The sequence below is a fragment of the Myroides sp. TSA_177.3 genome (assembly GCF_052691955.1).
In genome coordinates, this window is record NZ_JBQZGD010000012.1 from 1 (window position 1) to 103,024 (window position 103,024).

A 103,024-nucleotide genomic window follows, 5' to 3' on the forward strand; every position below is an offset into this window, starting at 1 on the left:
TAAAATTATCATATTCTCAGTTAGCAAATCTAAAGGACATACTGAGTGGTTACTGGGGGGTGAATACAACGCTTGTTACGTTCCGATTTCACCGCCTCACCTTCTCATCGCCTCACCCAAAATAAAGGTATGCAGTAGCTTTGTTGTAGGTTTCTTAGACTTTTCTTGGACATTCCTTGGACTATACTTGGAGAATACTAGGAAAACACCCCCTTTTGTCGAAGGAATGTCGAAGGAAACTCCAAGGAATGTCCAAGAAGGGTTGAAGGAAAGCTGAAGAAACCTTATTCAATTCCCTAGCCTTAAATCAATAAATCTTACAAAAAACAAATCGCACAAAAAACAAATCGCACAAAAAACAAACCTCACAAAGTACAAACCTCACTAACCTCACAAAAAAACAAGTCAATTTTCTTATCTTTGAATCATGCGAATCCTTCCTTTTCTTTTTCCTCGTTATACTTGGCAGAAATCCAAGAAAGACAAAGTAGTTTATCTCACTTTTGACGATGGACCTATACCAGAAGTAACGGAATGGGTATTGGATGTATTACAGCAACAGCAGATACAAGCGACTTTTTTTTGTATTGGGGATAATATTAGAAAACATCCTGCTATCTTTCAACGCATCCTAGCAGAACAGCATCGCATTGGCAACCATACCTTTCATCATGTAAAAGGATGGCAAACAACGATTGAAGATTACATAGCGAATACAGAACAGTGTCAACAAGAGATTGTCAAACACCATAAAGAAGGCACTTCTTTATTTCGTCCACCGTATGGAAAAATAACGAAGAAACAAGCCAATTATTTATTGAACCAAGGATATGAGATTATCATGTGGTCAATCATCACCAAAGATTACGAAGCAGGTTTAAGTCCGCAACAATGTCTAAAGCGCACAATTAAACGGATTACACCTGGCAGTATAATCGTTTTTCACGATAGTTTAAAAGCGGAAAAAAACATGAAGTATGCGCTTCCTTTACTTCTTGAGTATTTAAAGAAAGAAGGCTACTCCTTTGCAACTTTATAGGGTTTGCGTTACGCTGAGTAAGGCTTCTGTTTCCATTACTCCGCTTTGTCTCCAAATCATGGCTCCTTTTTTGTACAACAACATCGTAGGAACTTTCTTAATACGCAACGCTTCGATTAACTCATTATTTTTAGCTACATCAATTTTAACGATACGCAATTGATCTCCCATAGCAGCTGCAACTTCATAGATTACAGTGTCCATAGCAGTACATGCTTCATTCCATTGGGCATAAAAATATACTAATACAGGTACTTCTGCTGTTACTAAATCTCCGAATTTTGACATAAATCTCTCAGTTACTGATTTTACTTATTCTTTAACAACTTATTCTTACAAAAATATTACATTTTATCAAAATAAACTATTTTTTCTTGCGCAATTCGAGAACTGTTATCTCTGGCCAAATCCCAGTTCGTCCTTGGTAGGCATGATAACCAAATCCGCGATTCACATAGATCATTTTCCCCATCTTTTCATACAAGCCTGCCCATTGTTTATATACGTATTGAATCGGGCTCCATTTAATAAAACCGGGGATTTCAATTCCAAACTGACTACCATGAGTATGTCCTGCTAAAGTCAACTGGAAGTTTTTAGGATGATCCAATACTTTCGCTTCCCAATGAGAAGGGTCATGCGACAACAACACTTTAAAATCCTCCGCTGTTACGCCAACCGTTGATTGATCTAAGTCACCATATTTCATGAAATGAGCGCGTTCTCCCCAGTTCTCCACTCCAACAATAACAAGGCTATCTTCTCCTTTTTGCAAGCGCACATGTTCATTTCGCAATAACTTCATCCCAATAGCAGGGCTCAAATTACAAATGGCTTTAAAGTTGCGTTCGCGTTCTTCATCCGTTTCCCATTGGATGTATTCTCCATAATCGTGATTACCTAAAATAGAATAATTACCAAAGGGATGTTGTTCAAGCTTTTGAAACACATCCAACCAAGGCGTCATTTCACCCGCTAAACTATTGACTAAATCCCCAGTAAACAACAAGACATCTGACTGCTGTTGATTGACTAAATCAATAGCATATTCTAATTTTTCTCGATTGTCAAAACTACCAGAATGAATATCGGAAAGTTGCGTGATGGTGAATCCATCAAAAGCCTCTGGCAGATCTTCAAAAGTCAAGATGTGTTTATGCACCTGAAACTTGTAGCGTCCGATTGTAATTCCGTGTAATACAGAAATAAAAGGAATTGCAGCAATTCCAAACGCAAGTTGGGTAATGAATTTTCTTCTTTCTGGAAGGAATCTATCTTTTCGCGTTATTTTCTCTCTTTTAAAGTAGTGTATGATACCGCGAAATACGCGTACAAAATCCTCTAAAAGCAACAATATTGTGATTAATACTTTCGGTAAGTAAACTAAAATAACCAACGCAGCGGCCAACATCGATTGGTGATTTTGTCCAGATGAACGATCAAAACGAGAAAATCCATAGGCAATATAAGCCACAATCAAGGCAGAGCAGATAAAATATAGTATTCGAAAAAATTTATGGCGTGTCAACTGTTTTACCGCTTGAAAGGTATAAAATTCAACAAGCAATAAAACAGGGAGTAAGAATGCTAAATTCAACATAGTAAAAGGCTATAAGTAACAAAGTTAGTTTTTTGTATAACGTATCAAAATATCTTTAACAAAGATTAATAACCTTCAAGCAAAAACTGCGATTTTTCTCCTTTTTACAAACAAAAAAAGACAAATACAAGAAATCTTGCATTTGCCTTTCATCCTATACTAAACACGGAGAATTTTTATCTTCCAATTTAGTTTATCTTATTTTTTATGATCTAGGTTCACCCTTTACAGGTACGCCTTCAAATTTTGCTTTGAAACGTTTAGTTACATCGCTTTTTCTCACCATTTCTATTTCTACTTTATAATCCGTAGCAGATGTTTTTGCAATTTTAATTTCGCCATAATCGATATCTGTATCCAAAGCGTTTGTGCCTTTATTCAGAATCGTAAAAGTTCTACTTACCTCATCAGCTCCAGGTCTTCCTGGCCTTTGACTTGCGTTGAGAACATAACGCCCTTCTTTCAAAACATCTTCCTCTGCTTGAGCTGCAGCAACGGTAAATTGCACCTTCCATTGGTCGCTAGATAAATATAAATAATACGCTACTGTATGTCCTACTTCATCCCCAACGAAATTCATGTTCGTCATTATCTTTAATTCTTCATCAACAGGAGCTTCCGATTCTTTTTTCGTACGTGCTTCTTCCTGCACAAGAAGTTGAGCATCCGTTGCTGAGATTCCTGCAACATAGATGATATAATCTGTATCTGGTTTTGGAACTTTAGGTTTCAACGTAGTAGGTCCATCTACCTTTACAATAGAAAAACCTTCTTCCAACACCTCTTCTGCGGTCATGGTTCTTCCTTCCATTGCGCTTTTCTCAACAATCATATAACGCATTTTCACTGCACCTGTTGGAGTTACTGTAAAAATTACACGTTCATGTGTTGAATCAACATCTGTAATCGTAATAGCAATATCAATCGCTTTTTTTGTTTTAAACGCTGTTCCTTTCTCATCAAATGTAACAGCATCTTCTTTATTTAAGGCCACAGCATATAAAACGTATTCTTTATCTGCTTCTAATTCTTTTACAACTTGTTCTGCTTTAGCATCAGCCACTAATGTTCCTTTTTCCATTACTTGCTTTGCTGTAACAGCAAGATCTTTTTCTTGAACTAAATAGTAAATTTTCTCTGCACCCGTAGCTTCAAACTTAAAAGTAACAGATTCCTCCTCTACCGTAACAACCTCTACTTTCAACGTCGCTTTCTCTACAGTCTCTCCCGGCTCTTCCGGCCCTTCTGGTTTTGGATCTACTTTTATAAGGTAATTATGGTCATCACTAGAACAACCTACAGTGGTGATTAACCCCGAAGCTACCAGCGCTAAAACCCCTAATTTAAGGTGAAATTTTTTCATAATATTATTTTTTTTAACAATAAACAATACGCAATTGTATCAATAAAAAAGCAATAAAGCTAACTTTAAAAACAAATAATGACCTAATTAATAAAATTATACAAAAGAGGAGGCCTACAACAGCAACTCTTTACTTTAAAAACCATTCCATCCTATTAGAACGATCTGTGTTCCCTTTACACTTATTCACACGTAGAAAAAACAAAATCACTATCTTTGAAATTAATTCAGTATTAAATAAAACCATCATTCAATGGCTCAACAAAAACGTCTTTTTTTATTAGACGCCTATGCTTTAATTTTTAGAGGATATTATGCGCTTATTAAAAACCCAAGAATCAATTCTAAAGGATTAGATACCTCTGCTATTTTAGGATTTATGAATTCCCTTTTGGATGTCATCAAAAGAGAGAATCCGGATCATTTAGCTGTTGCTTTTGACAATGGGGGGAGTAAAGATCGCTTGGCTATCTTTCCAGAATACAAAGCCAATCGCGATGTAACTCCTGAGGCAATTAAAATTGCAGTTCCTTACATCAAAGAGATTTTAAAGGCGATGCATATTCCTATTATTGAAGTTTCAGGTTTTGAGGCAGATGATTTAATTGGAACTATTTCTAAACAAGCTGAAAAAGAAGACTTTATGGTGTATATGGTTACACCAGATAAAGATTACGCACAGCTTGTTTCGGACAATATTGTCATGTACAGACCTGCGCGAATGGGCAACGGTATTGAAATTTGGGATGTTGAACGCGTAAAAGAGAAATTCGAAGTAGATCATCCTGAACAGGTTATTGACTTTTTGGGGATGATGGGAGATGCTGTAGATAATATTCCGGGGTTACCTGGAGTTGGTGAAAAAACGGCAAAAAAATTCATCAAAGAATACGGATCAATGGAAAACCTTTTAGCTCACACCCATGAACTAAAAGGAAAAATGAAAGAAAACATCGAAGCCAATAAAGAGAAAGGATTACTTTCTAAAAAACTAGCGACGATTATCTTGGATTGTCCGGTAACGTTTAATGCGGATAATTATATTTTAGAACAACCGGATGTTGAAAAAACAGATGCGCTATTCATTGAACTGGAATTCAGAAGAATGAAAGAGCAATTCGACAAGATTTTCTCTTCAACACCGCAACCAGCGACTGCGACTACAACTGCGACATCCTCTGGCACTCAAGAAGAGCAATTTTCTTTGTTTGACACGGGAGAAGGAAGTAGCACGCAATCCCCTTACCAAACCTTAGAGACGACACAACATGTCTATCAGTTGGTTCAATCCCCCATGGCTATTCGCTTGTTAGCACAACAATTAATGCAACAACAAAGTGTTTGTTTCGATACAGAAACAACGGGCTTAGATCCTTTAACTGCGGAATTGGTAGGACTTGCATTTTCTTATGATAAAGGAACAGCATACTATGTCCCTTTATCTGAAAACAGAGCGGAAGTATTAGCGACATTAGAGCACTTCAAGCCTTTCTTTGAATCCGAAAGCATTGAAAAAATTGGACAAAACTTAAAATACGATATCAAAGTTTTAAAACAATACGACATTCAGGTGAATCATCCCTTGTTTGACACGATGATTGCGCATTATTTGATTAATCCAGATATGCGTCATAACATGGATGTATTGGCTGAAACTTACTTGAACTATACCCCTCAACCGATTGAAACCTTAATTGGAAAAAAAGGAAAAAACCAAAAATCGATGCGTGAGGTAGAGGTTGAATTAACCAAAGAATACGCAGGAGAAGATGCAGATATTACGTTTCAATTGAAACAAGTATTCTTACCCCAATTGGAAGCCACTCAAACGGCACAATTATTCAGAGAGATTGAAATACCTTTAGTTTCCGTACTAGCGGACATGGAAAATGAAGGAATTCGCTTAGACGTTGATTTCTTACATTCATTATCGACTACATTAGACAGCGATATTAAACAATTAGAGCAGTCTATTTACGAAACAGCAGGAGAAACCTTCAACTTAGCATCACCTAAACAATTAGGAGATATTCTATTTGAAAAATTACAAATTGGAGGATCTAAACCAAAGAAAACAAAGACAGGACAATATGCAACTGGAGAAGAAATCTTAAGTGATTTGGCGCCTAAACACGCTATTGTACAAGATATTTTGAACTGGCGTCAATTGATTAAGCTTCAAAACACCTATGTAGATGCATTACCGAAGCAAATCAATCCGGTAACGAATCGCGTGCATACAGAATATATGCAAGCCGTAGCAGCCACTGGCCGTTTGAGTTCAAACAACCCCAATTTACAAAATATTCCGATTCGTACAGAACGCGGGCGCTTGGTTCGTAAAGCATTTGTTGCGCGCGATGAAAATTACGTCTTATTAGCGGCGGATTACTCTCAAATTGAGTTGCGTATTATTGCTGCATTGAGTGAAGAACCTAATATGATTGAGTCGTTCAAAAACGGAGAAGATATTCACCGCTCAACAGCAGCGCGTGTATTCAATGTTCCATTAGAAGAAGTAACCAAAGAGCAAAGAAGTCATGCTAAAACGGTCAACTTTGGAATCATCTATGGTGTTTCTGCCTTTGGATTGAGCAATCAAACCAATTTATCTCGTGCAGAAAGCAAAGAATTGATTGATACGTATTATGAAACTTATCCTAAACTAAAAGACTATATCGCACAACAAATTGAGTTTGCACGCGAATATGGTTATGTACAAACGATTTTAGGCAGAAGAAGATATTTAAAAGATATCCATTCACAAAATGCTGTCGTGCGCAGTGCGGCAGAGCGAAATGCGGTTAATGCTCCTATTCAAGGAAGTGCTGCAGATATTATTAAAATTGCGATGATTCGCATTCACAAGCGATTAGTCAGTGAACAATGGAAATCGAAGATGCTATTACAAGTACACGATGAGTTGGTTTTTGATGCACATAAGGAAGAATTGGATGCGTTAAAAACCATGGTAAAAGAAGAAATGGAAAGTGCTTTCAGCTTAGCAGTACCTTTGGTTGTTGACCTAGGAGTTGGAGAAAATTGGCTTCAGGCACATTAATAATTATATACCTGTATTGCAAAACTACCTGAACATCAAGGATAGAACGAAAAAAAGTTTGTTTTTTGATATTCTATACTTGTTTATGTTCGTATTGCATTTACACTTGACTTTATCCATAGTATGTGGTCCTATTTTACAACTTAGTTGTAATCTCAATAAAACAAAAGGTTATTCCGCTGGAATAACCTTTTGTTATGGCTTGCGTTAAAATCGAAATAGTTCCAAATTAAAAACTATTTTTGTACTTCATTTTAAATCAAGGCCATGAAGAAATTATTGGGCAAATTGATGTTAGGCATCACAGGTTGGAAACTCGTTGTTCACGACGAATCTTTCAAACAAGAAAAAAAAGTTATTTTGATCTGTGTGCCCCATACCACCAATTGGGATTTTTACTACAGTCTCGCTTGTTTCTGGATTTTAGGTATGCCTTTTAAAATTTTCATCAAAGATTATTATACCAAATCGTGGTTTGGTTTTTTCTTCAAAGCGATTGGTTGCATTGGAGTAGACCGCACCAAGAGTCAGAATTTAGTAGAATATGCGGTTCAAGTTATTGAAGAGGCCGATGAGATTGCTTTGATTAATACCCCTGAAGGTACCCGTTCCTTTTCGCCCAAATGGAAACAAGGTTTTTATCATATCGCAAGACAAACGAATATACCGATTGCTTTATGTTATGCCGATTACAAAAAGAAGCAATGCGGCATTCTAAAATTAGTGCGTGTCGAGGACAAATCCTTTGAAGCCTTATTGGATGAGATTGCACCATATTATAGTCCAGCGATGGCAAAGTATCCGGAGAATTACAATCCTAAGTTGTATTAATTTGCTGTACGTAGTATCTTTAGCTAAAAACATGAGAATTGTATTCGGACTCTTTTTTAGTCTTTTACTACTAGCGAGTTGTAAAAGTAGCCTTGCGCCTTCTACGTTAAAACAAAATGCTTTAGCCTTTGAACTTTGTGAGCTCTATGGATCCGATCAAGGTCTTCGAACAAAAGCCCTTGCCCCTACAAATAACCAGATACTACCAAAAATTGATTCTATCAATTTCACTAAGCTTGTTGCCTTTGTGCAAGAAAATGGGATGCCAAATGAAAATTTATTGGGCAAGGACAACTATGCTATTGAATGTGTAAAAATGGCTGGTTTTTCTATTTTACTACACAATCCAGAAAAATTAGTTCATGATACGGAATACTATCATTTGTTCTTTCAAGAGGTACAAGCTGGACGGATGTCTGGTGAAGCTTTTGCTTTGATTATAGACAAATATTATTGGTCACGTCAGCAGAATTTAGCCTATGGGAGTTCATTTGGACAACCTTGTTTGCGTGATAAAGAGGATGTTAATCAACGCAGGAAGTTACTCGGTATAAAAGAATTAGAAGACACTGAGTTTAAGGAATGTACTAATTAATCCCTATAACTTCCTTTTCAATTGTTCATTTTTCGCTTTTTTTGACAAGTTATACGTGTATAAAAGGAAGGAGTTTTTGATTCAAACAAATTACAACTCAGCTTGTTAAAAGCAAATAAAAGCAAAAAACAGTGGTATGGATTTGTATAATAAAAGAAATTATGTAATTTTGCACTCCCTTTATTGGGAATGGAATGTTTAATTAAATACAAAATTATTGTGGAAAGTTTAAGCTACAAGACTGTATCGGCAAACAAAGCAACTGTTCAAAAAGAATGGTTAGTTGTAGATGCTGAAGGCCAAAATTTGGGTCGTCTTGCTTCTAAAGTGGCAACACTTTTAAGAGGTAAACACAAGACAAATTACACGCCGCACGTAGACTGTGGAGACAACGTAATCGTAATCAACGCAGAAAAAATCAACCTAACAGGTAACAAATTAGATGACAAGACTTACATCCGTCACACAGGTTACCCAGGAGGACAAAGATCTTTAACTGCTAAAGTAATGCAACAAAAAAATCCTGCATTATTAGTAGAGAAAGCAATCAAAGGGATGTTGCCTAAGAACAAATTAGGAGCACAATTATTCCGTAATTTAAATGTTAATGTAGGCGCTGAGCACAAACATGGAGCTCAACAACCTAAAGCCGTTAATTTAAACGAAGTTAAGTAATGGGAGTTATTCACAAAATCGGTAGAAGAAAGACCGCTGTTGCTCGTGTTTATGTTTCAGAAGGAACAGGAAACATTACAGTAAACAAAAAAGATTTTAAAATTTATTTCCCTACAGGTACATTACAGTACAAAGTATTACAGCCTCTTACACTTACTGAGAACGCTGAGAACTTTGACATCAAAGTAAATGTATATGGTGGAGGAACTACAGGACAAGCTGAGGCAGTGCGTATGGCAATTGCTAGAGCTATGTGCGAAATTGATGTAGAGAACAGAGCAGTTCTTAAACCAGAAGGATTATTGACTCGTGACCCACGTATGGTTGAGCGTAAGAAATTCGGTCAGAAGAAAGCTCGTAAGAGATTCCAATTCTCTAAACGTTAATATTTATTTATTATTAAAAAATCTAGGTTTTTGTTGCGCACTTGCATTTTTTGTAAGAAGTAGTTTAGCATCTAAATGGTTGAGACCGAGTAAATCGCTACTTGATCATTGCTAAAGTAACAGAACGTAAACTATTAGAAAATGGCAAACAAAGTAGAAGTAAAAGAATTACTAGAAGCAGGTGTTCATTTTGGACACATGACTAGAAAATGGGATCCAAACATGGCTCCTTATATCTATATGGAGCGTAATGGTATTCACATTATCAATCTATATAAAACTGCAGCTAAAATTGAAGAAGCGAATGAAGCTTTGAAAAAAATCGCTGCATCAGGAAGAAAAATCCTTTTCGTTGCTACAAAAAAGCAAGCGAAAGACATCGTAGCTGAAAAAGCAGCTGCAGCTAACATGCCTTACATCACTGAAAGATGGCCAGGTGGTATGTTAACAAACTTCGTTACTATCCGTAAAGCTGTTAAGAAAATGGCTTCTATTGATAGAATGAAAAAAGACGGTACATTTATGACGCTTTCTAAGAAAGAGCGTTTACAAGTTGAGCGTCTTCGTGCAAAATTAGAGAAAAACTTAGGTTCTATTGCTGATATGACTCGTCTACCAGCTGCTCTATTTGTTGTAGATATCAAAGCTGAACACATTGCGATTAAAGAAGCACAAAAATTAAACATTCCGATCTTCGCTATGGTGGATACGAACTCTGACCCACGTCAAGTTGACTACGTTATTCCAGCAAACGATGATGCTTCTAAATCAATCGATAAAATTTTATCTTTAGTTACTGCTGCTATTATCGAAGGTAATGCAGAAAGAAAATCTGAAAAAGAAGAAGCTCCAGCTGTAAAAGCGGATGCTGAAGCTAAAGCATAATTTTTTAACAATATCATAAAGTCGTTATGCTGATAGATGTTTACCTTTGTATTCAACTGTCAATAACGACTTTTTTAATTTATTAACTCTTTAAAAGATTACTAAAATGGCAAATATTACTGCTGCAGACGTAAATAAGCTAAGACAACAAACAGGTGCCGGAATGATGGACTGTAAAAAAGCGTTAGTTGAGGCTGAGGGAGATTTCGATAAAGCAATCGAAGTTTTACGTAAAAAAGGACAAAAAGTTGCTGCTAACCGTTCTGATCGTGATTCATCAGAAGGTGCTGCTGTAGCTCTTGTTAACGCTGACAAAACTAGAGGTGTTGTTCTTACATTAAACTGTGAGACTGACTTCGTAGGTAAAAACGAAGGTTTCCAAGCATTAGCAAAAGAATTAGCTGAAAAAGCAATCAACTTCAATACAAAAGAAGAATTCTTAGCTTCTCCATACAATGACACAATGACTATTGCTGACAAATGTATCGAGCAAACAGGAGTTATCGGTGAGAAAATCGAAATCGGTTCTTTCGAAGTATTAGAAGGAGCTTTCATCGGTTCTTACGTTCACGGTAACAAAATTGCTGCTATCACAGCTTTATCTTCAGCTGTTGCTAAAGCAGAAGAAATCGCTAAAGACGTTTCTATGCAAGTAGCTTCAATGGGTGCTGAGACTTTATCTTACAAAGATTTTGATCCAGAATTCATCACTAAAGAAACAGAAGCTCGTATCGCAGTTATCGTTAAAGAAAACGAAGAGTTAGTACGTTTAGGTAAAACACTTAAAAATGTACCTCAATATATTTCTTACGCTCAACTTACTGAAGAAGTATTGAAACAAGCGGAAGAAGATGCTAAAGCTGAATTAAAAGCTGAAGGTAAACCTGAAAACATCTGGGATAGAATTTTACCTGGAAAAGTTGCTCGTTTCATCAGTGACAATACAACTTTAGACCAAGAGAAAGCATTATTAGACCAAAACTTCATCAAAGATGAATCTAAAAAGGTTTCTGATTATGTAAAATCTTTTGGAGTTGAAATCACAGGATTCAAAAGAGCTTCATTAGGATAATATATTTCCTTGAAAAATTAAAATATCAAACCTCAAGCATTTTGTTTGAGGTTTTTTTATTTATTTTCGTATTTTTAAAACAAAAAAATATGAAACTCATCAAGAATAGCTTATTATTACAAATCGTATTAGCCATTGCCTTAGGGACGTATTTAGGAGATCTCCTTCCCTTGGGTATGAGTAGAATTTTTAGCACCTTCAATGCACTCTTTGGTAATTTTTTAAACTTTATCATTCCTTTAATCATTGTAGGGTTAATTATTCCTGCCATTGGTAATATTGGCAAAGAAGCAGGTAAGCTATTAATAATCACAACGGGATTAGCTTATGGTTCTACCCTATTAGCGGGTTTTAGCTCATACGCGGTTTCCATTAGTATCTTTCCTCAATTTCTTCTTTCCCAATCTACGGACCTAGCTGTTGAGCCTGAACAAGTACTCATTCCGTACTTTTCTATTGAGATCCCGCCCCTATTTGATGTGATGAGCGCCTTAATCCTCGCTTTCATCGTTGGGATATGCATCTCTAAAGGCCCTTTTACGCATTTAAAAGGCGTTTTTAACGAGTTTCAATCCATTATCATGACAGTAATAGAGAAAGTGATTATTCCTTTCTTACCCCTCTTTATTTTTGGTGTATTTCTAAATATGACCTATAGTGGTCAAGTTTTCGTCATTCTTGAAACGTTCTTGAAAATTATCGGCGTTATTTTCGCCCTTCACATTGTATTTTTAATCTTTCAATATTGTCTTGCTGGACTTGTGGTCAAAAGAAATCCGTTTCTTTTAATGAAGAATATGCTACCGGCTTATTTTACAGCTTTGGGCACACAATCATCGGCAGCAACGATTCCCGTAACACTAGAGTCAACGCTAAAAAATGACGTAAATCCTAAAATAGCGGGGTTTGTCATTCCATTATGCGCAACCATTCACTTAGCTGGAAGTACGCTAAAAATTGTTGCTTGTGCTATTGCCTTAATGCTCATTCAAAACGTTCCTATTGATCCATTCGCAATGATTGGTTTTATTCTCATGCTAGGCGTTACCATGATTGCCGCACCAGGTGTACCAGGTGGAGCTATTATGGCTGCACTAGGAGTATTACAATCTGTTTTGGGATTTGACGCTGAACAACAAACATTAATGATCGCTTTATACGTAGCTATGGATAGTTTCGGTACGGCATGTAACGTAATGGGAGATGGTGCGATTGCGCTGATTGTGGATAAGATCGGAACAAAAGATTTCGTATCAACTGAATAATACATAAAAAGCCCCATCATGGGGCTTTTTATGTATTACCAGTCAACTTACTCAAGCATAACTAAGATTAAACAATACAAAAAGATCATTATTGTATGATGTACTTTCCTACTCACTTATTTACATCTACCTTGAGCAACATCTCTTTCAAAATGTTCTCCTCCTATAAATTCGATATATTGTCTATCTATACCAAAACTTTCTAGGATACTTTGCACAGCTGTATTTTCATTCCAAGCCCCTTTTTTATTTAAAACAAATAAAGCAAAAGTCATGTCTTTGTTGGCAGGGTCTTCTCCGTGATTAATCATCAATAATTTAATTGTATTCTCATCAATTTTTCGAACATATAAATCTGCTTCATATGAAATAGGTTGTCCATTATTTGGAATATAATTTAACTTACCAAAAATTCGATTCTCTTCTTGTGTTGTACACATATACATTACGTTAATCTTATCATACAGATTCGTATTAACATTTTTAATTTCTTCTACATAATAAAAGCCTCCTTTTTTATTCATACCCATTTTAAACTTATGCATATAATTTTCTATAGAATAAGTTTCGGTATTAAACAATTCCTCCATTTTTTCTGTCGTAAAAGGATACTTGAGCCTATTGTCTATGATGTAATGACTTATGATCTCAGTTGCCTCCCATTCATGATTCAAAAGTGTTCTCAACTCTTTGCTATCCTTACTCATGACATCATCCGACTTACAACCAGAAAACACAAACAACACACACAAAACCAATACAATCCAACATTTTTTCATATAAAAAACTAATATTACGTTATCGCTATAAAACTTTTATTTTTTTTATGCCATTCTTACTTCTTTCGTAAAAGAGTTTGAATCTGAGTCACAGTTATTAAAAAAGTTGGAAAATCAAAAATAAAAAGTCAAAAAACAGTCTAACACTTTATTATTTTTTATTTATCCGATTGCAAAAGTAGTATTTTTTTACCAAAATTAACTAAATAAAATATTTTCACGAAAATATTCGCATCATCAATCCTCTAGCCCATTCTTTTTTAAAAAGTGTTTATAATAATACGTATTAACCTCCCACATAACAGTTAAATAACCCAATATCCCTCCTAACATCCAAATTATCAAATCATATACCAGTTGCATCCTAAGAACAATAGTAAACTCGTCAAAAAGCAAGGATAATAGCATGGTGAATATCCCAACAAGCAATCCAAAAATACTACCTTCCAAAAAGCCATATCTCAGTCGTCCCATTTCTATTTTCTTTTTCCAATTCTCAATGAATTTAGCTTCTGATTTTTTCATATTCCTTAATTTGCAAAACAAGATACAACATTTGAACTTAACTAAACAGAACTTGCTTCCCATCAAATAATCCTTATATTTGCTTCCAACTTTAGGGGTGTCTACATCGTGTAGGCTGAGATTTTACCCTTTGAACCTGATCTAGTTCATACTAGCGTAGGGAAAAGTAAGATGACTTCATTCGGTACATCCTGTACTGGCGTGTGGCCATTCCTAAAGTTATATCAACAAAATAAAAGGAATGGAACTACACATCAACAATCAGAAATTTCACTTTGAACAGCTGCAAATCAGCATTCAGACTATGCTTGATTTACACGGCACAACGCAACAAAAAGGCATTGCTGTTGCAGTGAATGCTACGGTTATTGCCAAAGCGGACTGGAGTACTTATCTCTTATCCGAGGCAGATGATATTTTAATTATCACAGCAACCCAAGGCGGTTGATTCCATTTTAACACGACGATTATAAACAATAAATCAGATTATATGGAACAACACGAAAAGATTTCACAAACTCCTTTTCCCAATTCAAAAAAGGTGTATGTAGCGGGAACACTATTTCCCATTCGCGTAGCGATGCGTGAAATTACCTTAAGTGATACGAAACTCAGTCAAGGCGCACTAGAGAAAAATCCGCCAGTCACTGTCTATGATACCTCTGGGGCTTATACCGATGAGCAGTTTGATATCAATATCAAAAAAGGGTTACCCCGTTTAAGAGAATCTTGGATTTTAGATCGACAAGATGTTGAAATTCTAGATACACTTACATCTGCTTATGGGCAACAACGAGCAGAAGATCCTAAGTTAGCTCATTTGCGTTTTGAATTTATACATAAACCCAAAGTAGCTAAATCAGGACAAAATGTAACCCAGTTACACTATGCAAAGCAAGGAATTATTACTCCCGAAATGGAGTATGTAGCTATTCGTGAAAACCAACGCTTAGAGCAACTAGATGCTGTTTCTCCTGCATTGAAGCAACAGCACCAAGGGAATAGTTTTGGAGCTAATACGCCCAAAAACTATATTACACCTGAATTTGTACGCGATGAAATTGCGGCAGGGCGTGCGATTATTCCCAATAACATCAACCATCCCGAAAGTGAGCCTATGATTATTGGGCGCAACTTTCTTGTAAAAATCAATGCGAATATCGGAAATAGCGCCGTTACCTCAACCATTGAAGAAGAAGTAGAAAAAGCGGTTTGGGCTTGTCGCTGGGGCGCAGATACAATTATGGATTTATCTACGGGAAAAAACATACATGAAACGAGGGAATGGATTATTCGCAATTCACCTGTACCCATTGGAACCGTCCCCATTTATCAAGCTTTAGAAAAAGTAAAAGGAATAGCCGAAGATTTGACTTGGGAGATTTTCAGGGATACGCTCATTGAGCAAGCCGAACAAGGGGTTTCGTATTTTACCATTCACGCAGGTGTACTCTTGCGATACATTCACTTAACGGCCCAACGCGTTACGGGTATTGTTTCACGAGGAGGGTCCATCATGGCTAAATGGTGCTTATTCCATCACCAAGAAAACTTTTTATACACGCATTTTGAAGAAATATGCGAGATTATGAAACGTTATGATATCGCTTTTTCTTTAGGCGATGGACTCAGACCTGGTTCTATTGCTGATGCCAATGATGCGGCACAATTTGCGGAATTAGAAACCTTAGGTGAGTTAACTAAAATCGCTTGGAAGCACGATGTACAGGTCATGATTGAAGGACCAGGACATGTACCGATGCACCTCATCAAAGAAAATATGGAAAAGCAACTACGCGATTGTGGAGAAGCTCCTTTTTACACCTTAGGCCCTTTAACAACGGATATTGCCCCTGGTTATGATCACATCACCTCTGCTATTGGTGCTGCTATGATCGGGTGGTATGGAACAGCCATGTTGTGTTATGTAACGCCAAAGGAACACTTAGGCTTACCCAATAAAAAAGACGTCAAAGACGGTGTGATTACTTATAAGTTAGCTGCTCATGCAGCAGATTTAGCCAAAGGACATCCAGGCGCACAATACAGAGACAATGCCTTGAGCAAAGCTCGTTTTGAATTCCGTTGGGAAGATCAATTCAACCTGTCTTTGGATCCGGATACCGCTCGAGAGTTTCACGATGAAACCTTACCTGCTGATGCTGCTAAAGTGGCTCACTTCTGTTCGATGTGTGGCCCTAAATTCTGTTCGATGAAAATTTCACAAGAAATTCGAGATTCGGCAGAACAAGGCATGAAAGAAATGTCGGAAGAGTTCATCAAATCTGGAAAAGAAATCTATCTATAGTATGGTGGTCATTACGCCTCCATATCATCATCCAAAAGAAATAAGCCTCGCCAATACCATGTTGGAAAGAGGCTTACCTCTTTTGCATATTAGAAAGCCTGATTTCACTTTTGAACAGCTTCAAGAATGGATTGAAAACATCAGTTATCAACATCATGACAAGCTAGTTATTCACATCCCAAGCCCTGTTATCAACAATTATCCTAAAGTTTTTAAACAATATGTCCAACTTATCAACAGTCTAAAGGCACAATATGCCCACTTATCAACAGATAATTGTTCATTTGTTAATAACTATGCACAGAAACTGCCCTATTTGTCAACAAGTGTTCATAACTCTACCGAATGCGAGAAGTTATCAACAAGGCATCAACGCGTTTTTCTCAGTCCTGTTTTCGACAGCATTTCTAAAATAGCGTATCAACCGACCCTCCATTGGCCCTCTTTTTTAGCTGATTGGAAATACCCTTGGATTCAAACGGTTGCTTTAGGAGGAATCACCCCTGATTATCTGGCAACCGTTCGCAATATGGGATTTGATGATTTTGCAGTTCTCGGTGCCATATGGCAAGCAGCAGAACCCCTTAAAATTTTTGATTTATGTTACAAACAAGACCAATTGCTCTTTCGATAGCAGGGTTTGATCCTTCGGGAGGAGCTGGATTACTAGCCGATATCAAAACATTTGAAAACCATCAGGTGTATGGTTTGGGCATTCTCACGGCCAATACGATTCAAACGGAAGATGCATTTGTAGCTATTCGCTGGGAAAAACGAGCCTATATACTTCAACAACTCGAGGTTATCTTACAACGTTATCAACCACAAGTCGTAAAAATAGGCATTGTAGAATCCGGAGAGGAGCTTTTACATTACCTCCAGGTAATCAAACAGCATATTCCCCAAGCGTATATTATTTGGGATCCCGTTTTGCGCTCAAGTACTCATTTTGATTTTACAACAGGTATTGGAGGTCAAACGCTTGAAGCTATACTGCTTCATCTGGATTTAATCACCCCTAACTACTTTGAACTAGACCAGCTGATTCCAATAGGAACAACTCCATTAGAAAAGGCACAATCGCTCTCTGCTACTTGTGCTGTTTTACTCAAAGGGGGACATCATCCAGAAACTAAAGCTGTCGATTACCTCTTAACTGCTGATGAACAATATTCGTTTTATCCTCAACAGGTGTATCCCTCAACCAAACACGGTACGGGCTGTATTTTATCTTCTGCTATTGCGAGTCAGCTCGCTTTAGGGGATTCGCTCTATGAAGCGGTACAAAAATCAAAACAATACGTCGAAAAAATTTTGGCGTCCAATTCAACTTTATTAGCTTATCATGTTTAATCCCATTCAATATATCAGTCAGGGCGATACCCCGCAAGAACAATTGTACCACATCGAATCCGTTTTAGATGCGGGACAACGATGGATTCAATTCCGATTTAAAGACACGCTTACCTCTATTCGATGGAAAACCGCAGAGCAAGTGAAACTCCTTTGTGATAGCTATCAAGCAACCTTACTCATTAACGATGATCCCGATTTGGCCCTAGCCCTTGATGCCAATGGTGTTCATTTAGGTCTTCAAGATCGATCTATTGCCGAAGCACGAGCCTTACTTCCCCATAAAATAATAGGCGGAACAGCCAATACCCTTGCTGATGTAAAACAACGCCTAGGTGAGTCTTGTGATTATATCGGATTAGGTCCTTTGCGCTATACACCGACGAAAAAGAAACTGAGTCCCTTATTGGGATTTGAAGGTTACCAACAACTATTGACGGCACTAACCCCAGAAGAAAAACAAATACCAATTGTAGCCATTGGAGGTATAACCCTAACCGATGTACCCGTATTACAAAAACTAGGATTATCGGGTATTGCTGTATCGAGTTTACTCCATCAAGCGCAATCCCCTCAACAACTTATACAACAACTAAATACTTACTTCTTATGACCCCATTTCAACTAGGAGATAAAACCTTCCACTCTCGATTATTTTTAGGCACTGGCAAGTACGGATCTAACGCTGTCATGGAAGCAGCTACTTTAGCCAGTGAAACTGAATTCATCACGGTTGCTTTAAAACGATTGGATTTAAAACAGGAAAACAATGCTTTATTGACCCATTTGAATCATCCGCATTTGCACTTACTTCCCAATACTTCAGGAGCTAGAAATGCAAAAGAAGCTATTTTGGCGGCTCAACTAGCCCGCGAAGCTTTAGAAACAAATTGGGTAAAAGTCGAGATACATCCTGATCCAAAATACTTATTACCTGATCCTATTGAAACCTTACTAGCAACAGAAGAACTAGCCAAACAAGGTTTTTATGTGTTGCCTTATATTCACGCAGATCCTGTGCTCTGCAAACGATTAGAAGAGGTTGGAACAACGGCTGTCATGCCTTTAGGTTCTCCTATTGGCACCAATAAAGGATTGAAAACTTTGGATTTCTTGGAAATTATCATAGAAAATAGTCGCGTGCCCGTTATTGTGGATGCAGGAATTGGCGCACCTTCTGATGCCGCTAAAGCCATGGAACTTGGTGCAGATGCTGTATTAGTCAATACTGCTATTGCCGTTGCAGGTGATCCAGTTGTTATGGCTAAAGCCTTTCAGCAAGCAGTTCAAGCAGGAAGAATGGCGTACGAAGCTCAATTGGGCGCGATTCAAAATCACGCCCATGCCTCTAGTCCTTTAACCTCATTTTTATACCAATAACCATGACGTTTTACGATGTTTACACCCAGTATTCCTGGGATGAAATTCGCCAACAGCTCAACGCTACAACACCAGAACAAGTGGTTCAAAGCCTCAGTAAATCAAAGCGAAATCTAACTGATTTCCTTCACCTGATTTCGCCTGCAGCTCGTCCTTTTCTGGAGCCAATGGCTCAACTCAGCCAACAGCTGACACATAAGCGTTTTGGCAAGACCATTCAGCTCTATACTCCCATGTATTTGAGCAATGAGTGTCACAATATTTGTACGTATTGTGGATTTAGTATTGATAACAACATCCGCAGGAAAACCTTAACCTCTATCGAAATAGAACAAGAAATTAACTTGCTCAAAGGTCAAGGATATGATCATATTTTATTGGTTACGGGTGAAGCCAATCACACTGTTAACCTTCGCTATTTTGAACAAGCCATCAAACAGATTCGCACTTCCTTTTCTACCCTTTCGATTGAAGTACAACCGCTAGAGCAAAACGAATATGAAGTCTTAGCTCAACTCGGGGTATATGCCGTATTAGTCTATCAAGAAACGTATCATGAAGCAGTCTATAAACAGTATCATCCCAAAGGTAAAAAATCCAATTTCCGCTATCGCTTGGAAACACCTGACCGCATTGGACAAGCAGGCATCCACAAAATAGGATTAGGTGTATTATTAGGGCTAGAAGATTGGCGTGTGGATAGTTTTTTTACTGCTTTACACCTCGATTACCTTCAAAAAACCTATTGGAAAACCAAGTATTCTATTTCCTTTCCTCGATTGCGACCCGCGGAAGGCAATGTAGAACCTAATTTTATCATGGAGGATATTGATTTACTTCAACTGATGTTTGCCTATCGCATCTGGAATGAAGATATTGAGCTCTCTATCTCTACGCGCGAAAGTGAATGGTTTCGCGATCACGTGATTGGATTGGGAGTTACTTCTATGAGTGCGGGATCCAAAACAAATCCAGGGGGATACAGTGTTGATCAAGGTTCACTCGCGCAATTTGAAACGTGCGACCAGCGATCAACAGCCGACATTTATCAACTGATTCAATCCAAAGGTTATGAACCGATCTGGACCGATTGGAATCAGAGCTATGCAAATTTCTCATTCTAATCCTATGCTAGAAGTTCACGATTTTTTACGTTACAGCCGTCCAATGAATTTAACTGAAGTTGGAACTGCAGGTCAATTAAAAATTAAAAATGCACGCGTATTAGTTCTAGGCGCTGGTGGATTAGGCTCTCCTATTCTCACCTATTTGGCAGCCTCTGGAATAGGGTATTTGGGAGTAGTTGATTTTGATCGTGTGGAAATACACAATTTACATCGGCAAATTCTATTTACAGCACATGATATTGGACAATATAAAGTAGATGTTGCGGCCAAACGCATTGCTCAGCTCAATCCTCATATTCACTTTCACATGCATAGAGAAAAGGTAACCGCTGACAATGTTGAGGCTCTTTTTACTGCCTATGATTATATCGTAGATGGAACGGACAATTTCACTACGCGTTATTTGGTTAATGATGCTTGTGTTTCATTAAACAAACCTTTGATTTATGGCACCATATTGGGGTTTCAAGGACAATTAGCCGTCTTCCAACACCGGAATTCTAAAAATTTACGGAATATATTTCCTGAGGCTCCTGACCCGAAAGACATTCCCAATTGCAGCTTACACGGTGTATTGGGTACTTTTCCAGGCATTATCGGGACAATGATGGCCCAAGAGACACTCAAGGTTATTTTAGATGCAAATCCCTTACACAATCAATTGGTATTAATTGACACCTTAAATTGGAAAATCCAAACGTTAGCTTTTTAACGTTTGGATTTTCTTTATTTTTTATCGTATAAATAGGTCATATAAGTTTCACGGGGAATTTCAACTGCGCCTAATAATTCGAGATGCGGATTATACACCTGACAGTCTAATAATTGGTAGTTTTCTTCTCTGAGTTTTTGAATCAACTGATGAAAAGCAACTTTACTAGCATTAGATACCAAAGAGAACATGCTTTCTCCGCAGAAAATCCCATGTCCTACATCCACACCATACAACCCGCCTACTAAGCGTCCTTCTTGCCATACTTCAACGGATTTCGCATAGCCTAACTGATGTAACTCGCAATAAGCGGCCAACATTTCATCCGTAATCCAAGTTCCATTTTGTCCTTGTCTTTTTACTTGTTGGCACTGTGTAATCACAGCTTCGAAATGCGTATTGAACGTCACTTGAAATAGTGCTCTGTTCAAGATATTGCGCATGCTTTTTGAAGGTTTAAATGTGGCTAACTCAACAACCATTCTTGGGTTAGGCGCCCACCAAGTGATTGGTTCACCATCTTCAAACCACGGAAATACACCATGTTGATAGGCCAAGAGTAACCAATCTGCAGTAAGTGCACCACCAATGGCTAAAATTCCGGATTCATGTGCTGTTTCAACTGGAGGAAACCCTAAGTAATTGGGATCTAAAATAGCTATCATAGAGAAAAAAAATCCCCAATCAATTGATTAGGGATTCGTATTAATTAAAATGGTAAATCATCATGATCCTCCTCCGTGAATGACGGTGCTGGAGGGAATTGTGGAGTTTGAGGCGCTTGCGGTGCTTGTTGTGCAAACTGATTTGGTGTTCCTTGATTACCTTGGTAATTTTGGTTGAACCCTCCTGCTTGTTGTACAGGCTGCCCCATATTAGGTTGTTGTGCATATTGGTTTTGCATTGGCTGTCCCATTCCTTGTGCAGGCATGTTTCTTTCAATTCTCCAACCTTGAATTGTATTGAAATATCTTACTTCACCTTGTGGAGATGTCCACTCTCTTCCTCTTAAATTAATCGATACTTTTACTGGTTCTCCTACTTGAAAAGTATCAAGTAAGTTCACTCTATCTTGTGTAAACTCAATTAAAATATCTTGTGGATATTGTTCTTCAGTAGTAACCACAACTTCTCTTTTTCTGAAGCTTGAGCTAATATCTTGTGGCTGCCCAATCACCTTAATTCTTCCTATTACTTCCATTATATCTTTTTTTTCCTGATTGTTACTTTGCTAAAATCATATTCCAAGCCAAAGGTACATTATTTTCCTCTAAATACTTTTTAGCTTGCTTAAATTTCTTTTCAACATCACCTGATGCTACGATTTCTTTAGCCTCTGGATTTGCTACTAAAAATGCTTGAATTTCTTCTGTTGTCGGTAAATGCTCTACGTTTCCTAAGATTCCTAAATCGTTTCCTGAAAAAACCAAACTATCAATTGCCTCTTGAGGAATAATATCTACTCCTAATCCTAGTGTTGTCAATGGTTTTTCTACTTCAAACATTCCCATATTAGAGCGGCTATACCAGTTGCCTCCCATACGAGAAACTAAATCAATTTTATGTTGATCGATTCCTCCTTTTTCATTGAGGATTGCTTCGTCAATGTGCATTTTTACTACTTCGCAGATTACTAAATTACCTGCTCCGCCTTCTGTTCCTAAGCCAATCACTTCTTGTACAATGCACTCGAATTGAACAGGGCTTTCTTTTACGCGGAATGGACGAACCTCTTCCGATTCAATCATGGTAAAACCAGCTTTTACAAACTCATTTACTCCATCTTTATACTCTGTACTTGATAAAGACGTTTGTTGAACCATATCATAATTCACCACGTTAATGACCACCTGCATCGTTGCCTGTACATTGAATAACGTATGTTTACACGTATTATCACGCACGCGTCTTGAAGGAGAGAATACTAAAATTGGTGGATTAGCACTAAATAGATTAAAAAAGCTAAAAGGGGATAAATTTGGATTTCCATCAGCATCAACTGTACTAGCTAAAGCAATCGGTCTTGGTCCTACAGACCCTTGTAAAAAACCTTGCAATTCTACAGTTGAAATGTCTTTTGGGTTTATTGTTTTCATTTTATTTCTTCTTTTTAGGTAGATGAGTAAAGGTAATAAAAGCAGATTGAATCACAAAAAAACACGAGCGACAAACACCTTCTTGCAGCGCTATTTTTTCTTTTTCTTTTTCTGGTCTTTATGAAACTCAGCCTCCTCTCAATGAATACGCAAGATTCGCTTCATAATTAATCCAATCCTGCTATATGGAAAAGGAGAATTCTGCGTTTGATTAACTAGAAATGCATGAATTATATCGCATTTTTTTTAGTTACCTTTAAACATCTAAATGCATCATCATCTTGAAAATACAAAGAGAAATTATTCGCTGGACACTTATTGCAACTGCATTTGTTGTTTTGTTGCTTATACTTTGGAATACGTATTCTTTTTTTCAGACGTATAAAGAAGAAGAACGCATCAAAATGGAAATTTGGTCCACGGCATCTAATACATTAAATGAAGCGAATCCTCATGATACAAATCTTGAGCTTCCTTTGTTAATTCTGACCAACAATACTACGATTCCCATTATTCAAACCAATGACCGAGACAGCATATTAGCCATGGTCAATGTACCACTCAAGGTTCAAGAGAGTGAAGCAGAAGCACTGATTTTCTTGCGCAAGCTCAAGAATGAAAATACACCTATTGAAGTAGAGGTGGGCAAACAAAAACAGTACTTGTATTATGGGAATTCCTCTTTATTATTAAAACTGAAATACTATCCTTTAGCCTTAATTTTAATTTTCGTCTTTTTTACTGTTTTGATTATCATTTTCTATCGCAGTAATAAGATTGCCGCTCAGAATCGTTTATGGACAGGTATGGCCAAGGAAACAGCCCATCAAATAGGTACGCCTTTATCCTCGTTGTTGGGGTGGATTGAATTAATGAAGTTAGAAGAGATGAATCCGATGATTATTGAGGAAATAGAAAAAGATGTCAAGCGTCTGCAAACCATTGCGGATCGATTTTCCAAAATTGGTTCCAAACCACAATTAACGCCAGTAGATATCATTGCGGAAACGTATAAGACATATGCGTATTTTCAACAGCGATCTTCTAAACAGATTTCCTTTCATTTTTCAGCACCAGAACGAGAAATTAAAGTTTTACTCAATCCAGAATTACACAGCTGGACCATTGAGAATTTGATTAAAAATGCCATTGATGCGACTAAAGGGAAAGGGCAAATCGAACTTGTTATTTCAGCGACGAATCAGTTTGTTCATCTCTTTCTTACCGATACAGGAGGAGGAATTCCAAAAAATAAATTTGAAAAAATATTTGAGCCTGGGTATACTTCCAAAAAACGCGGTTGGGGGCTTGGGCTTTCACTTTCGCGTAGAATTGTCGAGGAATACCAAAATGGAAAAATTAGAGTTCACCATTCTGAACTAGGTAAAGGAACTACATTTGTTATTACGTATAAGATGGTGTAACTACCTAAATAAACTAGGATTAGATCAAACAAAAAAAGCAGGAGTGAAATTCACTTCTGCTTTTTTTCTATAGCTCATCAATTTGAGCTTATAAGTATTGTTGTACTTTTTTTACTACTTCTTCAAACTCTGCAGGGCTCAAGCTTTCTTTTTTACTAAAACGAATATCATCCATGGTTTGTAAAGGAATCAAGTGCACGTGAACGTGTGGCACTTCTAATCCTACAACAGACATTCCAATTCTTTTGCAAGGAACAGCTTGTTCTAAGGCTTTGGCTATTTTTCTTGAGAATTTCATCAATTCTACATAATGCTCTTCTTCCATGTCAAAGATTTTATTAATCTCTTGCTTTGGAATACACAACGTATGTCCTTTCGCATTGGGATTAATATCTAAAAAGGCTAAAAACTGATCGTTTTCAGCGATTTTATAGGCTGGAAGTTCTCCATTGATTATTTTAGTGAAAATAGAACTCATACATCCGATGTTTTAAAAATTAATCTCTTGAAATTTCAAGAATCTCAAAATTCATTTGTCCATTAGGAACTTTTATCTCTGCGATTTCACCCACAGATTTTCCTAATAATCCTTTTCCAATAGGAGAAGTTACAGAAATCTTCCCTGCTTTCAAATCAGCTTCACTTTCTGCTACTAGCGTATAGGTTAAAACCATACCATTGGATTGATTTTTAATTTTAACCGTTGAAAGTACCAATGCTTTTGATTCATCTAATTGTGATTCATCAATAATTCTAGCCGTTGATACTACCTCTTCCATTTTCGCAATTTTAAGTTCCAGTAACCCCTGTGCTTCTTTTGCAGCATCATACTCCGCATTCTCCGATAAATCCCCCTTGTCTCTTGCATCAGCAATTGCTTGTGATGCTTTTGGACGCTCTACACTTTTTAACTGCTCTAATTCATCCTTTAGCTTTTTCAGCCCCTCAGCAGTGTAATACGAAATTTTACTCATAATTAACTGGTTTATATAAATAGAAAAAATCCCATGAAACGGGATTTTCTGGTGCGTAAAATATTTTTTATATTTATTTAAATAAATTATCTAATTCTGTATAGTCTACTTGTCAAAGTTAATTAATTAAATTTGTTTTACAAATATTTTATGCGATGAAAAAAATTTTATTCTTAGTTCTTGTCCTATTATTCAGCTTTAGTTGCTCAAAAGATAGTGTGCGATATAGCAATCCGTATTTACCCAATAATCCGGTTTCTATCTTCATTGATTTAAACTTACCTGCGTATGACAAACTGAAGTTTCCCAATAATTCTGTTATTATAGAAAACCAAGGCGTAATGGGCGTAATTATTTTCAATGCGGGTCCTTATTATTTAGCGTATGACATTGCCTGTCCCAATCATCCTGTTGACCGCAATTGTTCTAGAATGAAAATGGAAAAACCAGGCGATATCTATCTTAGTTGTACATGCGAGCAACATACTACTCCACTTCAGTATAGTTTACTAACTGGAACTTCTATGACACCCGGAGCACAATATCAATTAAAACCTTATGCGGTAACACAGAAAGGAACTACTTTAAATATTAATTATTAAAGTTATACTATAAAAAAGGGATGATTAAAAAAAATCATCCCTTTTTACATTTTTTATTCTATTTATACTCGAATAACTAGAAATTCAAAGTTTATTCAGCTCTTTGAAATTCAACAGATCCTTCTGGTCTTTTAGGAGTCCATTTAATTGGTTCATTTGGATCCCACGGTTGAACAACAATTGGCCCATCTGGATTCCATGGTTCTATTACAATCGGTTCATCTGGTTCATAGGGTACTGGCAAGACATTTGACACTCTATAACCAATGTATCTACGCTGTAAATCGGATATTATCGAATTAATAACGGTCATTGTAGCCACCCCTGTGGTTCTATAGACAATTTGAATCTGATCTGGAGCATTGCGATCCCCTTTTATTGTTCTCCAAACCTGTATTTCGTATGGATATTTTTTTGCCCCTGTTATTGGCCCGGGAATTTGTCTGTCGCCATCATTTGTTGAGGCAAATGTAGGTGCACTAAAAGCCATGACTAAACCGAGTGCTACTAGAAATTTTCTCATAATTAATAATTTAATTGGTTGATGTAATTTAGCAAATTATAGTTATGTTTTTAGTTCATTTTAACTCATTAACATAATACATAGTGAAAATATACCTCTTGTTAAATAAAAATTAAATAATTATTCACCTTAGTTGCTCCACTTACAAACAGCCCTTATAAATCACCAATAAAACAAAAAAGGATGACCCTTACTAAAGATCATCCTTTTTTTCATTTTACCAATGTAGTTACATGATTAGGTGTTTGCTTTCTACATATGTTTTTTAATAGGTTCATTTGGATCCCACGGTTGTACAACAATCGGCCCTGGATTCCATGGTTCTACTACAATCGGCCCTGGATTCCATGGTTCTATTACAACAGGTGGCTCCCATGGGATAGGCACGGAATTATATACCTGATAAGTAGGAGCAGGATACATTCTCATTAAATCTGCTGTTCTTGCATTAATAACTGCTAGCGTAGCACTCCCCCCTTCTGAATGTATAAACTGAAGTTGACTTGGTTGCCCATTATGTCCTTTGATTTCTCTCCATACCTCAAGTCGATAAGGATATTTTTTTTCTCCCGTTGATGGACCTGGAATTTGTCGATCGCCATCATTTGTAGTAGCGAATGTTGGTACACTAAAGGCTATTAATAAACCTAGTGTTACTACTAATTTTCTCATAATTAAAATAATTTATTGGTTACAGGAAATTTAACAAAAATTAACCGACAAATCATTTAATTTAAACTAATTAACAAGGTATACAGCAATCCTACACCTAATGTTAAAACCAATACTTACTCTATTAACGTAATAAATTAAAGCGATAACAAAAAAAAGGATGATCTAGGACCATCCTTTTTGTATATTAAAACTTCAGCGTTAAACCTGCTAAAATATTAAAGGTTGCTTGAGGATAATACCCTGCACCATCAATGGCCTGAGTACCATCGAAATCCGACCAATAATATCCATTCGATACGTATTTTACATCAAAAATATTATTTGCTAAAACGGATACTCCAATACTTCTAAACCATTTCTTTACAGGAAACTCATAGTTCAAACTCAAGTCATTGACAAAATAAGAATCGAGTTTCGAGTTTTTTGCCTCTATATTAGACATATACTGTTCCCCAACAAATTTCGTTAGTAAGGAAACACTCATTCCCTCCAATGGGGTATAAGTTATCGCATTCGAAGCGATGAAATCTGGAGAGAAAGCAATAGACTTTGTTCCAAAATATTGCATTTCTCCTTCCCATAGGTAAGACAAGTTTTTATTTTTATTGGTGCTTACCGTCACACTTGGGTTCCAGTACCATTTTTCCAATAGTCTAACCTGAGCGTCAATTTCAATTCCTAAACGGTAACTATCTTTGATATTTTCACGTACTGATGCTCCCACATCATTCAATTGCCCTGTTAAGACCAATTGATCCTTATATTTCATATAGAAGGCATTTACATTCAGGCGCGCGCGTTCTGTTTGCATTCTCCATCCCAATTCAAAATCATCTAATTTTTCTGCCTTTGGCATTTGATTAAGCTGACGTTCTTTGTAATCCGTACGATTGGGTTCTTTATTGGCTCTTGCATAAGAGAAATAGAACTGGTTTTCCTCATTGGCCTGGAAAGTAATTCCCGCTTTTGGATTCAAGAAATTAAATTTCACATTCACTAGTCCTGTCTCTTCTCCATTGGCTTCATACGTTACTCTACGGTATTGCATATCCCCATATAGACTCCATTGTTCTGCCAATTGCCAAGTTGCTTTTGCAAAGAAATTTACATCAGTCTTCACAGCATGATCGCGATAATACTCTTGTTTGTAATCAAAATTCACCGGTTGTTTCGCCCATAAGATAGTACCAAAGTGATCGCCTTCATACTTATTCGCCCCACCACCAACAACAACGGTAACTGCGTCTGCTTTATAGTTAACGTTAAATACCATTCCATAGAAGTGATTATCCAATGCTTTGCGACGAATCAAATCTGTTCGATTCACTTCTTCCCCATTGACAAAAACAGCATCTAAACCATATTCTTTGACTTTTTGGTTCTTTTTGTAATTCTCATAATACCCATATCCTTTCGTATAGTGCAACGATACATTCGAGCTCCACAAATCGGACCATCGTTCACTCCAATGTAATTGGTAGTGATCTTGTTTATAATTATCCGTTTCGTTGTTGTAGAACTGTGTATTTCCTTCATCGTCTTTATATTTTCCTGATGGATTATAACGACGCCCATGTTCATCTATTTCCTCTTGTGATACGCCATTCCATGCTTGATAGGTCTTTTGTTTTCCACCAAAGACTAATGCTTTGATCAACGATGTATTACCAACGTATACCCCTTGCAAGAAGTACGATCTTAAATCCGAAGAGGCGCGATCAATATACCCATCCGAATGGATATCCGACAAACGACCCGCGATTTCAAATTTATCGTTTATTAATCCAGTGCTGAACTTCACCGTTGACTTGCGGGTATTATAGCTTCCAAATGAATTGGCTATTTCTCCGCTGGCTTCTTGCGAATAGTCATCCGTTTTTAAATTTAAACTAGCACCAAAAGCAGCGGAACCATTGGTTGATGTTCCAACGCCTCGCTGTAGTTGCAAGTTTTGCACCGAAGAACCAAAATCGGGCATATTCACCCAAAATGATCCTTGTGATTCACCATCGTTATACGGAATTCCATTTAAAGTTACATTCACACGTGTGGCATCAGAACCACGCACACGGAAACTCGAATAACCGATTCCATTTCCGGCATCAGTTGTTGTGACTACAGAAGTCATCTGTCCCATTAGCACAGGAATATCCTGTCCTAAATTGCGTTTAGCCAATGCGGCTTTGGACAAATTTTCATAGGCAATGGGCGATTTTCCATCCACGCGAACAGCCGATAAAACGATTTCATTCAAGGCTGTCTTTTGGATTGAATCTTGTACTGTTTGATGTTGTGCGAACCCAGGTATGGCTGCACTTAAACATAAACCAAGAATAAATAATGAATTTACGGTTACTTTTTTCATTCGTAAAAATACTTTCACAAATAAAAGGGGCAATTATTGTTTGATTAATAATTACACGTTCCCATGCAAGACATTCCTTGCACTATATTCCCTTGGCAGCATTACCTGCCCAGGTTCTACGGGTATGATCTCAGCCTGTTTGGCACCCCTTTGAGATTTGAACTGCAAATATAGTCAGTATTATTAAGAATAAAACAAACGATTGATCCAATCTTTTCTGTTTTTTCCTTGTTGCCATGAACCAGTAAAATGGTGAATTGCATGTGTATCAGAGCAAATACTATATTCACCTGTATCACAGTTCTTCGGGCTAAAAAAGGATTGAGGATAGACTACGGCTTTACAAACTTCAAGGTGTTGTTCTTGATTCGTTAATTTCAACCCATGTAACAAAAAATCCTTGGTGATTGTAATCGTATTAGGTGTAGTATAGTATTTTTTATACAAGTGCTTGCGATAAAAGGACTTGTTTTGATAAAAAGCCAATATCCTTTTTAATATAATATGTTGCTTTACACTTCCAATAACTGCAGTACTTAACAAACAATCTGATTCAAAACCGCAAAAGAATTGATGCGATAAAAAAGAATCAAAACTTTTGATAATTTCAACGTCCGTATCTAGATATATCCCTCCATGTTCATTTAATACATGTATTCGACAAACATCAGAAACGAAAGCATACTTTTTTTCTTGATAAGCTTCTTGGGCAAATCGATACTTCGCGATATCAAAATTATCTTCGGTCCAAATGATTACTTCATAGTCGGGTAAATACTTTGCAATAGAAGCTAAACATTGCATCATTTTTAAAGGGTAGACTCCTTTTCCAAACCAACACAAATGAATCTTTTTAGGAATCATAGTATAACATAAATAGTTTATCAATGATAAAACAACTACATTACACAAGAGTCACCTTTACATTATCTGTATGTTATATAATTCGCTTTCTCAATTCTTTTTTCATGGATAATTTCTTCTTGTTTTCCTGATTTTTGCGAATGACACTTTTGGGAACTTTCGTTTCTTTTCGAATCTTTTGTTGTGTGAGCGCCACCTTAAGTAAAGCGATTAACTTTTGAATGACCAATTCTTTATTCTTAATCTGGCTTCTTGTTTCTTCGGCACTCAAGATAAACAATCCCTCTTTTGAAATATAATTGCTCAGTTTCTTTGATAATCTACTTTTTTCTTCTTCATTAAAGACAGTTGAATCTGCTAGATTCCAAAACAAAACTACTTTAGAAGAAACTTTATTGACATGTTGTCCTCCTGCTCCACCACTGCGCACTGCTTTAAAATTTAATTCTCTAATTAATTCTTGTCTATCCATGAGTCACTTCTTCTTTTTTTAAAATTTTATACCAAGCAATATACGCTTGGATAACCAATATAGTAAAAATTATAAACTGGATAGCTAAAATTCCCAATCCTCGATAAGCATATAACGGAACAGAAATGATATTTCCAATCAACCACATGGTCCAATTTTCGATCTTCTTCAAAGCCATATAGTACATTCCTAAAAAGAACACACCCGAAGTCAAAATATCGATATAATTCTCTGGAGCTATTGGCGTATCCGTCAGGCGGTATACTGCATATACAATTACAATCGTAAGTACAAAAACTGCTACTCCTATTCTCTTTTCTTTGGCATTCGTTCGACTAATTTGTACGACTTGTTCCCCTGCCTTCATTCTAGACCAATTATACCAACCATAAATGCTCATACAAGAATAGTATCCATTGAGTATCATATCGCCCAAATAACCGGCTAAATAAAGCAAATAGACTGTAATTACCGTTGCTATTAAACCTGTAGGGTAGACGAGAATATTTTCTTTGCCAGCATACCACACACTGAGGATACCAAAAACAAAAACGATACTTTCTAATCCAATATTGAGCCAGCTTGTTTCGCGATAGGCTCCAAAGAAAAACTCAATCATACATTTAGCTTATAAAAAAAGCCATACGAATCGTATGGCTTTACTGTATCTTTTACTTCGATTAATTGTTTCTACTCATTAAGATTCTCAGGATATACCAGAACAATAGCATTAATGACGCAAACAAACTCAACGCTGCAGGCACATATTGATCTGCTGCATATTCATTTTTAATTTGCCAAGTTGAATATAAGATTGAACCCGATGCCAAAGCTACCATGGCTAAAGAAAACCATAAGCCTAGATCAAAACCAAACAACATTCCCGCAACAATAGTTCCTAAAGCTAAGAAAAATCCAATCGTTAGAATAGAACGCATGAATGAAAAGTTTGCATTCGATCCAAATACAACACCTGTTAATCCTAAAAATAAAGCTAGTGTCAATACACCTGCTTGAACGATCAACGATGAATCTCCAGTCATGCTTAATGCAACAACTAAAATAGGAACGAACAAAAAGGCTTCTGCCAACACATACAACATAAACCCAGCATATTGTTGTGGTTTATTTGCAGTTTTATAAGTCAAGTTTTGAGCAAACCAAGTAATTCCCATAAAGGCACCTAAGATGATTAACCAAGAGAATTTACCCATACCCAATAATTGAAACATCCCATTTACTACGAAAGGTGTATTCAATAAAATGGTTTCAAATACAATAAATGCAAGTACACCTAAAGCTAAATTACCATAGGTTCTTCTGTAAAACTGTGCTTTAACCGTATCCGATTCATGTGCAACAGCATAAATAGGTTGATTATCTTCCATATCTAAAATTTTCGAGCAATTTACGAAAATTGACTCAATTTTCATTTACTATTTTAATAACTAACAACAAATACGTAATCTTCTATGCGAAAAGTTTGATAGTGCATATTAATTTTAAAATCACCTTGACTAATCTTCGCTTGTTTCTGTTTAACATCGACATCCATATCTTGAGCGAAACTCAGACTGCGCGAATTGCACATTTTAAACAACGCCTCTTTCACAGACCAAATCTCCGTTAAATACTCTTTTTTATCTTCTAAAGAAACTGGTGCCAAGGCTAATTCTTTTTCATTACAAAATTTACCACTCAAACGGATAATTTTATCGCGAATCAATTCGACGTCAACTCCAATATTTTTTTCACTAATAGCGACTATCGCATAATCAAATGAATGAGAAATCGAAATATGTTTCCTTGTACATAAACTTGGTTTACCATTTGTATCATAGCACAAGTCCACATCAGCAATATTTAATTGACGTAAAACTTGACGAACAGCTAAAAAAGCCTTTTGATGATTCTCGGACTTCATCTTAGTCAAACGTTCTTGGCTGATGGCACTTAATTGAAGTGATGCTCTTAATTCCTCTAAGGATTCGGTAATATGCCAAACATAAAGTGTTCCCGAATCTACTATAATTTCTTTTACTACTGCCATAACTAAAAAAGTCAGTATAACTATACTGACTAAGTGAATTACAAAAATACAATTTGTTTGAAACAAATAGGAAAATGGCAGCAAACAAATTTTATATAACATGCATATGATACTTAAAAAACGACGTAAAAATAAAAGCCCTCGTTATGAAACGAGGGCTTTGTATATTAAGTCGTACTAAGTACAAGCTTTCAATGTATTAAGGACGAATCAAGATTGAGTTGTTCTCATCTGCTTCCCCATAATAAGCTGAACCGATCCAGATTAATTTATCAATTGTCAATCCGTTTTCTAATTCTAAAGCAGGTTTCAATATAACTTCATCTGTTTCTAAATTAGCAGCAAACGTAACTGCACCAGTATCGGTTAAAACTTCGTCAATACTTTTTTGACCATTTTGAGAAACAATCTTACCGATATAAGCGGCGCGCATACCAGGCATAGGTTCAAAGTTCAAACGTTTTGATCTACCATCTTGGATCAACGTAACGTTTCTCATTGTTTCTAACTTATTATATACAGCCCATTGATCATCAAATCTAAATGCTTTTTCTTCTGCTGTTGCTTTGCGAAAAACAACTTTTTGATTTGTCATGAAACCAACAGTTTCAACATCACCATTTGCTAAGTAATCACTAAACATAAATTCAATATCACTACGATTATTATATAATGATTCTTTACCATCAATATCTAAATAAAATCCTTGAGTAAAATCATGAACTTTATTATGTAATGGAAAACTCAACGCAAAAGTACGCAACATAGTGAAATTGAATTCTGATTTTTGAGCATTTAAATCCCCAAGATCAAAATCAGATTTAATATTCACTGAAAAATCATCTTCAAAGTCGAACCATAAATTAAATTCTCCCAACATAACACCTCCATCAGGTCTAAATGTTGCAATCCAACCGTTATCACTTTCAGTTGTCAAATGATTTTTTAGTTTAGCTTTTGCTTCTCTAAGTCTAATGATTGGATCCTGATCATAAATATCATTGTCATTATTTTGACAAGAAGTTAGCGTACCACTTGCAGCAATTAAAACAACAAGTGAACCTCCAACTATTTTTAAATATCTTTTTATATTCTTCATAATTCAATCTTTATTTTAACTGCAATTCTGCATCTGCATGCAACTGACAGTGTCTAACTACCTCTTCCGTTACAAAACTTGTCTTATAAGTCTTTTTTTCAAAAGTAATTGTATTAGTCAATCCTCCGTTTAACATTGGAGAGCTTGCAGCATTTAAATTTGCAACACGTACTAACTCTTCGAAATCAATTTTGAACTTACTCCAAAAATATTCCTTAACTAATTCGTATTTATACAAGATCTTTTGTACTCCTCCTGGTTTATAAATATCCACAGTTAAACCATATCTATCGCGTTCTGCTTGAGTCATGTTCTCATAGCTACGTACTTGATCTAACATTTTAGTAACATCTTCAGGTTTAGTAGTTAAATAATATGAAGCCACTTCTGCGAAATCTTCAATAATATTTGAACGTGAATATCCTGTAACAAATCCTAAGACATTACCGTATGCATTAATATTCCAATCTTCACCATTCTGTTGTAATTTTTTATTTGGTCTTCTTGGATCTAATGTAGTTTCCAACTGATACCAGCTTGGTGTATAATCTCCTAAGTTCATTTTACCAAAATTAGGTTGATTAAACTCCTCTTTTTGGTTAATGATATGGATATACTCGTGTTGAATAGTATGGATAAACTCTTTTGCAGATTCAACATTTGTACGTAAGTAATCTACTTCATACAATGTAATTTGTACTCCACCAGAAGCAAGTCCAAGTGTACGTGTTCCATTTTCGTTGAACGCATATCCTCCAGCTGCTAATAAACTCATAGGTCTTAAGTCTTTCACAAACTCTTTTCCAGCAACCGAGTCATACGTTTTTAACCAAACGTGATTAACCATTTCGAAAGCTGGAATTACATTTTCTTTACGTGGTGGGTTAAGGTTTCTTGTATTATCTGTAGTTGACCCATAGATATTACGGTCCCATTTATAATGAACACGCATATTATATGGCTCTGTAAATGTCTTATACAAATATGCGTCCACTTCGCTTTCAGACGTTTGAGGTCCTTCTGGCAAATAACTTTGGTTATCTAACTTATCATCGTTATTACAACTAAATAGTACAAAACCAAAAGCAAATAAACTTAAAATTCTTACATATGTATTTTTCATAATTATCTAGGATTTGGTGTTAAACCTGCTCCAAGAGCTGATTGAGGTAATTGAACTGCCTTACGTGGGTCATTCTTAGTTAGAACATCTTTCGTACCTTCTACTATGAAACTATGTTCAACTTCTAAATTAAAACGTTTGATGTCGTACCATCTATTTCCTAAATGCATAAATTCAAGACGTCTCATTTCAGAAACATACTTCATCAACTTACGTTGTGTTTCATCTATATTATAGAATGGTTGATAAGCACTTGCATCTCCAGCATTAGCAAGTAGTGTATTTAATCTTACTGTACCTTCATTTCCACCACCTCTTGTTCTGAATTTAGCAAAATACCCCATCATTAATGCCGCTTTATCGAATTCACCTTTCATGATAGTTGCTTCAATACGATACAAATATGCTTCATCAGTTGTTAATAACGGAACGTTCACATAAGGTTGACCAATACCTGCTGATTGATTAGAGTAAACGAAATACTCATAGAATCTAGTATAGAAGTTCACATCCTGACTTGCTTGTAATACAACATATGAATACTGTTTTCCAAATGGATTAAATCTTGCACTACCAACAGTAGCTTGATAAATTGGTTCAGTATAACCAAATCTAATTCTTGGATACAAACGATCTAATGTACTTCTCGTACCAGCAGCCAACAAGTTCGCAGCAGCATCACCACTTCCAAAAAACTGTGCTTGTTGATCCCAAGTCATTTTACTTAATTCATCATAATCTCTTAATGAAGTTGGATTATCTCCTAAGAAATTAGTGTATTCTAATACTTTATCCCAGTCACCTTTAAAAGCGAAAAAACGAGCTGCTAAAGCATAACCAGCTTCTCTTGTAAAGTGAAACGATGGCACTTTAAAGAAATTACTTCCTGGTGCTAATTTTACTCCTTCTTCGATGTCGGCTTCTAACTTAGCATAAAACTCAGCTAAAGTACCACGAGAGTATTCTTTAATTAAATCTTCTTCTACTTCATTTACATAAGGAATACCTAATTTTGAATCCGCAGTATTTGGATCATATGCCTCACAGAAAGTCATAGCTAACATCCAATGTGCATAAGCACGAGCTAATAAAGCTTCTCCTCTGATTCCATCGCGATTTTCTTTACTAGTCGTAATTCCTTCAATAGCTTGTAATGCTTGGTTAGCTTGTGCAATCGCATTATAAGCACTTTCCCAGTACTCTGCAGGAGAGTCTATTCCCTCCTGTTTTTCATCTTTCCATGAATAGTATGCTGTATTATCCACGTAAGTATTTTGGGTACGCTTAGAATCTCCAAAGTTATCAGTCATTGCCTCTAATGCGTAGAAATTATTTGCACTTGGATAAGCAAACACTAGTAATTCTTTGATTTTCTCAGCACTGTCTAACCTCGTTCTTTCATCTGGGTTTTCCTCCAGGAAACTAGAACAACCTACTAGAGCAATCCCCGCAACGATACCTGTTATATATTTTAAATATCTCATGTTTCTTAAATTAAATTGATAAGTTCAATGTTAACGTATACTGTCTAGTCACAGGCATAGCAACTCCACCCGTTCTAAAGAACTCAGGATCTTGTCCATTTAACTTCTTATCAGAGTACAACAAGAATGGGTTTGTAACTGACATTTTCAATCCAAATGATGATACACCAATTTGTTTCTTGAATAACTCAGGGAATTCATATCCTAAAGTAATATTCTTGATACGGATGAAATCACCTTTAGCAATACGTTGATCTGAATAGTTATAAGCATTGTAAGCTCTATCTAAACTACGTCCATATTTTGCAATCATATCTGCAGAAGCAATAATAGGCACATTTGTTGTGTTCTCATCACCAGCAATCACCCAACGGTTGTTCATTGCTTTTGTGAAGATTTGCGTATCATTATACTCTGAAGTGAAACTTGGATCTAAACGAACCACGTTACCCCAAGCAGCTACAGTCATTACATCTAACGACCAGTTTTCGTACTGGAATGTATTGTTGAAACCAATCGTTTTATTTGGTTCAACAGATCCTTCATATTTTAAGTATCCAACTACATTTTGTGTATCTTGGAAGTTAGCTCCTCCAACGTTATCCGTTTCACCATCAGCCATAACGAAAGTTGGTAAACCTTCTCCATTTAGACCTGTAAATTGGTAAGAATATAATGAGTTACGAGCATTTCCAACTACGTTACCTCCAATATTACTGATTAAGTCAAAAGCACTAGGCTCATATGCTAATTTTGTAATTTCTTGGTTATAGTAAGAGAAGTTTAAGTTAGAAGTCCATTTGAATGATTCACTAACAACATTTCTTGTTGTCAAACTTAACTCAACCCCTTTTGTTGTCATATCCGCGTTGTTCCCCCATTTAGAAACTTCTCCTCCAATACCTGAAGTTCTGATACGATCCACTAAGTCGAATGCTTTACGTTGATAAACATCAGCTACTAAGTAAATTCTTCCACCTAAGAATCCCATATCAACACCAAGGTTAGCTTCATATTGCTTTTCCCAAGTTAAATCAGCATTTTTAAGGTTAACGATGTTCATTCCTACTTCACGTGATTCTGGATCAAAACGAGATACAGTCAATGCATTTTTAAACACAGCTGATGAATTCGATGCAGGTCCTGCAGTTGCAGTTAAACCGTACGAACCTCTTAAGCTCAAATCAGAAAACACTTTTTGGTCTAACATCCATTTTTCTTGAATAATATTCCATTTTCCTGAAGCTGTCCAAGTAGGCAACCACATTGCACCTGATTCACCTTGTTGGTTTGAAGCATCATAACGACCTGTTAATGAAGCTGTATATCTTCCATCATATGTATAGTTTACTCTTCCGAAGAAACCAGCATTACGATCTTTATCAAATCCTCTGCTATATAATGCATCTCCTTCTGCAAATAACTTACGGTATAATTTGTAGTTTGGATTCCCTAAGTATCCTTTATCAAACATCACACCATATGTATCATTTGAATTGTAATCACGGTCGATTACTCTAATCTCAGCTCCTGCGAAAGCGTTGATTTCATGTTGTCCAGTTTTTCCAAAGATATTATCATAAGAGAAAGAGTTTCTCCAGTTGATTGCAGACATTTTATTTTGGAATCTGTACCAAATACCACCATCTTTCAATACCACTTCTTTCTCAGCATCTAAGTTAGCTGGATCTTGGTATAAATAGATATTTTGTTGTTTTACAATCATTGTTTCGTCAGCTCTAAATGCGCGAACAACGTTTGAAGATTCTTTAATATCGTGGTCACGATCTGAAATCACATAACGTAATGATGCTGAAGAGTTGAATTTCAATCCATCCATTAACTTATATTCGAAATCAGCTTGTAATTTAATATCTTTTACATCTAAATTTAATGAGTTATTATTCAACTCATCTAACACGTTAAATGGTGCCCAGTTTTGTCTGTAATACTCATAATTACCTTCATTATCATAAGGACGTAACGCTCTTGAAGTATTTAACGCGTAGTTAAACGGGTTAATATCAAAGTCACGAGAAACAGAACCTCCAACAGGATCCGCTTGACGGTCGAAACTTCCTGGAGCATCTTGCTTTCTACTAGAGAAAATAGTTGACAATCCTAAATTCATTCTGTCATTGAAATAGAACGTAGTCTTCAAGTTAGCTGTAATACGCTGTACTTGATCTGCTACAGTCCATCCTGGATCTTTCATATATCCAACTGACGCATAGTAAGTTGCATTTTCACTACCTCCACTGAAACTCAATGAGTGATTTTGCATAATTGACGGTCTAAATAAATGTTTAAACCAATCTGTATTTGCATATTCGTATTGACGTAAGAAGTCATATTTCCCCTCATCAGTATTGAATTGGTTATAACCACCTTTACCATCCATACCACCTTTTGGATCGTATGCCCAAATTTCTTTAAACCATAAATTATAGATACCACCATATCTACCTTGAGAAATTGTAGGATCAGTTAACAATCCTTTTTCCTCCATTTCTAATAGGATACCCATTGAAGCTTGAGAGTTCAAAATATCGTATGTCCCATAAGTTGGCACTTCACGAACTGTGTTCTCCATATTATAGCTCACCGTTAAAGGCGTATTTTTTCTACCTGATTTAGTAGTAATTACAACCACCCCATTCATCGCGCGAGCACCATAAATAGAAGTAGCAGCAGCATCTTTCAAAATCTCAATACTCAACACGTCATTCGCGTTTAACCCTGCAACAGCAGAACTTAACATAGTTGAAGCGTTACCTGAAGCTAAATCCTCGAAAGAAACGTTGATAATTTCTTCTTGAACCATACCATCAATAACCCATAACGGTTTTGTATCACCAAAAATAGAAGAAGAACCACGAACTGTGATTTTCGGTGCAGCACCAAATGTACCAGTAACGTTTTGTACTGTTACCCCAGCTGCTTTCCCTTCGATCATTCTACTCACGTCAGGAACACCATCTACTTTTAATTCTTTTTCAGAAATTCTACTAACTGCCCCTGTAAACGTTCTTTTGTTCACAGACTCGTAACCTGTTGTAACGATGTTAATCTCGTCTAACGTACTATCTTCTTTTAAGACTACGTTTATAACGCTGGCTTTTCCGACTTTTTTCTCCACAGAATTCATCATAACAAATGAAAACACTAAAACAGCATTATCATCTTTTACGTTAATGGAGAAATTACCATCTAAGTCAGTACCAACACCTTCTTGGGTACCTTTAATCAACACACTCGCTCCTGGAAGAGGATACCCATCCCCATCAGAAACGCGTCCTGTAACCTTTCTGCTTTGCGCAAACCCCTCATTTACCATTAGCAAGGCTGCTATAACAAAGAAGAAATGAAGTACAATTTTCCTCATGTTTTATTAATTTTAAATTGTTTAACAAACAAATAACAAAAAATCGACATTTGCTAATTTTATGTTATTTTTTTACAATACGAAAAAGTTAAAAAATGTATCGCATTGTTTTACAAACAATTACAAAGACACCCCTTAAAGTCTAATTCTATGCGGGAAGATACAGTATAATATAACGAAAAACAAAATCTTAAAAGAATATACAAACCATAAAAACAGATGTTAACAAAAGCAAAATAATCAAACAATAGCAACAAAACAACCTATCAAAGTTAACAATACACCCCCAATTATTGCATCATCTTAATTTCTGCTAAATAAAACTTTAACTAAATTAAAAACAAGATGAAAAACATCTTTAAAATCTACTTTAATAAAGCGCATAAAAAAAGGAGATTGGTTAGTTCCAATCTCCTTTTTTCTTTGATTAAATTATAATCGTTTATTTTCCTTGATTTTTCAACAAATCTCTGATCTCTGCCAATAAGTCCTCTTGCGTTGGTGCTGGTGGTCCTGCTGGCTCTGGTGCAACTGCAGCCTCTTCTTTCTTTCTCAATTGGTTAATTCCTTTTACCATTAAGAATACACAGAATGCCAATAACGTAAAGTTGATTACCTCTGTAATGAAACTACCGTATGCAAAGATAACGTTACCATCTACTCCTCTTGCTGCAGCTAAAGGTGCGCCATCTGGAGCATCTCCTTTTAAAACTACATACATATTGGTAAAGTCTGGTGTACCAATGATTGCAGACACTAAGGGCATAATAACATCATTTACGATACTTGTAACGATTTTACCAAATGCTCCCCCAATGATAACCCCTACTGCTAGGTCCATTACATTGCCTTTTACAGCAAATTCTTTAAATTCTTTTAAAAATCCCATAGTTAAATTTTTATTGATTGCTTTTAACAAAAATACTTATTTTATTCTAAAAAAAAACTTTTTTTCACTCTTCAAAAAAAATTCTTTTAACTCTTTGAGATACACTTGTTATAATCTCGTACGGAATTGTGTGAATAGCCTCCGCTATAATCGTGGTCGGTAAATCTTCTCCAAAAATAATTACCTCATCGCCTTCCCTACAATTAATCGCTGTTACATCAACCATTAACATGTCCATACAAATCGATCCTGTTATCGGTGCTTTTTGATTTTGTATTAAAACATAACCACCATTGCTTCCCCATACCCGGTGAATACCATCTGCATACCCAATCGGAACCGTTGCAATCTTCGTTGGGTGCTCTGCTCTAAAACGACGACCATAACCAACACTCTCAGCGGTATCAATTTCTTTCACTTGCATGATGCGGGTTTTTAACGTTCCTACATTGCGCAATTGTTTCATTTCATCGACATCATTTCCGATTCCGTACAATCCAATACCCAAACGCACCATATCCATTTGATAAGATGCATAGTTGAAAATACCCGAAGTATTCAAAATATGTAAAATCGGTTGAATCTGTAATTGCTCCTTAATATAGGTACTACTTTTTTCAAACAGATTCATTTGTCCTAAAGTGAAATCCTGATAGATATCCATATCACTAGACGACAGATGTGAAAAAATAGATTTCACCTCCACGCTATTGGTGTGTTTTAAAATCGCAACTAGTTCATCCAACTCTTGTGCAACAAATCCGTGACGATGCATCCCCGTTTCTACCTTAATATGTATAGGATATTGATATGCATTTTTTTCACGTACAATTTGAAGAAAAGCTTGTAGTTCTCTAATCGAATAAATCTCTGGTTCCAAATCATACGCAAGCATAGCGGAAAAAGCGCTAATCTCTGGATTCATTACAATGATATTCGTTTTGATTCCCGCTTTGCGCAGTGCGATTCCCTCATCCGCAAAAGCCACTCCTAAATAACTGACTTTTTCATGCTCCAATAACTTTGCAATTTCTACGCTTCCATGGCCATAACCAAACGCCTTCACCATAACCATGGTTTTTGTTTCTGGTTTTAATTTAGAGCGATAAAAATTTAAATTATGTCGAATAGCCGTAAGGTTGATCTCCAATACCGTTTCATGTGTTTTTTCCTCTAATAAACTAACAATTTTATCAAAGCGAAAACCACGGGCTCCTTTCACTAAGATTGTTTCGTCGACAAATTCATCCATGGATACTTTTTGCAGAAATTCATCCGTAGAAGCAAAGAAACGCATCGCAGTAGAATCTTTGCTATATTGACCAATTTCTTCCCCAATGCAAATCACTTTTCCAATTTGGTAACTCTTCAATAAGTGATTGACTTGTTGATATAATTCTTTAGGTTCTAATCCACTGTGAAAAACATCCGAAAGAATAACCGTTTTATTCGCATTACTTCGATGCTTTTCCAAGAAATCTAAAGCAATACTCAACGATTGAAAATCGGAGCTATAGGCATCATCAATAATCGAACAATTATTGATTCCTTTTTTTACTTGCAAGCGCAATTCAACCGCATACAACTTTTTAATGCGTGCTTGTATCGTCTCAATCGGATACTTCATCACCAGCATCGTCAAGATACAAGTCATACAATTTCGAACGGCAAATTCATCTGTAAATGGAAGTTCTACAGTGAAAGTTTCTACCTTATTATATAGTACAATTAACTTATCCCCTTTCAACTGACCGTATAAGTCTGAATTTGAATCCGTTAAACTCCAAGTAATAAACGTAGTTTTTGGAGGTAATACAGCGATAATTCGACTGTCTTTTTCCCCCAGTATTGTAGGTGTATGAACAAACAGTTCCATCTTTTCTCGGATCTTCTGTTCTTCGTTTTCAAATCCGTCGTGATGTTCACTTGTAATCGAGGTAATAATTCCCAAAGTTGGTTGCACAATGGGTTGCAAATGCTTCATCTCATCAATCGTAGATATCCCGACTTCAAACAAACCGATGGTGTGTTGTTCGGCCATTCCGAATACCGATAGAGGAACTCCCGTTTGTGAGTTGTAACTCTTCGGACTTTTGATAATAGAATATTCATTGCTCAATAGGAAATTCAGCCATTCTTTGACTACCGTTTTTCCTCTACTTCCCGTTATTCCCACTACGGGAATATCAAATTTTTGACGATGCCAAGTAGCTGCTTGTTGCAGCGCGTGTAACGTATCTTGTACCACAAAATACGTTACTCCTGGCTGCTGTATTATTTTTGATTGATCAGATACCACAAAGTAGGTAACTCCCAATCGAATAAGTTCCTCAATATAGGCATGCCCATCGTGATTTGGTCCAACTAATGCGAAAAACAAGGTTGTACTATCATTCAAAAGCGTTCTGCTATCAACAGAAACACGATGAATTTCGAAGTGCTCAACTTCCTTATCTCCAACTACCTCAGCATGTAGATAAGCACAGAAATCTGCAGTAACAATATTCATTAATTAGTCTTTATTCATTTGGACACAAAGGTAAATAGAGTGGATGTTTTGACCGCTATAAATTGCATTTAATATACGCCCATCCCTCTTCTTGTTTTTCAATAATAGCAATCAATCCCGAAGGTACATAAGCCACGTGTTCTATAATATCATCTTTCTCTATTTGACGTACGCGAATCGTGTTTTCACATGCAAAAAATTGAACGCCTTTTTGAATGGCTTGTTTCAAAGCATCACCAACCATCGTTTTCGTTTTTCTCACCATTCCAATAGCGGGACCATGTACCACCACATGGATTTCTACATCATTTCCCCAATGGTTAATCACATTCGTTACATAGGTCATTAAAGCGTTTTGTTCATTGATATTTTCCGTATTCATTTGAAAAACAACTCTATGTTTCTTTCCTGTATTCATAATTCTACTAGTTTAATTTTTGTTTTTTGTTGATTAAATATAAAGCTACTAAATCCTTTTTCATTATCCGATATTTTCTTTTGTTTTTTATAGCTATTATACCTACTTCTCCTTCAATTTAAACTGAATGTATCAAAAGTTACTGTACACCAATAAAATAATGCAGAAATTTGCCCTATACAAAATTAAATAGACGTGTTATGATGCATTGGATTTACGAACCTTGGCCTTGGTATATTGGTGGACTTTTTATTGCCACCACTTTAGTACTCCTCCTTTTTATGGGGAAAACATTTGGCTTTTCTTCCAATTTACGAACGATGTGTTCTATGATGGGAGCTGGAAAAACGTGTGATTTTTTCTGCTTCAATTGGAAAGCCCAAACGTGGAATTTACTCTTCTTAGTAGGAACTATACTCGGTGGTTTTATCGCTTATCATTTCTTAAGTGTAGACGCTGCAGCCGTTCCTTTAGGAGAAAATACCATTCAGAAATTGAACGAATTGGGATTTGAAAGCGCAGGTAAAACCTATGTCCCAACAGAATTATATGGCGACGATGCCTTTTCCTCTATTAAAACCATCCTTTTACTATTAGTTGCTGGTTTTTTTGTTGGTTTTGGATCGAGATATGCAGGTGGATGTACTTCTGGACATGCCATTTCGGGCTTGAGTAACTTCCAATTACCTTCATTAATCGCTGTTATTGGATTCTTTATCGGAGGACTCATTATGGTTCATCTTATTTTTCCTTTCTTATTTTAAATGCATCAAAAATGAAAAAAATAGCTTACTTATTTGTAGGAATGATATTTGGTATTGGTATGTTCAAATCAGGAGCCGCTTCTTGGTTTAGAATTTACGAAATGTTCCAATTTGACAGCTTCCACATGTATGGAATTATGGGTACTGCCCTTACGTTAGCCGTAATTGCAACCCTAATCATAAAGAAGAAAAAAATGAAGGATTTTTCTGGAAATCCTATTCTTTTTCACCCCAAAGAAAAGAGTATTCCTCGTTATTTAATTGGCGGAACATTCTTCGGGTTAGGTTGGGCGCTTGGAGGTGCATGTCCTGGCCCTATGTTTGCCTTATTAGGCGCAGGTTTTTACCCCATTATCATTGCTATTATTGGGGCTTTAGCAGGAACTTGGTTTTATGGATTGGTCAAAAAATGGCTTCCGCATTAAAAATTAGATACAGATGTTCTCCTATTTTTGATACCTAAACCATTTATACTATCTTTAAATCCAAACAACGAGAGGAGTTATTATGGGACATATTATTAGAGAGAAATACCGCAATCTTTTTGAAGAAAAATTGTTAGATGAAATCATTGAAGTATCAACAATTAAAGATTTTACAGAAGGAGAACGCCTGATGGAAATTGGGGAATACATTAAAAAAATCCCTTTATTATTATCAGGTGCGATCAAAATTATACGCGAAGATCAAAAAGAAGGAGAGATTGTACTGTACTATATTGAAGAAGGAGATACCTGTGCGATGACTTTAACTTGCTGTTTAGGAGAAACAAAGAGTCAAGTGCGCTCCATTGCAGAAAAAGACGGAAGCGTCATCTTAGTCCCTGTAAGTAAAATGGACGATTGGCTCGTTCGTTATAAAAGCTGGCGCAACTTTGTATTGACTAGTTACAACAACAGAATGAATGAATTGTTAGTTGCCGTTGACAGTCTAGCTTTCATGAATATGGAAGAGCGCTTATGTAAACTACTCCAAGACAAAGGCAAGATTTACAACAGCACGTTTATTCACAACACCCATCAAGAACTCGCAGATGAATTAAACACTTCTAGAGTTGTGATCTCTCGTATTTTAAAGACGTTAGAAAACCAAGGAATCATTCGCTTAAATAGAAAATACATCGAATTACTCCAAAAAACCTAAACTATGGATACAGCATTTGTCGGTTACGCATTAGCCCTTTTAGTTGGTATTTCACTTGGCTTAATCGGCAGTGGAGGATCTATCTTAACGGTGCCTATTTTGGTGTATATTTTAAAAATAGAACCTTTTTTAGCAACCGCCTATTCGCTATTCATTGTTGGGTCAACAGCTTTAGTTGGTGGCGTACAGAATGCCATTAATCGCAAGGTAAACTACAAGTTAGTCTTGCTCTTTGGTATCCCCTCCCTATTGGCCGTTTATGTGATGCGGGCGTATGTATTGCCTTTAGTACCTGATACGATCGCTATTGGATCATTGAATCTATCCAAGAATGTAATACTCATGGTGCTCTTTGCCCTCGTGATGTTTGCTTCTGCTATGAAAATGATTCGCCCCAAAGCCATAACCCAAACGCAATCCCAGCCTCAGCAAATTCAATTAATTCTACAAGGAGTGCTCATTGGAGTAGTTGCAGGAACCGTAGGTGCTGGTGGAGGATTTCTAATTATTCCGGCCTTGATTTTATTTGCTCATGTAAGCATGAAAGAAGCGGTGGGTACCTCCTTATTTATCATTGCAATTCAATCGTTATTCGGTTTTTTAGGCGATGTTAACAATCCACTATTGGATTGGAACTTGTTACTGACATTCAGCGCAATTTCCATCGTTGGAATATTTCTGGGGATATTTCTAACGCGTTATATCCCAGATCATAACTTGAAAAAAGGATTTGGCTATTTTGTATTACTGATGGCCTTATACATTTTTAGCAAAGAAGTGTTTTTCTAGTTTGTAACTTAGGTTACAGCACAATTCAAAACATCTTCTTACTTTTACTATATCAATTAAAAATAAACACGACTTATGAAGATAGAACAAATTTATACCGGATGTCTAGCACAAGGTGCTTACTATATAGAGAGTAATGGCGAAGTTGCTATTATTGACCCCCTACGTGAAGTACAACAATACGTAGACAAAGCAACAAAGGATCAAGCGACAATCAAATACATATTTGAAACGCATTTTCATGCTGATTTCGTGAGTGGACACGTTACTTTAGCTGAAAAAACAGGAGCTCCAATTGTCTATGGACCTAATGCTAATCCAACATTCAAGGCACATATTGCTACAGATGGCGAAGTATTTAAATTGGGAAATATTACGATTACAGCGCTACATACACCAGGGCATACCATGGAAAGTACCACCTATCTATTAAAAGATGAAAACGGGAAAGATCATGCTATTTTCACAGGGGATACGCTTTTCTTAGGTGATGTAGGTCGTCCTGATTTAGCACAAAAGGCTGCTAGCTTAACACAAGAACAATTAGCCGCTACGTTATACCACAGTTTACGCGATAAAATCATGCCTTTAGCGGATGATGTTATTGTTTATCCAGCGCATGGAGCAGGATCTGCTTGTGGAAAAAACTTGAGCAAAGAAACGGTAGGAACACTAGGAGACCAAAAACAAACCAACTATGCTTTACGTGCAGATATGACGGAAGCAGAGTTTGTCAAAGAGGTAACGGATGGCCTATTACCCCCTCCTGCTTATTTCCCATTAAACGTAAAATTAAACAAAGAAGGATACGACGACGTGGAGAATATCATCAGCAACAATCAAGCTTTACAACCCAACGATTTTGAGGTATTAGCAGATGAATCTGGTGCTTTATTACTCGATGTTCGATCAGCTGCTGATTTTGCACAAGGACATATCCCGGGATCTATTTTTATTGGATTAGATGGTCAGTTTGCCCCATGGGTAGGAGCGCTAATCACTGATATTAAACAACCTATTTTAATCATTGCTCCTGAAGGGCGTGAACAAGAATGTATCATTCGCTTATCACGTGTGGGCTATGACAATTCGTTAGGTTATTTAGCTGGTGGTTTTAACGCATGGAAAAATGCAGGTAAAGAATATGACACCATTCAACAAGTAACGGCGGATGAGTTAGAATCAGCGATGAAAGCAGGAGATATCTCTATTTTTGATGTAAGAAAACCAGGAGAATACGATGCAGCTCATATTGATTACAAAAACCTCAACCATACCCCGTTAGATTTCTTAAACGATCATTTAGCGACATTCCCTACAACTGGTCATTTTTACATTCACTGTGCGGGAGGATACCGCTCCCTAATTGCGGCTTCTATCTTGAAAGCAAGAGGATACCACAATATGATTGATGTAATTGGCGGATTTGGCGCGATTAAAAATACAGGTATTGCGTTAGCAGACAACAGCTGTACCTCTACTTGTTCTTCCAATTTAAAATAAAAACGATGACAAAATTTGAAACGTTAATTCAATCGGATCAATTTGTACTGGTTGACTTTTTTGCTACTTGGTGTGGTCCTTGTAAAATGCAGGACCCCGTATTAGAAGACGTAAAAGCCCAACTACAAGATGAGATTACAATTATCAAAATTGACGTAGATAAAAATCAAGCGCTAACGGCGCAATACAGTACCCAATACAACATGAGAGGAGTGCCAACGTTACTATTATTTCGAGCAGGTAAACTCTTATGGAAACAATCAGGCTATACGGATAAACAAACCTTGTTGCATTATTTTAACGAGTATAAAAACAAGTACTAATCCGTTTATCCTTGTTTTTCTGAATAAAATCATTGAGCACTTAGCTAACGCTAAGTGCTTTTTTTATATCTAGTTCATCTACCTAAAAACCTAAATATTTGTTAAAGAGTAACAAAAAAATTAAAACAACTACTAATCTTTAACGATTGGTATGACAGATATCAAGCCAACTAATATTTACAACCCAAATTATTATAAAACAATTTAAATGAAAAGAATTTTTTACACGCTTGTACTAGCTAGTGCAATTGGGTTTACCAATTTCTCTGTAGCCCAACAAAAGAGTAAAGCCGCTTTTGTAAAACAAGTGGAGGACATTAAAGAATACAAACTGAGCAATGGTCTTCAGGTTTTATTACTTCCCGATGCTTCCCAAAACAATTTAGTTGTAAACATTGTTTACAAAGTAGGTTCCAAACACGAAGGATATGGTGAAAAAGGGATGGCTCACTTATTAGAGCACATGCTTTTCAAAAGCACTAAAAACCTAGGAGACATCAAGAAAATGCTTTCGGATAAAGGAGGAGCTGCCAATGGTACAACGTACTACGACAGAACAAATTATTATGAAGTATTCCCTTCTACAGAAGAGAACTTATCTTGGGCTTTAGAAATGGAAGCGGATCGTATGATCAATGCTACCCTTTTACAAGAAGATTTAGATAAAGAATTTTCAGTTGTGCGCAATGAGTTTGAGATTGGAGAAAACGATCCAACAAGCGTATTAATGGAACGCACAGTTAATACGGCCTATTTATGGCATAACTACGGTCTAAGTACAATTGGATCAAAAGAAGATATTGAACGCGTAAAAACACCTCAACTACGAAGATTTTACGAGAAATACTACCAACCAGACAATGCTGTTTTAGTCGTAGCAGGTAAATTTGACGAAGCAAAAGCAATTGGATTTATTGAACAATACTTCTCTGTTATTCCTAAGCCTACTCGTGTATTAGATGAAATCTTAACGGTAGAACCCGCTCAAGACGGAGAAAAATACATTGAAGTAAAACGCAATGGAGATAGCAAGCACATCCAGATGGCTTATCACACTGCCTCTTATGCAGATAAAGATTTTGCTGCCTTAGAAGCCTTAGAGCATATTTTAAACAACGATCCATCGGGGTATTTACACCAAGCCTTAGTGGAAACGCAAAAAGTATCTTCGCTTTGGGCCTTTAGTCCAACAGTAAGAGATGCAAGTTTTATGCTATTCAACTTCGATGTACCGAATGATAAAGACCAAGTAAAAACGCTAGCTGAAATTAAAGCAGAAATAGCAAAGATTGGCGATATCAACTATACACAAGAAGATCTTGATCGTGCGAAAACAAGCCTTTTAAAGGATATTGAATCACTACAAAATAATACCATTGGTACAGCAATTAACTTAACGGAGATTATTGGTTCAGGAGATTATCGTCTAGGGTATTTACACCGTGATAATGTTGAAAACTTAACGTTAGAAGACATTAAGCGCGTAGCGAAAAAATACTTTAAAGACAACAACCGTACAGTAGGTTTATTTATCCCAACCAAAGACGAAGTAAGAGTAAAACCAACTGAATTCTTAAATACGGATATCAATGCCTTAGTAAAAGATTACGAGGGGAAAGAAAAATCGCACGACATTAGAGAATTTGCTCCTACCATCGCTAATTTAGAGCAGAATTATACTTCTGGTCAATTGAGCAACGGAATGAAATACGGTATTATTGACAAGGATTTGAAAGGAGAAAAAGTAAATATCTCTATTTCAGTTCCAGTTGGAAATCAAAAAGATTTACACAACAAACAATACATCGGGTCACTTGCTGCATCTATGTTGACTGCAGGAACAAAAACCTTATCGAAACAAGAAATTAAAGATAAGTTAGACTTATTGAAATCAAATGTTTCTATTCATTTTTCTGGACAAAACATTATGATTTCTGTTTCGTCTTACCGCAATACAATCAAAGAAACAATGGATATCTTAAATGATGTATTGAAGAATCCGGTATTCCCAGAAAGTGAATTGACGAAAATAAAATTAGAATACACGACGTACTTAGAAGGAAACTTAAATGATCCTCAGACTGTTGCTTTCAATAAATTGTCAAAAATGACATCAAATGAAGCGAAGGGAAGTATTTTCTATTCGTCTTCTACACAAGAAGATATTGATGGTTTCAAAGCGGTTACTATTCCAGAGATTAAAGATTTCTACAGTAAATTCTTTGGTTCTAATAATGGAGTTGCTACTGTAATCGGTATCCAAGATCAAGCGGAAGCTAAAGGATTATTAGAATCTGTTTTAGGCAAATGGAACAACCAAGCAAAATTTGAAAGAGCTTACCCTACGTTCTTTGCTACAAAACAAGGGAAAGAAATTATCCAAACACCAGACAAAGAAAATGCGGCTGCAGTAGGTAGTTTAAACTTCCAAATGAACAGAACAAACCCTGATTATGCAGCATTAACGTTTGCTAATGAAGTAATGGGTGGAGGATTCATGACAGCTCGTATTCCACAGCGTCTACGCGAAAAAGAAGGAATTAGCTACGGTGCTGGTACTTCTTTGTCTATTCCTTATGATGTGAAAAACGACAATTCAAGCTGGATGATTTATGCGTTCTTAAATCCGACTAAACGCGCGGAAGTAGAAACAGCAATCAACGATGAGTTTGCTAAATTAGTTGCCAATGGAATTACAGAGGACGAATTAAAAGCAAACAAAACAAGCTGGAAAAACTCAAGACAAACGAATTTAGGTAGTGACAATTACTTGCTGACTTTATCGAATATGCGTTTGATGTATGACACACCATTCAGCGATTTCGACAAGTTAAATGCTGAAATTGACAAGTTAACCGTAAAACAAGTGAATGCTGCAATTAAAAAATACTTGCAACCTTCAAAATTCACAACCATTTACGTGGGTGATTTTACTAAAAAATAAATCCATAAAAAAAACCTCTTGAAATTCAAGAGGTTTTTTTATCCTTTTTATTCTTGCTTTTTTTAGCAGCTAAAATCTACGCTAGACATTCCGGCTAAATAGAGGATGTGTTTGGCTCCTTTTGAAAGGTACACTTCCATTTGCTTTTGTTCATAATGTTCAGAAGTATCAAAAATAAAATCCAAATTCCCATCCCCATCTAAATCACCAACAAACAACAATTGAACGAAGGTGTCATTGAAACTTGGAATATCAAGTACCAATTGTTCTCTACTTCCGTCAACACTTACATACAACTTGTAGTTGTCAAACTTTTTATAGGTCTTTTCCACCTCTAAATCATCCGTATAGATATACGAGTCCACTTGTTTACCTTCGGCTCTTAAAACGTACGTTTTGCCCTTAAAAACATAGGTTTGAAGTTCATCCGGCCAAAGTGGTGTTTTCAGTATCGCTAATGACTCCTTTTTCCCTTTCAAAATAGCTTTGGTGTCACTGAAAAAGAATAGTGGTTCTAGTTCTTCATCTAGTGGAAAAACACCGATTGCATCTGATTCTGTACATTCATTTTTCATTTCAAGTATTTCATACTTGATGCGTTGAACTTTAAATTGTCCCCCCTCCACTAACAGAGCCAACCAAGAATCATTCATCTGTTTCACTTCTTCTTCGTGGAAATCCTTGTCGTAGTACATGGGCAATAAAAGGTCGATTACCTTTTTCTCCTCTTTCTCTACTATGGTTTTTGTCACAGGAGCTTCCGCTTCTTCTACCTTGATCTGTTCTACTGCTTCCGTTGGTTTTTCAACTGGTTTTTGTTCGGTGTCTTTACACGCCCATAAAGCGAATAGAGACAACATTACGATTGCTTTTTTCATAGCTTTTTATCGATGGTTCACTTATTTTATACAAAAAAAGACTATCCCAAAATGAGATAGTCTTTATGTCGAACGAATAATCGTTTTAGTCGTTTAATTTTAATACAGCCATAAAAGCCTCTTGCGGAATTTCAACGTTACCTACTTGACGCATACGTTTCTTTCCTGCTTTTTGTTTTTCTAGTAATTTACGTTTACGAGAAATATCCCCTCCATAACATTTTGCTGTAACGTCTTTACGCAACGCTTTTACTGTTTCACGTGCAATAACTTTTACACCAATTGCCGCCTGGATCGGAATATCAAACTGTTGACGTGGGATTAATTCTTTTAATTTCTCACACATTTTCTTTCCAATGTGATATGCATTATCTGCGTGCATTAAAGCAGAAAGTGCATCCACTACGTTTGCATTCAACATCACGTCTACTTTTACTAAGTTTGACGTACGCATTCCAATTGGCGAATAGTCAAAAGAAGCATATCCTTTCGAAACTGTTTTCAAACGGTCATAGAAATCAAATACAATCTCCGCCAATGGCATATCAAACATCAACTCTACACGGTCTTCTGTTAAATACGTTTGGTTGGTGATGATTCCGCGTTTCTCAATACACAAACTCATTACTGGACCAACAAAGTCCGCTTTTGTAATGATCGTTGCTTTGATATAAGGCTCTTCTACTCGTTCTAATTTTGATGGTTCTGGTAAATCCGAAGGGTTATTTACAACGATTGGTGTTTCTGGGTTCTTCTTCGTATACGCTAAATACGATACGTTGGGAACCGTTGTAATCACCGTCATATTGAACTCACGCTCTAAACGCTCTTGGATAATCTCCATGTGCAGCATTCCTAAGAATCCACAACGGAAACCAAATCCTAAAGCAGCAGAACTCTCAGCCGCAAAAACCAAAGAAGCATCGTTCAATTGCAATTTCTCCATTGAGTTACGCAATTCTTCGTAATCCTCTGTATCTACTGGATAAATCCCCGCGAATACCATTGGTTTTACGTTTTCGAATCCCTCAATCATATTTTGTGTTGGCACCTTCGCATCCGTCAGTGTATCCCCAACTTTTACTTCTTTAGCTTCTTTAATACCCGAAATTAAATACCCTACGTCTCCACTTGAGATTTCTTGTTTCGGTACTTGATTTAATTTCAACGTACCAATTTCATCCGCAAAGTATTCTTTACCTGTAGCCATAAATTTAATTTTCTGACCCTTTGTAATTTTTCCATTAATTACACGGAAGATTACTTCAATCCCTCTAAATGGATTGTATACTGAATCGAAAATTAAGGCTTGTAAAGGTTCTTCTACATTTCCTTTTGGCGCAGGAACTCTTTCGATAATTGCTGCTAATATTTCTTCAACTCCCAATCCTGTTTTACCAGAAGCAGGAATAATTTCTTCGTAATCACAACCTAATAGGTTTACAATATCGTCGCTTACTTCTTCAGGGTTTGCACTTGGTAAGTCAATTTTATTTAATACTGGAATAATCGTTAAATCATTCTCTAAAGCTAAATAAAGATTTGAAATCGTTTGTGCCTGAATACTTTGAGCCGCATCAACAATTAATAACGCACCTTCACAAGCCGCAATAGATCTAGAAACTTCGTAAGAGAAATCTACGTGTCCTGGTGTGTCAATTAAGTTCAATATATATTTTTCGCCTTTGTATACGTACTCCATTTGGATAGCATGAGATTTAATTGTAATCCCTCTTTCACGCTCCAAATCCATACTGTCCAAAAGCTGATTTTGTTGCTCACGTGCAGTTACCGTTTGTGTAGCATCTAACAAACGATCTGCTAACGTACTCTTACCATGGTCAATGTGAGCAATAATACAAAAGTTTCTAATGTTCTTCATCTTGGTTATATCCATTATTATAAGATCAATAAAGCAAAAAAGTCAGAAGAAATAGGACTTCTTAACCCCCTGATCTAAGTTGTAAGGCTTTCGTTTTATTTCAATTACAAACAATACACCTATATTTTGCAAATATACTTTAAAGTTTGAATTTTTTGACGTGATATTCACTTTTAATCACGAGAAATTATACGTTTTTTTTGACGTTTGTCCTATTCAAGCAACGAATCCCCTTATTGGCTTCTAAAATTCTCTTCGATCTTGCAACAATAATCCCGCTCGTTCATTCGTTTACTTTAAAGTTTTTACGTAATTTAGAGTACAAAAATTTACGCTAACATGAAAAAATATTTCCCTGCCCTTTTATTCGTCTTTTCTTCTTTTGTAAGCTGTAGTCAAAAGAGTGATCTTGTACAAGATTTCGCAATACTTCCGCCTTATTTAAAAGAAGTTTCAGGCATGTCTTATGATGCGCAATCTCATTCTTTTTGGGTACTTCAAGACAGTGGAAACAAAAGCGAATTATATCAGATTGATTCCTTAGGTCATGTAATGCATACCCTGAAAGTGAAAAATCAAAAAAACAACGATTGGGAAGAATTAGCTTCTGATCCGGCAGGTAATTTATACATAGGTGATTTTGGCAATAACAAAAACACCCGTAAAAACTTACAGATCATCAAAATCAACAAAGATCAACTTCATAACGAGGAAACAGAGGCAGCTTACGTCATCACCTTTGACTATCCAGAGCAAAAAGAATTTCCGCCTAAAACAACGGAACTTTTCTACGATGCAGAAGCTTTCTTTTTCTACGATGATCACTTTTATCTCTTTACTAAAAATCGAAGTAAAGCATTTGACGGTACTTCCTTGGTTTATAAAATTCCCAATGTAGCAGGACATCATCAAGCGGAATACGTACAGACCTTTAGAGGTTGTAATGTGTATAAACATTGTGCTATTACAGGAGCTGCAATTAGCCCTGATCAAAAGACATTTGTGTTATTATCACATACCAAACTTTGGGTGATTGACAACTTCAATCCCAATGCTATTTTAGATGGTAAAATTGAAGAACACAAATTACACCATGATACACAAAAAGAAGCTGTCACCTTTGGAGATGACAGCACGTTATATATTTCAGATGAAGTAAAAAAGAAATCGGGTGGTAAGATTTACAAGTTAGACTTGAATCAATTAAAACCCAAATCCTAGGCCAAAGACAAATCGGCCTCCATCTTTACTGTAAAAATACGAGCAATGTAGTGTTGCTTGTTCAATTGCATTTACCCATAATCCTGCTCCGTATGCATTGTGCCATTTGGAAGAACTTTCTTCTGGTGTCCACACGCGTCCATAATCGAAACCAGCATATAGACCATAAGACATTGGAATAAATCCAGCCGTGAACTGTCCTGCATTAAAGCGCAAATCAGTCGTTTGTACAAACGATGTTTTTCCAGTAAAACGCTCGGGTCTAAATCCTCTTAAATTCGTGTTTCCACCAATCGTAGCTCCGTGGTAGAAGTCATAATTGGAATTCAATCGCGTTTGATACGTAAAATTCGTCGCCAAGATTAAACGCTCACTGCGCTCTAAATAATGAGCAAAACTTACTTTTGCATCTAAGAACGGGAAGTTTTGCTTGCTGTCCTCTAAATTAGTTCTCCAACCCAAGGTTGTATGGAAAGCAAATCCTTTGGTTGGATTCGCAACGTTGTTGTACTGTTGGAAATCATAGGTTGCCTGAATGGTTCCGTATTGTTGGAAGTCAAAAACCTTTTGATCCACTAAATCCGGACTACTCGTAATAAAACGATTGGCTTTTTCTTGCACCTTCATCGCTTTATACTCTACATTGAACTCAAACGAATCTCCATTTTTTCCTTGAAACTTATATCCTGGTGCTATTGCATAACTTTGGATTCTCACTCGCTTATATTCATCCCCCATTTCTTTGTCAAAATAATGCGTTTCGTTTCCTATACCATAGTAATTCACAGCAAAATTAGGACTCGTAGCTTTTGCGTTTAAAGTGAATCCCCAGTTGTTTGTTGCATTCGGGAAATGCCCAGCATATTCTGCTTCTACTCCTTTGGTATTAAACGAATAGAACCCTTTAATTGTGTGCTTAGCCGCATAAGGATCTTGAACGAAATTGGAACGTTTAGACGAATATAAAAAGCCTAACTTCACCCCATCTTCCGGGTTATACCCAACATTAGGCAACAACATATTCACCGTTAAAGGCAGTTTCTCGTAATTGAAATTATTTAAATCATAGCGGTTTGTAAAATAGTGTTTCGTTTTTTCACCTACCTGCGTTAATTCATTTTGTTTATCTGCGTAATCGTAAACAACTACTTTCTTACTATTTTCAATTTGGAAGGTATCTTTGTTTTTCCCTCCAATTAAACGCAGTTTAATTTTTGCTTTTTCACTTCCTTGCACCAGGAAAGTATCTTCGTCATTCAATCCGTAAATCCAAATTTCTTTCGTTTCCTTCGGATCATACGTTTTTTCAAATACCGTTTCTTGCCCTGATTTTTTATCTCTTAGTTGAACCAAATGAACCGTCCCATCTTGGTTGCGATTCACAATAAACGTATCTTTTTTATCTGTCCCTGATAACATCACATACTTGCGCAATTCGCGGTAATACTTTGGCACAAAATCCGCTATTTTTTTCTTGCGTTCTTTCAACACATATTTGATGTGTTCCACATCTTCTCCTTGCACTTCTTTAGGCAATTTCGCAAAGATTGCTTCAATACTTTCATCATCTAAATCCTGGACAATTGATGTCGCTTGAGTAACCCAATCTGCTTCTGTTGTAGATTTCAACAAGTATTGATCCAACGGAAATGCCGTATGGTTAATCCAACGGGGATGCGCAAAATCTGTTGTATAATTTTGCATGTGGCGCAACATCGGCAACTTTTTAATCAACGATAACAACGCCCCGTCGATTTTAGCAAATGCTTGATCTCGATCTCTTGGTACAGGACGGTAAATCACCTTATCCCCTTCTTTGAATTCGGACCATCTCCACTGATCTCCATGTCGATCCCAATCGCCAATCAACATATCAAAAATTCGAGCACGCAAATACATGGATTCATCTATCGCATATTTCTCATCTTTTCTCAAATTGGCAATCACATCCGTTGTACTGATAATCTTCGCTGCATTTCCAAAACTCTCTTCTTCATGCCCTTCACTTGGACGCTCTTCAATCATATACAATTCATCCCCGTATTTCCCATTAAATGCACCAAGCGCTTGTTGCTTAGGAATGTAATAGAGTTCTGGATTGGTGTGATAAATACCCACTTTAGAGGATAAATCACCAATAATAAAAGGCGTATAAGGATGTGCTGTGGTATAAAAATCATAGATAAAACCTTCTGCCCATGTATCATCAAACGAATCCATCACATAATTATCTCGAAATACGGCTGTCTGCAAAAAGCGAGACACACTTTTTCGCACACCACGCATGACATACTGTGTGCCGTTTTTATCTTCTAAGCGCAGGGATAACGACTGATTTCCTCCCCCTGAGATTAATGGTTTTAAACCGCCTTTAAGGGAATCTAAATTTCCAATTGGCGCAAGAATCGGTTGCCCATAAGTTGAGCGATAGTGATCTCCCCATAGAAAACGATAAAAACCACTTTTGTGTGTCCATTTTTCTGGATAAACACTGGTTACTTTTGCCTCCATTGTCGGTGCGCCAAAAGAAGGAATTACTTCTTGGTCTGGTTGAAAAATTTGCTGTTCCCAAATCGGTTTGTGCTGTCCATTTTCGAAAGCATAAAAACGTACAACTGCACTTTTATCCACGCCTATTTCCAAAGCAACATAGCCTAATTGTCCTGCAGAAAAACTACCTTTCTCAATCGCTCTAGCTGGAGATAAATCGCCTAAAGCCCCACTAACAATTTGCTTCACCCCTTCTTTTTCATGGTATTGCATATTGCGTTCATGCCCTGAAACGAGTACAACATTGTTATACATTTGCGCCATTGTTTGCAGGCGTTTGTTCAAGGCATTGTACTTTTTACTTTGTAAATCTTGGGTATTAATTCCCGAAACAGCACGCGTATAATTAATCAATGAACCTAAAACAGGCAAAGGAATCTTCTTCTCAAAAGGATACAAATGATCTTGTAAAGAAAAATATCCTCCGTGATTTCCTGTACTATACACCGGATGATGCAGCGCCAAAACCACAATTCTATTTTGGTTTTTATTGATTTCTCCTCTTAATTCATCAAAGAAATCTTCCCTTGTTTTAATATCACAGTCCTCATTCATATTGGGTTGTTGATCCCAATTTTCCAAATACCATTGACTATCCACCACAATCAATACGGTTTCATCGTTGATTTTCAATCGCTCGAATCCACACACCTTACGCGGTAACAGTGCTTTTTTATCTTCTAAATTAGCCGTCAAATACTTAGAGATATCTTTGATTCCCTCATATCCTTTTTTCCATTCTGCTTCCCCATTGATAAAAACGGTTTCCCCACTAAATTGCTTCGCCCAATCAACGGCAGTACGCAAGTGCGTATCTTCTTCGTTTTTGAGCTGTTTTTTTTGTATATTATCTCCTAACAAAACCAGAGTCGATTTTTTATCGGCCTGTTTAAATACTTGAGTCAACTGTCCTAAATGGGCTTGTTCTTCTTGCGATTTCGCAGCTAACAAACCTCCTACAAAATAATAGGTATGCACAATTTTATCGTTGTTCTTGCGTTCTATCTCTGCAATTGGAGTCTTACTACTTCGCTGTTGAGGGCTTAAAGTTGCACACGAATACGAGAAGATCAAAAGAAGAAAATAAGCCACAGGCTTAATTTTTACACGCTTATCGGGATTTTGACTAAATAATTTCATATTTTTAGACATCAAAAGAGGGTTGCTATGACTATTTTACAAAAAGTTGAAGAATATATCTTTCAACTATACAAAGATACATTATCACGACAATATACCTACCATAATTTCCAACATACTACACGCGTAGTGAATGGTTTAGAGGAAATATTGAAAAATGTAGCTGTGAGTGAAAGAGACGCCTTAAATTTAAGGTATGCTGCTTGGTTTCACGATATTGGCTATACGCAATCTTGTACAGAACACGAAATAAATGGGGCATTAATTGCTGAAACTTTTTTACAAGAACAAGGAATTGGAGCCGAAGATATTCAAAGTATCAAAGCCTTAATTCTAGCTACCAAATTAGAACACACCCCAGCCAATCTTTTAGAATGTATCATTAAAGATGCGGATTTCTCTCATCTAGCTGATAGTGATTACATTGAAATCAGTGATTTATTACTACAAGAAATGGCGTGTACTTGTAACCTAACCTGTTCTCAGGAGGAATGGAATCAACAGAATTTAAACTTTTTATTATATAAGCATCGTTTTTATACCGACTATGCGCGTCAATACTGGCAACCTAAAAAACAACAGAATATTTTTAGTATCGCAGAACGTATCGAGAAGGACAAAAAGAAAAAGAAGAAAACAGAAAAGAAAGAACATTTTAGATCTATTGATACGCTATTTCGCACCACTTTGCGCAATCACACTCAGTTGAGTGCCATTGCCGATCGCAAGGCGAATATTTTACTTTCGGTCAATGCCATCATCATTTCGATTTGCTTGTCTACTTTAATTCCAAAGTTAGATAGCCCTTCTAATGCGCATTTAATTGGCCCTACATTTACCTTGGTTTTCTTTAGTGTAGCCACTATTATTTTTGCTATTATGTCCACAAGACCCAAAGTAACTACGGGTACTTTTTCACAAGAAGAGCTTGATAATCACACTGTAAACTTGCTGTTCTTCGGTTCTTTTCACAAAATGCCTTTAGATCAGTATTACAAAACCTTGAGAGACCTCATCCGCAAAGAAGAAAATATTTACGAAGCGTTGACGACTGATTTATATTACCTCGGTAAAGTACTGAATAGAAAATACACTTTATTGCGCATTACCTATACCATCTTCACCGTAGGTATATTGGCTTCTGTAATTGCTTTCGTACTTGCTTTTAAAGGTATTGGTTTCTAAGGAAATTAACCATGAGTTGCTGATAATCCAAGGCCTCGAGATTGTAATCGAGATTCACTAAAACACGAAGACCAATAAGACCCGCAACTCCTTGTAAGTCTTCCACTTCAAAAGCTTGAATCTCCGATTGCAAGAGTCCTACTTGTTGTAAATACTTGATATAGGCCATGTACTCATCGCGATCTGCATGAGAGGCAAATACAATAGCAATACTCTTCGGTTGCACGATGCGTTCCTCTGAGTTTTGAATAACGGCTTTATCTAGTCGCTTTTTGATAATCTCATAGCGTGTATTATAGGATCCATCAATATCAAAGCGTTTTTCATCCATGCGGAACTGAATACTCAAGGAAGCGTCATACACCAAAATAAGGGACGTTGCATCCATTGGGATTTCGTCTTGAATATTGTTGCGATAGTGAATACACATTTGTTCTGCCATCACCTGTAACTGCCACAATCTCAGATTTTGTAAATAGGTAATATCAAACGCACGATCGGGACAAATCGAATCGCCAATGTAAATATTGTGCTCTACCCCATCTGTTTTAAATCGCTCATAATAATGCGGATACACAACTTGAGCCTCCTTTTGTCGTTTATCTAAAATATCAGAATAGCATTTATTAATACGCCCTATTTGCTTGTCAAATACTTTTCGATAGCGGTAATACACATCCAATTCATAATCAACATAGCCGAAATACGCATTCAATCGCTCTGTATTGAAAAGGTAGCTCTCCTTTTGTAACAAAGGGTGTATTTCTTCTCGAATATACGTTTGAATACGCTGTTCAAGTCCAGAATAAAAGTGATTCTTCACTTGTTTATTATAGGCCTTTAGCTTCAAACGGTGTTTTTCTAATAAAATATTTTCTACTTCTTTGGCGTAATCATCCAATAAGTAAATCAATTGATCCAGCTGTGAACGCAAATCTTTTTGAATCGCCTCATTTCTCAATTGACTAGATCCTTTGATATCAATCTCCCCGTATAACGGAAATACATCCGGAAATACAATCGGAGTTAAGATATAGTTTCGATCTGCTACACTATCAATATAGTTTTTCTGTGCCTCCTCTAAGAATTTCCAGTATACACTTGGGTGAATCGTAGTATACTCCCGTTGAATAATCGCCTCAATGTGATTCAAGGCATCTGCCCTTACGCGTTCCATGGTTTCGGAGATGATTGGCATCAACTCATTTAATTTTTGTGCATTGACACTGTGTAAATCGCGTGGATTACTAGATACAATTTCCAATACCCCCTCAATACCTGTCGAGGTAATAATTGGGCTAAACAAACAGCTTCGAACCCCTTTTTGTAACAGGTTCAAACACATTTCACGGTGTTCATCGTTGTGTATTTCTTCTGCCACATCAGAAATACTAAAATATTGTTTTTGCACCATCAAACGGCGGTATGCTTGTGCGGAGATTACAATTTGACTTTGATCTTCATTGAGCAAATAGCTATGTACAATCATGACATTTTTAAGCTCCATTTGCGTGGTTTTATCCCCTTGAAGCACCGTTAATCCAACTTTCAGATCAGGTAATTTAAAAATAGAGCTAAACAACTGATTGACAAAATCGCCCAAGGGTTTGCGTTGCAACTCCGTTTTCAAGAAACTTTCTTTCAATAGAGAAAGGGCATTTTCAAAAGTCACATCAACCAAACTCAATAATCCGAATCCTTTGAGGTTCCAGCTTTTTTGAGGAAAATAACGCTGCCATAGTTCAAAGTCGTCGTAATTGTCCTGCAACAATTCAATATCTTTCTGTGTTAGCATTACCGCATTTTCTCTTGGCACTAATTCGACAAAATCTGCATTATACAACACGCGATAATATCGAATAATCCCACGTTTATCCGGTAATTCAATGAATAGCGGTTGTGTCAAATCAAAAGTCGCCTTGAAGTAGTAGTTCATGATGATACAACAACAAGCGATATAGTATTCATTTTGACTGAAGTTTCTAATTTCTCCGTTGTACTTCCCGCCTGCATCTTCGATAATCTGTCTGAATCGCCTCGTGTGATTAAACATAATATTTTGAAAGGGCATGGATACCGCTTTAATTTCATTATCTGATAAAGCGGAAGGAAAAATAACATCGAACAGCTCCTTTACTAATGCCTCCGTCCCATTCGAAGGAGATGCTTCAATGGCTTCAATATCGATGTGCAATTGCTTATTCGCTCGCGACAATAAATCTTCATAATAGGCTTTTTTATAAGGATTTCCATCTTCTTTTGCGATAAAGTTGATCAATTCTTCTTTGATCTTATCAAAAGAAAATTCAATATGGAAAGGGGTCAATTCAAAAGCTTTTAATCTCATGTCGTTTTTTGCTATAAAGGTTTAAAGATACGGAATCCTTGAGTTTTAATTCGTTTCTGATTATAATTATCTTCGGTAAAAAGTTCTAAAAGACGAAAAAATAAAATATTGTACTTTTGCAGGAAATATCGAAAACGATTATGATTAAAATTGGCAATATAGAACTACCTGATCATCCGCTTCTTTTGGCTCCTATGGAAGATGTGAGTGATCCTCCTTTTCGCCGTTTGTGTAAAAAACACGGCGCGGATTTGATGTATTCAGAATTTATTTCCTCTGAGGGATTGATTCGAGATGCGATGAAAAGCAAGATGAAGTTGGATATTTTTGATTATGAACGTCCCGTTGGTATTCAGATTTTTGGTGGTGATGAAGAAGCCATGGCGATGTCTGCGCGTATTGTGGAGACCGTTCGTCCCGATTTAGTAGATATCAACTTCGGATGTCCAGTAAAGAAAGTTGTTTCCAAAGGTGCTGGTGCGGGAGTATTAAAAGATATTGACTTGATGATTCGCTTAACCAAAGCTGTAGTCAATAGCACGTCCTTGCCTGTTACGGTAAAAACGCGTTTGGGATGGGATGAAGAGTCCATCAACATTGATGAAGTAGCTGAGCGTTTACAAGACGTTGGAGTACAAGCGTTGACGATTCATGCAAGAACACGTGCACAGATGTATAAAGGACATTCTGATTGGACGCATATTGAGCGTATTAAAAATAATTCACGCATTAAAATTCCCATTTTTGGAAATGGAGATATTGATAGCCCACAAAAGGCTTTAGAATACAAAGAGAAGTTTGGCTTGGACGGTATGATGATAGGTCGTGCTGCGATTGGCTATCCTTGGATTTTTGACGAAATAAAGCATTATTTCCAAACGGGTGAACTACTCGCTCCTCCAACGATGAAAGATCGCTTAGAAGCGGCTAAAAACCATTTAATCTGGTCTATGGAGTGGAAAGGAGAACGCTTAGGGATCGTAGAGATGCGTCGTCACTATACGAATTACTTCAAAGGAATCCACAGTTTTAAACCGCATCGCTTGAAATTGGTTACTACAGATGATGTAACGGAGTTACTGAACTTGTTTGATCAAATTGCAGAGGAATACAAGGATTATGTGATTGAGTAGGTTGTGAGTGAATGAGATGGTGAGATGGTGAGGCGGTGAGATGATGAGAGGCTGAGAGGGTGAAATCGGAACGCAGTGTAGATTCATCGAATACGAAAACAAATATAAGCCCATGAGATAGACGATGAGAGGGTGAGGCGATGAGCAACCTTTTAAAAATATAAAAAAAAAGACCTCGAAAGAGGTCTTTTTTTTTACTTACGCTTATTTTTCTAAAGCTACTTCTTGTGCTTTTTGATAGCTTTCCATCAAGGCCTGATAATTAGGCATGACCAAAGACAAAATTTGTGCGTACTGATAAGCGATTGCTTGATCTTTATTCCATGTTTTTAAAACTTCGCTAATTACTGCAGCTGTTGTAATAGGAATTACTCCTGCCATTTGTAAGCGACTCATGGTAACTTGTGTAGATAAAGGGCTCATATCACCAGAGGCATCAATGACTGCGAATACTTCAAATCCTTCTGCTACAGCAGAAATAGCAGGAAAAGCCACACATACACTGGTCAATACCCCTGCAATAACTAACTTTTTCTTTCCTGTTGCTTTAACCGCATCAACAAATGCTTTAGTATCCCAAGCATTTACCTCTCCAGTTCTTCCAACATATTGTGCATGCGGAACAAGCGCGTGGATTTCAGGCATTAAAGGTCCATTAGGTCCTTTTGGCTCTGATGCAGTTGTAATGACTGGAATGTTTTCCAAAGCTGCCGTTTTCGCTAATGCAATTACATTGTTTCTCAATGTTTGTACTTCAATGTCTTTTACTGTTTGAAATAAACCACTTTGGTGATCAATCAATAAAAAAGCAACATCGTCAAAATTAATTCTTGTTCTACTATTCATAACTTTATTGGTATTAATTCTTATTATTTCTATACCAAAAATACCTGGAAATACACCAAAAACACTTAATGTAGAACAAGAAGCACTTTGCATAAAAAAAGACCTCCAAGGAGGTCTTTTTTATATTTCTAAAAGGTTACTCACCACTTCATCGTCTCACCACCTCATCGTCTATCTCATGGGCTTATATTTGTTTTCGTATTCGATGAATCTACACTGCGTTCCGATTTCACCACCTCATCGTCTCATCATCTCACCATCTCATCGTCTCACCACCTCATCTTCTCACCACCTCATCATCTCACCATCTCATCATCTCACCACCTCATCACCTCATCATCTCACCACCTCATCACCTCATCATCTCACCACCTCATAACCTTCTCCAACAAACTATTTCGTTTTATCCGAAACAATATGTAAATCGCGTTGTGGAAATGGTATTTCAATATTTGCTTCATCCAACGCTACTTTTACAACCTGTTGAATTTCATAAACCGTATTCCAGTAATCGGCTTTACCAATCCAAGTACGCACATTTAAATCTACGGAACTATCGCCTAATAGACTAACAAATACAAGAGGTGCAGGTGTTTGAAGTACCGCCTTATGTTTAGCTAAAGCATTTAAAATAATGGTTTGAGCGTCTTTGATGTTTTCACTATAAGCAATACCTACAACAAAATCATGACGTCTAGATGTAATTTCAGAATAGTTCGTGATTACAGAGTTTGCTAATGGTCCATTCGGACTGAAAATTTTCAATCCCGTAGGCCCCGTTAAGGTCGTGTAAAGTAAATCAATTCGCTCTACGGTTCCTTCTGTACCACTTGGATTAGAGATATAATCCCCTACTTTAAAAGGTTTGAATAATAGCACCAGAACACCTCCAGCGAAATTCGACAAACTCCCTTGTAAAGCCAAACCAATCGCCAAACCAGCAGAAGCGAAAATAGTTGCAATACCCGCCACTTGGAATCCCATCGTTGCTGCTACAATAATCAGTAAAATGATATATAACGTAGCTTTTACCACACTTAATAAAAACCCTCTTAAGGATAATTCTACGTCTCTTTTCTCAAGGCGTCTGCGAATTAACTTTAAAACGAGTTTGACTAGATAAGATCCTATCCCCAATATAACCAGCCCCAACAATATTTTGGGTATCGCTTGCCACATTGACTCTAGCATTTTTTCTAATCCTTGTAATACAATTTCCATAGCTTTCTTTTTTTTTAGATTTTTAATTTCTTTTTCATGTCTTTAGATAAAGCATCTTTATGTACCATGAAATCTGTCGTTTTGTATTTTACATACTCTTTTGACATGTACATATAGCCTTGGTGGTCATTTGAAACTCCCCAAGAGTTTTTCACAATATAGAACTCGCGTCCTTGTTGATCTTTTGCAATTCCAACGATATGCATTCCGTGATCATCTGTTGTAGAATAGTTGTCAAACGCTTCTTGACGCATTTCAGCAGTTACTGTACGCTCTGGTTTTGGTCCGTTGAAAATCTCTTTGCGCTCCTCCTCATTCATATCATCCCAATCCTTTTCAGGAACATAGGCAACTCCATTTTTCCAGCTAAAATATTTCTCGCTTACGTCTCCACCCCAAGCAACAGTAAATCCATTGTTGATCGCTAAATCAATAATATCCGTCATTTCATTCACATGTACGTTGTACACTTGATCAAATGCCCAGTTATCAGGTACCAATAACACAAATTTGTCGTAGTATGGGTAGTTCATATCTGAACCAATTTCGATATAATCATCTGGATTAATTCCTACTACTTCGCTTGCAAAGGTTTGCGGTGTATATTCTTTTCCTTCCCATTTGAATTTCGTTGGTGCCTCTCCTAAATACGCATCAATAACAGCAGTATATGCTTTTTGCCAGTTTGGCGTTAATTTCCCATTTGGATTTGAAACCACTGCTTTTAACACACCTTCTTGGATGGCAGCCATTTCACCAAATTGGTTTTTCTTTGTTCCGTAATTTAATCCTGTATATACTTCTTGTGGTACAGCTCCATACATGCGATACATATTCATCACATCGTGAAACGCTCCACCATCTCCTAGGGTTACAGCACCTTGCATACGCACGTACATTTTTCCTTTTTCAATATAAGCATTACGCGCAGAATAAATTTGTGAAAGCTCTACGGGGCGTTTTCCCATACGCATCATCTCTGATTCGATGAAAGAATTGGCAGAATAGCTCCAACATGTTCCTGAAGATCCTTGATTTTTAATTGATGTATTTTCAATATCTACGACTGGCTTAAACTGAAAAAGCTCCTTGCTTTTATCACTTGCGTTTAATTTTAATGCATTAACAAGATTGTCTTGTGCAACAGTAGTTGACGCTGTAATAACAGATAAAACTGCCGTCAACACCCATGATTGGATCGTTTTTTTATTCATTGTAATTGTTGTTATAGTCGTAAAGATAAAAAAAACATCAGAAATGACCTTGAAACTAATAGAAAAACCCTTCACTATGACCACCATCCACAGTAGTTCCTCTAACTACTTAATTGGATTGATCAGCACTTTCCTTTTGTTTTTTGGCTTGGGGATGGTATTACTCCACTCCGTTTTTCTCTTGCAATTCGAAATGGAAACATCGCCCAAAACTTCATTTCTTTGGTTGTACATCTACTTACTCCGGGCAATACTATGATATACTATAAGCTTATCGTAGACTTTGCCCGGACCTTCCTTGGAGATTCCGAGGACTTTCCTTCGACATTCCTTCGACAAAACCCCTCTTTTTCCAAGTATACTCCAAGGAATGTCCAAGGAATGTCGAAGGAGACCAACAGTAAATCCGATGCATCCCCAAGAAAAAGGACACAAAAAAAGAGGACTACTCCTCTATTTCATTGGCCATAAGTGCCAGATACACATAAAAAAAGAGAGTTGCTGATTGAGCAACTCTCTTTTTTCTGTGATTCTAATGAATCAGCCTATAATGTTTCTTTCAACCAACGGAAGAATTCACCTTGCCAAACTTGTGCGTTTTGCGGTTGTACTACCCAGTGATTTTCCTCTGGTAAGTACAAGAATCTACTTTTGATTCCTCTTAACTGCGCTGCTTGGAATGCCTCTTGTCCTTGTCCAATTGGCACGCGGTAATCTTTACCTCCTTGAATGATTAAGATTGGTGTATTCCACTTATCTACATTGTTAATTGGGTTAAAGTTTTGGATTGCATTTTGTGCATCTTTATTGTCTTTTTCCCAGTATGCTCCACCTGTATCAAAATTAGGGAAGAATACTTCTTCTGTTGTTCCATACATACTCACTAAGTCAAATACTCCACAGTGAGAAATGAATGTTTTAAAGCGATTTTCGTGAATTCCAGCTAAATAGAATACTGAATATCCTCCGTAGCTTGCTCCGATTGCTCCTAAACGAGCCTTGTCTACATAGTTTTCTTTTGCAACATCATCAATTGCTGCTAAGTAATCTTGCATTGGTTTTCCTCCCCAATCTTTACTAATTGCTTCGTTCCACTCAACACCGTGTCCTGGCATACCTCTGCGGTTTGGCGCTACGATGATATAGCCCTCAGCAGCCATCAATTGGAAGTTCCAACGGAACGAATAAAATTGAGATAAAGCAGATTGCGGTCCTCCTTGTGCGTATAATAACGTTGGGTATTTTTTATTTGGATCAAAGTTCGGCGGATAAACAACCCACGTTACCATGTCTTTTCCATCTACCGTTTTTACGATGCGTTTTTCACTTTTACTCAACGCAATTTTCGAATAAATTTCGTCGTTTACTTTCGTAATTTGATTCCATGATTTTTTCTTTAAGTCATACGAAAAAATTTCTGTTGCATGGTTAAAATCTGTACGAGTTAACACCACTTTATCTCCGTCAAGTCCAACGATTCCAGTAACGTCAAAGTTACCATCTGTCAATTGTCTAACTACTGGTGCGATGCGTTTTAATCCTGGGAAGTTTACTTCAAACAATTGAACTGTTCCGCCAACTGCAGCTACGAAATACACTTTGCTTCCGTCTTTGCTCCATTGGTAGCTATCTACAGTTCCATCCCAGTTTGCTGTTAGGTTTTGCTCCACATCACCCATGCGTACGATGATATCATTCTTATCCGCTTCATATCCGTCGCGTTTCATTTGCAACCAAGTTAAATGACCTTGTGGCGAATAAGTAGGATGTGTATCATACCCAACATTTGATGCTGTCAAGTTTTTTGTTTGTTTCGTCTCTAAATCATATTGGTACAAATCTGTATTCGTGCTTAACGCGTAATCTGTTCCAAATTTCTTTTTAGAAACATACACAATTGATTTTCCATCAGGCGCCCATACGTAATCTTCTGCACCACCAAATGGTTTTTGAGGAGCATCATACGGTTCCCCTTGCATGATATCAATTTTGTTATCTTTATTATCCTTTGCTGCATAAAACACGTGATTGTGTGTTCCATCATTCCAAGTATCCCAATGTCTGTAGTCTAATCCATCAAATACATAAGCATCTGCTTTTTGCATCGTTGGATATAAGTCTTTTCCTAAAACATTGTTGATTTTTACAGCTTCATCAAACACAATGTGTTTTCCATCAGGCGAAATAGTTGCATCGCTTACTAGATCTTTATAGCTTTCAATTGCTACAGGTTTTCCTCCTGTTAATGGAATCTGATACGTTTTAGAATCAAAACTATTCTCTTCCACATTAGCATGAGTCACCTTATAAATAAGATTCTTCCCGTCCTTTGAGATTCCCACAGGACTAACTCTTCCTAATTTCCACAAGAGTTCTTTTGTCATTACATCTTGAGCAAACACGTTGAAACAGGCTAAACTCAAAGCGAATAAAACTATTTTTTTCATATTCAGTAGGTTTATTGAGCGGTAAATTTACTGTTTTCTTTTGATTAAAACAGAAGCTTATCCTCCTCAAACTGTTAAACAATAACAGAAGCCCTTCATCCAAAACCTAGAAAAAATCACAAATTCACCTGCAAATTCACCTCGTTTATCCACCAAATATGTAACAAATCGAAAAAAAACATCAAGATTCAGCTAGATTGGAATACAATTTGAAGTGTTATTTTTATCTAAAACATAGAATTATTATAAAAATAATAACTATTTTCACGGACAAATTTTTTCACCTATGAAAAACAATAAACTTTTTATTGCTATCATCATCGCCTTAGTTTTAGGTGTTATTTTCGGGAGTATCATTCATTACTCACTTCCTGAATACGTTGCCGGTTTTTCGCAAAACATTAAATTACTAGGGACCATCTTTATTCGATTGGTTCAAATGATTATTGCTCCTTTGGTTTTCTGTACACTTGTTGTAGGAATTGCGAAGATGGGCGATATGAAAATGGTAGGTCGAGTGGGAGCGAAAGCAATGGGATGGTTTATTACAGCTTCCTTGGTTTCTTTGGGAATTGGATTAATCCTTGTCAATTGGTTTAAGCCTGGAGCGAATGCGAATTTCAACTTAGACAATACCTCTTCTGCGAACGATTTATTGACCAGAACAAACGCATTAAGTCTTCAATCCTTCATTGAGCACTTAATTCCTAAGAGTATTTTTGACGCTTTTGCCCATAATGAGATCCTTCAAATTGTAGTTTTTGCTGTCTTTTTCGGAATCGCTTTGGCGAGTATCGGAAAGAAAGGGAAAGTGGTGATTAAATTATTTGATCGCATTGCAGAAATTGTACTAAAAATGGTGACTTACATCATGTGGACGGCTCCATTAGGGGTTTTAGGTGCTATTGCAAGCGCTGTTGCTCTTTATGGTTTAAGCATCTTCTATACCTACGCTAAATATTTATTGGCCTTTGTGAGTGGTTTAATCGTCCTGTGGGCAGTTTTAATCCTTGTTGGGTATCTAATCCTCGGAAAAGAAGTTTGGCGCCTTTTAAAGACAATTAAAGAGCCCTTATTAATTGCCTTCTCTACAACTAGTAGTGAGGCGGTATTCCCTAAGCTGGTAGAACAGTTGAATAAATTTGGTTGTTCGCCAAAAATTGTATCGTTTACTTTACCTCTTGGTTATTCATTTAACCTAGACGGAAGTATGATGTACCTCACCTTCGCCAGTATCTTTATTGCACAGATTTACGATGTGCCAATGACTCTCGGTGATCAAATATTAATGTTATTGGTCTTAATGGTAACAAGTAAAGGAGTTGCAGGAGTACCACGTGCCTCTTTAATCGTTATTGTAGCCACGTGTGCTATGTTTAATATTCCACCCGAAGGAATTGCCTTTATTTTACCGATTGACCACTTCTGTGATATGGGAAGAAGCATGACTAACGTATTAGGAAATGCGCTATCTACAGCTTCTATTGATAAATTTGAAAACAACGATAATAACCCAACACCAACATTGACTGAGAATTAAAAAACACGATAAGACAGAATAAAAACAAACTATGGACGAATTTCACATCTCACAATTAATCAATCCTGAGTTCTACATCAATTTAGAGATTGCGGGGCATTCTATTGGAATCTACGTTGTACTTTTTATTGTATTTGCTGAAACAGGTTTATTTGCTGGTTTCTTTCTACCAGGGGATAGTTTACTATTTTTGGCAGGTATATACAGTACTGCTTTAATGCAAGAATTATTTCAAATCGAAAGCGACTTCTTAAATGTAGCCCTACTATCAACCTTGGTTGCCGTCGCGGGGATTCTCGGTAATACCTTTGGCTATTGGTTTGGCGCCAAGAGCGGGAATTACCTCTACAACGTAAAAGACAACTTCATATACAAGAAAAAATACTTATACGAATCAAAAGTATTCTTTGAAAGACATGGTGGAAGAGCGATTATCTTTGCTCGTTTTTTACCCGTTGTAAGAACCTTCGCTCCTATCATTGCTGGAATTGTTCGCATGGATATTAAACGCTTCATGATTTATAACGTAATCAGTTCATTTTTATGGGCAACAACGTTGATCTTTGCAGGACACTACCTACAAGTTTGGCTATTAGAAAGCTACGGAATCAACTTAAAAGATTACATCGAATATATCGTATTGTTCTTAGTGTTAGCTACTACTTTACCAATCATCATTAAATTGGCTAAAAGAAAGAAAAGCGATACAGTAACAGAAGAATAAAAAGCAAAAAAGCGACGTTTACACGTCGCTTTTTTTATGGATTCATAGCGTATTCAACGCTTTCTTTGGATTATTCTGCTGGAGCTAATTCTACAATCAACCCCTCAAGCTCTGGAGCAATACCAATTTGACAACCTAAACGGCTGTTATCTTTGACATTTAAGGCCTCCCAAAGCATCGCCTCTTCATCCGGATTCATTTCTGGTAACTCCACATCATCAGCGTTGTGTACATAACACTGACAAGAAGCGCACATAGCCATTCCACCACAAATACCAATAGTACCTTCTGGTGCTAATTCGTAGGCACGAACAACCTCCATGATATTCATACTCATATCCGTTGGTGCATCCACTACGTGTTCTACACCTTCTCTATCAATAATTGTAATTTTAATATCTGCTGACATGATTATTCAATTGATTTAACAACCGCTTTCTCCGCTTCCTTGCGTGTACCATCAAATCCATTAATACCTGAAACAGTAGTATATTTCAACACGTATTTCTTACCAGGATTCAGCATATTATATACGCTTTGACACATTAAAGTTGCTTCGTGGAATCCACATAAAATCAACTTCAACTTCCCTGGGTAGGTATTAATATCTCCAATTGCATAAATTCCAGGAATATTCGTTTGATAATCTAATGCGTTATTTACTTTAATCGCATTTTTCTCAATCTCTAATCCCCAATCTGCGATTGGACCTAATTTAGGTGTTAACCCAAACAAAGGAATAAAATAATCACATGGAACATCGTGACGTTCTCCATCACATTCCACAACTACAGCATCCAATCTCGTTGTTCCTTTAAGTTCAACGATTTCTGCTGGAGTGATTAAATGAATTTTCCCTTGATCTTTCAGTGCTTGTACTTTCTCTACAGAATCTAAAGCCCCTCTGAATTCGTTACGTCTATGTACTAAATAAACTTTCTCTGCCACATCAGCTAAGTAAATACTCCAATCTAGTGCAGAGTCACCTCCACCTGCGATTACGATGTGCTTACCAGCAAACATTTCTGGTTTTTTCACGAAATACTCCACGCCTTTATCTTCATAATACGCCAAGTTTTCTAGTTCTGGTTTACGCGGTTCAAATGAACCTAAACCTCCAGCAATAGCCACTGCTTTTCCGTGGTGTTTCGTCCCTTTATTTGTAGTAACGATAAACGTACCGTCTTCTTGTTTTTCAATTGATTCAGCAACTTCATTTAGGGTGAATCCCGGTTGAAATTGCTTGATTTGCTCCATTAAATTATCGATTAATTCTGCTGCTCCTACGGTAGGATATCCAGGGATATCAAAAATAGGTTTTTTAGGATAAAGCTCAGTTAACTGACCTCCTGGTTGAGGCAATCCGTCAATGATATGACATTTTAACTTTAATAAGCCTGCTTCAAAAACAGCAAATAGACCTGTTGGTCCAGCTCCAATAATAATTATATCGGTTTCAATCATGATGTAGTTCTTTAATACAAAGGTACCCTTTGTAATGTTTATTAAAAATGATAAAAGTCAACCCTCTACAAAGACATCAAATGCTTTAGCAGATAGTTGACTTGTTATTTTTATCCAACATTAACTACCGTCTCGATTTCTGGTGCATATTTTTTAATTGTAGTTTCAACCCCTGCACTCAATGTCATTTGATTCACACTGCAAGCTGTACAAGCACCTTCTAAGCGAACTTTCACGTGTTTGTCATCAACTATATCAATTAATGTAATATCTCCTCCATCGGTTTGCAAAAACGGGCGAATCTCGTCTAACGCCTTCATAACGTTTTCTCTGATAGTTTCTGATGCCATATATTTAATCTATGAAATGGTTTTATTTTTTTCCTACTGCTGAACATCCAGCCATAGTTGTGATTTTAATTGCCTCTGTTGGTGGCAAGGAATCATTGCGCATTACAACTTGTTCTACAACATTTCTGCTGATTTCTTCGAACACTTTCGCAACGATTGTTTCTTTTTGTAAAGCCGCTGGACGACCGAAGTCACCTGCTTCTCTGATACTTTGAACAATAGGAACTTCTCCTAAGAACGGCACTTGTAAGTCTGCAGCCAAGTTCTTTGCTCCATTTTCTCCAAAAATATAGTACTTGTTATTTGGCAATTCTTCAGGTGTGAAGTACGCCATATTTTCAACAATCCCCAATACAGGCACATTGATGCTTTCTGAGTTGAACATCGATACTCCTTTTTTCGCATCTGCAAGAGCAACTGCTTGAGGAGTAGATACTACAACGGCACCTGTTACCGGTAAAGATTGCATGATAGACAAGTGAATATCACCTGTTCCTGGAGGTAAATCCAATAATAAGAAGTCTAATTCGCCCCAATCTGCATCAAAAATCATCTGATTTAATGCTTTGGCAGCCATCGGTCCTCTCCAAATGATCGCTTGATCTGCTTTGGTAAAGAATCCAATCGATAAAAGCTCTACACCGTAAGAAGTGATCGGTTTCATTTTTGAACGTCCATCTACCTCAACAGAGATTGGTTTTGCATTTTCTACGTCAAACATAATAGGCATTGAAGGTCCATAGATATCCGCATCTAAAACTCCAACGCTAAAGCCCATATTAGCTAAACTTGCAGCGATATTAGCTGTAACGGTAGATTTTCCAACTCCACCTTTTCCAGAAGAAATCGCAACGATATTTTTAATACCTGGAATTGCTTTTCCTTTAATTTCTGGTTTTTCAGGAGTTTCAACTTTTATATTTACTTTTACTTTTGCTTTTTCATACACTTGTTCGTGTATCACTTTCATCACATCTACTTCTGCTCTTTTCTTGATGTGTAAAGCAGGGGTTGATAATACTAAATCAACAACTACCTCATCTCCAAAGGTCATTACGTTGCTAACTGCCCCACTTTCAACCATATTTTTTCCTTCTCCAGCAATAGTGATGCTCTCTAATGCCTTCAGAATATCTTTTCTATCTAATTTCATTATATGCGATTAGTTTTCAATATTTTACTATAAATCTTGACTTACGCAAATATAGCAGTTATATTTGAAATTTAGATGTTAATATATTCTAAATACAAACCCCTCGCCTACTTGATATTAGAGGTGATTCGCATAATTTAGCGCTCTTTTTTTAACTAAAAACACTTGTTTTATTTCGTTCTGAACAAGAGCAAATTCCGCACCTAGCAATTGATTTTTGGCAGCATTAAAAGAGAAGATATCTGCCTTGCCATTCTCGTATTTTACCTGCGTGGTCTGAAAGGATTTTTGAGCCAATTGGATACTATTTTGCAAGCTTTCCGTGCGATTTTCAACTTGATTTATTTCTTGAATCAACAACTCATTTTCCTTCTGAACCCACTGCTCTTTATCCTTTATTTTCAATGCATTCAGCTCTCTTTCTGCTTTGTTTTTGCGCAGTTGTCTGGTCACATTTCCTCCCTGAAAAATAGGAATGCTCATGCCTATTCCAACATAGTGACTTTTATTATCTCCAAACTGCCTAGAGAACGATTCCACTTGCCAATCTAAACTGGTATTAAAGGGTTTGGAATAGAACGTTCCAAATTGATAACTCCCCGTTAATCGAGGGTAATTTTTAGCTCGTAAGCTCTTTTTTTCTGTCTCTAAAAGGGTTTGATACAACCGTACTTTTTCTAAAACAGGATTGAATTCATAATCCGAATTCCATCCAACAAATTCCTTTTCAAACACTAACTCAAAATCGACAGTTAGCTTTGTTTGTAAGTCCAAGAGTTGAACCAATTGCAGTTTTTGATTAGCCAATTCGTCCAAGGTCTCTTGCATGCTGATTTGCTCCTTATTGTATAGGTATTCAATATCATATTGGTCACTTTGTGGTTTGGCGCCCGCTTCGACTTCCTTTACCACACGATCAAAATTCAATTGACTGTTTTTCAATTGCTGTGTTTGTAACTTATAGTATTCTTGTGTTCCAATAATCTTAAAAAACAAATCCAAGATACGTTGTTGATAGTGAAACTTGATTTCCTCTTCTTGTAACCCCGCATAGGATGTGTTCAGTTTTTTCATCTGTCGATCCATGTAATCAGACCAGTCGAATAAGCGAATAGAAGCATCAACGGAAGTTTGCAACGATTGAATATTTGAGCTCACTCTCGTATTTGTCATTGGATTAATGGCAGATCCATAATTAAAACTTTGAGAAGCATTTACCCCAACATCCGGCAAATAGTATGATGCAATACTTTGTTGCTGTACCTCCACCACTTGTCGTTCTAATTGAGCAAGCATTAACTCATAACTATGCTCTTGTCCTAGGGCTAAGCAATCCTGTAGGGTCCATTTTTCTTGTGCAAAAAGAAGAGGTGCGAAAAGCAGCCCTATCATCAAATAGAAGTTCTTATTCATAGTTGATATACTTCAAAGTATTAATACGTGTTGCTTGGGTGGATTTCCATAGCACTAAAATCATAGAAAATAGGGTTAACCCCACAAAAGCAAGTAAAAAAGGCCAAATAGAGAGTTCAATACGGTAAACAAAATCCGCTAACCACAGCTGAATTAAGTAGTAAACAGGGTATATGGAAAGAACAAATCCCAACATACAATACACCAAGAAACGAATGGATAAATTCACAATAAGCTCCCTTCTATTTGCTCCAAGTACTTTGCGAATAGCAATTTCTTTTAATCGACTTTCAATACTAAAAGAAACAATAGCCATCAACCCAAATAGCGCGATAAACATCGATACTCCCATCAAACATAAAAATAAGGTTCGCTGGTACAGGGTTTTCTGATAGCTTTCTGCAAATTCAGCATTTGCAAACTCATATTGCATGGGATAGGTAGACTCTACCCGTTTACTCCAAAAAGATTCTAATCGATTTAGTGTCTGTTGCACGTTACTTGGATCAATTTTAATGGAAATCGTTTCCATAAGTACCGTAAACCATTCTACTGAACTGGGCATGAAATAAGTTACTGGTGGAATTGCCTGCGCAAATCCTTCAATTTTCATGTCTTTTACAACACCTATTACTTCAAAATCGCGTCCATTCCACCTCATCTTTTTTCCTATAATTCCATCAGAAAAATTAAAATGTCTTTTATACGTTTCGTTCACGACAATTTTATTGATGCTATCCGATGCAAAAGCGCGATCGAAAAATCGTCCTTCTACCAATTGGCCGTTGAATACTTTTAGAAAATCATAGCCTACAGGTACGTTTTTACTTTGGGCAGAAACTTCACCTATCATATTGTTTGAACTACTTCCATAGCCCATCCCCATTAACATGGAATGATTTACGGTTGCTTTGACTCCTTCTATTTTTTGTAAATCCGCTTCTACGCGTTGATAGATGCTATTTCGTTGGTTTTCATCTTTGACCTTAAAGCGAATGTTGACCACTTGATCCCCATTGAATCCTAAATCTTCCTGTAAGATATGGTTGACTTGTTTTTGGACAAAAATGGCTGTAGACAAAAAGAAAAACGCAATCACAAATTGAAAAACCAATAGGCTATTGCGCAAACGCATACCTGATTTACTTCGCACAAAGTTGCCTTTCAACACTTTAATTGCATCGAAAGAAACCACAAAGAGGCTGGGTAAAACGCCTAAGAGCAAGTATACCCCAAGCACAAGTACGCCAATAAGTGTCCCTAAGGATAGAAAATCAGCTTCAAGCGTTCGATTAACTAGCCTATTAAAATAAGGCATTCCTAATTCAACAAGAACCAGCGCTACTGCAAAAGAGAGTACAGTTGTAATTCCCGCTTCAAACATCATTTGCCTCATCAACTGATTGCGTGTACTTCCGATGGATTTTCGAACACCAATTTCTTTGGCGCGTTTAAAGCTTTGAACTAATGCAAGGTTGATTGCATTAATCAAGGCTAACACCAAGAGCAAAATGGCAGAAACCAACATAATATTCACGATTTTGTTGGCCGTGGGGCCTGCTCCTAATCCCGTTGATTTTGGGTTTAAGTAAACCTCACTCAATACATTGTAATTAAAGGCTAAATAGGCTTGCATCTTTTCTTTTAATTCTTCAAAAGGCACACCTTCTTCTTTGGCATATAGGCGTAAAATCTCCTTGTAAAATACCTCATCTAATTGTCCTTTTACTTCCTCGAGGACAACCCCCTCTTTAAGTTTAATAAGCAGCGTGTAATTATGGTCTCCCCAATTATCTTGACCATTTGCAATCTGATATTCTGTCACATAAGAAGTTAGCCCTTTAAATACAATAGAACTATTCCCCGGTATTTCGAATACAAATCGAACCGTTAGTACTTTTCCATTGTCTAGTTGTACGAGCTTTCCTGTAGGATCAATACCTACACCAAACAAACGCTCTGCTTGTTTCTTTTCTAAAGCTAATGCGTCTTTGTAATTTTGTTTGTAATCTTCGGGACTTCCAAACACAGTTGTAAAAGGAAAAAACTCGAAGAAATTTGCTTGTCGCTCGTGAATTTCATATAAAAAATCAGCTTTACCTTCCACTACTGCACTCATCATATTGGAAGAAGTATAACCAAAGTTATACGAGTCAATAAGGGAAGGCGCTTGATCCATTTGGCCAGCAATAGGCGCAGGAAACCAACTTCTGAAATAGGATTCTGCAGTTCCTTCTACTTCATAAACTCTATTTTTATAGGGATTCCATTGGTCAAAGCTATGTTCATTTTTCCAATAGAACAGTACTATAATTAGTGCGGCAATACCTAATGCCAGCCCTAGTATATTGAGCATTGAAAACCAAACATTTTTTTTAAAATGCCATAGATATAGCTTTAACCAATTCGAAATCATATTGTTATTTGTATTAGTTTATTTTTTCAATTTTTCCTCCTGATGATTTTTTCACCTCAACTAAAGACGCTGTTCCATAAACCGTTATTTTTCCAGAAGAACTTGCCTTTCCTCTCACTTCATCTGCTACGGTTAAAGAGATCATACCAGATGAACTCGCTTTACCATCTAGTGTTTTTACAGCCAAGTCTTTTCCATCAATCTTCCCTGAGCTTGATACTTTGGCTACCACTGCTTTTGCTGATCCATCTAATTCAATTTTAGCGGAACTACTAGCAGCCATATCCACTTTATTTCCTTTTAAATCCAAATCCACTTTCGCTGAGGAACTCACATCAATTGCTGTATTATTTGCCACTTCAAATTTCCCTTCTACTTTCGCTGATGAACTAGCCTCAATGCTTAAATTATCTGCTTGTACTAAGTTTCCTTTAAATTTCCCAGAGCTACTCGCTGTTAGAGAAAAATCTTTCGTCAACACTTTATTTACTACATTCATGCTAGCTGAAGAAGAAACATACGCTCCTGATAGTTTTGGGTTACTCACTTGTACTTGAACAGCGCTTAATCGGTGATTAAACAATCCCTTAGGTGTGTCAATAAATACATGTAAAACACCATTTTTCACTTCTGTTTTCACATACTGCATATCTTCTTTATCCTCTACATGTACCTCAACGGATTTACTACCTCCATAGGTGAAATCCAATTGAATACTTTGTGATACTTTAATGGCAGAAAAATCTGCTACTTGTCTTTTTTCTTGCTTTTGTGCAAATACGGTACTTCCGATTAATAGGAAGACTAAGGCTAATTTTTTCATATTTTTTACTTTTTAGTTTATTTTATTCATATTTAATGTGTTGCAATACATTGACACGGACTGCTTGACGAACTTTAATAAATACCGTCAAGAAGGTCAGCAGCATTAGGAATAGAAAGGCTAGAACGAAATTGCTCCAATGAATCTCAATACGGAAGACGTACTCATTCAACCAAGCATTCATAAAGTAGTAACTCGGGTAAATAGAGAGGGCAAATCCGATTACGCCTAACACGATATAGCGCTGTGATAATTGTTTCATTTGTTCTTTATTGGATGCCCCTAAGACTTTGCGAATGGCAATTTCTTTGTATTGGTTGGCAATTGTAAAAGAAGCCACACTATAAAGTCCAAATAGCGCAATAAAGATGACAATGCCACTTAATACCAATAGGATATTTCGCTCCTGTATACTAGTTTTAAAAAGTCGTTCAAACCGTTGATCTAAAAATTCATAGGTAAAAGGATAGGTTGATACACCCAGTTTTGCATATATCTTTTCCACCTCATCAATGATCTGCTCTCCATTTGGTGTGGTAAATCGCACATATAACTCATTCACGTTTTGAAACAATCCAGGAATTACTTCTAAACGAAAGAAAATCATAGGTTCAAAATCTGTTTTTAAATTAACCGTATGATAATTATTCACAACACCAATTACTGTAAACCAACGATCATTCCAATTCAGTGTTTTATTTAGAATATCCGGATCTCCAAACTTATCCTTCAATTGTTGATTAATTAATACATTACTAATGGTATCCGATGCTAATTCCTTTTCAAGCCCTCTCCCCTCGACAATTTTAATTTGCATCGTCTGCAAAAAATCATTGTCCATCGCCACATTGGTTACTTGTACCGCATTTCCCTGATGGAAAATTCGACTTGAATTATAACCATAACCACCGATTGCTAGCGATGAACTACTCACCGACTGCACCCCTGATACTTTTAAAATTTCTGCTTTATACGTATCATAGAGAAGTTTCCGTTCTTTTTCTGTTTTTATGGTCGAAAATGGCAAGATTAAGATTTGCTCTTTTGTAAAACCTAAATCTTTTTCCAGCATATAGTGCACTTGTTGATATACAATCGTAGTACTAACAATAAAGAAGCTAGCAATAGCAAATTGAATAATCAGCATCATATGCTTGAGTCCAAATTTTTGGTTTCCGTGTCTTCCTTGCCCTTTTACTAATTGGGTGATGGTTCTTCTTTGCAAAATAACCAACAAGATTCCAGCGAGAAAAGCACTCATGATTACCATAAAAAATCCTCCTACCTTGGCTCCATCCCACCAATTAAAATTCAATTGAGAAGATAGAAAAACTCGAAGTGATGGAATTGAAAACTCAACCAATACACAACTCAGTCCCATGGCTAATCCCAGAGTCAAACAACTCTCAAAAAACAGCTGCCAAAACAACGTGGTATATTTACTTCCAATAACAATACGGATACCCATTTCTCGATGTCTTTTCAAACTTTGAACAATGGATAGGTTAATATAATTGACCACAGACAAAATCAAAATGGTCAATGACAAACCAAATAAAATATACAAGCGTTTTACATTTAGTGGAGTTTCAAGGGTCCCATTATACTTTGTATCTTCCATCATATGTTGCCCTGCTAATGGCAATAAACGGTATAATTCAACTGTATCTCCTTCCTCTTCTAAATATTCTTCTACTGTTTTACCTTCTTCTTTGGCTAACCGCGTATAAAGATGAACAAATAATAAATCCGTCATGGACTGCTCCACACGAGGGATCTGCTCTTTATCTTTTATTTTCAAATATAAGCTGGCCATATAATTGCCCCAGTTCATTTGATTCGCTAGTACACTTTTCTCAAATCCCGAGAAAAGTATAGTAGGCATAATCGAACTGCGTGTTTCACCAAACGAGTAAATTCCTTTGATGGTAAAAACCTCACCATCATAACGAAACGTCTTTCCTAGGGCATTCGATCCAAAGATTTCTTCGATATACGTATCTAAAACCAAAACGCTATTTGGTTCATCTAGTGCATTTACCCCTTCCACTAATTCGAAAGGAAAGAAATCAAAAAAATTAGATTGAACGACAAGTCCCTTTGTAAAAAAATGTTGTTCTCCTTCAAATTCTAGAAAATGAGACACATAATTAGACAGGTACATGTAGTCTTCTATGCTCTGTTTTTCTTCTTTAAGATGAGGCCCCATCGGATAGGGAGCCAAATTCCAAACATCGCCATCCCCCAAATCTGTACTGACAATATAAACCTCATCCTTATATGGATTCCACTGATCATATCGCACCTCTTCTTTATAGTACAAATAGGACAATAGAACACCCCATATACCGATAGCAAGCCCCAAGATTGTGAGCACACTATACACTTTATTTTTGATGAGATGGGCCCAATATATTTTCAGCCAATTTTGTAACATACCTATTCGTATTTTATATGCTTAATAAAATCAACTCTTGTGGCGATTCGCACTTTTCTCCAAATGATGAAACAAACAAGTCCAACCAAGAAGAAGAAAGAAAAAACAAAGGGATAACCTTCTATTTCATACTTATAGGTAAACTTATGCAACCAAGTATTCATAATCCAATAGACAGGATACGCTGCGACCAAACACGCTACTACAACAGCAACAAGGAACGGTTTCCCCAATAGAAAGAACAGTTCATGCGTACGAGCTCCTACCATTTTTCGAATAATAATTTCTTTTTGTTTCTGCTCTAAATACAGTGACAAACTAGCGTACAGTCCAAACAAAGCCATAAAAACAACTGCGATATCCCAAATCATGAACATGCGTTTTTGAGATTCTACATGTTGATAATTGATTTTAAACTGTTCTGAAATGGTTTGATATTGGAAAGGATATTCATAATCAATATTGACAATCCAATAAGCATGTAAACGCTCCAGCGTTTCTATTTTATTGGCCTTTTCATCCAATGCAATGGATAAGTAATTCAAACCATAGGGCAAGAAGTCGATATCCTTCCATTGAAACAACAACAGCGGTTGCACTGCTTCCTCAAATCCATTGCTAAAATAATTTTTAATCACCCCTTCAATTAGATAGGTATTTCGATCATACGAAATCACATTACCTAAGGCCTCATCTGCTGTTACGCCCATTTGAGCAACAAACTGTTCATTAATCCATACTTTGGGCAAGCTATCGACCTCAATAGGGCGATAGGCTACTTTTTCAAACCCCACCATATCAATATACTCCTCGTCAATTCCTTCCATTACGAAATCAGGAATTTTTCGCATCCCATAATAGGCGGTGTATTTGGTTTTTATGGATTTATCTTCATACGCAACGGTTGACAAGGCTACATTTTTGATTCCTTCAATTCGTTGTATTTCTTGGATCAACTTATCATTGCGGTATAACTTACGGCGGATTTGCTGCGTAAATAGTTTCACTTGTACCACGTGATCTCCTTCAAAACCTCGGGGTTTCTCTTCCATAAAATGAACCTGTTTCGCTATGATCCATCCTCCCACAACAAAGAAAAAAGCAATCATCATTTGAATAAATAAGCTTCCTTTTCGCAATCGCAAGCCTTTGCTGCGCTTTCTGTATGCCTTCACTTGATACAACTGACGAACAAGTCGAGTAGCATAAAGGGAAAGAATACCGCCAGCCAATAGCACGACAATACAAATAACGAAAACGATGCCACTCCAAAGCACCTGATGTTTAATGGCAATTGCTTTGTGTAGGAACGTATTGTAAATGGGCATGCTGAATTCAATCAGTATTAGGGCAATTCCCAAAGCCATCAGCACGTTTAACAACGTTTCAAAACCGATTTGCAACAGCAATTGTCTCTTTGTACTCCCCAACATCATACGCACCTGAAATTCTTTTAAGCGCGACAATATTCCGGCTTGGTTCAGGTTTATATAATTCAGTATCGCTAATAAAAAGATTAAAACAGAACAACCAATCAACAGCATTAGTGTCTCCACTTTTGTGCGCCCTTCTAGTAAAGCCGTTTGTTTAGAAATAAAACGCCCTTCCTTTAAGGGAGATAAGAAAACATTGTATTGTCCAACCTGCTCTTGTGTATCGAACACTTGGTCCTGATTATTTTCAATCAAAGACACCAAATTGGATTCAATATTCTGGATATCCGTTGTCTCCTTTACTTTAACTAATAATCCTCCTCCATTTTCTTGCCATAAAGCGGGTTCGACCTCATCATTCCACTCCATGTTCATCAGGACAATATCAGGCATAATGGTTGCTTTTTGGTCTAGCTGATAGACACCTGCTACCTGATAAGGACTATGTGCAAGGGATAGCGTTTGACCTATTGGGTTCTGATGCGGAAAAAACTGTTGCGCAATCTTTTCGGAAATCGCAATATAGGTCGGGTTTTCTACTACCTCTGCTGCACTTCCATACACGAATTTGAAATTAAAAAAATCAAAAAAGGTCGATTGCGTATTCAAGATCTTTCCAACCACAGCCTGATGAAAGTTGCTTTCTGCATAGAAATCAATATAGTCTAATGCATAGTAACAGTAATTTTCAATTTGCTCTTGTTGAAGCAACTGAGGTCCAACAGCAGCAGGAACAACAATTGCGTTTGCTTCTTTTCCAACCGTAACATTTACTTCGTGCAATTGATCTACATCTTCGATCCATTTATTGTAACTCCACTCATCTTGCACGAAGAATAAAGCCAGCAATAGACAAGCCATACCAATGGCTAAACCAAGAATTGTCCAGCAAAAGAACAACAATGATTTTTGGATATTTTTTCTAAATGTATTGAACCAACTGTACAGCATACTAACGCACTAATTCGATTTCACTGATCCCATAGAATCCGTGTATTTTTTCAATTCTTTGGGCGTATTATAATATACAACCCTTCCCATGGAATCCGCATAGGCATTTAAACTCTCTATCGGATAAACCTCGGCTTTTCCCATGGAATCAGCTTCTACCTTTACAAACTTCGCCTTGAGGCTCTTGCCATCAAACTTTGCGGCACTATCCACATTAATGACTAGATTTTCGGTATCTCCTGTCACAGTAACATGGGCGGCACTATCTAAATTAACCTTGATGTTTTTTGCCGTAATATCACCTTCATATTTAGACGCTGAATCCAAGCTAATTGTTACTGTATTCGCGGTAAAATCTCCTTTTAACGAAGCCGCTGCATCGGATTTAATAGTTACTTGATTTCCTTGAACACGTCCCTTTACTTGGACACGTGCAGTAGTACTCACATCATAATCAACAATCTTGGGCTGAGCAATAAACACCTTTACTCTGCTATTGTAAAAAACTTTATTCTTATTGTTTTTGGTACTCATGTCCACATAAAGCACACTACCCACCTGTTTTATTCCTATTTTCTCAATATCTTCCTGTACCCCTTCTAGGCGAACAGTATTCGATTCTGAAGTAGCATCGATTAAAATTTCTATTGGCATCGTGGCCACTAATTTGCTTACATTTCCCGTAATGGTATGCGTTTGTTTCGCTTGTCCCTGCATCAGTAAACTGAACAGCATTAAGACTAAACTCAAGAAAAAACGTATCATAATCTTGTTGTTTTAAACTGTAAAAACATCTACAATCTTGGTATTGATTTTTTCTGATAAAATCATACCATCCTTCATCAAGATTGTGCGCTCTGAATAAGAGGCATCGTGATGAGAGTGCGTTACCATGATAATGGTTGCTCCTTGTTGATGTAATTCGGTCAACAATTCCATTACCTCTGCTCCATTCTTACTATCCAAATTTCCCGTTGGCTCATCAGCCAAAATGATCTTGGGATTGTTAATCAGTGCTCGTCCAACGGCTACGCGTTGTTGCTGTCCACCAGAAAGTTGTTGCGGATAGTGTTTTAAACGGTGTACAATATTCAAGCGCTCTGCGATTTCCATCACGCGTTTTTTGCGCTCACTACTGGGAACTTTATTGTAAATCAAAGGCAATTCAATATTGTCATACACCGATAACTCGTCAATTAAATTGAAGTTTTGAAAAATAAATCCAATATTGGCTTTGCGAATAACTGCGCGTTGATTTTCTGTTAATCCCACCATCTCTTTATCCAATAAGCGATAGCTTCCTGATGTAGCATCATCCAATAGCCCTATAATATTCAATAGGGTCGATTTACCACATCCCGAAGGTCCCATTACTGAAATAAATTCTCCTTTTTTCACTTCTAATGAAACCTCATTCAAAGCGGTTGTCTCTACCTCTTCCGTTTGGAAAATACGAGACAATTGTTGAATTGCTATAACCATAGTTACTCTTTTAACTGTAAATAATTCACTCTTAAATAATCTTTATAACTAGATATAATCACCTGTTCGCCTATAGACAAACCCGAAATTACTTCATAATATGCTGGATTTTCACGCCCAATTTCTACTTGTCTTCTTTCTGCTTTTCCCTCTTTTACAACATATACCCATTCTCCTTTAGTATCTGTCATAAAACTTCCTTTTGCCAACAATAAACGCTGTTCTTTTCCAGATAAAAACAACTTGATTCCCATGCTATTTCCCTCTTGTAGTTTTAGGTTGTCTTGATTGATAAAATTCAATTGTACTTCAAATCGTCCATTGATAATCTCAGGTAAAATTTTACTCACCTCAACCTGGATGAGTTGCCCTTTACTCTCCACTTGCCCTTTTTGCCCAAGTACAATGCGATCCAAATAAAATTCATCTACATTGGCTACCAATTTATAGCCTTCCAACACGTCTATTTTTCCGATGCTTTCTCCTCCATTGTACGTTTTACCAAGCATAGGCTCAAAAGAAGATAATCTTCCAGCAATTGGCGCTCGCAATAAGAAATTCTGTTTATTCTCTTTCAATTTCTCTAAACTACGCTGAATAACCGCAAGCGATTGATTGATTTGTCTTACTTGCACTTGGTTGGATTGCTTTTCTTTTTCAACACTCTGTTCCATCAAGGCTTTTCTTTTTTTCTGATATGAAAAACTTTCAACCGTCTGATTCCATTCATTCAAAGATAAAATCTCTTGATCAAATAATTTCTTATTTAAAGTATATTGTAGCTCTGCATTTTTATATTCGTACTCAATGCTGATCAAATCCTTCATTAACCCAATTTCTTGGTTGCGAATATTCATCAAATTGACATTCAAATTATTCATTTGCTCAATTAAAGATGATTCTTGTGACATATAAGCCAATTCAGAACTGGGGTTGTGTAATAACACCAAGGGATCTCCTTTTTGAATGACAGCGCCATTTTCTACAAATATTTCACTCACAGCGCCTCCTTCAGCAATATTAATCAACAACGACTGTAAAGGTTCAACCTTCCCCTGAAAGGAAATATACTCTTCAAAAACACCTTCTTTTACAGCCGAAATTCGGATTTCTTTCTTAGAAACATTCAGTGCAATATCTTGAAAAAATGTAAAAAAAGACGCAACTGCAAGCAGGATCACTCCTCCAACAATTAGTAATATCCTTTGTTTTTTTCTATTTTTACGAGGTAAAACTCTGTCCATAGCGTTTCTTTTACGAGTATAGTAACAAAAGCGTGCCATGAAATGAATTAATTACAAACAACTATAAATCAACAGTATACACATTCAATTATTTTAAGAGTGTCCGATAATGAACACCAAAATGTTCGATATTAAACAAGATCACGTACAACCATGAGAAAAACAACTGCCACCATTCTGGTTTTAGACGACAATACAGAGGTTTTAATTGCTGCTAAACTACTTTTAAAACGTCATTTCGAAACGGTTTTGACGAATAATAACCCCAAAAAGATCTTTGATATTTTGCAAGATACTCCTGTGGATGTTATTATTTTGGATATGAATTATCGCGTGGGCTTTGAAGATGGTAAAGAAGGTATTTTTTGGTTTAAAGAGATTAAAGCGAATTATCCGCAAGCGCAGATTATTCTCATGACGTCTTATGGTCATGTGGAAACAGCTGTGGAAGGAATTAAATTAGGAGCTATTGACTACATTTTAAAACCATGGGACAATGAGCATTTGATTGACCTGGTTAAAAAAGCCGTCCAACAAAGACGCAGAAAAGAACAAGAAGCTCCCACAACAACGCAGCCTGATTATTTTGAAGGACAATCACCGGCCATTCAAAAGACGTATCGCATGGCGCAACGTGTGGCTCAAACGGAGGTCAACACGCTGATACTAGGAGAAAATGGAACAGGTAAATATGTTTTAGCAGAATATATCCACAACAATTCTCCCCGCAAAAATCAACCGTTTATTCACGTTGACTTAGGGTCACTCAATGAGAACCTCTTTGAAAGTGAGCTATTTGGTTATGCTAAAGGTGCCTTTACTGATGCGAAACAAGATACGGCAGGTCGTTTTGAAGCAGCCCATGGAGGAACTATTTTCTTAGATGAAATCGGCAATGTACCGCTGCATTTACAAGCGAAACTCTTGCAAGTAATCCAGGCGAAATCCGTGATTCGATTGGGAGAATCTCAACCGCGTCCTGTGGATGTACGCATCATCACAGCAACAAACGCAGAAATCGAAAAAGAAGTAGCACAAAAGGCATTTCGAGAAGATTTATACTATCGAATCAATACGGTTGTTCTCCAATTGCCTTCTCTTAGAGAGCGCAAAGAAGACATTCCTGCTTTGTTGGATTTCTTTATCCAACAATACGCCAACAAATATCAAATTGCAGTTCCGAACATCCACCCTCACACGCTAGAATCGCTGTGCAACTACGAATGGAAGGGGAATATTAGAGAAATGCAAAACCGCGTAGAACGCGCCTTAATTTTAACGGAAGCAACAGAATTAAACATCGGAGATTTTGGTATTTCTGCCGCAACCATCAAAGAGGTTCTAACAGATGATAATACCTTACAAGATATTGAGCGAACAACCATCATCCGCACGCTAGAGAAATGCCAAGGCAATATCAGTCAAGCAGCAGATGAATTGGGATTATCACGTGCTGCTTTGTACCGTCGACTTGAAAAATATAATATTAAGAACTAAAAAACAGCTGTAGTATGTCGTTTCACTTGAAGGTTTTCATGCGCATCTTAGCCATTATTGGTTTGTCTTTACTTGCTGTGTGGTTATTCCAACAACACTATCGCTATACGTTCTTTATTGCGCTTATTAGCATTGTTGCTTGTCTGATTGAACTCTATACGTTTCAACGCAAGTACTACAGCATCATTGACCGTTTGGTCTTGGCGATGATTTACAATGATTTCTCCTTAAAATCAAATAAAAAACAAGCCAATGAAACCTTTCAGAACCTACAACAGTTGTACCAAAAGCTCCAACAGGAACAGGAACAACACGAGGTAAAAGAATTAGTTTATCTCAACATTCTAAATAACTTAGAAACGGGTATCGTTATTTTTGAACGCAAAGAAGAAGGGTGGAATATCTTCTTAATTAACGACTATTTTTCGAAGTTATTTGATATACCCAAAGTAAAATCCTGGCAGAATTTATCGCGCTTACTTCCCAACTTGACGCAATATTTAGAGCATCTGGAATTCAAAGAATCTAAGACATCGCTTGATATGCGCATAGAAGGAGAAGAAAAGCAGACATTTATGTTGCAAACCTCTACTACAATAAGTCAAAACCAAGAGTTTTACATTGTTTTATTGGATTCGATTCAAAAAGTATTAGATAAAAAAGAAAAAGATACTTGGGAGAACTTAATGAAAGTCATTTCGCATGAAATCATGAATTCCCTAACGCCTATTCATTCCTTAGCGCACAATACTTTAGAAATTTTAGAGGAAGAAGAGTCCTTAACGGCAGATGATATGGACGATCTAAAACTCAGTGTACAAACGATTGCCAATAGGACAGATCACCTGCGTCATTTCATTGACAACTACCGCAAACTGACCATGCTACCAAGTCCTACCAAAGCTTGGGTAAATAGTGCAGAGGTTTTGATGCATAGCTTAGCTATACTCAAGCCGATTTGTCAACAACATCAGATTACAGTGAGCACAACGATTGACACACAAGCCTCTCAGTATTGGGATAGCAAACAAATGGAACAAGTATTCATCAATTTATTAACCAATGCCATTTATGCAGTAAAACAACAGGAAAACAGAGCCGTTTCCCTTCATCTGTATGAGCGAAATAATCGTTTATGGATTGATATTATAGACAACGGAAATGGGATACCTGAAGAAATTAAACCGAAGATTTTCATCCCTTTTTACACCACGCGTGAAGACGGAGCAGGTATTGGCTTACCGCTCTCCAAGAATATTGTAGAAATGCACAATGGGTACTTAACTTTCAATAGAAAAGATAACTTGACGTATTTTAGCATCAACTTTCCACTCGCGTAAGTTAGAATTCAACGGGAGGAATCCACAAGTGTGCTTGAAAATCTTTTACTTGGTTATTTTGTACGACAATTCCCTCACTCTCTAACAGCTGTTGCATCAAATTGGTACCATCGAAGTGATGTTTACCACTTAGCATACCCACTCGATTTACAACGCGATGGGCAGGTACAGAATCGTCAAAATGAGAGGCATTCATGGCATATCCCACCATACGTGCAGAACGAGGAGCACCAATTGCTTTTGCAATCGCACCGTACGTAGTCACTTTTCCGATGGGAATCTCGCGAACTACATCATATACGCGTTCAAAAAAATTGGTTGAATCCGCCATTAGCGCAGTAATTTATATAGCGTAATCAAGCAGATAATCCCCGTAATAGATCCTATGACATAGTTTATATTTCGCATAAGGAAAGCATTTTCATTGGCCACTTTCCTGAAAATAGAAATATAAGCATAAAACATCAAGCCAGAACCTATCACAACTCCTATGGAGAAAATAACCGTGTAAGCCCACTCAAAAATAGGATAAGCATACGAAGCTAAAGTGACGCTCAAGAAAACGTAGTATGGAATAGAAAATACGTTGATTAACGCTAATAAAGCGCCGTATATGTATGGATTTTTTAGGCGTTTGACAGCTGTATTTTCTTCCTTCTTTTTGCGTTTTGCAAATCCTAAGAAGTAAATCGTCAACGATCCGAAAATAACCAACCCTATTTCGTGCAGAATTTCAGTGATAAAAGGACTGGAATCAATCAATTTAGCAAAGAAAATCGCAACATAGGTTTGAATAAAGATAATGGATAAAGCGCCTGCGATATATAAAATAGACGCTTTTTTCCCTCTTTCTTGTGCTACTTTAACAGCAGTCATATTCAATAACCCCGGAAGAGAAACGCCTATCACTGCTGCTAAAAAGCCAAAAAATAATAATATAAAGTAATGATCCATCCTTTATTTAATTCTAAATTGAATATAGGTAATGGCTTTATTTTGTTCTAAATATTGGGATTCATAAAACGTTTGGATTTCAGTTACCACTGAAGGAGCCCCCTCGTTTTTGTATACATGGTGATTGGCATAAATAACTTCATGTCCTTCTCCATGTAACAGACCTAACGTATAACCATGCATAAATTCACTATCCGTTTTCAAATTCACAACACCATCATCTGTTAAGATGCCTTTATAACGTTGTAAAAATTCCGTATTCGTCAATCTGTGTTTGGTACGTTTATATTTAATTTGTGGATCTGGGAATGTAATCCAGATTTCACTTACTTCTCCTTTTTCGAAAGCAAATTCAATCAACTCAATCTGAGTACGCAAGAAAGCAACATTCGTTAGTCCTTCTTCCACAGCCGTTTTAGCTCCTCTCCAGAAACGAGCCCCTTTGATATCAATACCAATAAAGTTCATATTAGGAAAACGACGCGCTAATTCAACGGTATATTCTCCTTTTCCACAGCCTAATTCTAAAACAATAGGGTTATTGTTTTTAAATACTTCCGATGCCCATTTGCCTTTTTGTGGCAATTTAGCAATCATTTCTTCTCTTGATGGTTGGAAAACATTACCGAAAGTTTCGTTTTCTCTAAATCGCTTTAACTTGTTTTTACTTCCCACAGGGTTATTCGTTTAAATTTGACGCAAAATTAAATAAATATAACGAAAGTAAAACCTTTTTATAGGGAACGCAAATTAAGTTGCATTTTGCGTTTTGTGTTTAGCTGCTTTCTCTAAGGTAAAAGAAAACTCCGACCCATAGCCATAGCTGCTCTCCACATAGATATGTTCATCATGTGCTTCAACGATGTGTTTTACAATAGACAAGCCCAATCCCGAGCCGCCCACACTTCGTGCTCCACTTTTATCAATGCGATAAAAACGCTCAAATAAACGCGGAATATGCTCCTTGCGAATTCCTAATCCATTATCTGTAACGCGTACAATTAATTTATTTTTCACCAAGTTTTCAATACTCACTTCCGTCGTACCTTTTTCCTTACCGTACTTAATTGAATTCTCAATCAGATTCGTAATGACTTGCCCAATGCGCTCTTTATCTCCTATAACGTAAATAGGCTTCTTATATCCCATATCGAAAAGCAGTGAAATATTTTTCTTCTTTGCTTTGTATTCTAAGAAATCAAATGCATTCTGAATCATTTCAATTAAATCAAACTCAACGATATTTAGATGTAAATCGCCCGATTCTAATTTGGCAATCATATCCAAATCTTTCACAATATAGATCAAGCGATCAACCCCTTGTTCTGCACGTTCTAAATAGCGATCGCGAACTTCTAAATCGTCAATTGCACCATCACTCAGTGTTTCCAAATAACTTTGGATCATGAATAAAGGTGTTTTCAACTCGTGGGAGATATTCCCTAAAAACTCTCGTCGATATTCTTCACGAACTTGTAAGGACTCAATTTCAATCTTTTTATTCGTTGCAAATTTTTCAATTTCCTCTGTTAGCGTTTTCATGTCAGTAGTGACTGCACTTGCACGAAGATCGGTGTGCTCTAAAAGCGAAACTTTGTCGTAAATCTTTTTGATTCGACGGTAGATAAAGTGCTCTACGCGATATTGAATCACAAAAAAGGAAGCGAAATAAACCAAAACGGTGTGAATGGCCAAAAGTTGCCAAGGCCCTTCCTTCACTAAAAAAACAAAAGGTAGCGTAATAACAAGCGAACAGATTGTTATTAACAAAGCTGACTTAACAGCGAATTTATAGGATCTTTTAAATCGTATTGACATTAAATTACATATCTAATTTATATCCAACCCCTTTAATTGTTTTAAAACAATCATCTCCTACTTTCTCTCTTAATTTACGGATGTGTACGTCAATCGTTCTTCCACCTACAACTACTTCATTCCCCCATACACGATCTAAAATCTCTTCTCTCGTAAATACTTTTCCTGGTTTTGATGCTAACAAATACAACAATTCAAATTCCTTTCTAGGTAAAGACAATTCTACACCATCAATTAAGATTTTATACTCATCTCGGTTAATTTCAATATTGCCAATTTGAATAATATCTCCATTTTCAGCTTCTTCTACATTTTTCAATCGACGCAATAAAGCTTTAACCTTACTCATTAAAACCTTAGGTTTTACTGGTTTCGTAATGTAATCATCTGCACCTGCATCAAATCCAGCCACTTGAGAATAATCTTCCCCTCTTGCGGTTAAAAATGTAATGATTACATGCTGTAAGCTGTCAATTTTTCGAATGTTTTCACAAGCTTCCATTCCGTCCATCTCTGGCATCATAACATCCAAGATAATCAGGTGAGGAAGTTCCTTTTTTGCCTTTTCTATTGCCTCTTTCCCATTCCTTGCTGTACTAACTTGATAGCCTTCTTTTTCTAAATTATAACTGATGATTTCAATGATATCTTGTTCATCATCAACTAATAAGACTTTAATGTCTGAATTTTTCATTCTTTATCTGTGTGTGTTATAAATCAGTTCAAAGATAAAGATAATACATTATGTGAAGTAAAGTTTACAATTATTTAATCTGGTAACGATTTAATAACGTTTACCGTAAAATGTGTTAAAATAGCGATAACACACAAGACATATTTACGCTTGTTCTTTGCACTAGCTTAAATAAAATAATAAATATGAAATCAAAGTTATTATTCGCCCTATTATTTATTAGCCAAGTAATTGGGGCATCTAATGGAACGATTAAAGGAATTTTACAAGATTCAGCAACAAAAGAACCACTAGCCTTTGCGTCTGTAAGTATAAAAGGAACAACACAAGGAGTCAATACGGATTTAGATGGTTTTTTTACTCTTGAAGTACCTGAAGGGAAACAAACGTTAACCTTTAACTATGTAGGTTATACTTCCGCTGATAAAGCTATTGAAGTAAAAGCAAACGAAACAGTTGAAATTACAATTGACTTAATTTCAGAAAGTGTACAACTAGAAGGTGTTGTTGTACAAGCGACACGATCTAAGTCTAGAGAAGCGACATTATTAATTGAGCAACAACGTTCAGTTGAGATGAAACAGCATATTGGTTCACAAGAACTTTCAAGAAAAGGGGTAAGTGATGTAGCCAGTGCAGTAGCGAAAACAACAGGAGTAGCGAAACAAGAAGGTACAGGAACTATTTTTGTACGTGGATTAGGTGACCGTTACAACAGTACTTCACTAAATGGACTTCCTTTAGCTTCAAACGATCCAGAAAAGAAAAACATTGATTTAAATATCTTCTCCACAGATATCGTAGAATACATTGCCATCGACAAAACGTATTTTGCAAGAAACTACGGAGACTTCGCAGGTGGAAATATCGACATTATGTCAAAAAATCACTCCGGAGAAGGTTTTGTAGAAGTGGGTGTAGGTACTAATATGAATACCAATGCAGTGAAACAAGATAATTTCAAAACATTATCTGATCGTAGTTTCTTTGGTTTTTCGGATACAAAAATACCAGGTAATGCCTTAAAAGGGTACAACTTTAAAAACTCAACACAAACTGATACCCGCAGTCCTTGGGGAGCAGGATTAAACATTAATACAGGTAAATCCTTTTTCTTTACTAACGGATCTGCTTTACATTTATTCGCAACAGCATCATTTGGTAATAACTTCAAACAAAAAGAAGGCGTTACCCGTACAGCTCAAGCGCAAAACTCATTCACGAAAGATTTAAATTTAAATTCTTTCGAATACAGCACCAACACAACGGGAATGTTAAATGCTAAATTTGACATCAACGATTCTAACTCAATCAAGTACAACCTCTTATTTGTCAATGACTCGAAAGAGAAAAATGATGAGTACCAAGGCTATGTAAGAGATATTACATTAGATAACTCGGATTATACCTATATCAACAGACAAACGTATCGTCAAGATCAATTAATGGTCAACCAATTATTAGGTAATCACAAATTAAACGATCAATTGGATTTAAACTGGGGAGCTGCATTCAACAACATCTCTGCACAAACACCAGATAGACAACAATACACCCTAAACAAATTAAAAGACAGCGATAGTTACCAGTTTTCAATTAACTCAAGATCGGACAACAACCGTTATTACGAAGATTTAAAAGAAAATGAAATAGCTGCTAATATTGCTGCAGATTATAAATTTGGGAAAAATGAAGAAAACCTATACGATGGAAAATTAACTGTAGGATATAACTTCAGAAAAAAAGATAGAGAATTTAAAGCTACTCAGTTCGTATTTCAAATCAACAGAGAATACAACAACAATATTAATCCAAATGCTTTAGATCAATTCTTCAACCAATCGAACTTTGCAAACGGATACTTTGATATCTATACCTTTAGAGGTGGGGCAGCAACACCTAATGCTTTATTACCTCAAACCTATGATGGAGAATTATTTATCCATGCTGGTTTTGTAAATGTAGAATACCGTTTAACTGATAAATTATCGGGATCATTAGGGGCTCGTTTCGAAACAATTTCTCAAGATGTTACGTGGCAAACACAGCTAGATGCGGATAAAACAAGCAACAAATTTACGAAGAATGCCTTCTTACCAAGTTTGTCTTTAAAGTATGAAGTAAACGACAACAACAACTTGCGTTTTGCTTTATCTAAAACCTATACTTTACCTCAATTCAAAGAAAGAGCGCGCTTTATCTATGAAGATGTAACGGAAATCAAAGTGGGTAACCCTGATTTATACGCTTCAGATGATTACAATGCGGATTTAAAATGGGAATATTTCCCTCAAACAGATGAAGTAATCTCTGCTACTGTTTTTGGAAAATACATTAAAAACCCAATCAACGAAATTGTATCTGCTTCTTCATCAAATGACATTACATATGCTAATACTGGAGATTATGGATATGCAGCAGGATTGGAAATTGAAGTTCGCAAAAACTTATTCAGTTTTGACGAGGTATTGACGAATAAAATTACAGGAGGATTGAATGCTTCTTTCATGAAGACCTACCAAAAATTAGACAACGAAAAAGTAAATCGCGAAAACAAGTATTTGAGTACTTCATTTACACATGACAATGCAAGTTTCACAGGAGCGTCAGATTTATTACTAAATGCAGATATTTCATATATCAAAGAATGGGCAAATGACCAAAAGTTAATGGCAACACTATCTTACGCACACTTCTCTGATAAACTATATTCATTAGGAACGGAACAAAGCGGAAACTTAGTTGATAAAGCTTTCGGATTCTTAGATTTCACTTTCAAATATGATTTCACGAAAAATTTCGGAATGACTTTTAACGCGAGAAACTTATTAGATCCAGCGATTGAAAGAAAACAAGAAAACCTAACACAAGATGTGTTGGTACAATCATACAAGCTAGGTCAAAACTTTAGCTTAGGATTTAAATATACGTTCTAAAAAAAAGAATATCCCTGTTCACAAAAAAGCCTGCGTTTTACGTAGGCTTTTTTTTTGGAAAGAGGAAAAGGGCAAAACCCTCCCGTCAGCTCACCAATCTCACCCTCTCTGAAAATCGAGAGGCGGTGTGAAGATGAGGCGGTGAGATTGGTGAGATTGGTGAGGTGGTGAAATCGAAACGAAGTGAAAATCTAGAGGCGGTGTGAAGGTGAGATTGGTGAGGTGGTGAAATCGAAACGAAGTGAAAATCGAAACGAAGTGTAGATTCATCGAACACCAAAACCAATATAAAATAAAGTGAGATATATTCATCGAACACCAAAACCAATATAAAATAAGTGAGATATATTCATCGAATACGAAAACAAATATACCCCCATGAGCTAGATGGTAAGGCGATGAGCAAAAATTCTCCTTTTTAAAAATATCTCCCAATCATGCACCAGTAAACCGCAAACTGCCAACCATGTCCTCGTAACAATTCATTAATATTCCGCTTTAATATCATAACAATTCAATGATAAAGTGCTAACCGTCAGTTCATCTTAGTAGACCATCTTTGTATCAGTTAAAATAAAATAACACAATTACTTTATGAAAAGATTATTCAAATCAGCATTATCAATCGCATTAGTATCCGCTTTATTCGTTAGCTGTGGATCAGACGACAATTCAAACGACAACGGAGGAAATCCAGGTCCAAATCCAGCAGAGAACATTGGACAAACATTGAAGAAAGGACAAACTCTTACTTTAGAGAAAAATAAAAAATATAACTTATCAACAAAATTAGTAGTTGAAGATGGAGCCATCTTAAACATTGAAGAAGGAGTTGAAATTATCGGTACAGGAGGAACATCTTCTTATATCGCAGTAGCACAAGGAGGACAAATCTTCGTAAAAGGAACAAATACAAACCCAGTTGTTATGACTGCTCTTGAGAAAAAAAGAGGAAGCTGGGGAGGTTTAGTAGTATGTGGTAAAGCTCCAATCAACAAAGCTAAAACAGCTACTGCAGAGGTTTCTGATTTAACTTACGGTGGAGATGTAACGAATGACAATTCAGGATCTATCCGTTACTTGAGAATTGAGTACGCTGGGGCGAACTTTAACAGTGAGAAAGAATTCAACGGATTATCTTTATTCGGAGTTGGAAGCGGAACAAAAATCGAATATGTACAAGCACACGAAGGTTCTGATGATGGATTTGAGTGGTTTGGTGGAACAGTAAGTGCACAATACTTAGTATCTACACATAACGATGATGATCAGTTTGACTGGACAGAAGGATGGAATGGACAAGAGAATAAATTCTGGTATTCTAAACAAAGTGGAACAGCTGATAAAGGATTTGAAGCAGATAACAACTCTAAAACAAGAACAGCAGAGCCTTATTCTAACCCAACAATTGACGGAATTACATTAATTGCAGCGGTAAAAGGAGAAGGAACAGCAATGAAACTACGTGAAGGTACAAAAGGAAAAATGAAAAACGTAGTATTAAGCGGATGGAAAACAGCTTTCGATGTAGAGCATGATGAAACAATCGCGAATGTTGCTAATGGTTCATTATTAGTAAGCAATGTAAAACTAATCGATGTAACTGAAAAAGCGAAAGGTAAAAATACAGCAGGTGAGTCAGTAAATGTAAATGGAGTATTTGTTGAAGGAGAAAACCAAGGTGCTGGAAATAGTGCAAGCGCTCCAGAATGGACAAAAGGCTGGACATTAGGGTTATAAGAATCTAATTTTTTATACTTATAATTTACAATAAGTCATTAATTTATGTTAACAAAAAATATTTGCCCTAAAAAAGCAAATATTTTTTTTATCATATAAGAAATATTCACTACTTTTATAGTATTAATTTCATTTGGATGACTAAAAATTACTTTTATAACTATCTTTTTATTGCAGCCTTTGCACTTATGACTAGCCTGAGCTTCGCTCAAGTTGGTTCATATACTGGGTCTGCTAATAAAGCAGCAGTTGTGAAAACAATTGAAGGTCTTTCTATTTACCCTAATCCAGTTCAAACAAACGGAAAGATTACCATAGAAACCAAAACAAATGAAGCGAAAGAAGTTGAGATTTACAACGTAATGGGCAAGAAAATTTTAGCTACCCAACTCAACACAAAAGAGCTAGTACTACCTAGTTCAATTACAGCAGGGATTTACATTATTAAAATCAAAGAAAATAATGCCACTGCAACGCGAAAGCTTATTGTAAAATAACAAAGACATATACCCTATAAATCTAAAGCATCATTTCAACATTGATGCTTTTTTTTATTGTATTTTTGTACCAAATAATTGAATTGTGTTTACACCAGAAGATATCATTAGCATACAGACCCGAAAAGAGTTTCATAAAATAGCCATGAAAGTTTATCGCTATCAATATGAGAACAATCCGGTGTATCGTGAATTTTGTAACCTCATTCGAAAAACCCCTACGGAAGTTCGAAGCTTAAATCAAGTGCCCTACCTCCCTATTGAGTTTTTTAAAAGTAAAGATGTACTGAGCAGTACATCACCCATACAAACCACTTTTACAAGTAGCGGAACCACAGGAACCATCACAAGTAAACATCATGTGACGGACTTAAACTACTATGAGGAAAGCTTTAGAAAGGGTTTCTCTTACTTTTATGGCCCAATTGAAGATTATGTTGTTTTAGCACTATTGCCATCTTATTTGGAAAGAGAAGGATCTTCTTTGATTTATATGGCTGATGATTTTATCAAACAATCTAGTCATCCAGAGAGCGGCTTCTACTTGCATAACTACGAGGAACTCATCGCTAACCTAGAACTTTTAGATCGCGAAGGGAAAAACGTCCTTTTACTAGGTGTTACCTATGCCTTATTAGACATTATTGAGCAGCATAAATTTGAGCTAAACAATACCATTATCATGGAAACAGGAGGTATGAAAGGGAAACGCAAAGAAATGATTCGCGAAGAACTGCATGCCATTCTTTGCAAAGGTTTTGGCGTGACTAAAATTCACTCTGAATATGGTATGACTGAACTCCTTTCACAAGGGTATTCTTTAGGTGATGGCGTATTTCAATGTCCACCTTGGATGGATATTGTCATCCGAGATCCAGAAGATCCTTTTACTTTATTGGATGCACATGGAAAAACGGGAGGCGTAAATGTCATTGATTTAGCCAACATCAATTCATGTTCTTTTATCGTTACACAAGATTTAGGTAAGAAATACGAAGATGGTAGTTTTGAAATATTAGGGCGATTTGATCATTCCGATATTCGCGGCTGTAACCTAATGGTACTATAATCAATCATAAAAACATATCGTTCAATAACCAGTTGATGTATACAATTGCTTAAAATGAAAGTGCACAATAAAAACTTGCACATTGTATTTTAAGTTTACTCGTTATACAACCTATTTAAACAGGGCATTTAACCTCGTATAATCAACTTCGAAAATATCATTCACTTGTTCTACATGATCTAAATCTTGCATATAGATCGTATCAAAATCCTCTCCCTCTTGCTTCATTAATCGCAGCAATTCAATTGAAAATTCCTCTTTTCGGAGCCTTAAACTTCTGGATTTATCTCCTCCTAAATAATACAAAGGATAATCGAGCCCAATTTTTTTTGACATATCAGCGATTAAATCGAACATATTAGTAAGACCAATCACATAGATATCAATTTTCGAGCCATAGGTATTAATTACCTCTTGATATTCTAATAAACTCTCTTCTCCGGTTTCACAGTTGGGATTCCAATACACGATAAAGGAAGGTCTATTCCTTTGCTCTATTTTATCGTATAATTCATTGGCCAATACCGCTTCTGGTTTATGTTGCGCGTGTACAAACACAGTAAAAAACAGAAACATGGTTAAAAATAAATATCTCATCATATGAATCTAATGATAACATTGTATCTGTCAAACATAAGGTAAAAAATTATAAAAACGAATACTAAAAATAAAGAGGGTGACCTTTTGGGACACCCTCTTTTCTATTATTTATCGATCAAATCGGTTTTCTCAGCAAAATACTCGCAGAAATCGCGCATTGTTGCCGCCATTTTCTCATCTTCCGTTGCACGTTCATACGTATCTGCCATCGCAACTAAAGTCTGATGAAAGAATTTTTTCATCTCATCTACTGGCATATCTTTTGTCCACAAATCAATTCGCAACGTTTCTTGTGCTGCATGATCCCAAATAGACAACAACATTGCTTTGGATTTTGCTCTGTCAACTCCACCATCTTTAGCCGTCCAAGTTAATTTATCTGGAACGCGATTTTCATCTAATTCTACTCTAATATTGATATCAGAAATGTGATTTTTACTCATTACTTCTTCGGTTTATACTTTGATTTTTCAAAAATATCTTTTGCAGGCATTGCAAAAAGTTCTTGCAAAGTTACGTTATTATTTTCCATAAATGAACGAACAATTTGCCAACCAATCCAAACGCCAACACGTCCAGGTGAATCATTGTCAATATCCAAGTAAAACTTGCTAAATGGCGCAGGCTCAATAAAACGAGTCACGAGCTTACCATCGGTATCAAAAAACAGTTGATTATCCACGAAATAACGCCAAATCTGAGATTCATTTGCTTTACACCAATCCAATTGCTCCTTCGTATACGTGATAAGCGATTCTTTAGGTACTCCTGGCAATAATAATTCTTTTGCATACATCAACTTCCCTTGGTGAATCATCGTTCCTAAAAACGTACGATCCGTTGTTTTTGGCAACTTTTGAATGACAAAACTTTCAGCCATATCTGGCAAAATTTGAGATGATTCAAAAGTAGTCAACGTGTACGCAGGAAATCCTTTATAAAAATGATGGTCTTTCCCTAAATACGTATCCAAACTAATCAAGGCTAAGGTATCCGCATAAATTGCTTTTGCAGCTACATCAACTTCTGAAATAAGCGTAATTACTTTCTTGTGATCTGACTCTTCTGGATAATAATATTTAATATACTGAAACAAGCGTTTCAAATCTTCTGGCAAAGATTTTAAATCGCTGTATTGTTGGGTTACTTCTTGATAAAGTTCTTTAAAAATAGTATCTTGTTTCTTCTCTAACCAAGCTTCGTCAGCTACACTTGCAGGAAATAGGTAAGGATATTGCTTTTTCAAACGCTGAAAATCTTCATCCTTTCCTGTATAAAATTCTTGGTCAAAACGAGCGACCGTAACATCCATGGGGATTTGTTCAACTTCTTTGTCTACTTTCGTTTTTGAATCACCACAACTCAACACAAAAAAACTAGAAACCACCAATAAGGGTAAAGATATTTTACTAATTTTGAACATAGTATTCTTGAATTATTTTCTAATACCTACAAATATAAAAAGAAGAACTACATATCAATCACAAATTTTCTAAGATGAATCAAAACTTTCAAACCGAAGCAGTAACACAGTACATTGTCGAATGGCTTAAAAATTATGCACAAGAAAGTGGCATAAAGGGATTCACTATTGGAATATCTGGCGGAATTGATTCTGCAGTTACTTCGACCTTATGTGCTTTAACGGGATTGCCTTTACTTTGTGTGGAAATGCCTATACATCAAGCAGCCTCACAAATTAGCAGAGCCAAAGAGCACCTTGATTTTTTAAAACAGAATTTCAATCATGTTAGTGCTGTTGAATCGGACTTAACATCAACCTTTGAGTTGTTTAAACAACAATTACCTACTAGTGATAATGAATCCTTATTAAACCTAACTTTAGCGAATACAAGAGCGAGATTACGTATGACTACCTTGTACTATTATGCAGGTATACACGGTTATTTGGTAGTAGGTACAGGTAATAAGATCGAAGATTTTGGGGTTGGATTTTTTACTAAATATGGAGATGGAGGTGTAGATATTAGCCCTATTGCTGATTTATTAAAATCGCAAGTACGCTTAATTGGTGAACACCTACAAGTTCCACAAAGCATAATTCAAGCAAAACCTACAGATGGTCTATTTGGTGATGATCGCTCAGATGAAGATCAACTAGGAGCCAATTACGATGAATTAGAGCAAGCAATGCTAGCAGCAGAACAAGGAAAAAAATTAGAGGACTTTCAAGGGAGAGCAAAAGAAGTATTCGCTATTTACACCCGACTCAATCGAATCAATCAACATAAAATAAACCCAATACCTGTTTGTACCATTCCAAACGAATTAAAATAAAAAGCTATGATAAAAAAATACTGTTTATACTTAGGAGTAGCCCTGTTATTTGCAGGTTGTACAGCTTCAGACGACTATTATGATAGGGATGTCTTTATTAGAACCGAAGGCCTAGAGCAATATGGTTGCTATAATACAAAAGACAATTTGTTTGTTCCTAGCCTTAGAGGCAATGAATTTACAATTATTACGAATACCCGAGACTATAGAGATTTAGTAGAAGGTTGTTATGCCGCTGTTGATTTTAGATACTTTGATCTAATTATTGGTCAATTTTGGGTACAATCTAATACGGAAGACATCAAATATGTCTACAAGAAGAATCGATACAATGAGTATACGTTATTTGTAGAATTCCTTCAAAACAGAGGTGGACGATCTAAATATGTAACTTATCACGCATTAGTACCTAAATTACATCCTTTAGACCCTGTATTTGTAGAAACTAGAGAAAGCTTTGCTTGGTAACCTTATAATAAAAAACGTCGTTTAAACTTAGTTAAACGACGTTTTTTTTATAGGCTTTTTTGTTTTTTCGCTTCTTTGCTTTTTTGTGGTGGATTCAGTGATACAATATGTATCATGTAAGAAGGCCAATTGCCATTGGCCCATACGGTGTATCCTCTGTCACCAAATTTTACCACAATACAATATGCATCATACAAGAAGACCAATTGCCATTGGCCCCTACGTCCGTTTCCTCTCATCACCTT

At 36.6% G+C, this 103,024-nt stretch carries 93 protein-coding genes and 1 riboswitch; of the genes, 39 read left to right on the plus strand and 54 right to left on the minus strand.

Annotation, left to right across the window (positions count from 1 at the left end; all coding sequences use genetic code 11):
• Positions 1-427 precede the first annotated feature (427 nt).
• A complete protein-coding gene (locus ACUTSE_RS11925; protein ID WP_445640379.1) occupies positions 428-1,039 on the plus strand; it encodes a polysaccharide deacetylase family protein in 612 nt (203 codons plus the stop codon).
• Here ACUTSE_RS11925 and ACUTSE_RS11930 read toward each other — a convergent pair.
• The 3 genes from ACUTSE_RS11930 to ACUTSE_RS11940 form a co-directional block, all read right to left on the minus strand.
• A complete protein-coding gene (locus ACUTSE_RS11930) occupies positions 1,034-1,327 on the minus strand; it encodes a thioredoxin family protein (protein WP_002987774.1) in 294 nt (97 codons plus the stop codon). The genes ACUTSE_RS11925 and ACUTSE_RS11930 overlap by 6 nt on opposite strands.
• Positions 1,328-1,403: 76 nt before the next feature.
• A complete protein-coding gene (locus ACUTSE_RS11935; RefSeq protein WP_445640380.1) occupies positions 1,404-2,639 on the minus strand; it encodes a metallophosphoesterase in 1,236 nt (411 codons plus the stop codon).
• 205 nt (positions 2,640-2,844) lie between these two features.
• Positions 2,845-4,002 carry a hypothetical protein gene (locus tag ACUTSE_RS11940; protein WP_445640381.1) on the minus strand — a complete coding sequence of 386 codons (1,158 nt, stop codon included), beginning with the start codon at positions 4,000-4,002 and terminating at the stop codon, positions 2,845-2,847.
• A 253-nt stretch (positions 4,003-4,255) separates the two neighbouring features.
• On the opposite strand from ACUTSE_RS11940, the gene polA reads away from it, so the two are divergent.
• The 8 genes from polA (at position 4,256) to ACUTSE_RS11980 (ending at position 12,772) form a co-directional block, all read left to right on the plus strand.
• Positions 4,256-7,063 carry a DNA polymerase I gene (gene polA, locus ACUTSE_RS11945; RefSeq protein ID WP_445640382.1) on the plus strand — a complete coding sequence of 936 codons (2,808 nt, stop codon included), beginning with the start codon at positions 4,256-4,258 and terminating at the stop codon, positions 7,061-7,063.
• Positions 7,064-7,330: 267 nt separating this feature from the next.
• Entirely contained in the window at positions 7,331-7,894 is a 564-nt protein-coding gene (locus tag ACUTSE_RS11950) for a 1-acyl-sn-glycerol-3-phosphate acyltransferase (protein ID WP_002987785.1), read from the plus strand.
• A 31-nt stretch (positions 7,895-7,925) separates the two neighbouring features.
• Positions 7,926-8,489: a hypothetical protein gene (locus ACUTSE_RS11955; protein WP_445640383.1), complete on the plus strand. Its 564-nt coding sequence runs from the start codon at positions 7,926-7,928 to the stop codon at positions 8,487-8,489.
• Positions 8,490-8,708: 219 nt separating this feature from the next.
• Positions 8,709-9,164 (plus strand): 50S ribosomal protein L13, encoded by a 456-nt coding sequence (gene rplM, locus ACUTSE_RS11960; RefSeq protein WP_036462661.1) that lies wholly within the window; start codon positions 8,709-8,711, stop codon positions 9,162-9,164.
• A complete protein-coding gene (gene rpsI / locus ACUTSE_RS11965) occupies positions 9,164-9,550 on the plus strand; it encodes a 30S ribosomal protein S9 (RefSeq protein ID WP_002987796.1) in 387 nt (128 codons plus the stop codon). Before rplM ends, rpsI begins: the two co-directional genes overlap by 1 nt.
• Positions 9,551-9,691: 141 nt before the next feature.
• Positions 9,692-10,435: a 30S ribosomal protein S2 gene (gene rpsB, locus ACUTSE_RS11970; protein ID WP_002987799.1), complete on the plus strand. Its 744-nt coding sequence runs from the start codon at positions 9,692-9,694 to the stop codon at positions 10,433-10,435.
• Positions 10,436-10,541: 106 nt separating this feature from the next.
• Positions 10,542-11,507 (plus strand): translation elongation factor Ts, encoded by a 966-nt coding sequence (gene tsf / locus ACUTSE_RS11975; RefSeq protein WP_445640384.1) that lies wholly within the window; start codon positions 10,542-10,544, stop codon positions 11,505-11,507.
• A gap of 89 nt (positions 11,508-11,596) precedes the next feature.
• Positions 11,597-12,772: a dicarboxylate/amino acid:cation symporter gene (locus ACUTSE_RS11980; RefSeq protein WP_445640385.1), complete on the plus strand. Its 1,176-nt coding sequence runs from the start codon at positions 11,597-11,599 to the stop codon at positions 12,770-12,772.
• Positions 12,773-12,888: 116 nt separating this feature from the next.
• On the opposite strand, the gene ACUTSE_RS11985 is transcribed toward ACUTSE_RS11980, so the two are convergent.
• Both ACUTSE_RS11985 and ACUTSE_RS11990 read right to left on the minus strand, forming a co-directional pair.
• Positions 12,889-13,551 (minus strand): hypothetical protein, encoded by a 663-nt coding sequence (locus ACUTSE_RS11985; RefSeq protein WP_445640386.1) that lies wholly within the window; start codon positions 13,549-13,551, stop codon positions 12,889-12,891.
• 237 nt (positions 13,552-13,788) lie between these two features.
• Positions 13,789-14,076 carry a hypothetical protein gene (locus ACUTSE_RS11990; RefSeq protein ID WP_445640387.1) on the minus strand — a complete coding sequence of 96 codons (288 nt, stop codon included), beginning with the start codon at positions 14,074-14,076 and terminating at the stop codon, positions 13,789-13,791.
• An 83-nt stretch (positions 14,077-14,159) separates the two neighbouring features.
• Positions 14,160-14,256: riboswitch (TPP riboswitch) on the plus strand.
• A gap of 61 nt (positions 14,257-14,317) precedes the next feature.
• Here ACUTSE_RS11990 and thiS point away from each other — a divergent pair.
• Genes thiS through ACUTSE_RS12030 form a run of 8 tightly spaced genes read left to right on the plus strand, consistent with a single transcriptional unit; the run spans position 14,318 to position 20,956 of the window.
• A complete protein-coding gene (gene thiS, locus ACUTSE_RS11995; protein WP_002987811.1) occupies positions 14,318-14,524 on the plus strand; it encodes a sulfur carrier protein ThiS in 207 nt (68 codons plus the stop codon).
• Positions 14,525-14,566: 42 nt separating this feature from the next.
• Positions 14,567-16,384 carry a phosphomethylpyrimidine synthase ThiC gene (thiC, locus tag ACUTSE_RS12000; RefSeq protein WP_445640388.1) on the plus strand — a complete coding sequence of 606 codons (1,818 nt, stop codon included), beginning with the start codon at positions 14,567-14,569 and terminating at the stop codon, positions 16,382-16,384.
• A gap of 1 nt (position 16,385) precedes the next feature.
• The gene (locus ACUTSE_RS12005) at positions 16,386-17,018 is read left to right on the plus strand and encodes a thiamine phosphate synthase (RefSeq protein WP_445640389.1); all 633 of its coding nucleotides are present in this window, start codon (positions 16,386-16,388) and stop codon (positions 17,016-17,018) included.
• Positions 16,985-17,737, plus strand: a complete 753-nt coding sequence (locus tag ACUTSE_RS12010) for a hydroxymethylpyrimidine/phosphomethylpyrimidine kinase (protein WP_445640390.1) — start codon at positions 16,985-16,987, stop codon at positions 17,735-17,737. The genes ACUTSE_RS12005 and ACUTSE_RS12010 overlap by 34 nt, the downstream gene beginning before the upstream one ends.
• A complete protein-coding gene (thiE, locus tag ACUTSE_RS12015) occupies positions 17,730-18,350 on the plus strand; it encodes a thiamine phosphate synthase (RefSeq protein ID WP_445640391.1) in 621 nt (206 codons plus the stop codon). The genes ACUTSE_RS12010 and thiE overlap by 8 nt, the downstream gene beginning before the upstream one ends.
• Positions 18,347-19,117, plus strand: a complete 771-nt coding sequence (locus tag ACUTSE_RS12020) for a thiazole synthase (RefSeq protein ID WP_445640392.1) — start codon at positions 18,347-18,349, stop codon at positions 19,115-19,117. Before thiE ends, ACUTSE_RS12020 begins: the two co-directional genes overlap by 4 nt.
• Before the next feature lie 2 nt (positions 19,118-19,119).
• On the plus strand, positions 19,120-20,241 hold the full coding sequence (gene thiH / locus ACUTSE_RS12025; protein WP_445640393.1) for a 2-iminoacetate synthase ThiH: 1,122 nt from the start codon (positions 19,120-19,122) through the stop codon (positions 20,239-20,241).
• Positions 20,189-20,956: a HesA/MoeB/ThiF family protein gene (locus ACUTSE_RS12030; RefSeq protein ID WP_445640394.1), complete on the plus strand. Its 768-nt coding sequence runs from the start codon at positions 20,189-20,191 to the stop codon at positions 20,954-20,956. The genes thiH and ACUTSE_RS12030 overlap by 53 nt, the downstream gene beginning before the upstream one ends.
• A gap of 14 nt (positions 20,957-20,970) precedes the next feature.
• Here the strand turns inward: ACUTSE_RS12030 and aat are convergent, their stop codons facing one another.
• From aat to ACUTSE_RS12045, 3 genes are read right to left on the minus strand one after another with little or no spacing between them, the layout of a single operon-like run.
• The gene (aat, locus tag ACUTSE_RS12035; RefSeq protein WP_445640395.1) at positions 20,971-21,621 is read right to left on the minus strand and encodes a leucyl/phenylalanyl-tRNA--protein transferase; all 651 of its coding nucleotides are present in this window, start codon (positions 21,619-21,621) and stop codon (positions 20,971-20,973) included.
• A 44-nt stretch (positions 21,622-21,665) separates the two neighbouring features.
• The gene (locus ACUTSE_RS12040; protein ID WP_002987825.1) at positions 21,666-22,157 is read right to left on the minus strand and encodes a DUF3127 domain-containing protein; all 492 of its coding nucleotides are present in this window, start codon (positions 22,155-22,157) and stop codon (positions 21,666-21,668) included.
• A 22-nt stretch (positions 22,158-22,179) separates the two neighbouring features.
• Positions 22,180-23,052, minus strand: a complete 873-nt coding sequence (locus ACUTSE_RS12045) for a flavin reductase family protein (protein ID WP_002987827.1) — start codon at positions 23,050-23,052, stop codon at positions 22,180-22,182.
• Between the two features lie 281 nt (positions 23,053-23,333).
• Here ACUTSE_RS12045 and ACUTSE_RS12050 point away from each other — a divergent pair, with 281 nt between their 5' ends.
• A complete protein-coding gene (locus ACUTSE_RS12050; RefSeq protein ID WP_115091853.1) occupies positions 23,334-24,476 on the plus strand; it encodes a sensor histidine kinase in 1,143 nt (380 codons plus the stop codon).
• Between the two features lie 88 nt (positions 24,477-24,564).
• Here ACUTSE_RS12050 and ACUTSE_RS12055 read toward each other — a convergent pair whose 3' ends face one another.
• Both ACUTSE_RS12055 and greA read right to left on the minus strand, forming a co-directional pair.
• Positions 24,565-24,954: an HIT family protein gene (locus ACUTSE_RS12055; protein WP_445640396.1), complete on the minus strand. Its 390-nt coding sequence runs from the start codon at positions 24,952-24,954 to the stop codon at positions 24,565-24,567.
• 19 nt (positions 24,955-24,973) lie between these two features.
• Positions 24,974-25,450: a transcription elongation factor GreA gene (gene greA / locus ACUTSE_RS12060; RefSeq protein WP_002987830.1), complete on the minus strand. Its 477-nt coding sequence runs from the start codon at positions 25,448-25,450 to the stop codon at positions 24,974-24,976.
• 155 nt (positions 25,451-25,605) lie between these two features.
• Here greA and ACUTSE_RS12065 point away from each other — a divergent pair, with 155 nt between their 5' ends.
• Complete coding sequence (locus tag ACUTSE_RS12065; RefSeq protein ID WP_445640397.1) at positions 25,606-26,052, plus strand: hypothetical protein; 447 nt, start codon at positions 25,606-25,608, stop codon at positions 26,050-26,052.
• Positions 26,053-26,143: 91 nt separating this feature from the next.
• On the opposite strand, the gene ACUTSE_RS12070 is transcribed toward ACUTSE_RS12065, so the two are convergent.
• The 15 genes from ACUTSE_RS12070 to ACUTSE_RS12140 form a co-directional block, all read right to left on the minus strand.
• On the minus strand, positions 26,144-26,575 hold the full coding sequence (locus ACUTSE_RS12070) for a hypothetical protein (protein ID WP_445640398.1): 432 nt from the start codon (positions 26,573-26,575) through the stop codon (positions 26,144-26,146).
• Positions 26,576-26,827: 252 nt separating this feature from the next.
• A complete protein-coding gene (locus ACUTSE_RS12075) occupies positions 26,828-27,247 on the minus strand; it encodes a hypothetical protein (protein ID WP_445640399.1) in 420 nt (139 codons plus the stop codon).
• Between the two features lie 187 nt (positions 27,248-27,434).
• Positions 27,435-29,615 (minus strand): TonB-dependent receptor, encoded by a 2,181-nt coding sequence (locus ACUTSE_RS12080; protein ID WP_445640400.1) that lies wholly within the window; start codon positions 29,613-29,615, stop codon positions 27,435-27,437.
• 183 nt (positions 29,616-29,798) lie between these two features.
• Entirely contained in the window at positions 29,799-30,479 is a 681-nt protein-coding gene (locus tag ACUTSE_RS12085; protein ID WP_445640401.1) for a glycosyltransferase family 32 protein, read from the minus strand.
• A 73-nt stretch (positions 30,480-30,552) separates the two neighbouring features.
• Entirely contained in the window at positions 30,553-30,951 is a 399-nt protein-coding gene (arfB, locus tag ACUTSE_RS12090; protein WP_445640402.1) for an alternative ribosome rescue aminoacyl-tRNA hydrolase ArfB, read from the minus strand.
• Positions 30,944-31,570, minus strand: a complete 627-nt coding sequence (pnuC, locus tag ACUTSE_RS12095) for a nicotinamide riboside transporter PnuC (RefSeq protein ID WP_445640403.1) — start codon at positions 31,568-31,570, stop codon at positions 30,944-30,946. Before pnuC ends, arfB begins: the two co-directional genes overlap by 8 nt.
• A 61-nt stretch (positions 31,571-31,631) precedes the next feature.
• Entirely contained in the window at positions 31,632-32,339 is a 708-nt protein-coding gene (locus tag ACUTSE_RS12100; protein ID WP_050899482.1) for a Bax inhibitor-1/YccA family protein, read from the minus strand.
• A gap of 53 nt (positions 32,340-32,392) precedes the next feature.
• Positions 32,393-33,001 (minus strand): 4'-phosphopantetheinyl transferase family protein, encoded by a 609-nt coding sequence (locus ACUTSE_RS12105; RefSeq protein ID WP_445640404.1) that lies wholly within the window; start codon positions 32,999-33,001, stop codon positions 32,393-32,395.
• 199 nt (positions 33,002-33,200) lie between these two features.
• Positions 33,201-34,100 carry a DUF4302 domain-containing protein gene (locus tag ACUTSE_RS12110; RefSeq protein WP_445640405.1) on the minus strand — a complete coding sequence of 300 codons (900 nt, stop codon included), beginning with the start codon at positions 34,098-34,100 and terminating at the stop codon, positions 33,201-33,203.
• A gap of 10 nt (positions 34,101-34,110) precedes the next feature.
• On the minus strand, positions 34,111-35,223 hold the full coding sequence (locus ACUTSE_RS12115; protein WP_445640406.1) for a putative zinc-binding metallopeptidase: 1,113 nt from the start codon (positions 35,221-35,223) through the stop codon (positions 34,111-34,113).
• Between the two features lie 2 nt (positions 35,224-35,225).
• Positions 35,226-36,707: a RagB/SusD family nutrient uptake outer membrane protein gene (locus ACUTSE_RS12120; protein WP_445640407.1), complete on the minus strand. Its 1,482-nt coding sequence runs from the start codon at positions 36,705-36,707 to the stop codon at positions 35,226-35,228.
• A gap of 10 nt (positions 36,708-36,717) precedes the next feature.
• Entirely contained in the window at positions 36,718-40,092 is a 3,375-nt protein-coding gene (locus ACUTSE_RS12125; protein ID WP_445640408.1) for a SusC/RagA family TonB-linked outer membrane protein, read from the minus strand.
• A 442-nt stretch (positions 40,093-40,534) separates the two neighbouring features.
• Positions 40,535-40,981 carry a large conductance mechanosensitive channel protein MscL gene (gene mscL / locus ACUTSE_RS12130; RefSeq protein ID WP_002987855.1) on the minus strand — a complete coding sequence of 149 codons (447 nt, stop codon included), beginning with the start codon at positions 40,979-40,981 and terminating at the stop codon, positions 40,535-40,537.
• A gap of 64 nt (positions 40,982-41,045) precedes the next feature.
• Entirely contained in the window at positions 41,046-43,490 is a 2,445-nt protein-coding gene (locus ACUTSE_RS12135) for a bifunctional UDP-N-acetylmuramoyl-tripeptide:D-alanyl-D-alanine ligase/alanine racemase (protein WP_445640409.1), read from the minus strand.
• A 55-nt stretch (positions 43,491-43,545) separates the two neighbouring features.
• Complete coding sequence (locus tag ACUTSE_RS12140; protein WP_002987859.1) at positions 43,546-43,908, minus strand: DsrE family protein; 363 nt, start codon at positions 43,906-43,908, stop codon at positions 43,546-43,548.
• A gap of 203 nt (positions 43,909-44,111) precedes the next feature.
• Between ACUTSE_RS12140 and ACUTSE_RS12145 the strand changes: the two genes are divergently transcribed.
• From ACUTSE_RS12145 to ACUTSE_RS12175, 7 genes are all read left to right on the plus strand, one after another.
• Positions 44,112-44,672, plus strand: coding sequence for a YeeE/YedE family protein (locus tag ACUTSE_RS12145; RefSeq protein WP_445640441.1), 561 nt, complete (start codon positions 44,112-44,114; stop codon positions 44,670-44,672).
• A gap of 11 nt (positions 44,673-44,683) precedes the next feature.
• On the plus strand, positions 44,684-45,097 hold the full coding sequence (locus tag ACUTSE_RS12150) for a DUF6691 family protein (protein ID WP_002987863.1): 414 nt from the start codon (positions 44,684-44,686) through the stop codon (positions 45,095-45,097).
• A gap of 82 nt (positions 45,098-45,179) precedes the next feature.
• Positions 45,180-45,815, plus strand: coding sequence for a Crp/Fnr family transcriptional regulator (locus ACUTSE_RS12155; protein WP_002987865.1), 636 nt, complete (start codon positions 45,180-45,182; stop codon positions 45,813-45,815).
• 3 nt (positions 45,816-45,818) lie between these two features.
• On the plus strand, positions 45,819-46,604 hold the full coding sequence (locus ACUTSE_RS12160; protein WP_445640410.1) for a sulfite exporter TauE/SafE family protein: 786 nt from the start codon (positions 45,819-45,821) through the stop codon (positions 46,602-46,604).
• 75 nt (positions 46,605-46,679) lie between these two features.
• Positions 46,680-48,107, plus strand: coding sequence for an MBL fold metallo-hydrolase (locus ACUTSE_RS12165; protein WP_445640411.1), 1,428 nt, complete (start codon positions 46,680-46,682; stop codon positions 48,105-48,107).
• Between the two features lie 5 nt (positions 48,108-48,112).
• Positions 48,113-48,430: a thioredoxin gene (gene trxA / locus ACUTSE_RS12170; RefSeq protein WP_002987872.1), complete on the plus strand. Its 318-nt coding sequence runs from the start codon at positions 48,113-48,115 to the stop codon at positions 48,428-48,430.
• Positions 48,431-48,638: 208 nt separating this feature from the next.
• Positions 48,639-51,374: a M16 family metallopeptidase gene (locus ACUTSE_RS12175; protein WP_445640412.1), complete on the plus strand. Its 2,736-nt coding sequence runs from the start codon at positions 48,639-48,641 to the stop codon at positions 51,372-51,374.
• Positions 51,375-51,436: 62 nt separating this feature from the next.
• On the opposite strand, the gene ACUTSE_RS12180 is transcribed toward ACUTSE_RS12175, so the two are convergent.
• Together ACUTSE_RS12180 and lepA are read right to left on the minus strand one after the other, a co-directional pair.
• Positions 51,437-52,252 carry a hypothetical protein gene (locus ACUTSE_RS12180; RefSeq protein WP_445640413.1) on the minus strand — a complete coding sequence of 272 codons (816 nt, stop codon included), beginning with the start codon at positions 52,250-52,252 and terminating at the stop codon, positions 51,437-51,439.
• A gap of 85 nt (positions 52,253-52,337) precedes the next feature.
• Entirely contained in the window at positions 52,338-54,134 is a 1,797-nt protein-coding gene (gene lepA, locus ACUTSE_RS12185; protein ID WP_002987877.1) for a translation elongation factor 4, read from the minus strand.
• Between the two features lie 339 nt (positions 54,135-54,473).
• On the opposite strand from lepA, the gene ACUTSE_RS12190 reads away from it, so the two are divergent.
• A complete protein-coding gene (locus tag ACUTSE_RS12190; RefSeq protein ID WP_445640414.1) occupies positions 54,474-55,355 on the plus strand; it encodes a hypothetical protein in 882 nt (293 codons plus the stop codon).
• Here ACUTSE_RS12190 and ACUTSE_RS12195 read toward each other — a convergent pair.
• Positions 55,338-59,045, minus strand: coding sequence for a metallophosphoesterase (locus ACUTSE_RS12195; RefSeq protein WP_445640415.1), 3,708 nt, complete (start codon positions 59,043-59,045; stop codon positions 55,338-55,340). The two genes, ACUTSE_RS12190 and ACUTSE_RS12195, sit on opposite strands and share 18 nt — an antisense overlap.
• A 27-nt stretch (positions 59,046-59,072) precedes the next feature.
• Here ACUTSE_RS12195 and ACUTSE_RS12200 point away from each other — a divergent pair, with 27 nt between their 5' ends.
• Positions 59,073-60,230 carry a Pycsar system effector family protein gene (locus ACUTSE_RS12200; RefSeq protein ID WP_445640416.1) on the plus strand — a complete coding sequence of 386 codons (1,158 nt, stop codon included), beginning with the start codon at positions 59,073-59,075 and terminating at the stop codon, positions 60,228-60,230.
• Here ACUTSE_RS12200 and ACUTSE_RS12205 read toward each other — a convergent pair.
• On the minus strand, positions 60,211-62,577 hold the full coding sequence (locus tag ACUTSE_RS12205; RefSeq protein ID WP_445640417.1) for a hypothetical protein: 2,367 nt from the start codon (positions 62,575-62,577) through the stop codon (positions 60,211-60,213). The two genes, ACUTSE_RS12200 and ACUTSE_RS12205, sit on opposite strands and share 20 nt — an antisense overlap.
• A 140-nt stretch (positions 62,578-62,717) precedes the next feature.
• Here ACUTSE_RS12205 and dusB point away from each other — a divergent pair, with 140 nt between their 5' ends.
• Complete coding sequence (gene dusB, locus ACUTSE_RS12210; RefSeq protein ID WP_002987888.1) at positions 62,718-63,710, plus strand: tRNA dihydrouridine synthase DusB; 993 nt, start codon at positions 62,718-62,720, stop codon at positions 63,708-63,710.
• A 204-nt stretch (positions 63,711-63,914) separates the two neighbouring features.
• Here the strand turns inward: dusB and ACUTSE_RS12215 are convergent, their stop codons facing one another.
• The 4 genes from ACUTSE_RS12215 to ACUTSE_RS12230 form a co-directional block, all read right to left on the minus strand.
• Positions 63,915-64,556 carry an isochorismatase family protein gene (locus ACUTSE_RS12215; protein WP_036462654.1) on the minus strand — a complete coding sequence of 214 codons (642 nt, stop codon included), beginning with the start codon at positions 64,554-64,556 and terminating at the stop codon, positions 63,915-63,917.
• A 393-nt stretch (positions 64,557-64,949) separates the two neighbouring features.
• A complete protein-coding gene (locus tag ACUTSE_RS12220; protein ID WP_445640418.1) occupies positions 64,950-65,777 on the minus strand; it encodes a mechanosensitive ion channel family protein in 828 nt (275 codons plus the stop codon).
• Between the two features lie 14 nt (positions 65,778-65,791).
• On the minus strand, positions 65,792-66,991 hold the full coding sequence (locus tag ACUTSE_RS12225; RefSeq protein WP_445640419.1) for a C1 family peptidase: 1,200 nt from the start codon (positions 66,989-66,991) through the stop codon (positions 65,792-65,794).
• A gap of 545 nt (positions 66,992-67,536) precedes the next feature.
• Positions 67,537-69,438: an alpha/beta fold hydrolase gene (locus ACUTSE_RS12230; protein WP_445640420.1), complete on the minus strand. Its 1,902-nt coding sequence runs from the start codon at positions 69,436-69,438 to the stop codon at positions 67,537-67,539.
• A gap of 286 nt (positions 69,439-69,724) precedes the next feature.
• Between ACUTSE_RS12230 and ACUTSE_RS12235 the strand changes: the two genes are divergently transcribed.
• Entirely contained in the window at positions 69,725-70,978 is a 1,254-nt protein-coding gene (locus tag ACUTSE_RS12235) for a dicarboxylate/amino acid:cation symporter (protein ID WP_445640421.1), read from the plus strand.
• A gap of 31 nt (positions 70,979-71,009) precedes the next feature.
• Positions 71,010-71,702, plus strand: coding sequence for a DedA family protein (locus ACUTSE_RS12240; protein WP_002987903.1), 693 nt, complete (start codon positions 71,010-71,012; stop codon positions 71,700-71,702).
• Positions 71,703-71,772: 70 nt separating this feature from the next.
• Here ACUTSE_RS12240 and ACUTSE_RS12245 read toward each other — a convergent pair whose 3' ends face one another.
• The 12 genes from ACUTSE_RS12245 to ACUTSE_RS12300 form a co-directional block, all read right to left on the minus strand.
• Entirely contained in the window at positions 71,773-72,111 is a 339-nt protein-coding gene (locus ACUTSE_RS12245) for a hypothetical protein (protein ID WP_002987904.1), read from the minus strand.
• 2 nt (positions 72,112-72,113) lie between these two features.
• The gene (locus tag ACUTSE_RS12250; protein ID WP_060874826.1) at positions 72,114-73,166 is read right to left on the minus strand and encodes an NAD(P)/FAD-dependent oxidoreductase; all 1,053 of its coding nucleotides are present in this window, start codon (positions 73,164-73,166) and stop codon (positions 72,114-72,116) included.
• Between the two features lie 110 nt (positions 73,167-73,276).
• Positions 73,277-73,516, minus strand: coding sequence for a NifU family protein (locus ACUTSE_RS12255; RefSeq protein ID WP_002987908.1), 240 nt, complete (start codon positions 73,514-73,516; stop codon positions 73,277-73,279).
• Positions 73,517-73,538: 22 nt separating this feature from the next.
• Entirely contained in the window at positions 73,539-74,669 is a 1,131-nt protein-coding gene (locus ACUTSE_RS12260; protein WP_002987911.1) for an Mrp/NBP35 family ATP-binding protein, read from the minus strand.
• A 117-nt stretch (positions 74,670-74,786) separates the two neighbouring features.
• Entirely contained in the window at positions 74,787-76,082 is a 1,296-nt protein-coding gene (locus ACUTSE_RS12265; RefSeq protein WP_445640422.1) for a TolC family protein, read from the minus strand.
• On the minus strand, positions 76,075-78,438 hold the full coding sequence (locus ACUTSE_RS12270) for an ABC transporter permease (protein ID WP_445640423.1): 2,364 nt from the start codon (positions 78,436-78,438) through the stop codon (positions 76,075-76,077). Before ACUTSE_RS12270 ends, ACUTSE_RS12265 begins: the two co-directional genes overlap by 8 nt.
• A 73-nt stretch (positions 78,439-78,511) precedes the next feature.
• Positions 78,512-79,321 carry a GIN domain-containing protein gene (locus ACUTSE_RS12275; protein ID WP_445640424.1) on the minus strand — a complete coding sequence of 270 codons (810 nt, stop codon included), beginning with the start codon at positions 79,319-79,321 and terminating at the stop codon, positions 78,512-78,514.
• 22 nt (positions 79,322-79,343) lie between these two features.
• Positions 79,344-81,758 (minus strand): ABC transporter permease, encoded by a 2,415-nt coding sequence (locus ACUTSE_RS12280; protein ID WP_445640425.1) that lies wholly within the window; start codon positions 81,756-81,758, stop codon positions 79,344-79,346.
• A gap of 2 nt (positions 81,759-81,760) precedes the next feature.
• Positions 81,761-84,142 carry an ABC transporter permease gene (locus tag ACUTSE_RS12285; RefSeq protein ID WP_445640426.1) on the minus strand — a complete coding sequence of 794 codons (2,382 nt, stop codon included), beginning with the start codon at positions 84,140-84,142 and terminating at the stop codon, positions 81,761-81,763.
• Between the two features lie 9 nt (positions 84,143-84,151).
• Entirely contained in the window at positions 84,152-84,907 is a 756-nt protein-coding gene (locus tag ACUTSE_RS12290; protein ID WP_002987928.1) for a GIN domain-containing protein, read from the minus strand.
• Positions 84,908-84,919: 12 nt separating this feature from the next.
• Positions 84,920-85,624: an ABC transporter ATP-binding protein gene (locus tag ACUTSE_RS12295; RefSeq protein ID WP_115091889.1), complete on the minus strand. Its 705-nt coding sequence runs from the start codon at positions 85,622-85,624 to the stop codon at positions 84,920-84,922.
• 2 nt (positions 85,625-85,626) lie between these two features.
• Positions 85,627-86,868, minus strand: a complete 1,242-nt coding sequence (locus ACUTSE_RS12300; protein WP_445640427.1) for an efflux RND transporter periplasmic adaptor subunit — start codon at positions 86,866-86,868, stop codon at positions 85,627-85,629.
• Positions 86,869-87,021: 153 nt separating this feature from the next.
• Here ACUTSE_RS12300 and ACUTSE_RS12305 point away from each other — a divergent pair, with 153 nt between their 5' ends.
• Positions 87,022-88,365 (plus strand): sigma-54-dependent transcriptional regulator, encoded by a 1,344-nt coding sequence (locus tag ACUTSE_RS12305; protein ID WP_445640428.1) that lies wholly within the window; start codon positions 87,022-87,024, stop codon positions 88,363-88,365.
• Positions 88,366-88,379: 14 nt separating this feature from the next.
• Positions 88,380-89,705, plus strand: a complete 1,326-nt coding sequence (locus ACUTSE_RS12310; RefSeq protein WP_445640429.1) for a sensor histidine kinase — start codon at positions 88,380-88,382, stop codon at positions 89,703-89,705.
• A 1-nt stretch (position 89,706) separates the two neighbouring features.
• On the opposite strand, the gene ACUTSE_RS12315 is transcribed toward ACUTSE_RS12310, so the two are convergent.
• The 5 genes from ACUTSE_RS12315 to ACUTSE_RS12335 all read right to left on the minus strand — a co-directional run bounded on the left by ACUTSE_RS12315 (position 89,707) and on the right by ACUTSE_RS12335 (position 93,171).
• Positions 89,707-90,036, minus strand: a complete 330-nt coding sequence (locus ACUTSE_RS12315; RefSeq protein WP_445640430.1) for an MGMT family protein — start codon at positions 90,034-90,036, stop codon at positions 89,707-89,709.
• The gene (locus ACUTSE_RS12320) at positions 90,036-90,659 is read right to left on the minus strand and encodes a LysE family transporter (RefSeq protein WP_002987939.1); all 624 of its coding nucleotides are present in this window, start codon (positions 90,657-90,659) and stop codon (positions 90,036-90,038) included. Before ACUTSE_RS12320 ends, ACUTSE_RS12315 begins: the two co-directional genes overlap by 1 nt.
• Before the next feature lie 3 nt (positions 90,660-90,662).
• Positions 90,663-91,334: a tRNA (guanosine(46)-N7)-methyltransferase TrmB gene (gene trmB, locus ACUTSE_RS12325; protein WP_445640431.1), complete on the minus strand. Its 672-nt coding sequence runs from the start codon at positions 91,332-91,334 to the stop codon at positions 90,663-90,665.
• Between the two features lie 75 nt (positions 91,335-91,409).
• Complete coding sequence (locus ACUTSE_RS12330) at positions 91,410-92,477, minus strand: sensor histidine kinase (protein ID WP_445640432.1); 1,068 nt, start codon at positions 92,475-92,477, stop codon at positions 91,410-91,412.
• A 4-nt stretch (positions 92,478-92,481) separates the two neighbouring features.
• A complete protein-coding gene (locus tag ACUTSE_RS12335; RefSeq protein ID WP_002987945.1) occupies positions 92,482-93,171 on the minus strand; it encodes a response regulator transcription factor in 690 nt (229 codons plus the stop codon).
• Between the two features lie 185 nt (positions 93,172-93,356).
• Here ACUTSE_RS12335 and ACUTSE_RS12340 point away from each other — a divergent pair, with 185 nt between their 5' ends.
• From ACUTSE_RS12340 to ACUTSE_RS12355, 4 genes are all read left to right on the plus strand, one after another.
• Positions 93,357-96,107, plus strand: coding sequence for a TonB-dependent receptor domain-containing protein (locus ACUTSE_RS12340; RefSeq protein ID WP_445640433.1), 2,751 nt, complete (start codon positions 93,357-93,359; stop codon positions 96,105-96,107).
• Between the two features lie 594 nt (positions 96,108-96,701).
• The gene (locus tag ACUTSE_RS12345; RefSeq protein ID WP_445640434.1) at positions 96,702-97,847 is read left to right on the plus strand and encodes a hypothetical protein; all 1,146 of its coding nucleotides are present in this window, start codon (positions 96,702-96,704) and stop codon (positions 97,845-97,847) included.
• A gap of 137 nt (positions 97,848-97,984) precedes the next feature.
• Complete coding sequence (locus ACUTSE_RS12350) at positions 97,985-98,344, plus strand: T9SS type A sorting domain-containing protein (protein WP_002987949.1); 360 nt, start codon at positions 97,985-97,987, stop codon at positions 98,342-98,344.
• Positions 98,345-98,429: 85 nt separating this feature from the next.
• Positions 98,430-99,413: a LuxE/PaaK family acyltransferase gene (locus tag ACUTSE_RS12355; protein WP_445640435.1), complete on the plus strand. Its 984-nt coding sequence runs from the start codon at positions 98,430-98,432 to the stop codon at positions 99,411-99,413.
• A gap of 111 nt (positions 99,414-99,524) precedes the next feature.
• Here ACUTSE_RS12355 and ACUTSE_RS12360 read toward each other — a convergent pair whose 3' ends face one another.
• The 3 genes from ACUTSE_RS12360 to gldB form a co-directional block, all read right to left on the minus strand.
• The gene (locus tag ACUTSE_RS12360; protein WP_445640436.1) at positions 99,525-100,013 is read right to left on the minus strand and encodes a hypothetical protein; all 489 of its coding nucleotides are present in this window, start codon (positions 100,011-100,013) and stop codon (positions 99,525-99,527) included.
• Between the two features lie 104 nt (positions 100,014-100,117).
• A complete protein-coding gene (gene gldC / locus ACUTSE_RS12365; RefSeq protein WP_115091901.1) occupies positions 100,118-100,456 on the minus strand; it encodes a gliding motility protein GldC in 339 nt (112 codons plus the stop codon).
• Complete coding sequence (gldB, locus tag ACUTSE_RS12370) at positions 100,456-101,436, minus strand: gliding motility lipoprotein GldB (RefSeq protein ID WP_445640437.1); 981 nt, start codon at positions 101,434-101,436, stop codon at positions 100,456-100,458. Before gldB ends, gldC begins: the two co-directional genes overlap by 1 nt.
• Before the next feature lie 74 nt (positions 101,437-101,510).
• Here gldB and nadE point away from each other — a divergent pair, with 74 nt between their 5' ends.
• Both nadE and ACUTSE_RS12380 read left to right on the plus strand, forming a co-directional pair.
• Positions 101,511-102,311, plus strand: a complete 801-nt coding sequence (gene nadE, locus ACUTSE_RS12375; RefSeq protein WP_445640438.1) for an NAD(+) synthase — start codon at positions 101,511-101,513, stop codon at positions 102,309-102,311.
• Positions 102,312-102,317: 6 nt separating this feature from the next.
• The gene (locus tag ACUTSE_RS12380) at positions 102,318-102,779 is read left to right on the plus strand and encodes a hypothetical protein (protein ID WP_445640439.1); all 462 of its coding nucleotides are present in this window, start codon (positions 102,318-102,320) and stop codon (positions 102,777-102,779) included.
• Between the two features lie 47 nt (positions 102,780-102,826).
• Here ACUTSE_RS12380 and ACUTSE_RS12385 read toward each other — a convergent pair.
• On the minus strand, positions 102,827-103,024 hold a 198-nt coding region (locus tag ACUTSE_RS12385), incomplete at its 5' end, for a hypothetical protein (RefSeq protein WP_445640440.1).

What these genes read in the sequence shown, in the direction of transcription:
- ACUTSE_RS11930 (WP_002987774.1), bottom strand. Translation starts at nt 1,327, where the DNA reads ATGTCAAAATTCGGAGATTTAGTAACAGCAGAAGTACCTGTATTAGTA.
- ACUTSE_RS12245 (WP_002987904.1), bottom strand. Translation starts at nt 72,111, where the DNA reads ATGTCAGCAGATATTAAAATTACAATTATTGATAGAGAAGGTGTAGAA.
- ACUTSE_RS12135 (WP_445640409.1), bottom strand. Translation starts at nt 43,490, where the DNA reads ATGAATATTGTTACTGCAGATTTCTGTGCTTATCTACATGCTGAGGTA.
- ACUTSE_RS12305 (WP_445640428.1), top strand. Translation starts at nt 87,022, where the DNA reads ATGAGAAAAACAACTGCCACCATTCTGGTTTTAGACGACAATACAGAG.
- ACUTSE_RS12005 (WP_445640389.1), top strand. Translation starts at nt 16,386, where the DNA reads ATGGTGGTCATTACGCCTCCATATCATCATCCAAAAGAAATAAGCCTC.
- ACUTSE_RS12145 (WP_445640441.1), top strand. Translation starts at nt 44,112, where the DNA reads ATGCATTGGATTTACGAACCTTGGCCTTGGTATATTGGTGGACTTTTT.
- ACUTSE_RS12080 (WP_445640400.1), bottom strand. Translation starts at nt 29,615, where the DNA reads ATGAAAAAAGTAACCGTAAATTCATTATTTATTCTTGGTTTATGTTTA.
- ACUTSE_RS12010 (WP_445640390.1), top strand. Translation starts at nt 16,985, where the DNA reads ATGTTACAAACAAGACCAATTGCTCTTTCGATAGCAGGGTTTGATCCT.
- ACUTSE_RS12220 (WP_445640418.1), bottom strand. Translation starts at nt 65,777, where the DNA reads ATGGAAATTGTATTACAAGGATTAGAAAAAATGCTAGAGTCAATGTGG.
- ACUTSE_RS12195 (WP_445640415.1), bottom strand. Translation starts at nt 59,045, where the DNA reads ATGAAATTATTTAGTCAAAATCCCGATAAGCGTGTAAAAATTAAGCCT.
- rpsI (WP_002987796.1), top strand. Translation starts at nt 9,164, where the DNA reads ATGGGAGTTATTCACAAAATCGGTAGAAGAAAGACCGCTGTTGCTCGT.
- ACUTSE_RS12230 (WP_445640420.1), bottom strand. Translation starts at nt 69,438, where the DNA reads ATGAAAAAAATAGTTTTATTCGCTTTGAGTTTAGCCTGTTTCAACGTG.
- polA (WP_445640382.1), top strand. Translation starts at nt 4,256, where the DNA reads ATGGCTCAACAAAAACGTCTTTTTTTATTAGACGCCTATGCTTTAATT.
- pnuC (WP_445640403.1), bottom strand. Translation starts at nt 31,570, where the DNA reads ATGATTGAGTTTTTCTTTGGAGCCTATCGCGAAACAAGCTGGCTCAAT.
- ACUTSE_RS11925 (WP_445640379.1), top strand. Translation starts at nt 428, where the DNA reads ATGCGAATCCTTCCTTTTCTTTTTCCTCGTTATACTTGGCAGAAATCC.
- rpsB (WP_002987799.1), top strand. Translation starts at nt 9,692, where the DNA reads ATGGCAAACAAAGTAGAAGTAAAAGAATTACTAGAAGCAGGTGTTCAT.
- gldB (WP_445640437.1), bottom strand. Translation starts at nt 101,436, where the DNA reads ATGTTCAAAATTAGTAAAATATCTTTACCCTTATTGGTGGTTTCTAGT.
- ACUTSE_RS12085 (WP_445640401.1), bottom strand. Translation starts at nt 30,479, where the DNA reads ATGATTCCTAAAAAGATTCATTTGTGTTGGTTTGGAAAAGGAGTCTAC.
- ACUTSE_RS12100 (WP_050899482.1), bottom strand. Translation starts at nt 32,339, where the DNA reads ATGGAAGATAATCAACCTATTTATGCTGTTGCACATGAATCGGATACG.
- ACUTSE_RS11955 (WP_445640383.1), top strand. Translation starts at nt 7,926, where the DNA reads ATGAGAATTGTATTCGGACTCTTTTTTAGTCTTTTACTACTAGCGAGT.
- ACUTSE_RS12165 (WP_445640411.1), top strand. Translation starts at nt 46,680, where the DNA reads ATGAAGATAGAACAAATTTATACCGGATGTCTAGCACAAGGTGCTTAC.
- ACUTSE_RS12345 (WP_445640434.1), top strand. Translation starts at nt 96,702, where the DNA reads ATGAAAAGATTATTCAAATCAGCATTATCAATCGCATTAGTATCCGCT.
- ACUTSE_RS12030 (WP_445640394.1), top strand. Translation starts at nt 20,189, where the DNA reads ATGAACCGATCTGGACCGATTGGAATCAGAGCTATGCAAATTTCTCAT.
- ACUTSE_RS11990 (WP_445640387.1), bottom strand. Translation starts at nt 14,076, where the DNA reads ATGAAAAAATCAGAAGCTAAATTCATTGAGAATTGGAAAAAGAAAATA.
- mscL (WP_002987855.1), bottom strand. Translation starts at nt 40,981, where the DNA reads ATGGGATTTTTAAAAGAATTTAAAGAATTTGCTGTAAAAGGCAATGTA.
- ACUTSE_RS12155 (WP_002987865.1), top strand. Translation starts at nt 45,180, where the DNA reads ATGGGACATATTATTAGAGAGAAATACCGCAATCTTTTTGAAGAAAAA.
- ACUTSE_RS11985 (WP_445640386.1), bottom strand. Translation starts at nt 13,551, where the DNA reads ATGAAAAAATGTTGGATTGTATTGGTTTTGTGTGTGTTGTTTGTGTTT.
- tsf (WP_445640384.1), top strand. Translation starts at nt 10,542, where the DNA reads ATGGCAAATATTACTGCTGCAGACGTAAATAAGCTAAGACAACAAACA.
- ACUTSE_RS12075 (WP_445640399.1), bottom strand. Translation starts at nt 27,247, where the DNA reads ATGAGAAAATTAGTAGTAACACTAGGTTTATTAATAGCCTTTAGTGTA.
- ACUTSE_RS12250 (WP_060874826.1), bottom strand. Translation starts at nt 73,166, where the DNA reads ATGATTGAAACCGATATAATTATTATTGGAGCTGGACCAACAGGTCTA.
- ACUTSE_RS12020 (WP_445640392.1), top strand. Translation starts at nt 18,347, where the DNA reads ATGACCCCATTTCAACTAGGAGATAAAACCTTCCACTCTCGATTATTT.
- ACUTSE_RS12065 (WP_445640397.1), top strand. Translation starts at nt 25,606, where the DNA reads ATGAAAAAAATTTTATTCTTAGTTCTTGTCCTATTATTCAGCTTTAGT.
- ACUTSE_RS12200 (WP_445640416.1), top strand. Translation starts at nt 59,073, where the DNA reads ATGACTATTTTACAAAAAGTTGAAGAATATATCTTTCAACTATACAAA.
- ACUTSE_RS12070 (WP_445640398.1), bottom strand. Translation starts at nt 26,575, where the DNA reads ATGAGAAAATTTCTAGTAGCACTCGGTTTAGTCATGGCTTTTAGTGCA.
- ACUTSE_RS12300 (WP_445640427.1), bottom strand. Translation starts at nt 86,868, where the DNA reads ATGGACAGAGTTTTACCTCGTAAAAATAGAAAAAAACAAAGGATATTA.
- ACUTSE_RS12295 (WP_115091889.1), bottom strand. Translation starts at nt 85,624, where the DNA reads ATGGTTATAGCAATTCAACAATTGTCTCGTATTTTCCAAACGGAAGAG.
- thiE (WP_445640391.1), top strand. Translation starts at nt 17,730, where the DNA reads ATGTTTAATCCCATTCAATATATCAGTCAGGGCGATACCCCGCAAGAA.
- arfB (WP_445640402.1), bottom strand. Translation starts at nt 30,951, where the DNA reads ATGGATAGACAAGAATTAATTAGAGAATTAAATTTTAAAGCAGTGCGC.
- ACUTSE_RS12120 (WP_445640407.1), bottom strand. Translation starts at nt 36,707, where the DNA reads ATGAGATATTTAAAATATATAACAGGTATCGTTGCGGGGATTGCTCTA.
- ACUTSE_RS12265 (WP_445640422.1), bottom strand. Translation starts at nt 76,082, where the DNA reads ATGAATAAGAACTTCTATTTGATGATAGGGCTGCTTTTCGCACCTCTT.
- ACUTSE_RS12380 (WP_445640439.1), top strand. Translation starts at nt 102,318, where the DNA reads ATGATAAAAAAATACTGTTTATACTTAGGAGTAGCCCTGTTATTTGCA.
- ACUTSE_RS12140 (WP_002987859.1), bottom strand. Translation starts at nt 43,908, where the DNA reads ATGAATACAGGAAAGAAACATAGAGTTGTTTTTCAAATGAATACGGAA.
- ACUTSE_RS12340 (WP_445640433.1), top strand. Translation starts at nt 93,357, where the DNA reads ATGAAATCAAAGTTATTATTCGCCCTATTATTTATTAGCCAAGTAATT.
- ACUTSE_RS12150 (WP_002987863.1), top strand. Translation starts at nt 44,684, where the DNA reads ATGAAAAAAATAGCTTACTTATTTGTAGGAATGATATTTGGTATTGGT.
- ACUTSE_RS11935 (WP_445640380.1), bottom strand. Translation starts at nt 2,639, where the DNA reads ATGTTGAATTTAGCATTCTTACTCCCTGTTTTATTGCTTGTTGAATTT.
- thiS (WP_002987811.1), top strand. Translation starts at nt 14,318, where the DNA reads ATGGAACTACACATCAACAATCAGAAATTTCACTTTGAACAGCTGCAA.
- ACUTSE_RS11940 (WP_445640381.1), bottom strand. Translation starts at nt 4,002, where the DNA reads ATGAAAAAATTTCACCTTAAATTAGGGGTTTTAGCGCTGGTAGCTTCG.
- ACUTSE_RS12160 (WP_445640410.1), top strand. Translation starts at nt 45,819, where the DNA reads ATGGATACAGCATTTGTCGGTTACGCATTAGCCCTTTTAGTTGGTATT.
- ACUTSE_RS12275 (WP_445640424.1), bottom strand. Translation starts at nt 79,321, where the DNA reads ATGAAAAAATTAGCCTTAGTCTTCCTATTAATCGGAAGTACCGTATTT.
- ACUTSE_RS12310 (WP_445640429.1), top strand. Translation starts at nt 88,380, where the DNA reads ATGTCGTTTCACTTGAAGGTTTTCATGCGCATCTTAGCCATTATTGGT.
- ACUTSE_RS12320 (WP_002987939.1), bottom strand. Translation starts at nt 90,659, where the DNA reads ATGGATCATTACTTTATATTATTATTTTTTGGCTTTTTAGCAGCAGTG.
- ACUTSE_RS12360 (WP_445640436.1), bottom strand. Translation starts at nt 100,013, where the DNA reads ATGATGAGATATTTATTTTTAACCATGTTTCTGTTTTTTACTGTGTTT.
- ACUTSE_RS12115 (WP_445640406.1), bottom strand. Translation starts at nt 35,223, where the DNA reads ATGAAAAATACATATGTAAGAATTTTAAGTTTATTTGCTTTTGGTTTT.
- ACUTSE_RS12335 (WP_002987945.1), bottom strand. Translation starts at nt 93,171, where the DNA reads ATGAAAAATTCAGACATTAAAGTCTTATTAGTTGATGATGAACAAGAT.
- dusB (WP_002987888.1), top strand. Translation starts at nt 62,718, where the DNA reads ATGATTAAAATTGGCAATATAGAACTACCTGATCATCCGCTTCTTTTG.
- trxA (WP_002987872.1), top strand. Translation starts at nt 48,113, where the DNA reads ATGACAAAATTTGAAACGTTAATTCAATCGGATCAATTTGTACTGGTT.
- ACUTSE_RS11980 (WP_445640385.1), top strand. Translation starts at nt 11,597, where the DNA reads ATGAAACTCATCAAGAATAGCTTATTATTACAAATCGTATTAGCCATT.
- ACUTSE_RS12240 (WP_002987903.1), top strand. Translation starts at nt 71,010, where the DNA reads ATGGACGAATTTCACATCTCACAATTAATCAATCCTGAGTTCTACATC.
- ACUTSE_RS12045 (WP_002987827.1), bottom strand. Translation starts at nt 23,052, where the DNA reads ATGAAAACAATAAACCCAAAAGACATTTCAACTGTAGAATTGCAAGGT.
- ACUTSE_RS12175 (WP_445640412.1), top strand. Translation starts at nt 48,639, where the DNA reads ATGAAAAGAATTTTTTACACGCTTGTACTAGCTAGTGCAATTGGGTTT.
- ACUTSE_RS12205 (WP_445640417.1), bottom strand. Translation starts at nt 62,577, where the DNA reads ATGAGATTAAAAGCTTTTGAATTGACCCCTTTCCATATTGAATTTTCT.
- ACUTSE_RS12260 (WP_002987911.1), bottom strand. Translation starts at nt 74,669, where the DNA reads ATGAAATTAGATAGAAAAGATATTCTGAAGGCATTAGAGAGCATCACT.
- greA (WP_002987830.1), bottom strand. Translation starts at nt 25,450, where the DNA reads ATGAGTAAAATTTCGTATTACACTGCTGAGGGGCTGAAAAAGCTAAAG.
- ACUTSE_RS12330 (WP_445640432.1), bottom strand. Translation starts at nt 92,477, where the DNA reads ATGTCAATACGATTTAAAAGATCCTATAAATTCGCTGTTAAGTCAGCT.
- ACUTSE_RS12125 (WP_445640408.1), bottom strand. Translation starts at nt 40,092, where the DNA reads ATGAGGAAAATTGTACTTCATTTCTTCTTTGTTATAGCAGCCTTGCTA.
- ACUTSE_RS12040 (WP_002987825.1), bottom strand. Translation starts at nt 22,157, where the DNA reads ATGGAAGTAATAGGAAGAATTAAGGTGATTGGGCAGCCACAAGATATT.
- ACUTSE_RS12215 (WP_036462654.1), bottom strand. Translation starts at nt 64,556, where the DNA reads ATGAATAGTAGAACAAGAATTAATTTTGACGATGTTGCTTTTTTATTG.
- thiC (WP_445640388.1), top strand. Translation starts at nt 14,567, where the DNA reads ATGGAACAACACGAAAAGATTTCACAAACTCCTTTTCCCAATTCAAAA.
- thiH (WP_445640393.1), top strand. Translation starts at nt 19,120, where the DNA reads ATGACGTTTTACGATGTTTACACCCAGTATTCCTGGGATGAAATTCGC.
- ACUTSE_RS11950 (WP_002987785.1), top strand. Translation starts at nt 7,331, where the DNA reads ATGAAGAAATTATTGGGCAAATTGATGTTAGGCATCACAGGTTGGAAA.
- gldC (WP_115091901.1), bottom strand. Translation starts at nt 100,456, where the DNA reads ATGAGTAAAAATCACATTTCTGATATCAATATTAGAGTAGAATTAGAT.
- ACUTSE_RS12290 (WP_002987928.1), bottom strand. Translation starts at nt 84,907, where the DNA reads ATGATACGTTTTTTCTTGAGTTTAGTCTTAATGCTGTTCAGTTTACTG.
- ACUTSE_RS12255 (WP_002987908.1), bottom strand. Translation starts at nt 73,516, where the DNA reads ATGGCATCAGAAACTATCAGAGAAAACGTTATGAAGGCGTTAGACGAG.
- ACUTSE_RS12350 (WP_002987949.1), top strand. Translation starts at nt 97,985, where the DNA reads ATGACTAAAAATTACTTTTATAACTATCTTTTTATTGCAGCCTTTGCA.
- ACUTSE_RS12315 (WP_445640430.1), bottom strand. Translation starts at nt 90,036, where the DNA reads ATGGCGGATTCAACCAATTTTTTTGAACGCGTATATGATGTAGTTCGC.
- ACUTSE_RS12180 (WP_445640413.1), bottom strand. Translation starts at nt 52,252, where the DNA reads ATGAAAAAAGCAATCGTAATGTTGTCTCTATTCGCTTTATGGGCGTGT.
- ACUTSE_RS12270 (WP_445640423.1), bottom strand. Translation starts at nt 78,438, where the DNA reads ATGCTCAATATACTAGGGCTGGCATTAGGTATTGCCGCACTAATTATA.
- ACUTSE_RS12285 (WP_445640426.1), bottom strand. Translation starts at nt 84,142, where the DNA reads ATGCTGTACAGTTGGTTCAATACATTTAGAAAAAATATCCAAAAATCA.
- ACUTSE_RS12055 (WP_445640396.1), bottom strand. Translation starts at nt 24,954, where the DNA reads ATGAGTTCTATTTTCACTAAAATAATCAATGGAGAACTTCCAGCCTAT.
- ACUTSE_RS12225 (WP_445640419.1), bottom strand. Translation starts at nt 66,991, where the DNA reads ATGAATAAAAAAACGATCCAATCATGGGTGTTGACGGCAGTTTTATCT.
- ACUTSE_RS12190 (WP_445640414.1), top strand. Translation starts at nt 54,474, where the DNA reads ATGAAAAAATATTTCCCTGCCCTTTTATTCGTCTTTTCTTCTTTTGTA.
- ACUTSE_RS12235 (WP_445640421.1), top strand. Translation starts at nt 69,725, where the DNA reads ATGAAAAACAATAAACTTTTTATTGCTATCATCATCGCCTTAGTTTTA.
- ACUTSE_RS12280 (WP_445640425.1), bottom strand. Translation starts at nt 81,758, where the DNA reads ATGTTACAAAATTGGCTGAAAATATATTGGGCCCATCTCATCAAAAAT.
- lepA (WP_002987877.1), bottom strand. Translation starts at nt 54,134, where the DNA reads ATGAAGAACATTAGAAACTTTTGTATTATTGCTCACATTGACCATGGT.
- nadE (WP_445640438.1), top strand. Translation starts at nt 101,511, where the DNA reads ATGAATCAAAACTTTCAAACCGAAGCAGTAACACAGTACATTGTCGAA.
- aat (WP_445640395.1), bottom strand. Translation starts at nt 21,621, where the DNA reads ATGATAGCTATTTTAGATCCCAATTACTTAGGGTTTCCTCCAGTTGAA.
- ACUTSE_RS12105 (WP_445640404.1), bottom strand. Translation starts at nt 33,001, where the DNA reads ATGGCAGTAGTAAAAGAAATTATAGTAGATTCGGGAACACTTTATGTT.
- ACUTSE_RS12110 (WP_445640405.1), bottom strand. Translation starts at nt 34,100, where the DNA reads ATGAAGAATATAAAAAGATATTTAAAAATAGTTGGAGGTTCACTTGTT.